The following is a 115343-nucleotide window of genomic DNA, read 5'->3' as shown; positions in this document are numbered from 1 at the left end:
AACTCATAACTATCTAGATATATTTTAAGTAACTCAACTTTCAATAGGTTTCGGTTAAGAATAATAGCTTTTAGATTGCCTCGTTCCCAGTCGGAGACTGGGAATGCTCGTCGTTGGGGCTGCCGCCTCAAGGAATTTCAATTCCCGGTGGACAAGCGGTTTCGCGTTAAGTTGACACGTATGCCTCAAGACTCGCGGCAGAGCCACTTTTGAGTTGCATTTCCAGCCGGAGGCTGGAAACGAGGTTTTAAAGGAGTTTCAGCTTAAGTTGACACAAATGAGCAATGCTGTGCCCCTATCACGTGGTCTATTTACCTGAAAATAGCTTTAGGTCTATGTTATTTTTTTTCGTAAATACTTTGGATGTCAACATCATTTATCTTCAAAGTTACCTGATAAATAAAGACATTTAGAATTTAAAAATGAAACGTCTATTATCAGAAAATGCCAGTTTAAAAAAATACACATTAACAAAAAATCTAGAGCAATCTAGAAATAAAGACTATCTTTGATCGAGTTTAATTAATTCCTGGTATCCCTCATGAATTTATTTCAATCTAATGAATCAGAGTTTGCCTGGTGGGTAGAAATTAACACCGCCGTTCCGCGCTGTACTTATTACTTTGGCCCTTTTGATAGTGAAAAAGAGGCACAACTTTCTAGAAGTGGCTACGTCGAAGACTTATATCAAGAAGAAGCCAGAGACATTATTGCTGTAATCAAGCAGTGTCAGCCTCATGTCCTGACAATTTCTCACGATAAAGCAAAAGTCGAAATATTTAGTTTTTGAAGCCCGTCTCGTAGATATTTTGCTAAAAGGGGTCTTTCGAGAATATAACTGGTTGCCTGATTTTTAGGTACAATTTCTAATACTTTTTTAACGAAATTGGGGAAGTCTTCTAACTGCCCATGTGATATACTTCGACCAAGCCACATCAAAGCTATGACCTCTGCTTTTTCTTCCTCGGTAAATTCATTTATATATTCGTGTAATATGCTTACTAAATATCTTGCTGGAATGTTGAAATCTTGTAAATAATTAGACAATTTGTCTATAAAGGTTTCTGGTTGCTTTTTTATCTCATCTTCTATCGATCCATAAACTAATTCAGCAATTTTAATCACGTTGTATATTTTGTTGATTGATAATAAGCTCATATTTTTTATTTCACTTGGAGTTAATAAACACAATCTAAGCATAGAGAAAACTTAGCAATTTTTACTGCCAAAATTTTCTAGATAGATATGGTGAGATGATACATATCTATAGTCAAGCAAATAATGACTAAGTAACCCTTTATTTAATGCTCAAGCATTGCAGACAAGTGTTTGAATTTAAGTCTTATGAAAAGATTGAAATGTATAAAATAAGGTATAACGTTTGATTTAGATACAAAAGTTTAAAAAATTGAGAGCAAACTCTGGATTTTTGTATAACTTTAAGTAAGCAGAATGCTATTATCATAAAGAAAGCGATAAGATTGCAGATATTAATAAAACGTTAAAGTTCATGATTTGAGGAGCAAAGTTTTGTCCTATGGTCAAGCGATCGCTCCAAGCATCACTCAACGGTATTCAAGAGGCTAAAAGAGCATTTGCTCGCAAGGGGTGGACACAAGACAATCTAGCAGGAGAAGTCAACCTCAAGACTAGACAACCGATTTGGCGGTTTTTTAGTGGCCGTCCGGTTGAGCGTCATACCTTTATTGAGATTTGCTTGGTTTTAGAACTGAATTGGCGCGAAATTGCTATTGATCCACCAGCAGAATTCTTAGAACTACAAGAATATCCCCAGCCTCCTGTGCTGCATATTGATAAGCTAGTGCAGCAAGTGCGATCGCAACGCTTCGACAAAATTCAAGACCAGTGTGGGATCTTGCAGTTATTGGATGTCAGCCATCCCGTTGCGATCGATGACATATATATAGATGTGAATATTTTGGAGCAAATTGCCAGTCAACAGTGGGTAGAAATCAGTGACCTGCAAAATCTTGATCCCAAAGACTTTGACCGTTTTGGCTTAGGTGAGATTGACCAGAACCAGATACCTGGGATGAATGTAGTTGAAACATACTCCAAGCTCAGGGTGCTAGGCAAACCAGGAGTAGGTAAAACCACCTTTTTGCAATATCTTGCCATTCAGTGTAACCACGGTGCATTTGCGGCGCATCAAATACCCATCTTCATCACACTGAGAAATTTTGCCCAAGAGTCTAAGATTAGCAACGAGTTTAGCCTATTAAAGTACATCCGCCAGGAGTTTTTCACATCTAAAATTTCAGATCCCTCAGTCATCGAAACCTTGCTTAGTGAAGGCAGAGTGTTATTGTTGCTTGATGGCATGGATGAAATTCTTAACCAAGAAAGCAATGCTGTCTTAAGCGAAATTCGCAGATTTTCAGAGAAGTATCACAAAAACAAGTTCGTGGCTACCTGTCGAACAGCATCTCAAAAACTTAGACTCCGAGGCTTTACCGATGTTGAAATTGCCCCATTGACTTCAGAACAAATCCGAGCATTCGCTCAAAAATGGTTTGTGGCATTTACCAAGACCAATATTCAAGATGGTCAGGCGCAGTCCGTTCAGTTTCTTGAGAAGCTGGAGTTACCTGAAAACTGGCAATTTCGCCAACTCATCGTCACACCCCTATTTCTGCATCTTGCCTGTTGGATATTTCACGGTAAAGATAAATTTCCGATTAAGCGGACTGATTTTTATAAGCAAGGTCTAGACCTTCTGTTGGGTAAATGGGATGAAGCCAGAGGCATTGAACGGGATGAGGTTTACCGAGGGTTTTTATTACCACAAAAGCTGAAATTACTGAGTCAGATTGCAGCAGCTACATTTGAGCAAGGTCAATACTTTTTTGAACAACGCATCGTTGAGCAATACATTGGTGACTATATTCAAAATCTGACCAAAATACCAATGGATACAGATGAACTGCAAGTAGAAAGCGAAGCGGCACTGAAAGCAATGGAGGCTCAACATGGGCTACTAGCAGAACGGGCGCGGGGAATTTTTTCCTTCTCCTATCTGGCCTTTCAAGAATACTTCACGGCAAGGAAAATAGTTGCCAGCCATAATCTACAGGCATTTGAGCAAGCGCTGTCCGGTCTGGTTAGTCATATCACTGACCCCCACTGGCGGGAAATCTTCTTATTAACGGCTACCATGCTCAAAAGTGCAGACGGATTGGTACAGTTAATGAAGCAACAGATTGATACACTGGTTGCCGAAGACCCTTATTTACAAGATTTTTTGACCTGGGCCAGCCAAAAATCTCGCACTGTTCCAACCCAAACAAAAGATGCAACAGTTCGAGCATTTTACCTAGCCTTGAGTCGGACTCCTCATATAGCTTCTCACTTTGCCTTAGCCAGCACCCTCGACCAGGGGATGTTTCTGGATGCGGCATTAGATGACCTGCTGCTGGAGTGTGCAATTGATGGAAACCAGGACTTTGCTCACATCCACGCCTGTGGAGAAGCTATGAGCAACATTCTGGGTATTGTTCTGGATGTAGGACTCCATAAATCCCTGCAACAACTCTCTGACCAATTGCCAAATTCTGATCAAAGTCAACAACGGTTTGAGCTATGGTCGCAAACGAGCTATTCAGCTTGGGCTGAACAGGTAAAGAAGACAGTCGTTAATTATCGCAATATTAACCACGAGTGGCAGTTTAGCTCTGAACAAGAGCAAGTGCTGCAACGCTACTATGATGCAAATAAGTTACTACTCGATTGCCTGCACAGTAATTGTGAAGTAACGGCTGCTATCAGGCAAGAAATTGAAGCAACCTTATTATTACCTCAAAAGGAACTTGAGGATAGGGAATGGCAATAGTTTTGTTGGTTAATTCCTCAAATAAATTTGGATTAGGAAAATCATTTTGACTATATTTTGTATCGTAGTCAATCAACTCATTCACAAAATCAAACAACACCAAGTTTTTAGATTGCCTTGTTCCCAGTCTCCGACTGGGAATACTCGTCGTTGAGGCTCCGCCTCTCTTTACTGGCGGCAGAGCCGCCAGGATCAGCATTTCCAGCCGGAGGCTGGAAACAAGGTTTTAAAGGGGTTTCAGCTTAACTTGACACCAATGAGCATTGCTGTGCCCTTACGATAGATGTGGTTCAAATACATGAAAACTGCTGTAAGTTGACACCAATGGGTATTTCTCTGCCCTTATTTGAAAAGTTTTCCTACGTTTTGTGTCGTAGTTAATCAACTCATGTAAGAAATCAAACAACACTCCCTCATATTACAAGAATAGAACCGAGTAATTTTAATGAACTTTGGGGGTTTAAGTCCCCAGCAATACAGGCAGCCCGTTTTGGGTCGGGGTCTAAATCCCCGGACGCTCGCAGACTCGCTAACGCAAAACGTAATTGCGAATTGCGAATTGCGAATTGTTTTAAGTGGTTCTCTGCTACTTTTTCTTTGACCTATCCGGTTGTCTCATCTCCTGAAAACTAAGGGTTTTTCAGATCGCTTTCCCCTTAAAGTCCTAATTGCAGGTCTTATTATGAATTTAATCAATGACTTTTGCTTGGCAGATGGGATACTTCAAGGTATACAAGTACTCGTTGTAGACAACGATCGCGATAGTAGAGATTTGTACGCGTTTTTACTCAAAGACTTGAGCGCCAACGTAATTACCGCTGGTTCGGTAAAAGAAGCTTTAGAAATCCTGAGCTGGTTCACGCCCAACATCCTGGTGTCTGAAATTAGGTTTTTAGGTGAAAGCATTTATACATTGCTAAATAAACTGCATGTTATAAAAGCTGACAATGGAAATCATATCCCAATTATTGTGACTTCAACCTCTACCACAGGTACTCACGATCAAATTCCAGATGTAGAGTTTGAAGAATATTTACTTAAACCCTTCGACCTCGATCAATTAGTTTCCCTCATTCATAATTTAGTACAGAAAGAGGTGAAAGAAAATTTTTGGCACGATGTACTAGTTTTACAGTAGTAGAGGGCAATATGGTTCAGTTAAGGGCGCTACCTCGTCGTCTATTTAGCTGAAAATAGCTGTAATAACTCTAACTCCTCACTTCAATCAAACTATGAAAACTCTCGCTCCTTTTTTGACATCTCTAGTTGTAGCGGTTTGGGTAATTGCGATCGCAATTATTTCAGTCCAAAATGCCACACCCGTATCGTTAAAATTCTTAACGTTCCAATCGATTCAGATACCAATGGGTTTAGTGCTAGCTTTTAGTGCCGTTGTCGGGTTAATTGGCATGGCATTGCTGCAACCTCTGTGGGGACTTGCTGGTGTTGGGCAGGGTAATTCTCGATTGGAAGACGATGCCGAATTTTTTGTTGATGATGAAGATTTTTGAGGATTGAATAGCTGTGCAGTATCAAAACATTATTACAATGCGATCGCATCGCTGGCAAAGTCTCCAGTATTTGCTTCAGCAATCCCCTTTTGAATTTCCTCGATTTGCCACTGATATACTCTACATAAGCGGCTACCGCTTCATTAAGTATGTAGTTGCGATCGACATTTGGAATGAATTGCGATCGCATCAAGTGCAGCCTTGCGATCGCTATCTATCCAAAACGTAATATTTTCTTTGCTCATCGTCTTGTGAAAGTTGTATTGCAATACATTATTCTATTGCAATATTTTTCATTGTAAACAAAGACATGATGCAATACAGTTCAGTTAAGCAATTTTTTCCTTCTCTTTCCTCTCTCTGTGTCCTCTGCGCCTCTGTGGTTCGTTAAAAAAAAACGACTGTGACAAAGAGTGCTAGCCTTAGTTTGGCAACCCTGATTCTAAATGAGCTAGTCGAGCAAAACTTGTCAATCATCGACCAAAGTGATGCTTGGACTGAGCAAGATCAGCATGATTTAGCATCCTTCTCCTTGGAGTACGCAACTTCAATTTTCCCTGAAAGTGAGGAGAGAGTTTAGTGACATTCAATCCCGGTATGTAGTCACAGTTCATTTTCCCATGTTACTGGTGGTATATTGATTCCATGAAGTTTGAGTGGGATGAACGTAAAAACCAAAGCAACATCACAAAGCATGGTTTCGACTTTGCTGATGCTTTCCGCGTGTTTAATCTACCCATGCTTGTCTACCTAGATGAACGAGAGGACTATGGAGAGGATCGGTATCTCGGTATTGGACTACTTGATGGTCGAATTGTAGTAGTTATTTACACCGAGCCAGGTGAAGAAATGGTTCGGATCATCTCATTAAGAAAGGCACTGTCTCACGAACGAAAAAGCTATGAACAATACCTCAAGAACCGATTGGGTTAGAGTCGATGCAATGAGTGACGAAGACATCGACACCTCAGATATTCCACCCTTGTCAGAAGAATTTTTTGCTAAAGCACAATTGCGAATGCCCAAGTCAGCTATAACAATAACAGTTAAGGTAGATCCTGAAACTTTTGCTTGGTTCAAAGAGCAGGGAGAGACTGCCGAACAACAGATGGCTGTAGCATTAAAGATTTACGCAGAAGCGCACAAAGCTTATCTTGCGTCTAAGGCTAAGTTAACTTAATACCATACTAAATTGGATGTCTTTAACAATAACAAAATTAATATAGCAATCCTAAATCATTCGTGAAAAGCTAGATCCCCGACTTCTTTGAGAAGTCGGGGATCTGGACGCCGAGAATTTTCACAAATCAGATAGGATTACTATACAACAGAAGCTAAGTTAGGCAGTTTTGGGTTAGTTGTAGCTTCAGGTAATCAATAAAGTCTAGAATTTCTGTATCAGTGAGTTGTAGACGCGACACCGAATAGCCCGTCGTAGACATCGCTTGTCATGATAAAGTTTCTGGATCAACGCCAAGTGTATGCAACCTTTCCGTTAAGATTTTCACCTGTTGTTCTACTTCCACGCGTCGCTGTTCTTCAAAAGCTGTGCGTTCTTCTGCCTCTCTGATGCGTTCTTCTGGTGTCAGCAATTTTTGCCCTTCTTCGTCATACCAGTACAACCACTCCCGCACTATACCTTGATAAATTCCCCGTTCTCGCCCAATTCCTAAACCAATTTCTGGTAGCCAAACGGGATTTCCTGACATTAAAATATATTCCCCATCAACTAAGCGATACAGTTCCAAAGGTGACTTTTTACGCCGAAGAGGACTATATACAACGTAGTACAAAATTCCTAAATCTTTTGCATAAAATTCTTTCTTGGTACTATATTCTTCTCGATATATTTGGGAAACAACTTCTAGCGCTAAAATTGGCAGCTTGTTTTCTTCCCACAGCACATAACTTAGGCGTAAGTCCTCATCAATAAAGCGTTTCACTCCTAAGCTGAGAAACGCATCAGGGACAATAGCTGGTTTTTCTGGGTCATAATAAATACCCATATCAACACCAAAGAACCAATCCCAGCGATCGCACCAAACCAAAGCTAGTATCGTTTTTAGCAAGCCGGGAATTAAATTTTGTAGTTCATTATCCACAGCAGTATCATCTGAGTCGGGTAGTTCTTCGGAAGATGGCAAACAATGTAGCGGATTGTAGTTTAACATTAGCGGTTTTACCACATCTGATTCTACCTTGATTGTAGAAAATTTATCGATAATTAAGTAGGTATACGAGGGACAATTGATTGTGGATTAAAATATTCACATAAATGTGACGAAAATCAGCTTCTTGGATGAATATGACCGATATTAGCGATGTCTACGACGGGCTACGCCTACGCGCTGATTTTGATAGCCCTTGGAAAGAAATTATAGAAGCTTATTTTCCCCAAGCAATGTATTTCTTTTTTCCAGAAACTTATGCATTAATTGACTGGGAACGTCCCTACGAATTTCTAGATAAAGAATTTCAGCAAATAACTCGTGAAGCTGAACAGGGTAAGAGATATGCCGATCAATTAGTCAAAGTTTGGCAAACCCAAGGGGAAGAACTTTGGTTATTAATCCATGTTGAAATTCAGGCACAAAAAGAAGATAATTTTGCCAAGCGGATGTTTACCTACAACTTTCGCATATTTGACCGCTTCGATCGACCAGCAATTAGCCTTGCAATTCTCTGCGATTCAAACCGCGAATGGCGACCAAGCAATTACAGTTACAATTATCTCAATACTCGCTTAAGTTTTGAATTTGGTAGTGTTAAACTTTTGGATTACGAAAATCGCTTTCACGAGTTAGAAAATAGCGATAATCCATTTGCAACTGTCGTTATGGCGCATTTGAAAACACAGCAGACACGCTCATCACCCGAACAGCGCAAAATATGGAAATTTAGCTTAATTCGTCGGCTATATGATTTGGGGTTAGGAGAGCAGGATATTCGCAACCTGTATCGATTTATCGATTGGGTTATGATATTACCAAAGGCATTAGAAAATCAGTTTTGGGAAGAGTTTAAACAATTTGAGCAGTAGCGGACTATAAGATATGTAACCACAGGTGAGCGCATCGGCTACGAGCGCGGTAAAGCAGAAGGTAAAGAAGAAGGTGAACAAGAAGGTGAACAACGACTTATTTTAAAATTACTACAAAGACGAGTGGGAGAATTATCACCAGAATTGCAAGAGCGCATCCAATCTCTTTCTTTAAATCAATTAGAAACCCTTGGCGAAGCTTTGTTAGATTTTACTGCTATGGAAGATTTACTTAACTGGTTGCAAACAAATCAATCAGCTTAAAATCTATTTTTATGAAAATTGAGCAGTAGCGGACTATGAGATACGTAACTACAGGTGAGCGCATCGGCTACGAGCGCGGAAAACAAGAAGGTAAAAAAGAAGGTGAACAAGAGGGTGAACAACGGCTGATTTTAAGGTTACTACAAAGACGAGTGGGAGAATTATCACCAAAATTGCAAGAGCGTATCTAATCTCTTCCTTTAAATCAATTAGAAACCCTTGGCGAAGCTTTGTTAGATTTTACTGCTATGGAAGATTTACTTAACTGGTTGCAAACAAATCAATCAGCTTAAAATCTATTTTTATGAAAATTATAAAAAACACCTCTACTCGCTTACCCCATACAGTATTTTTTAACTTAGTTCCGTGAGTAAGAAAAAGGGCAGGTAGAAAACCCGCCCTCAAAGTAATCAGTATTTAAACTAAACTAGCGATCGCAACTTAATTACCAATTTCCGGCGCACTCAAAGAAACCTTTAGTGTTTCGTCTTTTTGTTGTGCTAATGTCGGCACTGAATCACGCAATCTTGCCGTCAATTGTACAGTTGTGGCGTCGTACATTTGAGTTAGCAATTTTGGATAGAAACCAATACCAATAATTGGAATTAACAAACAGGCAATGATAAACACTTCACGAGGTTCGGCATCTATCAAAGCTTGGTGAGAAACTAATTCCTCGTTCTCTTTACCGTAGAAAATTTCTCGCAACATCGACAGCAGATAAATCGGAGTTAAAATCACTCCCACTGCCATCAAGAATACCACGATCACTTTGAATGTAGAGCTATAAGCATCGCTAGTAGCAAAGCCCACAAATACCATCAATTCTGCTACAAAACCGCTCATCCCTGGCAATGCCAAAGAAGCCATTGAACAGGTAGTGAACATGGCGAAAATCTTCGGCATTTTCTTCGCAACACCGCCCATTTCATCCAACATCAGGGTGTGGGTGCGATCGTAAGTTGCCCCAACAAGGAAGAACAAACTCGCCCCAATTAACCCGTGGGAAACCATTTGCAATACTGCCCCACTCAATCCCAAATCGGTGAAGGAGGCGATACCAATCATCACAAAGCCCATGTGAGAAATTGAGGAGTAGGCAATTTTTCGCTTTAGGTTTCGCTGGGCAAAGGATGTCAAAGCAGCGTAGATGATATTAACTACCCCCAAAACTACCAACACTGGCGCAAAATAAGCGTGGGCATCGGGCAGCATTTGGGCATTCATCCGAACTAAGGCGTAACCGCCCATTTTCAGGAGAATACCTGCTAATAACATGTGTACGGGGGCTGTAGCTTCACCGTGGGCATCAGGTAGCCAGGTGTGCAAGGGAATAATCGGCAACTTGACGGCGTAGGCAATCAGGAAGCCAGCATAGAGGGCAAGTTGGAAATTCAGGGCGAAATCTTTTAAGGCGATCGCTCGCATGTCAAACGTCACCGTATCGCCGTAAAATCCCATTGTCAGGGCAGACAGCAAAATAAACAGCGAACCGCCGGCGGTGTATAAAATAAATTTAGTCGCTGCATACTGCCGCCTTTTGCCTCCCCAAATCGACAGCAGAAAGTATATCGGTACTAGTTCCAGTTCCCACACCAGGAAAAATAACAGCATATCCTGGACAGCGAACACGGCAATCTGACCGCCATACATCGCCAAAATCAAGAAGTAAAATAGCTTGGGCTTGAAGGTAACAGGCCAAGCTGCTAAAACCGCCAGCGTGGTAATGAATCCAGTCAAAATAATTAGGGGCATGGACAAGCCATCAGCCCCTACTGACCAATTCAAACCCAGTTGTGGTACCCAGGGGTAACTCTCCACCAACTGCAAATCTGGATTGGAGAAATCATACCCAGTATAAAAAGCATAAACAATTAGTGCAAAATCTATCAGCCCTACGATGAGGGAGTACCAGCGCACTGTTTTGCCTTCTTTGTCAGGGATGATGGGAAGAAGTAGCGACGCCGCTATCGGAAACAGAATAATCGTCGTCAGCCAGGGGAAATTAGCTATATTCATCACAATCAATCTGCTATCAAAATCATGTTTGGCAAAAAGTCACTAGTTATTAACTAACAGCTTTTTAGCAATTTTTCCTTCATTGTTAGGTTGATTTAATTAAATTTGCAATCCCCCATTTGGTATCCGAGGAGTCTATTTTTACTTGAGGAAATGCAGAATATCAGTTTAAATACTGGTAATTAAGTCAAAAATTTACCCTAACAAAAGCCGCTAAACTAGAATTTAAGGAATGTGCGATGTCTACGACAAGCCACTCCGCGTCTACGCGTAATCCAACCCATCGCTAAAAATACATGATGCTGTTTGGTGGTTGTTGAAAAAAGCGATTTGATGCAAAAAAAGCATAACAGGAGAAGTAACCAGATGATCATCGCACAAATTGAAAGTCAGATTCGTTATGTCACCAACCTAAATGGAGAAACAACAGATGTAGTTGTCCCTCTAGAACTTTGGCAACAGCTTATAAGTTCCATAAATTCTGATAACGTCAGTAGTTTAGCTTGGATTGATGAACAAGAGCCAAAAGCACAAATATTAGCCGATTTGCAAGAGTCTGTGCGAAAAGCAGCAGTAGGACAAACTTTCCCAGTTTCAGAGCTTTGGGACTACAGTAGGCGATTTGATTGAGTTTTTTTAGTAAAATAGACAGGGAAGTTGATAAGGGAAATTCGATTATGTCATCTCCAGCGATCGCTACTGTAATTAAGATGATGGAATCTTTATCTGAAGATGTGCAAGAAAGAGTTGCAGAACATCTCCGAGAGTACCTAGAAGACTTGCAAGATGAATTGAACAAGATGAATTGAAATGGAATAAATCATTTAAGAAAAATCAACAACAACTGATTGCATCTGCCCAATCTGCTAAAAGAGAGATTGCAGAAGGACTTGCAAAACCAATGAACTATGAAAATTTATGAAGTCTCCAATTCTTCTACAATGATAAAAAAATGATAAAGCTCTTTTTATGCTTGTTCAAGAGGATAAAGAGTCAATATTTGCTTTGGCAAAATTAAGAATTTCGATAGTTCTTTGAATAATCTGATCGGCATCAGCTTGCGTAATATTAGGATCAGTATTATAGTCACCGCGTAAACGAGTTCTTTCTGCATCAATTAAATAACGATGAAATTCACGAGGAACTCGCTCTGGACGTGCAAATCTTTCTCCAAAAGCAGCAATTACGGCTGAATGTTTAGAGTAAGCAAGTCCTTCCCCTTCTAAAAAAGCGGTAGCAATATAAAACATCGCGTAATAGCCACGAGATGCTGCAAATTCAGCAAAACCTTTTTGGTTGAGTTCTTCTGCTGCTTGCAAACTTCTCTCCGCTTTTTCTAGAAGTCTTTGTTGTTCAGGGGTCATATTAATAACCCATCTTGTCTGACATTACGAAAGAAACCACTATTATAATTTTCTAGTTGTTCACTAGTAGCAAAAGCACAACTAATTAAAACATTATATTCTAAACATAAATCAGCAATAATTTGACTTATTTTTTCACTTTCTTGAGAATAGTTAAAGACATCTTTTAATACAATTAAAATATCAATATCTGAGTCGGTTTGTGCTGTTCCTCTGGCTTGTGAACCAAATAAAATTAGTTTGTCTAATTGTTCTCCATAGAGTTGTTTTAAATTTTTGTGTATTTGGGGTAAAACTGTTGAAATTGGTTGAGATAGCATAATTTAAAATAAACAATTACTTTGTTTTATGTCTATGTTAACTCAAAATATCTAATAATCTCCAATTCTCCTCTATTATTAACAGCTAACTCTGCTTTTTCTAAAACCTGTTCTGTAACTGCATCACTTAAATAATATTCACCGCAGTTATCACAAATTTCTGCTGGAACTTTTTTTAATACAATAATACATTCATCTCTTTCTAATGTCACAGTTACTAAACCTAGTTTAGTTTCTCCATACTGACAAATTAGGCATTTCATCATCTTTCCTAAAGTTGGGCTTCTATTGCCCGCGATCGCATATCATTTATCTACTGTGTAATCTGTCTCCCATAGCAATAACTTCATGCCTTTAAGCCTATTCAAGAGCTTATCAACCGGATGTCTAGAGGTCAAACTGCTCACCTTATCGTGAATTGAGAATCTTTTGGAAGTGCAAGAACTTCGGCTTCAAGCTGTTCAAGGGTCATAGTGAGTACCTTTTATTCTAAGCATTAGCCTGCTTCATCGTTAAGCATCTTAATAATATGTTTTGCAAGTTGCTCCTTAATTTCCCTATGTCTAGGAACAGCTTGAGATATTTTTGTTATTGGATTCTGATACCAATCATGTTTGCCACCATGACGAACGAAGATACAACCCATTTCTTCAAGTTTACTGATTAAGTCTCTTCGTTTCATGAAACTTCAAGTTCTGCAACTCTACGAATATTTTGGATAGTTCCACTTGTTAATTCATTGTAAATATCGAGTAGATTTTCTCTTAACTCCTCTTCAGTTTCACCTTGAGTCCAATAGTCGGGATATTCTTCGAGATAACCTAACCACATATCATCATCTTGCCAGTAAATGTATTTCTTCTTTATCATTCGCCTATTCGCTACTTTTAAAAAACTTAGGGGTGGACGATCGCCCACCCCGATTAAAATCAGGTAACACCAAAGACAATCACTAAGCCCAAAACAGCCCCAAACACAATCAAGGCATAAAATTGAGCGCGACCGTTTTCTAGGTACTTCAGACCTTCACCGCTAACAAGGGTGAAAAAGCCTGTGAGGTTAACAGCACCATCGACAACGCGGAAGTCAACTTCCATAACTTGTCTAGCTAGGCGACGCAAGCCGAGGACAAAAACCCGATGGTAAATGTCATCAAAGTACCACTTGTTGAGGGATAACTCGTAAAGTGGTTTGATTTTAGCAGCGATCGCAGCCGGGTCAATTTTCCCTTGCAAATACATCAGCGAGGCTAAGGTAATCGCAACTAAGGAAATTCCCACTGAGGCACCCGCCATAATGTAGAATTCCGTCGGATTGAACTCGGCAGCCTTTTCTATAACTTCGGAGAGGGTTTCGCTAGGAGGAAAGATAAACTCTTCAAAATAATTGGCGTAAGGAGTTCCCACCAAACCAATCAAAATCGAAGGCACAGCCAACAGTGCCAACGGCAGGGTCATTGTCCACGGCGATTCGTGGGGGGAGTCGCTGTGATGCCCGTGGGAGTCATGGGAATCATGATGCTCACCGGTGGCAGCCAATTCTCCTTTCTTCATCGCCCCAGGCCCAAAATTCGGGGCTGGTTCTTGTGATTCTAATTCCAGGACAATTGTCGCTGTCGCCTTCTTAAGTTTTTGCTTGATTTTCTCGTCAGTACCCCGGAATTTGCCTTCAAATGTCGAGAAATACATTCTAAACATATAGAAAGCAGTAATCCCGGCAGTTAGCCAGCCGATGAACCAGAGAAGTGGGTTAGCTTCAAAAGCCTTCCCCAGAATTTCATCTTTTGACCAGAAACCAGCAAAGGGCGGGATACCAGAAATTGCCAAGCAACCAATCAAAAAGGTAATTGACGTGACGGGCATATACTTTCGCAATCCGCCCATCAAGCGCATATCTTGAGCTAAGGCGGGGTCGTGTCCAACAACACCTTCCATACCGTGAATTACTGAACCTGAACCCAAGAACAGCATCGCCTTGAAATAGGCGTGGGTCATCAGGTGGAATAATCCGGCACTGTAGGAACCTATGCCCATTGCCATCACCATGTAACCCAGTTGGGAAATGGTGGAGTAAGCCAAGCCCTTTTTGATGTCGTTTTGGGTAATGGCAATGGTTGCCCCCAAAAACGCCGTAAAGGCCCCAGTAAAGGCAATGACATTCATTGCGGCTGGAACGTCTTCAAATACTGGGTACATCCGGGCAATTAGGAACACACCCGCCGCCACCATTGTTGCCGCGTGAATCAAGGCAGAAATGGGGGTGGGGCCTTCCATTGCGTCTGGTAGCCAGACATGGAGAGGGAATTGGGCTGATTTTGCAACTGGCCCTAAGAAAACTAAAATCGCAAACAAGACAGCGAGAAAATTGCTGATAGAACCTGATTCTACGAGTTGGGCGAGGCGATCGCCCATGATATTAAAATCAAAGCTTCCTGTTGCCCAAAATAGCCCCAGAATTCCGAGTAACAAACCAAAGTCGCCCACGCGGTTGGTTACAAAAGCTTTTTGCGCGGCATCGGCTGCTGACTTGCGATCGTACCAAAAGCCGACCAGCAAGTAGGAACACATCCCGACCAGTTCCCAGAAAATATAAATCTGTACTAGGTTGGGGCTGACCACCAGACCTAACATTGAAGAGCCAAACAAACTGAGATAGGCGTAAAACCTTACGTAACCGGGATCGTGAGCCATGTAGCCATCGGTGTAAAGCATGACTAAGCAGGCTACCGTTGTGACAATCACCAGCATTAGGGCTGTCAAGTGGTCGATAGTGTAGCCCATGCTCAGGTGAAAATTACCTGCTGCTGCCCACTCAAAGGTGCGAAGATAAGGCGCGTGTCCTTGAATTTGACTCCATAACAAGGCAAACGACAGCCCCATAGCTGCTGCCATCATGGAGATAATCACCACAGCGTTAAGCTGGCGGAGGCGGTTTGTCACCTGATTCAACGAGATTAACCCTAGACCGACCAGCATTGCCCCAAAAAGCGGGAACACTGGAATCAGCCAGGCATACTGATAGATTACTTCCATCACTGACGCCTACTTTTAGAATTCTTGATTAGTGTGTCGAAACTGTTAATAATTGTGACACACACCCTTTAGCATAAAATAACCCACCCAAGACTGATTGGGTGGGGTATTAAGCATGGTTTTAGATTTGGTCATTGGTCATTGGTCATTTGCCCCATACCCTTCAGGAGTGCTGAGTGCTGAATGAAAGGGAGTGGGGAGTAGGGAGTGGGGAGTAGGGAAACTAAGAAAGCTTTTCCGAAAAGCGGGGTTTCAACCAATATGCAATACAAGGATTTTTTCTCTGACGAGACGCTGTTCGCGTTCGCGCCACTTGCAGGCGTTAGCGTGTAGCGGGACGTACCCCTACGGGGATCTTGCTACGCGGTAGCGTCTCTAAGAGTTGTACGGCTTTAAACCTAAATCGAGGGCTAATATATCCCCTACTCCCTACTCCCTACTCCCGCCCCGAAGAGGTAGTAAAGAAGTGAGATTCCCTACTCAGCACTGGCTCAACCTTAGCTATCCGCTAACGGAACTCGGAACTGTTTTGCCCAATGCCACATACCTTTTAGGAGTGCTGAGTGCTAAATAAAGAACTGAGATTCCCCACTCAGTACTCAGCACTCGCAACTCAGCACTCTCTTCAGGCTGATCGATATTCTAAATCCATTGCTTTGGAACTAGCGTAGATTTTCGGGCAATTGCTGTAGCTGGCTTTAATCTCTTCTAAAGCTAGACGTAAATCTTCTCTGCCGCTAAAGCATTCCAAGCGATGGTAAACAGTGCCATTTTTAATCAATAGTAAAGTAGGTAGTGATTTTAGCCTATAAGTAGTAGACAATTTAAAATTTTGATCGGCGTTAACCCCAACTAATTTAATTTCTTCCCCACATTGGGCTTGAAATTCCAACAATAGTGGGTGGATAATCCGACACAAGCCACACCAAGGTGCTTCAAAATTAACTAAAACAGGAATAGGAGATTCTAAAACTTCTTGAGTAAATGTCCGCTCATTAACCGACAACACCATGACGCCTCTTGGATTATAAGGTTTTTATATCAAACTAGCTATCAGGACTGAAGTGAAAGATTGGCAAGTCATTAAATGCCGATAGATGCTTTCAGGACAAAAATTTCATTCAGGACACAGAAAAAATGAGCGCGTTAATGTATCTCTGACAAAAAAGCCACCGTGGAAATCGCGCTGGCTTTTTTGGATGTTAAACTCCTGATTGCCGTGGCTGCCTGGAGATTTAACTGAATCTGCCACGTTTTCCCAACTAAAGGCAACTGACCAACGACTACCAATATAAAATTTCAAACTGACTCAATGCACCCCCATTTATAGGTGTTTGAATTTATCCTACATTGATTTGGGGCAATTGATAAGCTGAAATTTCCTCTATTTCGGATTTTTGCTGACACTGGGGATCATCTAGAGTTACCATCCTATCCTACTAGTTGCTTCCTGTAACAGAGGGTGCGACCACCAAAGCAAAGCGATAAAAATGGTAACTCCCAAATAGGCAGGGCGGAGAAATTCCTGCCATTTGAGAGATTGACGCCCGTCAATAATTGCTTTAAAGGGAATAATTGAAGTCCGCTGTTTGGCAACTTCAAAAGCTTCGCCATAGCGATCGCTCAAACGGCGATCCCCATGCCAAACCCCAAACAAGTGATGCAACACCAATCCAAGGGAAGTCACAAGGGTAAAGGTAGTTCCCAACCAGAGAGTATGGGCAACACACCAAATTATTTGCCCCACCATCTGGGGATGACGGGTAATCCGAATAATTCCTGTTTCGTAGAGATGAACTTGGGGCTTTTGAATGGCAGCAATTTCTAGTAGATTGAAGGTAGCAGGATATAAAAACAAAAACGAGATTGCTGACAGCAGCCAAACAAATTCTCGCACTCCTGGCACTCCTTGTACCTGCCAAAGTTGCAAACCATCATAACGATGCCCAAAAAAGTAAATAATTAATATCACAGCCAACGGTAGGCTGACTAATGCAAAGAGAATGCGATAAAGCCTTGGGCCAATGTATTTTTCGGCCCTTGGACGCAAAGCAGCGCCTCCACTGTGAGCGATCGCAAAAACTATTTGTAACCCCAGTATGACAAAATGACTGGGTGTCAACCAAGAAATCAACGGCATATAAACGAGTGAAGTAATTTAAAGAAAATTGAATTCAGTACAACCAATACCACAAAGTATTCAAAAGGGGACTTTAGTCAAGATGTTGTGCCACTGTCTTTTTCGAGTCAAGCCTTCAAGTTCAATATGCAGCAAATCATACCCAGCTGATTGCTGCTAAACCTGATTTGTTGTGTGCATCCGCTCCTTTCAAAGTTTGTGGGTTGAGCCTTATGTCTGACCTTCCTTTCACTTTAGATCAGTTACGTATTTTAAAAGCGATCGCCCAAGAAGGAAGCTTCAAGCGTGCCGCTGATAGTCTTTACGTCTCCCAGCCCGCCGTCAGTTTGCAAGTCCAAAATCTCGAACGGCAACTCGATGTCCCCTTATTCGATCGCGGAGGACGACGCGCCCAATTAACCGAAGCCGGACATCTACTCTTAAGCTACGGTGAAAAAATCCTCAGTCTGTGTCAGGAAACCTGCCGCGCCATCGAGGATTTGCAAAATCTCCAAGGTGGGACTTTAATTGTCGGTGCTTCTCAAACCACCGGCACTTATCTCTTGCCCAGAATGATCGGCATGTTCCGACAAAAATATCCAGATGTGGCAGTGCAATTACACGTCCACTCTACCAGGCGGACTGCTTGGAGTGTCGCGAATGGACAAGTTGATCTGGCGATTATCGGCGGTGAAATTCCTGGGGAACTTTCAGAATCTTTAGAAGTTATTCCTTACGCTGAAGACGAACTAGCCCTGATTCTACCTGTCTTTCATCCCTTCGCCAAACTTGAAAAAATCCAAAAAGAAGACCTATATAAATTACAATTCATTGCCCTAGATTCCCAATCGACTATCCGCAAAGTAATTGACCAAGTGCTAGGACGCTGTGAAATTGATACCAGACGTTTTAAAGTTGAAATGGAATTGAATTCCATTGAAGCGATTAAAAATGCTGTGCAATCTGGCTTAGGGGCTGCTTTTGTTTCAACTAGTGCGATCGCTAAAGAGTTACAAATGGGCGTTTTGCACCGTACCCCCATTGAAGGTGTAGTTGTCAAACGGACACTGTGGCTGATTTTTAATCCCAATCGCTATAGATCCAAGGCCGCAGAAGCCTTTAGTCAAGAAATTTTGCCCCAGTTCGCTAACCCAGGATGGAATCAAGATGTGTTAAAATTAGCACAAAAAAACATAGTATTAACTACATTGGAGGTAGCAACACCCAGCTTATCCGGCGAAGACTAAAATCAGGTTATTAGTCACTTGTCCTTTGTTTTTTTGTAAATGACCAAATAATTCGTAATGACGCTCCTCTGTCGCTAAAGCTACGCTAACGTAATTCGTAATTATTAACCCATCGATGTTTGTACAGGATGCCGTAGACAAGCCAAGGGTTTCATATCAGGAAAAAAGTTTCCTGTTCTGCAATTAATAAATTTAGCTGCTCTGTAACCTGAACTAATTACGAATTACGTAGCTTGCTTCTCGCTATTGGCGTAACATCTCGTAGAGAAGATGAATATTATCAATTACGAATTATTTTGACTAATCACGAAAATGGAAGTTTACTGCACTCGTCCACGTTGTCCACGCCCACAAAACTATTTTGCCGATTTAGACGATATTACGACACTGAAAACAACTCAGCAGAAGTATTGCACTACCTGTGGTATGCCACTGATGCTAGATGGTCGATACGTGCCAACAAAGCTATTGGGAAGGGGCGGTTTTGGAGCAGCCTTTTTGGCACGCGATCGCCGAATACCAGGAATGCGTCAATGCGTGGTTAAGCAGTTTCAACCAGCAGGAAATTTAACCTCAACTCAGCTGCAACAAGCACAGTTAATGTTTGAGAGAGAAGCAGAAGTTTTAGCACAGCTTGGTAACGACCACGAGCAAATTCCTGATTTATTTGCCTTCTTTCCAGTAATAGTTAATAGCTTGCAATCAGGACTAGAAGACCAATTTTTTTACTTGGTGCAAGAATACATTGATGGGCAAAACCTAGAGGAAGAATTAGTTCAACAGGGCAAATTCTCTGAACAGCAAGTGTTACAGGTATTGCAAGAAATCCTGAAAGTATTAGAGTTTGTCCATGACAGAGGCATTATCCACAGAGATATCAAACCTTCAAACATCATGCGTCGTCGTGATGGTAAACTTTTCTTACTAGATTTTGGTGCAGTCAAGCAAGTAACAAACGCTGCTTCTGCGGCTTCTTCCACAGGAATTTATTCTATGGGATTTGCACCGCCTGAACAGATGACTGGAGGTCAAGTATTTCCATCTACGGACTTATACGCTTTAGCTGTCACTCTGATTACCTTGTTAACACATCAGGAAGCAATTCAACTATTTGATGCCTATAGCAACCAGTGGAAATGGCGATCGCAAGTAAATATCAACCCCCGTCTTGCTGACATTTTCGATAAAATGCTGCTACCTGCTGCTAATCAGCGCTTCCAGTCAGCCCAGGAAGTTCTACGTGCCCTTAACTCACAGGCTTTAGCACCGACACAACTTAATTCACCCTCTGCAACACTCCCGCCACAAGCATCCAAAGGTTCCAGTATTTTCGCCCGCCGTTCATCAACTCAACCAGCATTTTCTACATTGGAATTGTTGGGTGGGGCGGCATTTAGTGGATTTGAGGGTGCATTAATCGCGATCGCCCTCTTCAGTCTAGTAAAATCAACAATAATTGTTTTTACTATTTCCGCCCTGATTTTAGGTATACTAATTTTTGCCCAAACTAGGCGGTGGATTGAAAAGTTCGATTTATTAATTATTCCCACAATTACTTTTGCGATTATTTTTTTTCTCCCATTTTTACGGGGTGGTCTTGACATTGTGCCGGTGGTTATTTTAGCCGTTGCAGCTGGCTTAGTAGCTATTTCACTGACAGCCATATTTCGACTTATTTATAAATTATTATCTCTCCTACTTTAAAAACTCCTGGTGCTAACAGCTACATAATGTCTCAGAAAAACGAAACACTTAGTCTTTTTTTAGCCATTTTCATCACCATTGGTTTAATCTTTGGTGGTCTATGGTTTCTTATGGAACGGTGGGCGCAATTAAACGGAAATGTTTCTAAAGCTTCAGGGAATAGCAACACAGGTAATCCCATAAACCAGTTTGTCAACAACAATAGATGTAATGTGCCAAATCTCCCAGAGGGAACATTTAACTATGGTGGTAGTACAACCTGGGCACCCATTCGTAAAGATGTAGACTCAGTATTAGAAAGCCTGTGCCCTCAGTTTACTTTACGCTATACTCAACCTCCTTCAGTCCAAGCCGGCTCTGGAACTGGGATTCGGATGTTGATAGATAATCAACTAGCTTTTTCTCAATCTTCTCGCTCAGTGAAAGCTGAAGAAAATACCGAAGCTAAACAAAAAGAATTTAGTTTGAAAGAAATTCCGGTGGCCATTGATGGTATAGCGATCGCAGTTAACCAAAATCTCAATATCCCAGGTTTAACTGTCGCTCAACTCAAAGACATCTACACAGGTAAGATTACTAATTGGCAACAGGTGGGTGGCCCAAATTTACCAATTACAGCCTACTCTCGCAGTCAACAAGCTGGGGGTACAGTAGAGTTTTTTGTGGAAAATGTTTTAAATAAAGAGAATTTTGCTGCCAACATTAGTTACATTGGTACGACCACAGAAGCCGTGCGAAAAGTAGCAATAAATACTGGCGCAATTTACTATGCTTCTGCCTCAGAGATTGTACCCCAGTGTACGATTAAGTCTCTACCATTAGGGCGGATAAGCGGTCAATTTGTGCCTCCCTACCAAGAACCATTTATACCTCAATCTGAATGCCCAAGTAAGCGTAATCAGTTGAATACTAAAGTATTTCGGAGTGGAGACTACGCAATTACCCGCAATTTATTTGTAATTGTTAAACAGAATGGTCAAAGAGATCAGCAAGCTGGGGAAGCTTATGCAAATTGGCTTCTGACACCCCAAGGTCAAGAACTGATCGAAAAAGCTGGATTTGTCAGAATTAAATGATCAAAATGGTTAGATTTAGCCAAATAATTAAATTAGGACTTATGCAAAAACTCTTATTGACTCCGTGTTCTCTATGTCTGGAGTAGTTAGTTTTTTATCTTAATCTATAAGTTCTACAAATAATAAACATTTTTACTTCATTCAAACTTGTTCATGTCACAAAAGAATGAAATCAAAATTTTAGCCTTGAGTTTGCTGCTAACAGTTGGCATAGTTGGCGGTGGTGTTTGGTTGTTTACTAAAAACTCTGGGGTCAAAATTGGTAATACTGCCATTCCAAATCAGGACGCAGGTAACAATACATCCTTACAAGACCGCATTAGTTTTGGGGAAAAATCCTTGACTCCAGGTGACATTTCTCCAGTGAAAAAAGAAGGAGTACAGGCGATCGCTGCTAAAAGTTATGATCAGGCGATCGCTAATTTCACTGCTGCCCTAAAACTCAACCGTAACGATCCAGAAGCATTAATTTTTCTTAACAATGCCCGCATCGGTTCTTCTAAGAGCTATACCATTGTGGCCTCTGTACCATTTGGCACTGATCCCAATACTTCTTTAGAAATTTTACGTGGCATCGCCCAAGCCCAAAATGAAGTTAATACCTCTGGGGGAATCAAGGGAGTACGGTTGAGAATAGGGATAGCTAACGACGACGAAAATCCAGAAATAGCCAAGCAAATCGCTTCTAACCTAGTCAGCAATTCCGAAGTATTAGGTGTAGTTGGGCCGAATACTAGCGATTCTACCTTAGCCGCAGGTACTATCTATAATTCTGGAGAACTTGTAGCAATTTCTCCTACCAGCACATCTGTCAAAATTTCTAACTTTAGCCGCTATGTTTTTCGCACGGTTCCCAGTGATTTTATGGCTGCGAGAAGTTTAGCTAACTATATGGTGAAAACTTTGCAGAAAAAAAATGCAGTGGTTTTCTTTAATTCTCAAAGTAATTATAGCCAGTCTTTAAAGTCAGAGTTTGTCTCATCTGTTTCTCTAGAGGGTGGACAAGTATCCAGCGAATTTGATTTATCCAAGGCTGATTTTAGTGCAGCTAAAAGTGTAGAACAAGCAACTAAACAAGGTGCAGAAGTGTTGATGTTAGCTGCTAATACTGAAACTCTGGATAAAGCGTTGCAAGTAATTCAGATTAATCAGAAAAAATTAACTCTGCTGGCGGGAGATGATGTTTACACTGCTAAAACTTTAGAAATTGGCAGAGAGCAAGCTGCGGGAATGGTAGTGGCAGTTCCCTGGCATATTGATGGCGATCCCAAGTCAGATTTTCCTCAGAAATCGCGGCATCTATGGGGTGCTGATGTGAGTTGGCGAAGCGCCCTTAGTTATGATGCCACTGTCTCTTTAATTAAGTCATTAGAACGTAATCCGACGCGATTAGGAGTCCAAGAAGCATTGGCGTCCTCTGATTTTTCTGCTAACGGCGCTTCTGGTACAATTCGGTTTTTAGCATCAGGCGATCGCAATGCGCCAGTCCAACTTGTAAAAATTGTTCCTGGTTCTCGCTCTGGTATTGGTTATGACTTTGAACCAGTACGTTAATCACCAATAACAATTCAAAATTCAAAACATTTTGCCTACGGCACGCTATGCGAACAGACTGGGATTTAAACCCCAACTGAAACTGATACTACGCATAGAGATAGCTGGCTTAAACCCCAATACGGTTCGGTTAAGGCAAGAGACGCGATAAATCGCCGTCTCTACAAAGGAATAATTATTGTAAAGACGGCGATTTATCGCGTCTTTGCGGTCTAGGGCGTGTCATCAAAAAACCTTATCCGAACCGTATTGCCTTAGAGGATGTTTAAAAAGTTTTGAGCGAATATAATTCGCAGACAAAATCAAGTTCTTCAACCCACGGAGGTGGGTAAAGTCTCGTGTAGCCGCGATTTCTAATCGCCAGGGCTGGTATTAAATTAGACTTTTCAAACAGCCTCTTAAACCCTTCAATTTACGATAAATTTTGCTTTTTCTTAACTTGTCATTAATTTTCAGGTAAGAAAATACAAAAGTGGAGATTTTGAGCAACTGGTGAGGTGGGAGTAACTACCGAAACTAGAAGGCTAATGGATAAGTGGTTTAATAGCTTGTCCCTTGTGGGGAAAATCAAGAATAATTTGATGTGATAAAAATTGTATCAAATTATAGGTGCAGTCATTTCTGGATTTTTCTTTATACCTTCAAGCCTAGCCATAGGAGTCTCTTCACTTTGGCATTATTTTCGGTGTGCAAAAAGCACACTTAACTAAAACTATGGGCAAAAATATTAAGACCCAACTTATGCTGAGTGCAACACCTCTAAGAAGGCTATCGCAAGCAACTGCCACCGCAGCAGTTGGTTTTGCTATACTTGCAGCCATTGGCACAAATCCTGCCCAAGCTGTAGATTTGAAAACATTTAATATTTCAGGAGATTTTGCTCCTGCGCCTCTTGATGGTTCAGTAGGGCTACCTGTGAATTTAGCAAATGCCTCTTTTAATGGAACTTACACAGTAGATGTAGATCAATTACCCGCTTCTAATTCTTTTGTCGATTTGGCAAATTGGACAGTGAACTTAGTCAAAGACAATACTGTTTTACGAACATTATCCAACAGTTTAGCTGGTAATACAGCTTACATTCAAGAGAACATACTTTCTTTTTCAGACGCAGGTTTATTGACAGGCAAAAACAATAACTTGTACAGTTTGGAACTGGATTTTGACGGCAATTTCACAGGTACAGGTAGTACTAATAATGGCAAATTTTTGGACAACAGTGACCTTGGAAGTGTCCAAAGTTCGGGACTTATTGCCGTTACTTTCGCTAAAAGTGAGCCTGTTCCTGAACCTCAAACCCTTGCCGGAACAGTAGTTGTTGCTACTATCGGTTTGTCGCTAAAAAGAAAGCAAAAAGCTTAAATAACAGCATAATTTTGCTAATCTTCAACGGTGTTAATTTTTTCTAAATTTCGTAACCAATAAAGCACGGCGTAACCAAAATACCTATTCTCAATCAATCAAATGTTTGCGGTATATGACTGAAGTCCGCATAGCGATATTAGCTCGATAGAAATTGCTAAGGAGATGTGCTTTGAGACGATTTACGAAGTTCTATTTTGCTCTAACATTCTTGCTGCTTCCGTCCTTAATCGTCCCGGCGAGCGCGGAGGATTCCTCTCCACGGGAAGTTTCGCAACCAAAATCAACCATTACGACCCAGCCAGATGCAACGCCAGACGTGGCGCGATATTTAAACGATCCAGGCAGGGAACCCCAGCTACCACCGAAGTTACTCACAAGGCTGCTTCAGGAGCGGATCAAGTACGTCTTCGTAATTTTTAACGAGAACCACTCCTTCGACAACGAGTATGGCACATTACCTGGTGTGAACGGACTCTACTCAGATGGACAAAAGCCTCGTAACTCAGAGAAAACGCCGGGCTTCACCCAGACCTACACGGATGCTAGCGGCGCAACCGTTACAGTTCAGCCATTCCGAATCGGAGCTGAACAGAACGCCAGCGCCGTTGACAGCGTTGACCACTCACACACTGGACTAGCAACCAAGATCCATGTTGTGGACGGCAAACCACAGATGGATCAGTTCGTCTACGACGAGTACACGCGCTTCGCGTCGAAGGGTGGAGCCGCCAACATTGCTGAAGGCAAGCAGTTCGCGCGTCTTGTCATGTCGCACATCGACTGCGACACCATTCCGTTCTTCTGGAAGTGGGCTAGTCGCTTCACGGTCTTTGACAATATTTTTGCAACTGAAGACACACCCTCAACCCCGAATGCAGTGGCAATGCTCGCAGGGCAGGCGGGTGAAACGCAATGGGTCAAGCACGGTGCGAGTGGCCAATCCTACACTGTAGGTAGTCACACTGGCACGACGCAGGGAGTACCCCTGGTCAATGACCCACAGCCCTTTTATGGCTCCCAGTTCGACACAACGACAGATAACAAGCAACCTGCTGGTACGAAAGAGAGCTACGCTGATAACAACATCTCCTCGAACCTGACCTTCGCCAGTCTGCCACTCACCTTCCAGGGGCGCGATATTCGGTCAGTCTTGGCTGGTAACAGGAATCCTTTATTCGATCTAGCCGACATCCAACAGGATATTCCCTATATCCACCAACTCCAGACTGAGCCTGTGAATTGGCGCTGGTATCAAGAAGGCTACGATCTCGAACCGACCGATACCAACGGTATTGCTTCCCACAATGCCTATGTCACCCATCACAACGGCGCACAGTATTTCGGCTATATTGCCAACACGCCGCAGGTGAGCAAAAATCTTCGGGGGCTGAATGACTTTTTTAGCGACATCGCCAACAATACCCTACCCAAAAGCGGCGTGTTCTACATTCGTGGCGGCTACACGAACCAGCAAGGTCTGAAGCCGCCGATCACCAACCCCAATACCCCTGCGGATGAAATCGCTGCGATTAATGCCGCGAAGTCAGGTGATGACGACCATCCAGGCTATACCGATCGCCAACTCAGTGAGGGGATGGCAGCTAGGGCAATTAATGCGATCGCGTCAAATCCGAAAATCTGGCAGCAGAGTGCCATCATCATTACCTACGACGAGTCTGATGGCTTCTACGACCATGTTCCACCAAGGATTTTGTCCTATGGCCCTGATGGATTGCCACTCTCCCGTGGTGTCCGTGTACCGCTAATCCTCATCTCACCTTATGCCCGGACGCACGCCGTCTCCCACGTCGAGGGCGACCACAACTCGGTGATCGAGACAATCAACACGATCTTTGGTTTGCCTGCCCTTGCCAGCTTGCCTGATGAGGCACAGGCACTCGCTGCTGGCAACTCCCCAGAGTTCAACAAATTCGGCCCGCCAGGATTCCACCAGAAGTACCTCGGCCCACGGGACATCAATTCGCCAATTACCGACAGCTTACTGTCAGGCTTCGATCCCAAACGCTTACTGGGTGTATCGCCACCACTACCAGCCTCCTTTGCGAAGATTCCAGATAGTGTTGTGAACACACTACCGCACTACGGCGGTGAAGGCTGCCGCGCCATCGGAATCACGCCGGAGGACAAGCGCCAGGGAATCGTCAACAACATCCCCAAGGGTTTCAACGCGCTACCAAGCACTTATCCAGCCGCTAACCCTTAAAAACAAAGATGGATAGGGCACACTACCCCATCCATCTTTCAACCCAAGACACCTTTTGATTGCACTAAGTAAAGAAATGAATAAGATTTGGTTGGGGTCTCAATCCCCAATCCCCAATCCCCAATCCCCAATCCCCAGTCCCCCGTTTTTCGACATTCCTTGAGGATAATTCATGCGTTTTCTGTTAATCTTCCTGACTCTGTTTGGTGTCTGCTGCTCGATTTCCGACGCTCAGGCGGGTTCCGTCATCAAACGTGTGAAGGAACGCAATGTGGTTCGCTGTGGCAGTGTTGAGCGGACAGGTCTAGCAACTCAAGCCGAGGCAGGTGGCTGGAGTGGTCTAAATGTCGATATCTGTCGTGCGATCGCTGCCGCCGTGCTGGGATCTCCTGACCGGATCGAATATCACGAGTATGAGACACAGAAGGACTTCGACGCGGTGCGTAACCAACAGGATGACGTATTCTTTCTTACAGGATCGGAGATTGAGGAGCAAAAACTAGCTGGTAAGTTGCTGCCTGGCCCGACTATCTTCGTAGAATCGAATGCGGTGATGGTGGCATCCACCTCGGCTGCACACCACGTCAGCGATCTGGCCGGAGAAAGCATCTGCTTTATGATTGGCAGTCCGGTTGAGCGGAGCCTCACGGCTTACTTCGGTGCGCTCCACAAAAACTGGTTCCGTCGCCCGTTCTCTGAGGATGGGGAAATGATTGATACATACAACGTGCAAAATTGCCATGCCATTGTTGGCGAGATTACGACCCTTGCAAATATCCGCCTCGACCCTGGGGTAAACCAATTATCGAGCCGCATCCTTCCAGAGCCACTGACGACCTTTCCGGTGATTGCCGCGACTGGAACCGAGGATGGCCAGTGGTCAGCGATCGTCGCCTGGACTGTACATACATTAATCAACGCAGAGAGAACGGAAACACGCTGGTATGCGGGCGGTGCTGGGGCAATGCCGATCTCCGCACCAGATTTAGGTCTGGATAAGGATTGGCAGCGCCGCGTTCTTGGATCTGTAGGCAACTATGGCGATATCTTTGATCGCCATCTGGGGAAAGGCTCTCTACTCAAGCTCGATCGCGGATTAAATACGAACCATTTCCAGGGAGGACTTCTTCTGAGTCCGTTCCTTGAGTAATTTCAACCAAGTTAATAGAGGTATAAAACAGGAGTCAGAATTCAGAATTCAGAATTGGTGAATACTCTATCCATAAAGGGATAGAGTTTTAAGGCGAGAATATTTTAATTTTTTTCGCCCACCATTCCACTCGCTTTTAACCAATATTCATTACCGACTCGTACAGAATTCATACGCTCATTCTGACCGGAGCAACGGAAACGTCTCCGGCTCCGCTCCTGAGTTCTGAATTCTTCTTATAAAACACCCATCGTCCAAATACAATCTCAAGTAGCAAGAACCTATCCAGCCAGCCACTTATTATTGAATGGACGCAGGGGGAATTTACTATGTCTCAAAAAAATGAAATACCTATTCTTGTATTATCCATCCTAATCACCGTCGGGCTAGTAGCTGGCGGCTTTTGGTGGTTCAGCAGAAAGTCTGGTTTGGAGCTAAATACAGTTAATTCTGGTAGCACAAACAAGCCCCAAGCCACATCAGGAAAACCTAGCGGCGGGACTTTCTCTTTAGTAAAAGATGTTCCTACAGGATTATTCAATTACGGAGGTAGTACATCTTGGGCACCAATTCGACTAGTAGTTGATCCAGCAATCCAGGCCGCGCGGCCAGAGTTGCGGCTGCGCTATGTCGAACCTAGCAATGCTTCTCCTGGTTCTGGTACTGGCATTCAGTCCCTAATAGACGGTCAACTAGCTTTTGCCCAGTCCTCCCGACCAGTTCTAGATCAGGAATTAAGCCGTGCCCAGCAGCGTGGGTTTAGTTTAAAACAAATTCCTGTGGCAATTGATGGTTTAGCGATCGCGGTTAATCCCAACTTGAATATCCCAGGACTAACGGTAGACCAGTTAAAGTCAATTTACACAGGCAAAATCAATAATTGGAGCCAGGTGGGCGGCCCCAATATCCCGATTAAGCCCTATTCCCGCCGCATTGCTGATGGCGGTACGGTTGAGCTTTTTGTCCAAGACATCTTGGGTGGTCAAGCTTTCAGCCCGAATGTGGAATTTATCTCCACAACCACCCAAGCCTTGCAAAAATTGGCTGGTAGTCCTGCCAGTATCTACTACGCTTCTGCCCCAGAGGTGATTCCTCAATGTTCAATCAAAGCCTTGCCGTTGGGGCGGACGCAAGGACAATACATTGCACCATACCAAGAACCTTCTGTCCTCCCGTCTGAATGTCCTCGGAAACGGAACAAATTGAACATTGATGCTTTCCAATCAGGAAAATACCCGATTACCCGCAATCTGTTTGTGGTGGTCAAACAGAATGGTCAGACTGAGCAGCAAGCAGGTGTCGCTTACGCCAACTTACTGCTGACTGAGCAAGGACAGGAATTAATTAGCCAAGCTGGGTTTGTCAAAATTCGCTGACTCTTGCGATCGCTTCGGTTGGGGCGTAGCCCATCGCACTCAAGACAGAGTGGCGGAAATCGCCGCTCTGAACTGTGCTTTAACCAGCTCTATTAATCGACTCTGCTGGCAAGCAAATGAGGTTATCGCCTTGAGTCAGGATTAAACCACGTTGACGCAGCTTACCCATCAAGCGGGTGACGGTAACACGAGTGGAACCAATCGCGCTACCAATTTGGGCATGGGTGAGGGGGAAGGGCAGAGCATAGCCGCGAATCACATCAGGATCAGTGTCGCTCATTGCTGGCTCTCCATATTCCTCAATTAACAATGTGAGAAATCCTAAAAGTCGGTCAATTGTGCGGCGTTGTCCCAAGGCACTCAACCACAGCAGCTTACGCTGGTGCTGATACCTAAAGGCATCCATAACTTCGCGACGGAAGTGAGGCCAATTGTCTAAATCGTGCCAGTACATCCACAGCACCGCAGTTTGATCAACATGGGCGTAAGCCTGGAGTGTGAATGGTGATTGAGCAACAATTTCAAATGGCTGTCCCGCTCCCACAAAACCCAAGAACGCTTCTTCTGGGGTTCTGTTGATTCGTCGAGACGTTAGCTGACTAGCAGTCGCACTAACTTGTGCGGTTCCTACCATGCGGATCGCACCCCTTTGCACCAAATACAGCAATCCAGGCCGGGCTGGAATGCGCTCATCTTTGCTAAAGGTGCGGCAGCGGTAGTGTTCTTGAGCCCAGTCAAGAATGCGTTGCCAAGTCAGAAAAGGCCGTGATGCCTCAGAAAAGGAGGATTGAGATTGCATAGGTAACAAAGAGCGTTCGGCTGAAGACAAAGACATAAACAAAAGGGTGCAAGGAGTGTCTTTGTGTTGACGAGGCAGGCTTAACGCCTAACAAGCGCCAGCCAATCCAAAGAATAGAAAGCAAATTAACTCTCTACTCTTTTGTTATACTTCCTACTGTACAATGATGGTAGTAAAGATTACTTACTATTCATCGATTATTCATCAAATTTTATCCTCTTCTCATTTTTCTTCATCTTAATTAAATTTATACCGCAAGCTAGATGACAGAAATGTAACAAATATATCTTACATGACTATTTAAATAAAATTACGTGCATTATAGATTACCAATTAGCAAATATAAGTCAATAAAACAGCTATTGTACAGTCATTTAATAAAATCAATAAGTATTGATACTTATAAACCCGAAAATATATGCATAAAAGATGAAAAAATTCCTCTATATAAAGGTAGAGATGATAATAGAGTTTTATACACCTCAAGTGTGTCCTTGCGACTATCAAAATCTCAGAATCGAAAAGCGATGGAGCTTGCCAGTGCGATCGCTTCTGATTTATCAGGGATTTGTGAGGACGTTTTTAGCATCCAAGTAGTTCCGCCTGGTTGGATGCATTTTGAATTAACTCACTCAACCTTAGCGACTTGGTTACAAAATCTCGTAGTTGGGAGTTTGAAAGAAGCAGGGGAGCAGGGGAGCAGGGAGCGGGGAGCGAGGGGAGAAATCAATTCAAAATTCAAAATTCAAAATTCAAAATTAAAGAACTTCTGCCTTCTGCCTCCTGCCTCCTCTTTCCCAATGCCCAATTCCCTATTCCCTATTCAATATGCCCATGCACGCTGCTGTTCGCTAGTGCTTCTGGCTCATCGAGAGGGATTGATTAAATTTAGAGAACCGGTTCCAAATACTAGTCCAGATTTTTGGGATGTTATCTTTCCCAACCCCATACCTTGGCTTAATTGTGACGGGACATTGCGGCTAAATCACCCAGATGAGCGTCGTCTAATTGACGAATTAATACAAGTGGTAGATAACATAGAGTGCCCTGATGTTAGTGGTTCTGTGAAATGGGAAAAAGTAGCCCTGAATTTGAGCCAAGCTTTTGAAAAGTTTTGGTCTAATTGCCGGATTTGGGGTGAGGTGAAAATTACATCACCAGAGCTAGCCCAAGCCAGACTCGGATTGCTCATGGCTACTCAGTCAGTATTAAGATATGTTCTAGAGGAAAACTTGCGGGTTTTTGCGCCCTTGGAGTTATAAATGGGTAATCTGGCTTAGGCAAAAATAAAAACTTTTTATATAGCTATTGACTCAATGCACCACCTCGGCTACATTAGCAGGAGTGTGAGGAGCGAACCAGCTAGGGCACCGAGACGAAACACGGCCAGTCGTCGGTGTCCTTTCTGATTTATATGGATTAGGTTTGAAAAAATACCTTCACTACAGCAAAAACTTTTCAATTGCTACTGCTGCCCCATCTTCTTCTACGCTAGGAGCTACCCACTGTGCGATCGCTTGCACTGCTGCTGGTGCGTTACCCATAGCGACACCAAGTCCAACATATTCCAGCATTTCCACATCATTGAAGTTATCGCCAATGGCCATCACGTTGGCTAGCTGTAATCCCAACAACTCTTCAGCTAGGTAACGTACAGCAGTCCCCTTGTTTACAGAAGCGTTAGTTGCTTCAAAAAAAGTAGCTACAGATGTTGTTAAGTAAAGTTCGGCGGGTGTGTACTGACGGCGTAAATTTCCTAATAGCTTGTCGATTACGTCAGTGTCATCAGATAAAGCAAGAATTTTTGTTGGTTCATTCGTTAAGGCTTGGCGCAAATCACCTACGGGAATTGGGATCACACCAGAACGTTCTGCATAAATTTGGGTTTCTTTCGTTAACTCACGGACGTATAGCTGATCGTTGATATAAAAGTGGACAGACAAAAGCGATCGCAACTCAGGTTGTTCAAAATAGTCGATTAATTGGTAGGCGATTTCCCTGGAAACAACCCAATGGCGATGAATTTTTTGGGTGATTGGGTCTTGAATCCAGGCTCCTTGATAGGCCATTAATGGTAAGGTAGAGCCGATGTCTTGATGAAAGCGTAAAGCTGAACGATACATTCGACCTGTTGCGATCGCCACTTGAATTCCTCGTGCTTGCGCTGCCACAATAGCTTGCTTGACACCTGTACTGATGGTGTTAGAGTGTCCGGCGATCGTGCCATCTATATCCAAAACTAGTAGTTTAATGTCTTTTGCAGCAGCCTGGTAATCGGTAGATGCCAAATGAGTAGCAGATGCTTTCTGCATAATTTCCTAGATTTTAAGTTCCAGTAAGAGGTTAACAGGGTCTAACGACCAGTGGGGAGTAATAACAAAAATTGGGTTCTCTACTCAACTTAAATTTTTATAACATAAGGATGCGGAATCACAAGATTTTAGATTCCTATATAGGACTCATATTTGATTTTTGAACAAAACTCAGTACACCTTTATTCCTTCTTCCCAGTCCCCAGTCCCCAGTCCCCAGTCCCCAGTCCCCAGTCCCCAGTCCCTAGTCCCTTACCTCTACGAGTAATTCAGAAATCAAATCAGATTGCTATAGTATTTTTTAAATATTGTTCAAAATTGCTCAAAATTCTGGATATTAATCATAACAAAAAACCCCAATTATCGAAAAAATTGGGGTTTTTAATTTAAATTAGAGAGCTTGACGGATAGAAAGGATGGAAAAAACCGATTATTCCAGAAAGTCTATGAATTTTACCCTTTTATCCAACTTTTTTTGCGTTGTGACAACAGACAAAGCCCAGCAATTAAACCAACTCCAAGTGTAGCAGAGGGTTCAGGTATTGATTTAACATCATCGTAGTCATAAGTTACTTTGATATTTGCTTTGGCAAGTGTTTGAACATAAGCTGCTATGTTGCCCGAACCTGAAACTACTGAATTGGCTGTAGCTGAAAACAAAAAGTCTATGTTGCTATTACCAATGAAAGACTGCAATAATTGGGTATCAGTGAAAGACTGAGTACCAGATTTTGTGGCAGTTAGTCCGGAAACAGTCTTTCCAGATGTACCACCAAAATCAATGGTGTTGTCAAATTGACCAACTTCGTAACTGAAGCTATTTTGTGGATTGAGTGCAAATAAAGACTGATTATTTAGTTTTAAGGCGAGTTGACTGGCAAGGTTTACTGTCACCGGACTTGAAGTATTACCTGTGTTTTCAAAACCTGCATTTCCAAGTATGTCGCCAGTAAATCCTATCGTTACACCCTTGAGAGTGCCTAAAGACGAGTTAAATTGTTGGATGCTCAAAGGTGCATCAACGATATTTGTCAATTTATAATCAAGGGAACTAGTGTACGAGAGAGAGGCTGCATTAGCTAGTCCAGAAGTTGCAGCTATTCCTGCCAAAGTTGTCGCAGCTGCGAGAGTGTTCAATAATTTTGTTTTCATGATGAAAGATTTTTTCTAAAACGAATCATTACGGGATTACTAATACCAATTTCATGTGAAGCTGCACTAAATGAGTAACTCTCTATTCTTGGCGCTCTTCTCTTCGAGACGCTGCGCGTTGGCGGAGCCTCTCGTAGAGAAGGCGTACTTGGCGGTTCGTTTAATATTCTATGCATCTTCATACAAAATTGGTATAACTTACTTTCTAACTCTGAAACTTTACTTGTAGGCTTGATAAATATACGTAACTTTATGTAAAGCTTTTATATTCAAGTCCCTTCGGAAAGTATAGTTCATGATCGGTACATATAAAGTTTTATTAAAGAAGAGAGGCTTTGATAGTGGTAGTCTTATATCGAAATACGAAGTTAGTGTTTGTGGTTCCTGAGAAGTAAGCTAGGCCTATCTAATTAAACATAAAAGGCTCAGGAGTATAGATCCCCGATTTCTGCAGAGAAGTTGGGGATCTGGTTACTATGTTGATACTCACGTACTTAATTAGGGTAGTATCCCTGGTAAAAGTTGGTTCTACTGGGCTTCCGTACTAAAACTGTATATACTTAGGTTTTTTAATACATAAAATTACACACAGAGTTATTTATAAAGTAATTTGTACTGAATAAAGTACGTTATTATCGCCAAAGCCAAGCTGAACTAGCATCGGAAATTGCTAACTATGTGACAAAGCTTCTGGCTAAAATAGGGCTATGTCTGAAACTTTCACTTCTGTAACTACAACACGCCCCACGTTCATCCTCGTCGATGGACACTCGCTGGCCTATCGTTCATACTTTGCTTTCGCCAAAGGGCGAGATGGAGGACTACGTACCAAAACGGGGATTCCGACAAGTATATGTTTTGGCTTTGTGAAGTGCCTGCTAGAGGTAATGGCAACACAACAGCCTCAAGCAATGGCGATCGCTTTTGATTTGGCTGAGGCAACTTTTCGCCACGAAGCCGATGAGACTTATAAAGCTGATCGCCCGGAAACGCCAGAAGACTTTATTCCCGACTTAGAAAACCTCCATGAGTTGCTGAATGGCTTCAATCTACCCTTTTTCACTGCCCCTGGTTTTGAGGCTGATGATGTTTTGGGAACCTTAGCACAGCGAGTAACTGCGGCTGGCTATAGAGTGAAGATTCTGACTGGCGATCGCGATTTATTTCAACTGATCGATTCTGACAAAGAAATCACTGTTCTGAATTTTAGTCCAGATGCCCTAAAGCGCTCTACAAATAGCATCACAGAATTTGAAGCAGAACAAGTCAAAGAGAAGATGGGCGTTTTACCTTCACAAATTATTGATTTCAAAGCTCTTTGTGGTGATAAATCAGATAATATTCCTGGTGTCAAGGGAATTGGGGAAAAAACAGCAGTACAACTGCTAAATACCTATGGTTCACTTGAAAATGTTTATGCTGCGTTAGATGAAATTAAAGGTGCAACTCAGAAAAGACTAGCAGAGGGTAAAGAAGATGCCGAGAAGTCTCGCTATTTGGCAACTATAGTTTTAGATGTTCCTATAGAATTTAATTTAGAAGATTGTAAATTAAAAGGGTTTGATACAAGTGTTTTATCACCAATTTTAGAAAAATTAGAATTCAAGTCTTTTTTAGGCAGGATAAACGACCTTCAGCAGCGTTTTGGCGGCAAAGTTGAAGAAAAACAAGAAGCAAAAATAGACGCAAGTAATACTAACTCTGCTAACTCAGAATTCAGCGCTGATGAAGATAATGATTTGTGGTTTTTTAGTGCTAGTGATACAGCCGCAGTTCCACAACAATCTACTTCCCCAATTACACCACGCATTATTAACACCGAAACCAAATTAACTGAGTTAGTGAAACTTTTGCAAAAATTCACTAATCTAGAAACACCCGTTGCTTGGGATACTGAAACCACCGCTTTAGAACCAAGAGATGCTGAATTAGTAGGAATTGGTTGCTGTTGGGGAACGCAACCAGATGAAGTCGCCTATATTCCTGTGGGACACAAAACTGGGGAAAATTTGCATAAAGATTTGGTGCTAGAAGCATTACGCCCAATTCTCGAAAGTACTGATTATCCCAAAGCTTTACAAAATGCCAAATTTGACCGCTTAGTTCTCAGGTGTCAAGGAATTAATTTGGCGGGTGTAGTGTTTGATCCGATGCTAGCAAGTTACATTTTAAATCCCGATTCAAGTCATAATTTGATGGATTTGTCGCAGCGATATTTGGGATTGACGGCTAAAAGTTATTTAGATTTAGTTCCTAAAGGCAAAACCATCGCTGATATAGATATTCCCGCCGTAGCAGATTACTGTGGGATGGATGCTTATTCTACCTTTGGTTTAGTGGCGAAATTGCGTGAGGATCTGGAGAAAATTCCGTCTTTGTCTAAGCTGTTAGCAGAAGTGGAACAGCCACTAGAAGCAGTTTTAGCCGAAATGGAATACACAGGTGTTCGCATTAATTCAGCTTATTTACAAGAACTTTCGCAGCATTTAGAAACAGAGTTAGCCAGGTTAAAAGAGGAAGCAACTGAAATAGCTGGGGAAAATTTTAACTTGGGTTCTCCTAAACAATTAAGTCAAATCTTGTTTGAAAAATTGGGGTTAAGTACTAGACATTCTCGTAAAATTCAAACAGGATTCTCTACAGACGCAGCAACTCTCGAAAGACTTCAAGAAGATGATAACACTGGATTTGTTGAGGCGATAATTGAGTATCGCACCCTATCTAAATTAAAGTCTACTTATGTTGATGCCTTACCTGCATTGGTGCGTCCAGATACCCAGCGAGTGCATACCGATTTTAATCAAGCAGCAACATCAACGGGTAGGTTATCTTCTTCTAATCCGAATTTGCAAAATATCCCTATTCGTACAGCTTTTAGTCGCCAAATTCGGAAGGCCTTTTTGCCTGAAGCTGGTTGGTTAATGGTGGCTGCTGATTACTCACAAATTGAATTGCGGATTTTGGCTCATTTAAGTCAAGAGCCGATATTAGTGCAAGCATATCAGCAAAATGAAGATGTTCATACTGTTACCGCGCGTTTAGTTTTTGAAAAAGAAAATATCACCTCAGAAGAACGAGGAATGGCAAAAACTATCAATTTTGGCGTGATTTATGGAATGGGTTCTCTCAGGTTTTCGCGTTCAACTGGGATAGATAAAAACATTGCCAACGAGTTCATTAAGCGGTTTAATGAACGATATCCCAAAGTTTTTGCATATTTAGAGCGAGTGAAAAAAGAAGCGATCGCACTTGGTTATGTAGAAACTATTTTCGGTCGCCGTCGTTATTTTGACTTTACTAATAACAGTTTACGCAAATTAAAAGGTAGTAACCCTGAAGATATCGATTTGAGTAAATTGAAGAATTTGGGTGCTTACGATGCGGGTTTATTACGCTCTGCGGCTAATGCACCAATTCAAGGTTCTAATGCTGATATTATCAAAATCGCAATGGTGAGATTGCATGAGGTTTTAAAGAACTATCAGGCGCGCTTGTTGTTGCAAGTTCATGATGAATTAGTGTTTGAAATTCCTCCTAATGAGTGGGAAGAATTACAACTACAAATTAAATCGGTGATGGAAAATGCAGTGCAGTTGAGTGTGCCTTTGCTTGTGGAGGCGCGTGTTGGTGACAATTGGATGGAGACGAAGTAAGTTTAACAGGGGATTGGGTGTAGCCGCGACTTCTAGTCGCCAGGGCTTTACAAACATTCTGTTATACCATTCTTAGTTATATAAGGAATTTTAATATGTATCGTCGTTGGCTCTTATCTGCTTTAGCCATTTTGTTGAGTATAGTTTTAGTTGCTTGCACCACTGCAAATACTCAGCAACCACAAACCAAAGTGGAAAATAGCACTGAGGCGACTAACACGAACTCTCAACAATTATCAAAAGACTCGGCAAAAAGAGTTGTTGCTCTTTCTTCTCTTTCTGCTGATATTATCTCTCGACTTGATCAAACAAAAATTGTCGGAATTACTGGTAGTAAACTATTTAAGAATGACTCAAGATTTAAGGATATTCCCCGCGTTAGTGAAGGTCAAAGTCCGCCAAATTTAGAGAAAGTGGTAGCACTCAAACCAGATTTAGTTATTGGTGCTGAAGGTTTTTCTAACATTCCAATTCAAAAACTTCAGCAGCTAGGAATTGCGACTTTGCTCACTAAGGTCAATAGCTGGGAATCTCTAGAAGAACTTACTAAAAAACTCGCTGTATTAATTAATGCCGATCCTCAGCCTTTGTTAAATCGTTATAAAACTTTTTTGCCACATAAGCCAACTCAGAGTCCTTCTACTCTAGCGCTGGTTAGTCGTCAACCAATTTTAGCGCCAAATAAAAATAGTTGGGCAGGGGATTTGCTGGCGAAGTTTCAGGCGAAAAACATAGCCGCAGATTTACAAGGAAAAAGCCCAGTTGGCGGCTATGTGACACTTTCGGCTGAGAAAGTTTTAGAAGCAAATCCAGAGGTGATAATTTTAGTTAATCCTCCACAAGGAAATTCGGAAGCGGCGCTTTTAGATTCTTTGAAAAAGGAGGCTTTTTGGCAGCAATTGCAAGCAACTAAAAATAACCGAGTTTATGTGTTTGATTATTTTGGTTTGGTGAATCCAGGTAGTATAGATGCAATTGAAAAGGCTTGTCAGCAGCTTAAGCAAGCGTTGTTTGCATAGGGCACTTACAATACGGTTCAGTTAAGGCTAAAACTCTTTGTCAAATCCAATTTTTTAACGAACCGCAAAGGACGCAAAGGACACAAAGAAAGAAAGAAAGAAAGAAAGAAAGAAAGAAAGAAAGAAAGAAAGAAATAATTTAAAAGGGTTTGGCGCAGCCTCACAAAGAAATGGTATAAAAACTAGTTATTTACAGTGTTGTTGAAGAAGAGATACAGCTAATTCAAAACTATTAGGTTGAGTTTGCACTGCATAGGCTTCTCTTTCTAAATCTTGCCGTTTGACATCAGTATAACGTCTAAAAAATGGTCGGGCGTAATTGATTGGTTGAATGTTTAAACCTAAAGTTTTTATTTTTCCTTTTCCGGCACATACCTGTGCTGCATGAACAGTTTCATGGATTAGTGTTTGAGTCCCAATATGTAACTCAAACACTACGGGATTAATCCAGATTTTTTTGTCAGCTTCTCTTAGTAACCCATAAGCTCCTCGCTTTGGTGGCAGTGCAATGATTACCTGAAACCCTTTCTTTTCTAATTGATTTTTTAAATCTAAAAATTTTGACTCTAGATTGGGTATTTGAGAAAGCAGTAGTAAAGAATTTAATATAAAAATTTTGCTCACTGCCTTTTTTAATTACTTCAAAACATTTCTATTCAATTCTAATGGCATGATGAAAGGAGAAACGCTTTCATAAGCTTTAGCTGCTTGCAGTACCAGTAAATCTTTATATTTCGCAGCAACAATTTGTATCCCTACAGGTAAACCATTTGTAGTGAAGCCACAAGGTACAGACGCAGCAGGTTGTTGTGTGAGATTAAAAGGATAGGTAAAAGGTGCCCAATCGCGTTGCGGATTGTCAATAGATGATTGGGGTCTGTTTTGTCCAACCGGAAAAGCAACTGTAGGTAAGGTGGGAGTAATTAATAAATCATAATTTTCATGAAAGCGTTGCATTTGTCGTCCCAATGCTTCACGAGCATCTTGGGCGCTAAGATATTCTGCTAGGGTGATGCGATCGCCTTCTTTGCCAATTGAGAGCAAGCCTTCTTCAATGAGAGCTTGTTGTTCTGGACTAAAGCCGCGCACTAACTTGGCTGCACCAGCTTGCCAGAAGGTTTGAAAAATACTGCGGGGATTTGCAAAACCAGGATCGACTTCTTCAACAACAGCACCAAGTTTGGCAAAAATATCAACTGCGGCTTTAACTAAGGCAGCGACTTCTGGATCGACATCAGCGTAGCCAAAGTTAGGACTGTAAGCAATCCGCAGTTCCGCAACACCTTTATCTAAATCAACAGTGTAGTCCTGTTTGTCATCTGATAAAGCATACCAATCCCGCACATCAGGATGGGCAATAACATTCATCATGACTGCGGCATCGGTGACGGTGCGAACTAGAACGCCAATATGAAACAAAGTTCCTGTATGGGCTGATGGATAGCCAGCAACACGCCCAAAAGTGGGTTTCAAACCAAACACTCCGGTTAAGGCTGCTGGCGATCTGGACGAGCCGCCGCCATCTGTACCGAGATGGAGTGTTCCCATTCCCAATGCAGCAGCAACAGCTGCCCCACCACTACTGCCTCCAGGAGTCAAATCTGTATTCCAAGGATTGCGAGTAATCCCAGTCAGGGGGCTATCGGTTACACCCTTCCAACCAAACTCTGAGGTTGTGGTTTTTCCTAGTAGTACTGCTCCTTGTTCGCGCAAACGAGCCACCGCCGGGGCATCTTCTGGCCAAGGTTGATTGGAAGTAATCGCTTTACTGCCTCGTCGGGTTGGCAAACCCTTAGTTAAGAGTAAATCTTTGACGGTAAAGGGTATACCATCCACCAAGCCAAGGGGATTTCCATTCAGCCAACGTACCTCGGAAGCCTCTGCTTCAGCAAGAGCGGTTTTTTTATCAACGATCGCAAATGCATTAACTTGGCTATTGTAAGTATTAATCCGCTCTAGGGCAGCTTTGGTTGCTTCTGTTGGTGACAACTGGCGATCGCGATATAGCGACAAAAGCTTAGAAGCGGAGAAATCAGCAATCTCTGACATATTTAGGATTGAAAAATGATGTTGTGATCAATTCTTGGTTAAATAAATCCGGTATAACTATCAACTTACCGTAGTTTGTCTCACAACTCAATCTTCAAACCAGTGCTGGATGATAAGCCAATACGCTTGGGTTTTCGAGACGCGATAAATCGCCGTCTCTACAAGTGTTTTGTTGCTGATTCTGAACTATATTGGATGATTTGCGATCGCAAAAGCGATTCCCAGTCTCAGACTGGGAATGAGGCAAAAATCTTAATCTTTTGTAGAACTAATTGGTTTTTGACCAAAGGGGATATTCTTTTTAACTTCAGGAGAAGCACCCCCAAGGCTGCGGAAATACAGTCCTCCAATGGTGAGTAAAAATGTCACATATCCCACTGCTTGCACAAGATAGAGATTGTCTCTGTAGCCAAATAAAGATTTGAGAATAATGCCAGGAAACTGTTCGTCAGGCAAGATTGTGGAAGTATTGGAAACCATTGGCCCCAAAATACAGGAGTGGACTTTTGTAAAACGTTCGTAATAAAAACAAAGGTTTTCTGTGGCACGACTGCTCAAGGCAAGGTTCGCTACAGCTTCGTCAAAGTGTTTCAAGGCCGAAACTACCAACCCAGCGACAATCAACACTAATAAAACGCCCATTACCTGGAAAAACTGGCGGATGTTAATTTTGACACCCCATTTAAATAGCAGTACTCCAATGGCAGATGCTATTACCAAACCAGCAATAGCGCCCAAGGCTGGCATTAATCCCTGTTGAAAATTAGCTGCAACGAAGAGAACAGTTTCAAAGCCTTCGCGGACAACGGCAATTAAAATTAAGGTAAAAACACCCCAGCCAGCATTTGAGTTTTGTGTCAGCGCTTCTGTTACTGCTCCCTCAACTGTCGCTTTCATGAATCTGGCTTGTTTAGTCATCCAGATTAGCATCCAACTGAGCATTGCGATCGCTAATACACTAAACACACCTTCTAGTGCTGGCTCAACTACAGTGGTGTATTGAGGATTCGCGGCTCCCAGTATTTGAATTAACCAACTGAATAGCACACCTATTAAGGCACTGACGACAATACCAACGCCAACACCAGCATATACCCAAGAGTTGAGTCGGGATTGTTTCGCTTTTTTCAGCAAAGCTAGCACAATGCCAACAACAAGGGCAGCTTCCACCCCTTCTCGGAGCGTTATGACAAAAGTAGGTAGAGCAGTACTAAAATTCATTTTTTGTCCTTTGTTTTTTGTCCTTTGTCATTAGTCTCTAGCCAATAACCAATAGATATCTCCAGAAATTAATGATGTTTTATAAAGAACTGTTGTAGAGACGTAGCAGTGCTACGTCTCTACATTTTTTCACAGATGTCTAATGACTAATGACTATTAACTAAAATCACGTAGCATCTTTTTCAATTCGAGATTATGCATCTCTTCTTGTCCAATCATACCGCGAGCGAATTCTTCAAGGTAAATGCTGGCATTTGTGACAGTTTCGAGCAATTTTTTATACAGTTCCAATGCCTTTTTTTCATGGGATAAGCTTTCTTCCAAGATATCCTTGACTTTATGCTGATAGGTTTCTTCCATTGGGGCGATTTTCAGGGAGGGATGGCCATCTAAACCGGTGAGAATTTCTCCCACTTGTTCGGCATGAAGTAAAGATTCACTTGCCTGTGCTTTGAAAAAAGCCACGATTGGAATGCGGTTAGGGCCAGTCACCATTAAAGAATAATGTGTGTAGCGCACTACCCCTGCTAGTTCAAATTCCATAATGGCGTTGAGCAGGTCAATGGTCTTTTTATGGTCAAGTTCTTGCATCAGTTGTTAGTTCAAGTAACGAATGGAAGGTAATTAGTTAGGAGTTAGGAGTTAGGAGTTGGAAGTTAGGAGTTAGTAGTTTGGTATTAATAACTCATAATTCATAACTCATAATTCATAACTCTTAACTCTTAACTCCTAACTATTTTAAACTCCTTAACCTATACTTACCATTAAATTAAAGTGTTATCGGTGTGCTTGGGTATTGGATTTATCAACCACTTTTTGAGAGTTTTCCTCAATGGTTTTCACTAGCTTGGTAACATCATTAGGAGTTTTAACTGCTTTTGCTGGTGGGATGGCGGCGGGCCAAACTTTTATTAATTCAGCAAAACTAGTGTCGATTACTTTGTGTGCTTCGGGATCTGCTTGAGCTACTTGGCTAGAAATTCCTTTGTATAAATCATTGGCGTAAACCACAAAACCACGGGAGTCTTGATACTCAATTGGTGCGGTTATCTTACCATCTGCGATCGCCGCGCGATATTCTGAGTTGGCTGAATCTAATAGTTCGTTAATTACCTGTAGTGTAAATCTTGGTTTTGAGCGTTGATCTGCTGGCAAAGCTGCGATCGCTCCATCAACTGCTTGCACAGAAGAAGTAAAATTAGTTGTAACTTTGCTATCTTTGGGACTAGATTTTACTAAATCTTGCAAACTCACTAATGTTGTCTTAAATTCTTTGACTTTGCGCTCATTAAGTTGATCTTCTACGTCAACGTAAATTTCTTCAACTGGATGTCCAATATGAGGTTCTGCCTGTTTTGACTGATTCTGATCTAGCAGTTCTCGTGCTACTAAAAGATGCCCTTTCATTAAGCCTAATTTCGACATATAGTCAACATCTTTTGCCTCACCTGTGAGTACCACTTCTTGAACACCAACTTGGTCTTTAATTTGGTCGAACTGCTCTTGAGTAATTACTTTTTTGGTAACTAAATCTTCTGGGCTACCATAAGGACGATTTGCCTGGATTTTGTTTGATAAAGCCGGAACACCTAGTTTGCCTTCAAATTTATCCAATTCTGACAATATAGCAGTGTTGATGTTAATTTTTTCTTTGCCACCGTGACCACTATGACTGTTATCACTTAATGCCTCTGTAGCTTGAGGGCTAGTAACTGGTGCTGAGGAATTTTCTGCGGTTGGTGTACTGTTACAGGAACTTAAGGTAACTATTGCCGCAGCTGCCACTGTTAAACAGATATAGCGAAATTTCATCATTTCTGTTCCTCGCACAATTTAAAAGGTATTGGTTCAAATGCTTCAAACTATTACTCAAAGGTAGTTTGTTTGACAAATTGTCATAGATTTTACTTTCGCATATAATGATATTTTTTATCAACTATTTGATTTAAAATTTTATTAATTACAAATTAAGTACCTTGTACTTAGCCTGAATAGAAATTACTATTTATTTTGTCATGAATTGTTAACAGTCTTTTGAGAGTTGCTCTGGGCAAGTACTTCAAATTGACCCATGCAGCCGTTTTCGGCGATCGCATCTTGATGAGGATGGAACATATACTTACCTGGATAGCGGAAAGCAAATTCTAAGATGTGCCTTTCTGCGACACCCATCGTAATCACATCTGCTTTCTCACTAGGAGTCATAGTCATGCCATAGCGATAGACATCAAAGAAGTTGGCGTGGAGATGAAAGGTAACAGCCGGATCGTATTCAATGATGTTGAGAACATACAGCCGAATCAACTGATCTTTGTAAATGCCAATGGGATGATGCATGTAATAGTGGGGCAGACCATTGAAGGCGTAATAATCGTTATGGCTATCATCATTCACGTCATATCCACCCATCACTAATACGATTTCATCAGCCGGGGGACGGGGAGTCGGTGGATCGATGATAAATATTCCGTACAGTCCCTTGGCAATGTGACGGGTGACTGGTTCAATATGGCAGTGGTATAAATGAACCCCATAAGGTTCAGCATCAAATTCGTAGATTGTGGCACTACCATTGCTAATTGGGCGAACACCATCCATTTCTGCTGGATGAACGCCATGAAAATGCAAAGAGTGGGAATGTCCCGCTTTGTTAAGAAATAGTACTCGGATGCGATCGCCTTGTTTTGCCCGTAGCGTTGGCCCTGGGATGCGACCGTTTAAATCCCAGATGTTATAAGAGACAGCACTATTGAGTTTTATGATGGAAGTACCAGCAGTTAACTGAAATTCTCGGATAGTCCGCCCATTTTCTTGCTTCACCGTCCCATAATCAAAATCCCTCAACATCTTCATCGGATTAGTAGCGTCATCTGGTGCTTCTATATTGAGTGGTGGCACTTTGACGGTTGACTTACCTTGTAGATTTAGCATCTGCCAAAGTCCAGCTGCACCAGTCACTCCAGCACCCGCTAGGCCCAGCTGCAATAATTGACGACGGCTCCAAGGTTTGCCGTTACCCAGAGCGAAGTTGTTGGGCATGAGATTTAGTTACGGTTAGCGCTAAAAAAGAATTGCAAATCTTTTGCAATTGCTTTTAAATATTAGAGGAATTAGTAATTATTGTCAATAATTTTTCAGTGCTGCAAAACTACTAGTTAAATTGTTAAATCTAGAGAAAAAGAGAATTTTTCTTTAAAAACTCTAGCCAATTTTCTTAAAAATTACAGCATCTATACAGAGACTACTGACTATCAATCAGCTTTTGAATTCTTTACAACGGACTTGGGCAATGCTGCGGAAATAGGCAGGTTATGCCAAAAATGAAATAGTCTTAGGACGTTTTAGAAGTAGATTTGGCTGGATTCAACAGCCGGAAATGCTAAGTAAGCGTACAGAATTAATTACAGTCATTGCGAGCGTTCGCGGAGCGTCTCGTTGGCGCAGCCTCTCGTAGAGAAGAGAAGCAATCCCAGCCGCAAGCGAATTGCTTCATTTCGCAACTCTTGGAGACGCTACCGCGAACGCTCGCAATGACATTGTGTAATTAATTTTGTTTATCTACTTATATACGTGAGGGATTACCAAGAAATAATATTAGCACTATGGAGTGGACATCTTGTCTGCTCTTGGTTATTATTGGCGGCGAGACGCTCATCCCACAATAAAAATTGGATGTTTATAATTTTACCTTTCATTTCTTTAATTGCTATTTTTTTGTTAATTAATAAAAATGCTCCTGATTGGCGGGAATCGCTAATAGTAGCCTTTACTTACTGGGGAGTTTTGCTCACTGTCATCACAGAAATTTTGAGTTTCCTTCAATTAATTACTTTTGGTGGGGTATTAGTAGCTTGGGGATTAATATGTGTAATATTAATTTCTTTTTTATATCTGCGGTTAAATCCTCAAAAAACTCAGATTTTAGAGCCAAATAAATCTTTTCAAGTAAATGAAAATATTAAAATCCCATCAGTTATAAAATTCTTGTTATCTGGCGTGGGTTTTGTTGTAGCGACAGTTGGATTAATTGCAATTACCGCACCACCCAATAACTGGGATTCTATGGACTATCACATGAGTCGTGTTGCTCATTGGATAGAAAATCATAGTGTTGCTCATTATCCAACAAGTTATACTCCACAGCTATATCAAAACCCTTGGTCAGAATTTGTAATTTTGCATTTTCAAATTCTCAGTGGTGGTGACTACTTTGCTAACTTAGTTCAATGGTTTAGTATGATTGGCTGTATTATTGGAGTGTCATTAATTGCCAAACAACTCGGAGCAGATTTACGAGGCCAGGTTTTCTCTGCGGTTGTAACTGCAACAATTCCTATGGGAATATTGCAAGCGTCTAGTACTCAAAATGATTATGTAATTGCCTATTGGGTAGTTTGTCTTGCCTACTATTTGCTATCAACCATTGAAGCCAAAAACAGCAATATTTGGACGATTTCATTCAAGATTGGCAGTAGTACCGGATTAGCTATTTTGAGTAAGGGAACTGCTTATTTTTATGTCTTTCCCTTCTTAGTTTGGTTTGGTTTATACCAAATTAAACGCTTACGTTGGCAAGTATGGAAGCCTGCTTTGATGGTAGGAAGTATATCTTTATTACTTAATATTAGCCACTATTTACGCAATTATAATTTATTTGCTTCACCCCTTGGTGAACCAGGTGAGTATAAAAATGAATTACACGGTATTAATATACTTTTTTCTAATGTTATCAGAAATCTGGCTTTGCATATAGGCACACCGATTGGTTTATGGGATGGAATAGCAAATAAACTAATTCAAATCATACATACATTTATTGGTGTGGATATTAACGACCCCCGGATAACTTTTTCCAAAACATTTTTTGTACCAGGAGGTTGGCCAACAATTGGGATATCTGGTAATGAAAATGGTGCTGGTAATTTTATACATTTAGCATTGTTAATTATATGTATTATTATTTTTATATCTCGAAAATCTATTCGTAAAGACAGTTATCTAGTTGCTTATTTTATTGCTACCATATCTACATTTTTGATGTTTTGCTACTTAGTCAAATGGCAAGCTTGGAATAGCCGTCTTCATTTACCTTTTTTCGTATTAATTTCTCCATTCTTAGGCATTATTTTATCTAAGCTGAAAAAGCAAAAAATAGCAATTTTACTAGTAATATTTTTGCTTATATCGTCTTTGCCGTGGCTATTTTTTAATCGATATAGACCTATCATTGATAGCAACAATATATTCCAAACCAGCAGAATTGAGCAGTACTTCAGTAATAGACCATACCTCAAAGGGACTTACACAGGAGCCGTTGAGTTTTTAAATTCAAAGAAATGCTCGAATATTGGTCTATTAATGGGAAATGACCCTTGGGAATACCCTTTGTGGGTACTTTTACAGCAAAATAATCCAGAAGTAGTTAAAATTCAACATGTTAATGTCACTAATATTTCGGCAAGTTTAGAAAAAGAGGATTCCTATAAAGATTTTCAGCCTTGTGGGATTATTGCAATGGAAACTAAAAAAAGTAAACAAAAGAAATCTCTAGAGGTTAATTTCAAAGGTAAAACTTATACTCGCTCTTGGAATTCTCCAGAACTTGGTGTATTTATTAAACAGAATTCAGGAGTCAGGAGTCAGAATTCAGAATGAATTATGTGCGACTGGTGGATAGCGCAGCGTAAAGCCTTCTCTACGAGAGGCTGCGCCAACGCTTAAAGCTAGTATTTTCGAGTCGCGTCTTGATTCTGACTACTGAATTCTGACTACTGAATTCTTCTTCAATAAGTAGAATTTTATTTCCAAGATTATAAAATTAAGATTTACTGAGAAATTAATCAAATAATGCTGACAAAAACTATTGTTGAAAAAATTCTGGAACGTGCCTTGATGGGGTATGACTTATCTCCCGAAGAGGGAGTGGTGTTATTACAACAAACTGACCCAGAGGCGATCGCAGCAATACGTACTACATCCGACACACTCCGCCATACTCAAGCAGGCGATACGGTTACATACATAATTAATCGTAATATCAACTTTACTAATATTTGTGAGCAGCACTGTAGTTTTTGTGCTTTCCGTCGAGACGATGGTGATGTCGGTGCATACTGGTTAGATTCGGCGCAAATTTTGGAAAAAGCGACAGATGCAGTGCGACGAGGTGCAACGGAAATCTGTATGCAGGGTGGGTTAAATCCACAAGCGCAAATCAATGGTAAATCTTTGCCCTACTATCTCAAGGTAGTGGAAACCATCAAACAGGAATTTCCTCAGATACATCTGCACGCTTTCTCTCCTCAAGAAGTACAATTTATCGCCAGACTTGACGGACTCGAATATGCTGATGTGATTATTGTTTTGCGCGATGCCGGAGTTAATTCAATGCCGGGAACAGCAGCAGAAGTATTAGACGATGAGGTTAGGCGGATACTGTGTCCAGAGAAGATTGATACAGCCACTTGGCTAGAAATCGTCAGTACCGCTCACAAATTAGGCTTGTATACCACTAGTACTATGTTATCTGGGCATATTGAAACCCACGAACAGCAAATCGGGCATTTAGAAAAATTGCGATCGCTCCAAAAAACCGCTATCAATCAGGGATATCCAGCAAGAATCACAGAATTTATTTTATTACCCTTTGTTGGTCAAGAAGCCCCCAAATCCTTACGTCGCCGTGTCGGACGCGATCAACCAGTTTTAACCGATGCATTGCTATTAGGAGCTGTAGCACGAATTTACTTAGGTAATTGGATTCCCAACCATCAGCAGAGTTGGGTAAAACTGGGGCTTGCAGGTGCAACAGAAGCCTTAGTTTGGGGTTGCAACGATATCGGTGGCACCTTGATGGAAGAGCATATTACCACAATGGCAGGTGCTTTGGGTGGTACATGCATGGAAGTGGAAACCTTAGAAACTGCGATCGCTTCTTTAGGACGACCTTACCAACAACGAGATACCCTGTATCAAAAAATTAGGAATTAGAAAAAAAATTCTCTTCAATCTCCTTACTCTGTGTTCTCTGCGCCTCTGTGGTTAAATAAATTACTTTTAAACCGCAAAGTCACAGAGAGATCAGAGATAAAAAATAGATTTTACAAGTCAGCTTCAATATTTTTCGGTTAAGACAAGAGACGCGATGAATCGCCGTCTTTACAATAATCAGTCTTTTGTAGAGACGGCGATTTATCGCGTCTTTGCTATTATTTATCGCGTCTTTGTGATCTATAATTTTCATCAAAAAACCTTAACCGATGGCAAATCACTATCCTCATTTTGCCAAAATCATTTATAGTTTGACAGTTATTTTAATTGCTGCTATTGGTATCAGCCGCTTATATTTAGGAGTTCATTGGCCCACAGACATAATTGCAGGTTATGGAGTCGGTTTTTTGTGGCTGATGATATGTATTACGATACTTAAATTGCAAAGATTGAGGTAGGAAAAGTTACTTAATTAAATCCGATCAACCTCTAATTCCATAACTTCGCAGAGAAGACATTGCGATGATAATTGTCCAATTAGATTTTTTAATAACCTGATTTTTTTGCCCAAGATGCTTGTAAATGAGCGCTTTTTATGCAATGAAACAGCCCTCTGCTTACTCCCATATTCCCCACTCCTCACTTAATTGATCCCCAAGTTACCAATCCAAGATAGGATGGACGTTGATTTACGTATTCTTTTACTTAATGCATATGAAACGCTATTGGTCGCGTTTGCTTGCGCTGGTTTTGGTTGTATCTATAGGCTTAATGGGTTGTTCTGGTAGTCCAGATAGTTTGACTGGGGATTATCGTCAAGACACCTTAGCTGTGGTCAATATTATGAGACAAGCTTTGGATCTTTCACAAGATTCACCAGACAAAGCAGCAGTTCAAGCAGAAGCGCGTCAAAAAATTAATGACTTTTCCGCTCGCTACCAACGGGTTAACTCTGTTTCTGGTCTTGGTTCCTTTACAACCATACGAACAGCCCTCAATTCCCTAGCTGGACACTACAGTTCTTACCCAAATCGTCCTGTACCCGAAAAACTCAAAAATCGTCTAGAGAAGGAGTTACAGCAGGTAGAGACGGCGCTGAAGCGTGGTGGTTAGCTATTGGTTCTAGTTCACGTGAGGTACACCCGTAGGGGCAATACCCTGCGGGAAGCCGCTTTGCGTCTACATGAATTGCCCCTACACTTTGCGATATAATTTTCCACTTTAAATTTTTAACTATATTAACGTGAGTCTCCGTTGGAGGCGCACCTTAATATAAGCCGATCCCTTGGGATCAAAGTATATTGCTAGATTTAATTCACTACGAATTAATGAAATACTGTATCTATGTAAAAAATATTACTATTTTTGTCAGATTTTCAATAACTAAGTACAAGCAGAATCTACCCAATAGTAGACTAAACTTGCCTTGTATTCAGGTATTCTATACTGCCATTTATACGTTTATGTGTTTATAAAGGAATACGGCAACAGAAATATGTTCTTGGGAGTCTTAAAAAAATAGGTTTCAGAACCTTGCTAGTTAAGTGTGTAATTATATACACATTTTCAATAGTTTTCTGATTTGGGATTGATTTGAAGTTTGAATTTGTTCATCTACTGCTAGGTATGTCTAACCGTCCCTTGAACTTTATAAGATCGACATTATTTTGGCAGCGCTTATTCGCTGTTGTTTTCACTAGTAGTTCGTTGCTCCCCAACTTTGGGAGTCAACCAGCAAGGGCGCAAGTGAGTCAGTATTGTCAGTTATCATCAGCGGTGGCGCAAGAAAAAGAAAGCTTACGTTTGTCAGCCCTTAAAGGCAATGAAAATGCTCAAACGCGCTACCAAAATATGCTAAAAGAACAGGCACAGGAATTACAGGAGTGCCGGACTCGGACTTGGCCGCAAGTTCAAGCTATTTGGTTGCGCTTGTATCCTTGTGACATTCAGCCAGGAACAATTGATCAGATTATGGATCGGATTGTTAATCGTGGCTATAACCAAGTTTATATAGAAGTATTTTACGATGGGCAGGTTTTATTACCAGCAAGAGCTAATCCGACAGTTTGGCCTGCCGTGATTCGCACTCCAGGGGCAGAAAACACTGATATACTCGCCACAGCAATTAAAAAAGGTCGGCAACGTGGTTTGAAGGTCTACGCCTGGATGTTTACCACAAATTTCGGCTATACTTACGCCCAGCTTCCAGACAGAGAAAGTGCGATCGCTCGTAATGGCAAAGGTCAAACGAGTTTATATGTGGTAGATAACGGCTCTCAAGTATTTATCGACCCCTACAACCTGCAAGCAAAACGCGACTACTACCAATTGGTACAAGAAATTTTGCGTCGTCGTCCAGATGGCTTGTTATTAGACTACGTGCGTTATCCCCGACAAGCTGGAAGTGATTCCATCGCCACCAAAGTTTCAGATTTATGGCTATTTACTCCCGCAACCCAAGAAGCTTTATTTAAACGGGCACAGAATTTCAAAGGGCTGGACTTGATTCGCCGCTTTTTGAGTAAGGGATTTGTCACTGGTGGAGATATAGCCGAAGTCGATAAACTTTATCCTCAGGAAGGGGAACCCCTCTGGCAAGGACGCCCTCTCCCACCAGCTGAAAAATCAATCCTGCCTGCAACCGATAGACAGCCGCTTTTACAATGGGAGTTGTGGCAGCTTGCCGTTGCCCACGCTATGCAAGGAATTCTAGATTTTGTCACCATCGCTACTTACCCAGCAAAGCAGCTAGGTATTTCCACAGGAGTGGTGTTTTTCCCAGATGGCAATCAAACTGTAGGACAAGGGTATGATTCCCGCTTGCAACCTTGGGATCGGTTCCCCACTACATTAGAGTGGCATCCGATGGCTTATGGAAATTGCGGTGATGTTAGTTGTATTGTGTCGCAAGTGCAGCGGGTTTTGAGTATGGCAAAACCAGGTACACAGATCATCCCGGCTTTAGCTGGTAAATGGGGAGAATCCGTCAGTAATCGTCCATCCCTAGAAGTACAAATGCAGGCACTTCGACAATTTGCCCCCCAACTCAAGGGAGTGAGCCATTTTGCCTATTCTTGGCAATATCCTGAGAGTGATAGCGATCGCAAATTCTGCCGAGTTAAGTAGACTTCTTGCAGTAGTAATGAAGAGTGCTGAGTGCTGAGTATGGTGAAAAGGGATTGAATTTCCCTTTCAACTTATCAAATTACACGCAGTCATAATTACGTATGGAGTGCCGCGAGTCGTTGGAATGCCGACGGTGCTGGAGTATCTGCGAGCTGCTGGCGGATCACCTCGGCACACGCACCTGGGCTTAACAACGAGGTATCAACTTCCAGGTCATAGATGCCAGGGATGTGGACTTCATGTTGCCATAACTGAACCGGATGTGGTATCGAGTCGGCTGTACTTCCCACCTTCCACCCCGTTTTTTGCCGTCGTTCCATAATGATCTCGATGGGGCAGCGAACACCTACAAACAAAACTGGCAATCCGTTCAAACGTCGGGCACTATCAGCCAGAATGCCCCGCTTCATTGCGTAGGCATCATGGTGTCCGATATCAACCACGACATTTAGACCCAAACGGCTATGGGCGGCGATGGATTCATACATAGCGCTGTACAGAATGGGAACCACAGGTTCAATGTCCTGGCGTTCTCCCCCTGGACGCAAACCGATCCCAGGCAGGTATCGTGCGGGAGTCATTTGCATAAATCTATCGACACCCAAGTTCATCCATAGACCATCAAATGTCTCCTGGATAACTGCAACAATGCTTGATTTACCCGATCGCGGGACACCATTTAGGATAATAATCTGTCCTAGTGTCTGTGTCTGCCCCATGACCACTCCTCTATATAGTTAGCAGTTCCACATTAGGGCTAAAACGTTCAATAGGCAATTGAAAATGCTTCTATACTAAAAACGGATGATTGCTAGACTTTTGCCCAGGCAAAAATCTTTGTATATCAATACTTCTGGCGATTTTAAAACTAAAGCTGCAACCCGTCTTTAGTATACCTCAACTCAACTTAAAGCCAAGTCCTCTGGTGTATTACAGTTAAACAGCATTTCGGGTTCTGCTAAAGGCAAAACTTCTACCGGATATTGCCGAAGCCACTCCTGAAACGATCGCCCCCCTTGGTTGATAAACTCTAAAAGTTGTGGCAAACAGTGGCGGCGATAAAAACCACACAGGGGTTCCCAACCTTTGGGATTATGAGCTAAAGCTGCGATCGCATTATCCCCTACACCATCAAGTCTAGTTACCCATTCTTGCAAGACCTCAACCCGCAATCTCGGTAAATCGCAAGCTAGCAGCAGTACCCATTCTGTTTGTACTTGCGCTAATCCTTGAGCAAATCCAACTAAAGGCCCCTGGGCTAGAGATTCTCTAAACATAGGCACTTCTCGGATAAACTCACAACCAGGTAAAAGCAAATTTTGATAGCGTTCTGGCCAGGGAGTAACTATATAAATAGTATCTGCACAACCTTTGGCGATCGCACAAACTCGCTGTAACAACGGCACTCCTTCAATGGGAATCAAGGCTTTATCTTGACCCATGCGAGAACTTTTACCGCCTGCTAACACAATGGCGGTTAATTCGCTTCGGTTCGTCATAATTTCGTAAGTTCGTAGCAAATTCTCTTAAAAAACTCTGCGTACCTCTGCGCTTTCCTCAGCGTCCCTTTGCGTTTAAAAACCGCTATGAATTAATCCAAAGCTCTATTCTGACTTTTCTCCACTTGCTGCCATAAATGCTCTACACTTTCTGCTGGTGCAAGGCACTTCAAGCCTTGGCAAACTAACCCAACACTTCCCTCTGGTAAATCAGATGTGATGGCAAACACAGCCGCCGGCAAATACTTGGGGATCAAAGCGTTAATCTGCTCAGTGGTGCTGCGAATCAAGGTAGAATTACGATACCAATCCAAAGCTGTAAATAAGCTGGGGCAAGCTTGGGGAGCGCGATGCATTACGCTCTTAAAAGCTTTTAAACCAAGTTCCGCTAAATCTAAATAATCTAGATTATCGGTGAGTAGGGTGAGACGGACAAGGTTAGCGATCGCAATTCCATTAGCTGAGGGTGTAGCGTTATCAGCATAACTACGTTCTCGGACAATTAAATCTTGACTAGAGTCGCTTGATGTGTTATTGTATCCACCCAACTCTACACTCCAAAGAAATTCGTTGAATTGATCTTGGATAGCGATCGCATTTTCTAACCATTGCTCCTGCTCAGGGTTGGAAGCTTGTAAATCAAGCAGAGCTTTAATAAACAAAGCGTAATCTTCAGACTGAGCTAAAACACTTGGTTCTCCTTGATAGTTGAGTCGCTGAAAACGCCCATCGACAAATTGATTTTCCAAGATAAAATTCGCTGCTCGTGCTGCTAATTCCAGATATAAAGGTTGTTGGAAAACCCCAGCAGCCCTAGCCAGTCCAGAAATCATCAAGCTATTCCAGGCGACAATCATCTTCGTATCTGTCACCGAAGGAATGCGACCCGACCAATTAGTGGTTTTTGCTTCCTGGTTGTTACGAGCCGGGGGAAAAGTTTCTAGCGACTCAGAACTAACGCCATAACGAGCGTTAAACAGCTTATTCAGCGAAGTTTCTAGCGTTGCGCTCAGTTTGCCAGAATTCCTTCTTTGCAAAACATTACGTCCTTCAAAGTTGCCGTTGGGGGTAACAGTAAATTGCTGTTGTAATTCTGTTAATTCTTCAGGTCTTAACAGTTGTTGTAATTCGCTGTAACTCCAAACATAAAAAGCTCCTTCTTCTGGTTCTACTGCCGTGGGTTGAGTGAAGCTATCGGCATCTTGAGAAGCATAGAAGTAACCTTCAGGCGCGGTCATTTCCCGCTTCAGCCATTGTACAGTACCAGCGATCGCCCTTTCAAAGGCTGGCTCTTGTACTCCGGCACTCCACAAAGAAGCCAGATACTCTACAATCTGTCCATTGTCGTAGAGCATCTTTTCAAAATGCGGTACTGTCCAAGTTGGGTCAACAGTATAGCGATGAAAACCACCACCTACATGGTCATAAATGCCTCCCAACGCTAAGTCTAGTCCTCGCTGGGTACAAACTTGCTTACCATCATAGTGAGATTCAAAGTTAAATCGAGTTCCCCGCAGTGCTAATTCTGTGTAGGGAATCATCGGAAAGCTATTGCCAGATTGACTAGGAGTAATTATGCCTGTGCTGGTTTCCCAACCTTGGCGGAGTAATTCATGGTCTTCAAGCTCATTTGTTGTACCGTCTTGCAACACCGCAGACGTGAGCAAAGACTCAATAATCAAGGCTTTGCGTTGCTGTAAATCTGCTTTTTCTATATCGTAATAACGGCGAAGGGATTGCAACACCTGCAAAAATCCTGGACGACCATAGCGCGGGTCTACAGGGAAATAAGTCCCAGCGTAAAACGGCACTAAATCTTCTGGTGAAAGAAAAATATTTAAAGGCCAACCCCCTTGACCGCTCATCATCTGCAAAGCCTGCATATAGATGCTATCAAGGTCAGGTCTTTCTTCCCTGTCTACTTTGATGGGAAGATAATTGGCATTCATGTAGTCAGCGATCGCAATATCAGAAAAAGCCTCGCCTTCCATGACAGTACACCAGTGGCAACTAGAATAGCCAATGGAAAGAAAAATCGGTTTATTTTCTGCCCTTGCAGTTGCAAGTGCTTCGTCACACCAAGGCCACCAATCAATGGGGTTTTCGGCGTGTTTCCGGAGATAGAGGCTCTTAGCTTCAGCAAGGCGATTAGTCATGATCAAACGCAAATAGTTGCCTTCTTTGCTCAGTCTACCCTTTTCCCAAGAGTGTTAGCCTAGACGGCTATGTACATAAGGGACTTCCAAGAAATAAATTATTCAAGGAAACGAACCACAGAGGCGCAGAGAACACAGAGGGAAGAGAAGTAGAGAGGATTTTTGCGTCAGTTTTGGGATATTTTTTTATTTGGAAGTCCCTAAGCAAGAAACCCCTGAGTTAGAAGGTAGCACTGGTTTTGATATCACCTAAGTAAGTTTATGTGAAAAATTACAGGTTTGTAGTCAGCCAGGGCTGACTACAAGGCAATAATCATTTATATATACTAAAGACGGGTTGCAGCTTTAGTTTTAAAATCGCCAAGAGTATTGATATACAAAGATTTTTGCCTGGGCAAAAGTCTAGCAATCATCCGTTTTTAGTATAACTGGGTTTATTTACGCCGACTTACTTATACCTGGGCAACTTATGAAACATTCTTATTGAAAAGATCGCAACAGCAAGCTAACAATATTTGGTGGCGTTTCTTGCATAGGTGATGCTGTCTTTGTCTGAATTAAAGTATTTGGGCTAAGTCCTACTATCAGATGGAGCAAGAAGGTGATGATGGCGGCTTGTATAAGTTTTTCCAGCATGGCTCGTCTCTCTCTGAGTGGATAGCATTTTAATTAGGACTAGTTATTCTAAATACACCTCGTACTATCGACTTACCGAATCTAACAAAAATAACTTGATAATTGCCGAGGAAAATCCTAAAAAAATGTTTAAAATGTTACTGAAAATTAACATAATTCCCTAAGCAAGTCGGCGAGGAATGGCGCTCCGGGACTGGGGACTGGGGACTGGGGACTGGGGACTGGGGACTGGGGACTAGGAAGAGTTTTCTTCTCTACTTAGACGCTACGCGAACAAAACTTGGTTGGGGTCTGAATCCACTTACAAGTTTTCCCAGTCCCTAATCCCCAGTCCCCAATCCCTTTTTCAATTGGGATATTCTCTTAGACAGCTTTTGCTGCTAAAAAGTGCCCTTAAAGGTTGAATCCATTGCAAAATATGCTTTTAGTCTCTTTTTGGATAAGACAGAATGGGAAAGATTTACTTTTATCTACCTGGGAATAGTAGAGATAAACCCCAGTTTTGTGCTGCCACCGATAAAATGTATTTAAAGTAGCCACAAACACGCTTCCATGATTCCTATCGTTATTGAACAATCGGGTCGAGGTGAACGCGCCTTTGACATCTACTCACGGCTGTTACGTGAGCGCATCATCTTTTTGGGACAACAAGTTGATAACAACATTGCCAACTTGATTGTTGCCCAACTGCTGTATTTGGATGCTGAAGACCCGGAGAAAGACATTTATATGTACATCAATTCTCCCGGTGGTTCGGTGACGGCTGGTATGGGCATTTTTGACACTATGAAACATATTCGCCCTGATGTCTGTACAATTTGTACCGGATTGGCGGCGAGTATGGGTGCTTTTCTCCTCAGCGCGGGTGCTAAGGGTAAGCGGATGAGTTTACCCCATTCTCGGATTATGATTCATCAACCTTTAGGCGGCGCTCAAGGACAGGCGACTGATATTGAAATTCAGGCGCGGGAAATTCTGTATCACAAGAAGCGGCTAAACGACTATTTAGCTGACCATACAGGTCAACCAATTGAGCGCATTGCTGAAGATACTGAACGTGACTTTTTCATGTCGCCAGAGGAAGCCAGGGAATACGGTTTGATTGACCAAGTGATTGACCGTCACGCCGCCGGTAGCCGTCCAGCCGTTGCGGTTGTTAATTAATAGTCACGATTGGCAAATGGTGATTTACCACTTTAAATTCTCTTAAACCGCAAAAATAACCCCTCTTTACTTATGAAGAGGGGTTATTTTTGGAATGGATGGTCTGCTAAAGTCCTTAATACCGATTTGGACACATGACTAACTAAAATCCCGCTATTGGGTTTGGCTGAGATTGTAAGTATTTGAGGAATTCGTGTAATTCTTCTTCAGTAAGTAAAGTACGCCCTCGCTTACCGTAGACTTTAATCAGATGTTCTCGTCCCCGTTCTGGTGTCCAGCCTAAGCGCTGGATTTCGACATCTGTTTTGGCAATTACATCCGACAAATCTGCTGGTGTTGGTTGAGATGAAAGGGATGCAAGGTATTTTCGGAAGTCTAGTAATTCTGCTTCTGTCAGCAAAGTACGCGATCGCTTCCCATAAGTTTTAATCAGATGCTCCCGTCCCTGTTCTGTTGTCCAGCCTAAACGCTGCATTTGGACATCGGTCTTAGCCAATATCTGAGATAAATCCTCAGAAGATATTCTAGTAATTACAGTGTCTGATTCTTCTGAGTATGTAGAGAAATCTTGGAACTCTTCATATTCCGCATCAAAATCTGTGGGGGATTCTATTGTAGGTAGAGATACAAGGTATTGGAAGAAGTCTAGTAATTCTACTTCTGTCAGTAAGGTACGCGATCGCTTCCCATAAGTTTTAATCAGATGATCCCGTCCCTGTTCTGTTGTCAACCCTAAACGCTGCATTTCACAATCTGTTTGAGCAATTACTTCAGAAAAATTCACAAGTTCCATAGCTTCGTTACTGTTTCAACAGCCTACATCTCTTGTCATTAGTCCTTACAAATGACCAATGACTAATGACTAATGACTAATGGCCAATGACCAATGACTAATCAAAATCCCGCTATTGGGTCTGGCTGAGATTGGAGGTATTTGAGGAATCCGTGTAATTCTTCTTCAGTGAGCAAAGTACGCCCGCGCTTACCGTAGGTTTCAATCAGATGCTCCCGTCCCTGTTCCGGTGTCCAGCCTAAACGCTGAAGTTCGACATCTGTTTTCGCAATTACATCTGATAAATCCACAGGTTCAGCTTTCTTGTTTCTCTTTCCTTTCCCTGACGGGGCAGCGACATTTTCTTGAGGGCTGTAACTCCGGGGTGTAAATGGTGTGACATTATTGGCAGAAATTGCTGGAAATGTTTGATTTTCTAACTGGTTATCAAAGGTTATTTCCAAGCTTTCAACTGGAGGATCAAATTCTAGCTCCCGGTTGTCAGTCACAGGAAAGTTTTGACCTAAATCCTGGCTATAGGTATCCTCGCTTAGGGGCGCAGCATTGCTGTACCCATACTGTTCGTTACTGCTTGTTACTACTTCTGGTTTGATGTTCAGTACTTTGGAGGGCGGCGTAGATATTTCTTTGTCGCTGACTGCTGACCACTGATTACTAACAAACTCCTCATCCTTTACGGAGGAATAGGCAGCAGGCTCATTTAATCCTACTTTGGTATTCAAGGAAGGGTTTTGCTGCGTCGGAGAAATTGGATTTGAGGTAAATGCCACTGATTCTTGTGGCGCATTTGTAATACCCAAAACTATCAACGCCCTGGTTCTGGCTTGGTCTTCTGCTGCTTCTACTGTTTCGGCTGCTGCCATACCCGTAGCACGGGTTACGCCTTCAATTTGCACGCTTGCCCGAACAATATATTTTCCTTGAAAAATTTGCACTAACTCAGAAATCAGACTACCTTTGGGATACAAGCTCTGGAATTGAGCCAACATAATACTGCTACCAATGTAAAGGGGAATGGGGACTAGGGACTGGGGACTAGGGACTAGGAGTTTTCCAAGGGAGCAATGCTCTAACAGTGAGTGGGGAAGCAGGGGAGGCAGGGGAGGCAGGGGGAGAGAAAGAAATAAGCGTATTTAGGACTATAACGCTCGTAAAAAATACTAAAATTTTCTCTTCACTTCCCCTGCTCCCCCTGCCTAAGAAAGCTCTTTTCACGATCATCTCACTTTTTCGCATTGCTCCCTTTTCCAATGCCCCATGCCCAATGCCCAGTACCTTTTAAAGTAATATTCTTGCTTTGCCTTGTGTCCTAATTGTAGCAGTAGGTGTTTTTTGACGAAACTTTTAGCTAGTGCTAACTTGTCTGGGTAGTCTTGCTTGCAATGCTATACTGATTACCCAACTGGATATCTAGAACTATTTTCTGGAAGTGCGCTCTAAATCTACAATAATGGAGATAAGGTTCACCCTCGCTGCTTATTAAGCTGCTCACCTAATTGTTACCGATTCTACATGTGGGAAAATTGGGTTCACCGGCAGTTCCTCCTAGTTAAACATCAGAGTCTAATGGCGTAAAATTACCTTCACTCTAGACAATCAAACACTTGTAGTTTCCACGCCACTTGACGGCAGTTGCTCCACTTGGGGAGACCCCAAGACCGCACTGCCTCCTCCACTTGGGGAGACCCCAGACGCTCACAGACTCGCTATCGCTTTTAGCGTCTCCCCTTGTCCTAAAGGGAGAGGCTGACGCCAAGGGAGAAGACGGGGGCTGCCTCACCGCAGTGGCTCACCTGCATAGCGCTTTTGGGCAGTATGGAGAGTTCTCTAAACCCAGCTTCTCAAAAACCCGTCGCGTAACCTAGCGGGGCTAAATTCTAATCAGGCGTGCAATCTTAAGTTTGGTTTAGATGAAGGGACTTGAATGCAGGCAAATTCTGAGAGCATCTTGCAGTGAGAAGTTCGTAGACACCCAGAGTTGTCCGTGGGTCGGCTTCCTTTGCTCGGAACTGTGGGAGTATTTTCCCGCTTTTGCTGGGTCGGGCTTCCTTTCCTTAGAACTTAGGAAGTCTTGCTTCAGGGCAATTAGTTTCCAACTTGTTTCTGTAAGCCGTGAGAGTATACAGGAAAGAACCAGATTAAAGAAGAATTCAGAATTCAGAATTCAGAATTCAGAATCAAGATAGTAGGGAATTCAGACCCACCACTACAAAAGTTGACCACAAAACAAGAAAATTTTTGTGGGGGACTTAAACCCCTTGATTCAGACGCTTGCGGACTCGCTACCGCCCTTCGGTTTCACCAGTCACCTACAGAAGTAAACCTTCTTGCAGTGCTGGTTCACCAGTCACACAGAATTAAATTCTGTTAGCGGTAGTGGGGCGTTTAGCCCATTCTGGCTCCTGAATTCTGTTTTGTTAAACAACAAATGATGTTTTGACCAAAGGTCGGTTCACTGCATGGAATTTTCAATCGCTACACTCCTTGCCAATTTCACCGATGATAAATTGGTAGCTCGGAAGGTTTTAGAAAAGAAGCTTGGCTGTGAAGATGAAAAAAGTTTACAAAAACTTCACATTGCCTTAGATGTTCTGGAAAAAATCGGTATTTTAGTGAAGGAACGGGGCAAGTACCGCCGTGTCTCAGAAGACGGCGTAATCGAGGCAAAACTCCGTTGTTCTAGTAAGGGCTTTTGCTTTGCTATTCAAGATGTGGAAGGCGCTGAGGATATTTACATCCGCGAAAGTCATCTGAGTAATGCTTGGAATGGCGATCGCGTTTTGGTGAGAGTTCTCAAAGAAGGCAGTCGCCGTCGCTCTCCTGAAGGGGAAGTAAAGCTGATTCTCGAACGTTCCAACCACACGTTACTGGCACGAATTAAGCAGGTGGAAACTGGTTTCCGGGCTGTGCCTTTAGACGATCGATTGCTATTTGAACTCAAGATTCAACCTAACGGGGCAAAGTTAGAAGAAGCGATCGATCATCTGGTTCATGTGGAAGTTTTGCGTTATCCGTTAGCACAATATCCTCCCCTCGGTCGAGTCGTGCAAATCCTCGGTAGCGATGCCGAAGCTGCTGCTGATATAGATTTAGTTACGTGCAAACACGACCTTTCCCGGACTTTTCCAGATAATGTTGTTGAAGCAGCCGCCAGGTTGCCCAAAAAACTCCTGAAAGCAGACCTGAAAAATCGGCTAGATTTACGTAATTTGTTTACTCTCACCATTGAAGGGGTAAATGGCGGCGACACCAAATTTATCGAAAACGCTTTTAGTTTAGAAAAAAACTTAGCCGGAAATTGGCTTTTAGGCGTTCATATAACTGATGTTTCTCACTATGTCCAACCTGATGAACCTCTAGATAGAGAAGCACTCAAACGCGGTAAATCAGTGTATTTGGGAGAATTAGTTTTGCCAATCTTGCCTCCAGCAGTGGCAGAACGCTGTTCTTTAGTACCTGGGAGCGATCGCTTAACCATCTCTTTTTTAATTACCATTGATCCCAAATCGGGAGAAGTGTTGGAGTGGGAAATTCAACCCAGTGTAATCAATGTAGAGACTACACTAAGTACTGAACAAGCTCAAGCAATTCTTACAGGTGAATCTCAAGATAAATCTCCCCAGGTTTCCCAAATCTTGCAAGACCTCCAAGCCTTGCAAACAGCCGTGAAACAAGTGCGGTTAACTCGTGGTAGCCTCCAGTTAAATCTACCGCCTAGCCAAAACGCCTATTATGATGAGGGAATTTTAGGCGCTGTGGTGGTGAATGATTTACCAGTGCGATCGCTACTCACGGAGTTGGTACTGTTAGTTAACCAACTATTCGCAACTCACTTAAATGCCCTTGGGGTTCCCGCTATCTGGCGAGTCCAAGGCACACCCGATGTTGAAGATGTCCAAGAAATGCTGAAATTGGCAGTCAATTTAGGCGTTGACCTCACACTAGATCCAGAAGTCGATATCCAACCCTTAGATTATCAACATTTGACCACAGCTTTTGCCGAATCTCCCTCTGAGCAAGTTCTTACTTACTTATTACAAGATACACTTAAACCGTCTGCGTACAGCACCACTAAAGGATCTCACTTTGGTCTGGCACTACCGCAATATGTCCACTTTAGCGCTCCCTTGCGGCGTTACCCAGATTTGCTGATGCAGAGAGTGTATTACACCCTACTCGAAAACGGGCGCGATCGCCGCAATACCCGTGTGAGAGAACGCGTTAACCTGCGCCACTCCTCCAGCCACGAGGAAATTAACTGGAACGTTTTACCCCCAGAGTTGCAACAAGAACTGCAAAGCGATTTAACTAGGGTAATTGTTCAAATCAACGACCGAGAAAAGGAAGTCCAAGAAGCTGAAGCTGATTTAGCTGGACTGCAAAAAGCCCAACTGATGAAGCAACGCATCGGTCAGGTATTTCAAGGCGTGATTACCGGGGTGCAATCCTACGGTTTCTTTGTGGAAATTGAAGTACCAGCCGCCGAGGTAGAATCCAGCAGTAATCCGGGTGTGCCTCTGCGGGTGGAAGGGTTGGTACACGTCAGTTCCCTCAAAGATGATTGGTATGAATATCGCGCCAGACAACAAGCACTGTTTGGTCGCAAAAATCGCGCTTCTTATCGATTAGGCGATCGCGTCGCTGTGCAAGTGAAGAGTGTCGATTACTACCGTCAGCAAATCGATTTGGTAACAGTCGGCAGCGATGGACTAGCTAAAAATTTAACTGCTAATGATTCCAATGAGGAGCTTTCAGACCTCTACTTACCAAATGACATTGAGCCTGATGACCTAGATCCCTACTCTGATGATGAGTAAAATTTACTACGTTTTACGTGTCAAATAACACCAAACCTTTAATTCTAGGCGTATCGGGCGCATCTGGTCTGATTTACGCTGTTCGCGCGATCAAATTTTTGCTAGAAGCGGAGTATAGTATTGAATTGGTCGCCTCTAAATCAACTTACATGGTTTGGCAGTCAGAACAGGAAATTCGGATGCCACCAGAACCAACCGGGCAAGAACAATTCTGGCGAGAGCAAGCTGGTGTTGCACTTGCGGGTAAACTACGCTGTCATCCTTGGAGCGATGTTGGAGCCGGGATTGCCAGTGGTTCCTTTGCCACTCTGGGGATGATGATTATTCCATGCAGCATGAGTACAGTGGCAAAGCTAGCAGTTGGCTTGAGTTCCGATTTACTAGAACGGGCAGCGGATGTCCAACTCAAAGAAGGGCGAAAGCTAGTCATTGTCCCGCGTGAAACCCCTTTTAGCCTCATCCACCTACGTAACTTAACTTCTTTAGCAGAAGTTGGAGTTAGAGTTGTCCCCGCTATTCCCGCCTGGTATCACAATCCCCAAACCATCGAGGATTTAGTTGATTTTGTAGTTGCCCGTGCTTTAGATCAACTAGATATTGACTGCATCCCAATTCAGCGGTGGCAAGGTCATCGTTAATGCCCTCAGTGGATCTATCATAAGTTTCACAATAGTCCTAAAAGGGTAATGATAGAGATGGCTGATAGTGTCAGTAGTCAGTAAAGAGTAATTAGTGAAGAGTAATCAGACTAATTACTGATACCAATTTGAAAAATGATTGCGACAGATGGACAGAGAAAACCCAGATACACCAAGCGGTTTCCAATCCAAAATCCAAAATCTAAAATCCAAAATGGTATGACTACTGACCACTGACAACTAACAACCGACCACTGACAACTGACAAAATTGCTATGGCTGTAATTCGCTTAATTCTATTGGTGGCAGTACTGGGAGGACTAACGCTGTTGTTAGTCCAAAATTTCTCACCTGCCATATCGCTAGTATTTTTGGGCGCGCGAACTCAACCATTACCACTAGCGATATGGATTTTGTTCAGTACTACCACTGGTGCTTTCACATCGATATTGATTGCTACCTTGTTTAAATTATCCAATTATTTTCCGGCAGGACAACGCCAAACTCCTAACAGAGCAACCGCCGCTTCAACTCGTGCCAAGGCAACCCGGAGAGAAGAACCGACATCTCGTCCTGCCAGTCCCCCACCACCAGCTAGTAAAAAAGAAGAGCCTAGCAGTGAGGTATTTGATGATTGGGAGACAAATAGCAGTGGAGATGATTGGAACTTTGATGAAAATTCACAAGAAGCACCTACTCCTAATCCTCAAGCTCAACAGCCTAGAGATTCAACAACTTACGAACGTCAATCAGAAGCCAAAAGTAGTTCTCAGTCTGGTTCAGTTTACTCCTACAGCTACCGCGAGCCAAAAAATACGGCTGCGGGAAAAACTGAATCAATTTATGATGCTGATTACCGAGTAATCATCCCCCCTTATCAGCCGCCGGCTACCAATCAAGCGGATGATGATGATTGGGAATTTTTTGAAGATGATGATGATTTTAAAGATGATGGTAAACGCCCCGGTCGGTGAGATGTCGCAGGCTACATCTCTACTTGATGCCACACCGCTCTCTAGACTCCTGCTTGACCTTACCAGTCATCGCAGCTTCCTGCAAAGTCATGAAAGCATTAAAATCTTCCAGGTCATATCGGGTAGTCAACAGTTGTCGTAGTTGATCTTCAGCTTCCACCGTCAAATAGCCAGTTGCTAAAGCTCTTTCTACAACGTCACGAATTCGAGTCATGGTTGACACCTCATTCATACTATATTTATTCATTCAGGCTTATTGGGGTGAAATATGCAGTAGTCTTTGTGTCGAAACTTCAATTTTGTCAGGTTTTTTTGAGCGATCGCAGCAAATAAGTCATTATTTACACCTTTACCAAAAACATTTAATTGAGCGGAGCTTGTTATAACTGAACTTTTAGAGAAACGATACTGAACTTTTAGAAACACAGTATTGTGTATACTTAAAATTACCCACCAGAGTAAAAACCCTGATTATTTAGATAGACAGATATTGTTTGGATAAAGTTTCAAACAAGCTACGTTAATTTTTTTGTTAAGTACCGCGATCGCTATCCAGCAATTACCAAGTTCCATCAGGAAATTTACTACATTCTTTACACAATCATTATTTATTGCTTATGGGAATTTCACAGAATAATGGTTAATTTATTGCCTAAGTTACTTTAAACACATTAGTGGCAGTAATAATAGCAGTGAATTCAACTCAAATATAAAGATGAATTTGTATTATTTAAAAATAATTGAAAGTTAGAAAAGTTATACGTAAGTTCGATATCCGCAAAGAGAAAAGCCTTGACATCCGTTGAAAATAAATTTCTCAGAGGTTTACTTTGTGGTTATATTACTGCGGAAATTGCTAATGTCGCCGTTCAAAATCGTAGTAGCAATACTGTGTAGAGTTTATATTTTGAATGGATTATATACAGCAGATTACAACTTGGTGAGGTACAGATTATCGTAAGGGCACAACAATGTTCATTGGTGTCAACTTAACGCGAAACCGCTTGTCCGCCGGGAATTTAAATTCCCGTATAATAGATAAAGTCATCTTAACATGACTAAATATCGCCAAAAATCTCCAGTCTACTTCAGTAGACTTTAGCTATTAGCCAAAGAAATTTATTTTTGAAGTAATAAGTAACAAGTAATAAATAATGAGTAAAAATATGAAATTATTTTGGAAGCGTTAATTTCTATAATTTATACATACAAATTAAAAAATGCCTGGGAGTGTTGCCGTGTTTCCACCCCAGACATTTTTTATTCTTAACTTGCTCCTCACACACAAATAGATATTATCACTACTTCTATTAAATGGCAAGTATATTGAGTGACATTTTCAAAACTACACAGGCAATCCAATTTTTGACAAATTAAAAAGCGCCTGGGAGTGTTACCGTGTTTCCACCCCAAACGCTTTTTATTTTTAACTTGCTCCTCACACACGATTAAAATATATCACCGCTTCTATCAAAGGGCAAGTAAATCACGTGACACTTTTCAAAGTGTACACCTTATGGTCAATAATTTAGTGTAAAAAGTGACGTACACCAGTTAAGACCATCAGCAAACCCAGTTCGTTAGCAGCTTTGATTGAATCTTTATCGCGTAAACTTCCCCCTGGTTGGACAATGACTGTAATTCCTGCGGCTGCGGCTGTTTTGACTGAATCATCAAAGGGGAAGAATCCATCGCTGGCGAGAGTTGCACCTTTGGCTTTTTCTCCAGCTTGTTCTAGGGCTATTTTAACTGAGCCAACGCGGTTCATTTGACCAGCACCTACTCCTAGTGTAGTGCGATCGCTGGTCACAACAATGGCATTAGATTTCACGTGTTTGCAAACTTTCCAAGCAAACAGCAGTTCGGCTAATTCGTCGGGTGTGGGTTGACGTTCGGTGACTACTTGCCATTGACTGGTATCAGCAATGATGTCATCGCTAGTTTGGACAAGGAAACCACCCGCGATCGCTTTCACGGTATCTTTAGGGCCACTGCTCAAATCAGTTAGAGTCAAAACCCGCACGTTAGATTTCTTGGCAAGGATTTCTTGAGCTTCGGCATCACAACTTGGTGCAACCACACATTCTAAAAATGTTTTAGTTAACTCGCTAGCTGTCGCCGCATCAATCGGACGGTTGAGTGCGACAATTCCACCAAAGGCAGAAGTAGAATCAGCATTAAAAGCTTTTTGATACGCTTCGGAAATTGTACTTCCCAATGCCGTACCACAGGGGTTTGTATGTTTGATAATCGTTGCGGCTGGGGTATCAGTGAATTCTGCAATAATTCGGCGTGCGGCTTCTAAATCAACTAAGTTATTGTAACTAAGTTCTTTGCCTTGCAGTTTGGTCGCGGCTGTCCATCCAGTTGGAGTAGTACCAGTTTGATACCAGGTGGCGGGTTGATGGGGATTCTCGCCGTAACGCAGAGATTGTAATTGTGTACCGTTAAGGGTGTACTGCTGTGCTTCTGCGAGGTAAGATGCGATCGCTTGATCGTAACTAGCAGTGTGCGAAAATCCTTTTAATGCCGCCTTTTGGCGAAACTCTAGGGATGCTTCGCCGTTATTTTGGCGCAATTCCTCTAAATACTCGTCATACTGCCCTGGATCGCATAATACAGCGAGATGGGCGAAGTTTTTCGATGATGCCCGTAGCATAGCCGGGCCACCGATATCAATTTGTTCAACAGCCTCTAATAATGTTACCCCTGGTTTAGCGATCATTTCCTCGAAAGGATATAGATTCACCACCACTAAATCAATTGGGCGAATTTGGTTATTTTCTAAATCTGTAATATCTTCGGGAACATCTCGCCGCGCCAAAATCCCGCCGTGAATCCGGGGATGCAGCGTTTTGACTCGACCACCTAGTATTTCTGGTGAACCTGTATAATCTGCAACCTTGGTAACAGGGAGTCCCGCATCTTTGAGGGCTTGGGCTGTTCCCCCACTGCTGATTAAATCAAAGTCAAATTCTTCAACCAAGCTACGGGCTAGGTCAATTATACTAGTTTTGTTAGCTACACTCAGCAGGGCTAGACGCACCATTGATCAATTCCTTAAAATTAGGCTAGAAGCGAAGGATCTCAAGTTTTGCATAAGCCTTGGTTTACTTCAAGACCATTTTGAATTTTAGATTTTAGATTTTGGATTGGGAATCGCTTTCTGTGTCTGGGTTTTGTGAAACCATCTGTCGCAATCATTAGACATCTGGTGAAATTAAATATGCGTTATCCAGAACCCTTGTAGAGACGTAGCAGTGCTACGTCTCTACATTCATTTTCACCAGATGTCTATTTTTTAAATTGGTATTAGTCTCTAATATTGGCGACGCCGTCTGTAGAAGAATGTTCATCTATCTTTCAGACAGCGATCGCTCTTTAACCCAATTTAACCTCATCTATGTTGAAACCTAGAGTTTTTTAAAAGATATATTTATGTAGGTTGGGTGGAGTGAAACACAACCCAACATTACCACCAAATTTTATCGTAAATAAAAGGGTTTAAGAACCTGCAATCTACACGTAGCACCAGTTTCAGTCGGGGTTTGTCTTGAGAAATCGCTCCACTTGGGATGCATCCCAAGACCGCGTTTCTCGCTAAATCCCCGTCTGAAATGTCTTTAATTTTGAATTTTGAATTTTGAATTTTGAATTGTTAAGTTGGGTTACGCTATCGCTGCACCCAACCTACAAAACTACGGTTCTCAAGGTAGACGAGGTTTAACCCAATTTATTGCCTGATATTTCCTCTACGCTAATGCCGCTACCTTCTCTAGCAAGCCTTGAAACAACCTCAAGCCATCAGTACCCCCCAGCATTGCATCTGATGCCCTTTCTGGGTGCGGCATCATCCCCAACACATTGCCCCGACGATCGCAAATTCCGGCGATGTTGTTCAATGAACCGTTGGGATTTTCGCCTTCATAGCGAAACAAGACTTGCCCGTGATCTTCAATTTCTGCGATAGTGGCTGCATCGGCGTAGAATCGCCCCTCTCCGTGGGCTATGGGCAAAGTGATCACTTCACCAGTGCTATAAGCTTGTGTCCATGAGAGATTAGTACGCTCAACTTTCAAAGGGACGCGATCGCAAATAAAATGCAAATCCCGATTTCTGGTTAACACTCCCGGCAAAAGTCCGACTTCAGTTAATACCTGAAAACCATTACAAATACCGAGGACAAACTTACCTTTTTGGGCGTGTTCCACAACCTGCTGCATTACGGGTGAAAAACGCGCGATCGCACCGCAGCGTAAATAATCACCGTAACTAAAGCCACCAGGGATAATCACGACATCCAAATCAGCAATATCTGTTTCTTGATGCCAAACCATGCGAGTCGGTTGTGAGAGCAAATCTCTAGTTACATAAGCAACATCGCGATCGCAATTAGAACCGGGAAAAACAACAACACCGAATTTCATGATTAGTTAGGGGAGTAGGGAGTGGGGACTGGGGACTGGGGACTGGGGATTGGGGAGCAGGGAGAAGAGTTTGAGTTTTCCCCTCCGCCCCCCGCACCCCGCCCCTCTGCCTCTTTTCAATGCCCAATGCCCAATCCCTAAAATACCCCAGTTTGAGTTTCGACCTCAATTAATTCAAAGCGGTAATTTTCAATTACGGGATTTGATAGCATTTGGTCACAAATGGTATCAAGGTCTTTACGCGCTTTCTTCTCGTCAGTAGAGGTGATGGTGAGTTCAATGTACTTGCCAATCCGCACCTGGTCAACGTTCTCGTATCCCAGTTGCTTAAGACCAGATTGTACAGCGACACCAGCGGGGTCTAAAACTGAAGGACGAAGGGTCACGAAAATTTTGGCTAGATACTTGGTTTGCACGGGCTTTTTTTGAATGCTGCGATCGCTATACTATAACTTTATGCTCTAACTGAGTGAAAATAAGATTACGAAGCGGTTAAAGTTAATTGAGCGATTAGCCCATCTAACAGCTTCAACTACAGTGGCATATTTAAATAATTGTCTATGAGAGCCATACGCACCCGCAGTCAAGAGCGTATTTTCAACCTACTGAAAAACATCAAAAAAGGCATTTCTGCCCAGGATATTTACGTGGAACTACGTAATACAAATCAGAGTATGGGTTTAGCAACAGTTTATCGTTCCCTAGATGCCTTAAAACTCGAAGGCATGGTACAAGTGCGGAATTTGGCTAATGGTGAAGCCCTTTACAGCCTAGCGCAGCAAGATAAACACCACCTTACCTGCTTGCAATGCGGTGTCTCAATTCCGATTCATCAATGCCCCGTTCATGACTTAGAAGACCAGTTAGAAACCAGCCATAAGTTTAAAGTTTTTTACCACACCCTAGAGTTTTTTGGGTTGTGTAATCAATGCCAAGTAAACCAAGCTACTGAGATTGCTCAGTAGTCACCCAATCTTATGTTTTCTGCACGCGGACTGGTTAAGCCTAACTACAGGAGTAATGAAGTGTTGAGAATTAGCGTTGAAGAAGCAGCTATAAATTTAAAATCTCTCTTAGAACGAGTAGCTAGGGGAGAATAAGTAATTTTGCTAGAGCAAGATAAGGCTGTAACTCGTTTAGTTCCTCCGCTACAAAAGAAAGAACGATTAGCAAGTATAAAACAATTTCGTGATTCTCTTACGATTAAGGGTGAATCATTGAGCGCAACTGTCATCAATGCGCGTACAGAGGAACGTCATTGATTTATTTAGATACAAGCGTTATCGCTCCTTTGTATTGGAGAGAAGCTTTAAGCGATGCAGTGCCATATATCATTGGGCATTGAGCATGGGGCATTGGGCATGGGGAAGAAATTAATCTCTACAACTCCTAACTCCTAACTCCCTACTCCCCACTCCCTACTCCCCACTCCCCATTTCTAGCTAGGACGATTATTTTCTAATCCTGGTATTTGTTTAGAAAACAACTCGTTAGAGTCAAGTTGACCATTTGAGATAACTGAACGCATACCCTCGAAAGCAGCAGGGATAGTGCGCGGATCTATAAATAAGACCTTGCTGCTATCGCTTTTACCAATTGTCGCGCCCATATCTAGATAGCCCAAGGCAAACAGAACTTCTACTGCTTTATTGGCATTGGGATTTGTCTGGAGCTTTTGGGCTATAATTTCTGCTGATTCTGCGATCGCTTGCGCTTTCAAAACCTGTTGCTGACGTTCTGCTTGAGCTTTCATCACCAGCGACTTTTGTTCAGCTTCCGCTTGCAAAATTGTCGATTTTTGACGAGCTTCCGCATCCAATATTTGCGCCTCAGCTTTACCTTTAGCACTATTGACAGCAGATTCGCGTTCGCCCTCAGAAGTTAAAATTGCTGCCCGTTTGCGTCGTTCTGCCGACATTTGCAATTCCATCGATTCTCGCACTGCCTGAGACGGAATGATATCTCGCAGTTCTACCCGTGTCACTTTCACACCCCAAGGATCGGTAGCAACGTCCAAATCTCGTAACAAAAGTTCACTGATATGGGAACGAGCAGTAAAGGTTTGATCCAACTCCAGTTGTCCCATTTCGGCACGAATTTGAGTCAGCACCATATTTATCATTGCCGACTGGAGATTTTCTACCTTATACCAGGCTTTTTCCATATCCACGATGCGCCAGTAAAACACTGCATCTACCTCAATGCCAACGTTGTCACGGGTGATGCACTGTTGGGGAGGAATATCTAAGACTTTTTCGCGGATAGTTCCTTGGTAGACAACTCTATCCACGAAAGGAATGACAAAGTTTAATCCTGGTTCGAGTTTTTTGTTATAACTACCCAATCTTTCCACCAAAGCTTCATTGCCCTGATTGACGACTTTCACCGTTCCGGCTACGGCACCACCACCAAGGGCTAAAAATACTAGTAAAAAAAACTGTTCCATTGTGTAATCTCCTGGTTTTTAATAAAGAGAATGGGGAGTAGGGAGTTAGGAGTTAGGAGTTAGGAGTTAGGAGTTAGGAGTTAGGAGTTAGGAGTTAGGAGTGGGAGAGATTAGGAAGTAGAGATTAATTTCTTCCCCATGCCCAATGCCCAATGCCCAATCCCCAGTCCCCAGTCCCCAGTCCCCAATGCCCAGTCCCCAATCCCCATTAACTAAGAATTCAACAGATTTTCTGGTACGACAATTAAAGTAGTACCTTCCCTCCTAACTACATAAACTTTTTGATTGGGTGGTACGGTAAATTTCTCATCGTCACATCTTGCTTGCCAAGAATTTCCCTCATACCGTACCCGCCCTGTTTTCCCAGGCAGAATTTCTGTTAAGGTTTCAGCTATGACTGCATCCTGAATTTTCGATTTGCGTCGTCGCGGTTGCAAAAACCGACGAGAAAGCACAATTAGGGCTGTGGAAAGCAACAGCCAAACTACAACTTGCAACCATACACTTCCCATACCCACTCCAGACAGCAGCGCCACCACAAAAGCGCTAATTCCCATCATGAAGGCGACAAACGCCGATGGTAAAAACAGTTCCATTAAACATAGAACTGCTCCTGCCAGAAGCCAGATTAAGGTAAAACTTGGCATAGCGCCATCCTAGTCTCTACATTGACGTAAATGCATTTCTACGATTAGATACAGCCAGACGTAAGTTATTTACAGAAAGCAAAACTTGATATTTCTACCAATAATCTTGATTAATTTCAGTAACAACGTGTAGCTAGCAGTACACAATTCCAGTTTATTCTAGCCTTCAATTCATTGCCAGCTAAAGTTAATCGAAGTTCATGAGTTGATTGTTTTTTAAATTTATACCTTTATGATTTCTACCCAACTGATAATTTTTTGTATAAATCCACGCTGCAATAGCCCTATTAATCCAATGGGGGATAGTGTTTGCGCCAATTGCCAAACTCCTTTAGTTCACCGCTATCTTTGGGCAACTGGCTCATTGTCTGCTCAAATCCCAGCAGGCACAAAGGTTGCAGACAGGTATGAAGTAATTAAACAGCAGATTTGGTTGGATACTCAACCGGGACTACCGCCAGATATACCTGAAGAATTGCCAACAGAAGTAATTCCTTATCTACGGTTATATCAAGAGCGGTTGCATTTACCCCAGGCTTATGGGTTTGCTAATAACCTTGAGGGAGATACAACTGATATCCTTTTGTTGGAAAATGTACCGATAGATAAGACAGGAAATATCTATCCAACTATTGTTGACGTATGGGAGCAAGCAACAGCAGTACGACAAGTTTATTGGCTGTGGCAAATTCTCCAACTTTGGACACCTTTATCAGAACTGGGACTTAGCCACAGTTTACTAGTAATAGATAACTTGAGGGTCGAAGGTTGGTGTGTGCGACTGTTGGAACTCTACCAAACACCAGCAGATAAAAAGCTGAGTTTACAAAGTCTAGGTGAGTGTTGGCAGTTTTGGGTAGTGTCTGCCAAAGCATCAGTAGCCAAAGGGTTACAGAACATAGTTCAAGACATGTGTGAAACTGAGATTGAGTTAGAAGCGATTAATTTTCAACTCAATCATTTACTACTAGCGGCTGCTGCAGAATTGCCATTAGTCTTAAAGGTGGCAGGCTCTACAGATATTGGCCCAATCATGGCACAAAATGAAGACGCTTGCTATCCCAATGCTTTGAGTGATTTAGATGAACCTTTATTACGCCACTTGTCGATTGTTTGCGATGGCATTGGCGGACATGAAGGCGGTGAGGTTGCCAGTAAGTTAACAGTGCAGTCTGTAAAGTTGCAAATTCGCGCTTTACTGGCGGAAGTAACACAACAAACTGGACTTTTACCGCCAGAGTTATTACAAGAACAATTAGAAGCAAGCTTACGGGTAATAAATAATCTGATTTGTGCCCGCAATGATGAACAAAAACGCCAAGGCAGAGAACGCATGGCTACAACAATTGTCATGGCGGTGCAAATTCCCCAACGAGTCCAGACAAGTACTGGATGGCAATCAAATAATACCCATGAACTTTACTTAGCTAATGTTGGCGATAGCCGCGCCTATTGGATTACTCGCAATTATTGCCAGCTACTCACTGTCGATGATGATGTAGCAACGCGGGAAGTCCGCCTTGCAAAAAGCTTGTATCGAAAGGCACTTCTAAGACCAGATGCTAGTGCCTTAACTCAAGCATTGGGGACAAGAGATTCAGAATCTTTGCGTCTTAAGGTTCAGCGATTTATTGTGGAAGAAGATGGCATCTTACTACTGTGTTCTGATGGCTTAAGTGATAATAACTGGGTAGAACAATCTTGGCAGGATTATGCAATACCTGTGTTAGCGGGGCAAATGACAGTTGAAGATGCTGTCCACAACTGGATTAACTTGGCAAACGAAAAAAATGGGCGTGATAATACATCGGTTGTTCTGACTTATTGCCGTGTTTCCCCAGAATATTTAGTACCTGTGACTCCGGCGTTGCCACAAGAAATTATAGAAGCAGAAATACAAGAGGAAGAGGAAGAACAAGCAGAACGAGAAGAAGAGGAAGAACAAGCAAAACGAGAAGAAGAAAAAGAAGAAGAAGAGGAATTAATTTCCTTTACAGAAAATTCGGAAACTCAGCTAGATTTGGATCTTTCAGAGGAACCACCTCTCAGCCCAGAAATTCGACCAATTTTCATTACAAAACCTAAACGGGATAAGCGTTTGTTAAGACTGGGGGAAGTATTGGCATTGCTTGTAGGGGGTACAAGTCTGGGATTATTTGCTTGGTGGCAAATTAATCCTCAAGGATTCCAGCAGATGTGTCGGCAACTTCCCCAAGGAGTGGAGCAATTTTGTTCCCCTAGAAAATAGACATCTCCAGAAATTAAAGATGCGTTACCCAGAACCCTTGTAGAGACGTAGCAGTGCTACGTCTCTACATTCTTTTTCGGAGATGTCTAATAGGTTATACCGAAATATTGTAATGTTGATGAGGAACATTGCAACGTTTCTCCCAAACATTGCAATGTTGGCAAGAACAACTTCTACATTTAGGGTGACGGACAATCAAGTAGCGATCGCTAGTAAGTCGAGATAGGTTAGCGATCGCACCACACATAACTCTACATCACTGCACCACGCAGGAACTAGCAATGTGACTCAGTAAATATGCGATAAGGTAAGTATCAGCAGGAAGCATTGCTAGTACAATTAATGTTGATGAATATGATGTTGAAGAAGTTCTGGAAAATTGGCGTGAGTTTTTAACACTCCAGGAAATCGATGGAGAAATCTACTACAGTTTTTATCATTCCAGCTTTCGAGATTTCTTAAGCAAGCAAGTAAATTTTGGTTAGCGATAGTTAGCCTGGTGAAAGCCAGTTGTTACCCTGGATATACTTCTTGTACACACTTTTTATGGGTAGAGTATTCTGAATTCTGAATTCTGAATTCTGACTCCTGTTTTATCAAGTCCGGCTAATTAGTTTTAATTCTCAAATCTATGCAGCAAGCCCACAAGCCCCTCTCCTCTGCTCCTCTGCACCCCTGCTGCCTTAATGATAAGTCTTTAACCGGACATGATATTCCCCGATCGCTCCATCCATCCCTACCCCTTACCGCTCTTGCGCCCATGCAGGATGTGACAAACCTCTGGTTTATGAAGGTTATTGCCCACTACGGCAGCCCTGACTACTTTTTCACTGAGTATTTCCGTGTCAATGATACCTCACGGCTCAATCGTCATATTTTGGCATCAATCACTGAAAACGACACAGGTCGCCCTGTTTTTGCTCAAATGATTGGCGAAAGCATTCCAGACTTAGTAAGAACAGCAAAGGAACTCTGTAGCTATAATATCGCTGGAGTTGACTTGAATTTGGGCTGTCCCGCACCGAGAATCTATCGCAAAAATGTTGGGGGTGGATTGCTGCTTTTACCAGAAAAAGTGGATCGGATTTTAGGAGAACTGCGGCAAGCAGTGAACGATCGCCCTTTAACCGTTAAGATGCGCGTCGGCTTTGAAAATACAGATAACTTTTATGAAATTCTAGATACAATTAATCGCCACAGCATCGATTTGCTGAGTTTGCATGGTCGCACGGTGAAAGATATGTACCACGGAGCAGTGAAATATGATTTGATTGGCGAAGCGGTAAGACGAGTCCATTGCCCAGTGCTGGCCAATGGCAATATCCACTCTGCGAAAACTGCTCTTGAAGTGCTTTCTCAAACAGGCGCGGCGGGTGTGATGGTGGGACGCTGGGCAATCGGGAATCCCTGGCTTTTTAATCAGATTCGGCAGGCTTTGCGAGGAGAGGCGATCGCACCCGTTCCTTTAGTGGAGGTACGCAACTATATTGAGCGGCTATGGCAAACCCCCACAGCAGCAACTAGGCCAGAGCGTGCCCGCGTCGGCTATCTCAAAATGTTCCTCAACTACATTGCCCTGAGTGTTGACGCTGAAGGTCATTTCCTGCGGCTGATGCGACAGACACAGACCGAGGCAGAACTGTTTAACCTCTGCGATCGCATTCTCCTTACCGATCTGAAAAAAACTTTAGCCCTAGCACCCTCCTTGAGCGTGTAACTGCCATGCACGAAAATTCGTGAGAGAGTGCTTGTACTAGGCTAGTTTTCACGTTAAGTTGACACTAATGAGCAATTCTGTGCCCTATTGTGTATTGCATCCAAACGAGAACCGCTCGCGAGAAATAATACGTCATTCCCTTGGCGGCGGAAGATGCTTGGCATCAACTCACACGATTTTTTGATCGACACCTGCGAGGAGAACACTAAAAATTATCTGATAACCTAAAAAACATCTAAATTGCATAATCGAATTAAACATAACTCTTGTGGGGTGGGCATCTTGCCCGCCCAGCTTATGTAATTTAAATATGGAACAGCTTATTAGTTAATTTTTATTTTAACGTAGACGCGGAGCGGCTTGCCGCAGGCTACCACTTAAGACGCAGAGGGCACTGAGAGAAGAGACAAATGCTTAACTGAACTGTATTGCTCTAAAATCGGGTTTCATACTCAACTTGGAATTGATTTTCATCCCCCAAATTAGTTGAGCCTCGCATGAGAATTTCGTCATTGACTCGATAAAGCACATTGTAAAGGAAAGAGTCATCGCTAGTAAGGGCGCGCGATAAAGAGGCAGAGAAATTTCTATTGATGTTAAACACACCTTCTGCTGATAAATTTAGAACTGAAGCTGTTGTTGTTTGATTATTAGTAATAGGGGTGGGAAATATGCGAAACTCACTGAAACCAACAGCCTGTCCGATCGCAGTAATAGTTCCTTGTAAACTACCTAAAATGGCAGAACTAGCGAAATTAGTCAGCCCTTGGCCTGCATTTGTTTGACCGAAAGAACCGAGAATTGAGCCACCTAGCAAAGCAACTATTTCTCCTTTACTACGACTAGGTTCACTGGTCAGTTCTAGATTGTCGCCCAATTTACTCGCTGGCCCGTTTACAGTGGCTTGAACGGTAACGGTACGTAAAGTTCCAAAGTTGTTTACAGAAGTATCGCTAATTTCAGCAGACAATGGTGATTCCAAAACTTGACTGTTCTTTACCGATGCTTCCGGTACAATTGCAGTCAGCCGGACATCTAAAGTAGGGTCAAGCCCTTGACTTGGACTAAACCGCGCAGTTTGTTCGTAACCCCGCGCTAAGGTGAACTCAGTGGAGAATAAGCTGAGTCGTCCTCCTGTCAAACGAATGACTCCTTCAGGAAGCGGCTTGGCTAATGTACCATTAATGGTCAAATCGCCTTTAGCGTCAAAGCTCAATAGGGGCTGACTCAATGCGGCTCCTCCTGGTACAAAGCTTAGTAAAGACTGAGTGGTAACACGAACACCCTTATCTAAAATCAACTTTAAATCTGCAAATTTTACAGGTAGATTGGGTGGAGTTGCTGCGCTAGTGCTTCTGCCTGCTGTTGTCACTGGGTTAGCGCTTCCGTCTGCTGTAACTACTGGGTTAGTGCTATTCTCTGCTGTCGGTGTAGCGTTAGGGTTAACCTCTTGTCTATTTAGATTTATGACTTTAGTATTAGCGTCTGCTGTAGCTGCTGATTTTTTATTATTAGCAGTCGTTGAATTGCCAATAATTACCTGACCATCACTCAGTTTAATCTCTCCACCAATTACAGGTTTTAACGCTGTTCCCCGAATGACAATATCACCGCCGACACCGCCTTCATACAGTCCTGCAATTTTAAAATTTAGTTTGTCTGCGATTGATACTGTCAGAGGATTCGCTGCGGTTTGCTGAGAATTAAAAATTGGCAGGATGCCTGATGCAGTCACTTGCCCTTGATTATAATTACCTTGGATATTTTCAACGCTGACCGTACTACCATTAAATTGCGCTGTTCCAGTAACATTCGTTAGGGGATCGGATAAGGCTTGAGCGCGAAAGGTAGCATTATTAAGTGTGGCATTTCCGTTAATAATTGGTTCGTTTAAAGTACCTTGAACGTTTAAATCTACTTTTCCTTGACCGTCTACCCAAGCGACTTGATTGTTGGTAAGCAGGTTTAACAGTGCCAATCCTTCATTTTGCACATTGGCGTTGATGTTGATTTGATTGCTATCCGGTTTCACTTTGGCAAAAGGTAACGGAGCAGGTACGCTACCTGTAATGGCAACTGGCTGCGTTCCGGTTACTAGTAAGGTGCTATCAAAATTCAAACGAGCTTTGTTGTAATCAAAGTTCACTTCTCCTGTTTGCACAGGTTGTTTGTTAAGAGTCGCATTAGCTAAAGTCACTTTGCCTTTTGCGCTAGGATCTTGTAAACTACCTGCTAAGGTGGCATCAGCATTGACATTACCAGTGATATCTATGGGGTATTTTTCGATAAAAGGCTCTAAAAGTGATAAGGGTAAACTTGCTACATTCAACTTTCCAGATAGTTGCTCAGTTCCTAACTGTCCCGAAAAGGCCACTAGTCCTTGATTTATCCCAATACTCAAGGGCGAAAGTGTGACGATACCATCGGCGAATTTGCCTTGAGCAACCACTTGATTGATGGAATATTCACCCCATTGCCAGTTTGCACCTTGAAAATTAAAGCCGACATTCAACCCAGATTTTAAGGAGCCATTGGCTGTAATTGCTCCGCTTAAAGCACCTGTTAATTCTGCAAGGCTGGGTAAAGATGGGGTTTGTTTTGTTTCTAATTGCTGTTGTTTGGCATTGGCTGCTGTAAGATTCGAGAAGTATGTTAGCTGTGTTTTCAAATCTGCATTGGGCAAACTGATAGACTCGGTATTAAGTGCCTCTGCTCCCGCTAAGGTGGGAGGCTGCAACCCGGTACCAAAGTCTTGAAAGTCGTAGATATTGAACGCTTGTAGAAGTCTCTGGATTTTGGCTTGGGTAAAATTAGCTTGGAATTGAAATTTCGGGTCATTTCCTGTTTGCACATTGCCACTGAGAGCGATGTTACTATCGCCAATCTGCAATAGACCATTAGCCAAGCTAGCAGTACCATCGGCATAATTGATGCTACCACGAAATTCATCTGCTGCAACTCTGGCAACACGAGGCCCTGCGATCGCCACATCCCCCGCAATGGCATAATTATTCAGATTGACAACTAAATTACCCGATAGTTGCCCCGCCAATGGTTTCAATTGATTGTTAGGTAAAAAGCCGCCAACTAGAGCGATGGGAAACTGTTGGGCGTTAATGAGCAAGTTATCTCCCTCAGTTCTACCTGTAGTAACTGCCTCATCACGTTTAACTAAAAATGAAGTGGGACGATAATTTGCACCTAAGTTAAGCGCAATCCGGTCTTGCTTCCCAGCTAATCGCAGACTTGCCCCTTGTCCCCCTTGAAAATTCACCTTTCCGGTTAAAAGTGGGTCAAATGCCAAGTCACTAACCTTAAAATTCCGCAGTCGAATATTGCCATTAGCTTGCGGTACATCTGGAGTACCTGTAACTTTTCCATTAAAATCTAGTAGCCCTGCTATTGCAACGTCACCAGGAACTTTAAAGCCAGTATTTTTGAGGTTGAAACTCTGCGCCAGTACATTTAAATTAAATCCCGCAATTTGGGGTGCGCCAGTTGGGGGAGACTGAATAGCGATCGCACCATTAGCACTCAATCCTGGGGTACTTGCGTTTTCAACGATAATCTGCTGTCCATTCCACTGAAATTGAGCGGTGAGCGGTTTTGCCAGCAACGCTACCCCTTGGGATAGGCGGACTTGTCCGGCGGCGCGAATATCGGCAAGTTGGAAAGATTTTGTTGTACCTGCTAACTGAATATTACTATTGAGCTGTCCTCGTAGTTGTGGTGAGAATCGGTTGAGTTGAATTTGAGAAGTTTTGATACCCCCTTGCCAACGTTCTTGGGCAACTTCACCTCTGGCCCGAATTGTCCCGCCTGCGACGTTCAAAACGGCATCGGGGAAAAGGATATTCTCTCCTTGTTTGGTAACAACAACCCGTCCGGTTGTGGGATAGGTGGCGTTGGGGGCTTGCACTCGTGCTACTGTTTGCAAGTTGCTGAGAGTGCCGGAAATATTCGCATTTGCCGAGACATTCCCAATGGTGATGGAGGGTGAGGAATTGTACGCTCGTGCGATCGCATCCCCTGGTAAATTTTCTGCTTGCACATTCAACGATACCCTACCTTGGGGTGCAAGCTGAACTTGACCGCTAGCTGTAACTTGCCCCCCCACATCTGGATTTGCTTGAACGCGAGAAATATTGACGTTTAAAGGTCTACCGAGAGAACCAGAAATTTTAGCGTTCGCAGATATACCACCAATATTAATTGGCGTTGAAATATTATAACCTTGAGCGATCGCATTTCCTGGGATACCTTGGGCTTGAATATTTACACCTACTTGACCCTGGGGAGCCAGTTGAATTTGACCATTAGCTGTGATTTGCCCTCCGGCTGCTGGTGTTACCCGAATATTGGAAACATTAAGGTTCAAGGGCTGTTTGTGGAGTGAGCCAGAAATTTGAGCTTTTGCAGAAACATTGCCAACTGCGATCGGTAGAGTCACGCCATAGCTGCGTGCTAGTATATCTCCCGATATTCCATCAGCTTGAGCATTAAATATTACTCCATCTTTGATTCCAAGATTAGCTTGACCACTGCCTGTAATTTGACCACCAGCTACGGGGACTATTTTCAGATTGGAAACAGCAAGTTGAGATGCAGTTTGAGAGACATTCAACCGGAAATCAGTGTTGATGCTTTTAAATTGAAGGCGGTCAACTTGAATCGGTTTGGTATTACTTACTGTACCACTGAGGACAGGTTGCTGAAGTAGACCTAATACCTGAATCTTGGCTTGAATTTCGCCACTAGCTGGGACTGACGAATTGACTTTCAGGGTATCTAAGATATTTTTCGCACTAACTGGTTTAATCTGAGCAGAAACATTAAAACCTGTTTGAGAATTAATAGTTCCATTCGCCAGGATGGGAACTTTGCCAAAGTTCGTACTCAGATTATCTAAAGCAACTGTCTGCCCCTGAAATAGAAATTTCCCATTAAAATTAGAAATCTGCTGAGGAATATTGGGGATTTTGGCAGTGATTTGATTAGCTGTCGCGGTTCCGGTAATCTTGATGTCTGAAAGTTTTGGAGGAATCTGAACGCCTAAATCAGCATTTAAATATCCTCCTTGTAAAGCGATGGGTAACTGAATTAATCGAGTAATATCAGATGCTTGGAAATTTTGTACTTGCAGCTGAAGGTTAGTTTGTTGAGCTTTTATTTGGGTTTCGCCAACAATTTTAACAGCGCCTCCCCTGGTGAGCTGAGTATTGATGTCATAACCGATCCTTTGATTTTGGTCTGAAAATCGGGCAACACCACCAACATGATCTAATATTACAGAGCCTTTCGGTTTCGTCGGTGCGGCGAATGGCATCAACTCGACATTGCCATCTTGAATTTGCAGTGTCTCCAACTCAATTTTAATCAAGCCTTGTCCTCCCCCAGCCTTAATTTGGGTTGTTACCCAACGACTATCTTTATCCTGTTGAATGTAGACATTAGGCTGAACTAAGGTGACATTTAATCCCAGTTTTCGGCTGAGGAGAAGTTGCAACGGCGAGAACTGCACCTCTAAGGCTTTTGCTACCACCTGATCTTGATCAGTGGGAATTGCTGGTATGGATAGAGAGCTAAATCTGATACTAGTAAGCGAAAAACCTTCAACTTCCCCAACTTTGACTGGACGCCCCAACAATTGTTGGAGATTTTGCTGTACTAAGGGGGCTAAATCCTTATATACATAACTTCTCGCCCACCAAAAACCAACTATAATGCCAATTAGCAAAACCCCACCCACAGCTAAACTGGTACGTCGTAAAAGCAGGAGCCACAGACGAGGATTAGATGGTTCCTGATTGTTTCCTGAATTTGGGGATTGCGTCATGATTATTACCAGTACCAGTACTTTTTTCTAGGTGAGGCTAGAAATAGGCTAGTTGCAGTTGTATTAGCAAGTCACAAGCTATGGTTTCACAATATTAGGACTTACGCAACAGCCTTAAGTTACACTGCTTTTATTCCCCAGCATTTTTAGTAGTTTTCTTGCAGCTAAAACGCCCATAACTCCTACGCCAACTACTTCCACTGCTTGGACAACTTTTTTGCCCACATCATGGGTGTCAAGGTGATGATGAAAAATCTCTTCATCTAACCATTCACTTGCAGCTTTGAAATCATGAGATGGTGTTGGTAATAGCGTTAAATAAGTGCCTTGACGGATTAAATGCCCGGATTCGCCTGCAACTTCAAAAACATTAAAAAGATTAGCAGCAGCATTATTTAACCCCAATTTTAAGAGAGTTCCACGGATATTTACCTTTGCTGGTTTGAGTTCTTCGCCGAAAGCGATCGCTTTCAAATTTTGGGCAATATTGGCTCCTTGTTGATAAGCAACTTGGGCTGTTGGCGGTAGTGAGTTATCTGGAACTGCTACACAATCCCCGCCGGCAAAGACTTCTGGGAAGTCGAGTAGTTGCATTGTGGGAGTAACTAGAAGGCGATCGCGACGATCTCGATGTTCTGGGGAAATTGGTAAATTTTTAATTAGTGGATGAATAGAAGTACCAGCTGTCCAGATTGTGGTACTTGTTGGCAACGTCTGAATTTGCTCATTGTGCTTATATTCAATGGCGTTAGCATGAATCTTAGTGGCTTCTGCACCTCTGAGAATTTCAATTGGAATCGTGCGTTTTTGTAATTCTTTTTCAGCAATTGGGCGCAGAGGATCGTTAAAATCACCATTGAGGATTTCTTGACCGTGATTGAGCAGTATCACCCGAATTTCATCAGAATTTCCTCCCAAAGCGGTATACCAATGTGGCACTAAATCAGCTAGGGTAGCTGCCATTTCTATACCACTTGCACCACCACCAACTACGACTATTGTGAGCAGTTGACGACGTTGTTCTATATCTTCAGTTTGGATTGCTTTTTGCAAACAGTCGCCTAAATGTTGGTCAAGAGCGATCGCATCGGCTTCTGTCCAAAATGGGAAAGCGTATTCTTCAGCACCTTCTAAATGATGATAAGCAGTAACACTACCCAAAGCTAATACTAAGTTACTGTAGTTGTAAGAGTTTCCCGAAGCTAATTTGACTTGTTGTTGATGCAAATCTATGGATTCCACTGTATCTTGAACAAAGATAACGCCACTGCCTTTAAGCAATTCTGTAAAACGCGGTACTACTTGAAAAGCATCCATCTCGCTACTGAAATATTCGTAGAGTAACGGCTTAAAACAAAAGCGTTCATTTTGATCGATCAAAATTACAGAGCGAGGATAATGTTCGTGAGCTAGGTTTAAGGCGGTAAATAAGCCGGTGAAGCCACCACCGACAATCACCGTTTGGTAAACTGGGCTGTTCATAAAATATCTCCAGAGTCTTGTGAAATCAGGAATTTGTTAGGATGTTACACGTGAAAACTCAAAAAACTTGACCCTAGCTAATGTGGATGCCCTAACTCTCCCAATTAAGCAACTTCCTATCCATAATCGCAATCTTCCACTGGGGATATTTTGCTCTTCTATTTATGAGAAAGTTGGATTTAAAACCCCACAGGGGAATAAGTAGGAAATCTCAGAAGTGATTTTTAGGGCAATACGGTTTAGTTAAGACTAAAACCCTTTGCAAAGTCAATTTTTTAACGAACCACAGAGACGCAGAGGGCACTGAGAGAAGAGACAAATGCTTAACTGAACTGTATTGATTTTTAAGGAGCTTCCGCACTTCAGGTCAGAGAAATGTCACAATAATTCCAGCATTCACCAATCACCCGCATCACTTATGGCAATACTTCAACTGATTGAACCTGAAGTTAAAGATTTGGGTGGGTTTGTTGCCCGCCGTAGCTTGCCATATCCTCATCGTCAAATGGTTGGGCCGTTTATCTTCTTCGATCATGTTGGCCCGTCTGTTTTGCCACCCCACAAAGGTATCGATGTCCGACCACATCCTCATATCAATCTTGCCACCGTAACTTACCTATTTGATGGTGCTTTGATACACCGCGATAGTTTAGGCACTGTGCAGGAAATTCAACAGGGTGCTGTGAACTGGATGACATCGGGAAAGGGGATTGTACATTCAGAGCGATCGCCCGACATTGATCGTCAAAAAGAAACTACCATTCATGGCATTCAAACCTGGGTTGCCTTGCCTGTAGAATACGAAGAAACCGATCCCAGCTTTACTCACTATCCTGCCCAAACTCTTCCTACCTGGGAAGAGAATGGCGCTCTCATCAAACTCATTGCAGGAGTTGCACACTCCTACACCTCACCTGTCAAAGTTTTCTCACCTATTCTCTATTTAGATGTGGTGCTGTCTGCCAATGCTCACTTTACTATCCCCACAGGTTATTCAGAGAGGGCAGTATACAGCGTCACAGAAGGTTTGAGCATTAATGAGCAACCGCTAGAGCCATATCGCCTCGCTATCCTAGAGCCAGACAATGAAATAAGAGTTTCTGCTGCGGCTGCGGCTCGATGTATTGTTATTGGTGGTGAACCATTGGGTACACGCTACAAATGGTGGAATTTTGTTTCTAGCCGACCAGAGCGAATAGAGCAAGCAAAAGCCGATTGGCGCAACAACCACTTTGCTACTGTGTCAGATGAAACAGAGTTTATTCCACTGCCAGAAGTGACGATCGAGGCTAATCCCTTTTAGTCAGCGCGATCGCACCTGAAGAAATTCCAGCCACCAATCTAAGTACAGATTCGGTGGTGGGAGGAATGGAAGTTTAGATGAATAAAAATAACGAAATTAAAAAGACGCTGAGGATAACAGCAAACCCAATAGCATATTCGACTCTGCGACTAAAAAATCCGACAGCAGCAATTAGAGCGATCGCTAGCCCAATAATGCCAATGTATTGCTCTTTTTGTAAACCTTGTGCAATGAGTGGATCTTTACCTGGTGCGGGAGTTTCTTGAACTGCTTTTGGGGCGAGTTCTGAGGTTGGTAGTTCTTGGATGAATAAATTCATAAAATTACTCCTGAAAATACTTGGTGAACTGAACTTTTTATGCTCGCCAAAGGTAGAGAAGCGAGAATAGGAAGACCCAAACTACATCAACAAAGTGCCAAAATAGAGTAGTCGCACTTGCACCGAAGTGAGTCTTATCATAATTGCCGGGAATGAATGAGCGAATCAGCATAATTAGCTGAAGCACAACACCAGCCAGAACGTGTAAACCGTGGAAACCTGTCAGCAAGTAGAATGTGGAACCAACTAATCCTGTGGTGAGTTTGAAATCGAGATTTTTCCACTCAATTAATAGACCAATTAGGAAGTAGATTCCCATTGCGCTCGTGATCAGCCATAGCCCGCGAAATTTACTCAGTTGATTTCGTTTGAGAGCATTTTCTGCTGCTTGAATTACAAAGCTACTAGAAAGTAAAACTACTGTATTAATAATCACGAGCTTAGACAATTCTGGCCCAGAAATACCGGGTGGTAGCCAGTTATTAGTATTCAGTCTCAGAGCAACATAAGTAAAGATGAAACTCAAAAAAATGATACTTTCTGACAAGAGGAACACAGTAAACCCAAACATTCCTTTGCCGTGATGATCTTCATGACTCCCGCCACCACTCGGCAGAAAGCGCTGTAACCAATTCGGTAAGCGTCGCCGCCACCCCTCAAAACGGATCGGACTTTCATCTAAATGGATGCTGCGATGTTGCATAATTTTGGGAATTGGGGATTGGGTATTGGGATTAGAGATTAGGACTAGCCCTTTCTAGGTGAGTAAAAATTTTGCTCAAAACATTCCTCTTTAATCTCTTAACTCTGTGTTCTCTGCGTCTGGAGTGGTTAAATAAATTACTTTTAAACCGCAGAGGCACAGAGAACACAGAGAGAAAAACAGAGATTTTACCAGTCACCTTGAAAGGGCTAGTCCTAGAGATTTAAAAATCTATAACTATATCTCCTTCCTAGTCCCCAGTCTCCAGTCCCCAGTCCCCAATCCCTAGTCAGACTCACCATCATTAGAATTCTCCACGAATGAATATTTTGGATCGCCATAATCGTAAGGAGGTCTGTTGACAACAGGAATCTCTTCAAAGTTATCTCGCGGAGGTGGTGAAGAAGTTGTCCATTCCAATCCTGTAGCGTGCCAAGGATTATCAACTGCCTTCGCTCCATATAGCCAGGAACCGACGATGTTAGCAATAAATGGCAGCGTAGATGCTCCCAGCAAGAACGATCCCAGGCTAGCGATGACGTTCCATCCCTGATACTGGGGATCGTAGGACGAAATTCGCCGTAGCATCCCTTGCAAACCTAATGGGTGCATGGAAAAGAAGGTGATATTGGCAGGAATAAAGGTCAACCAGAAATGCAGCTTACCCCAACCCTCGGCGTACATCCTGCCAGTTATTTTGGGAAACCAAAAGTAAATTCCGGCAAAGATTGCCATCGTAATAGTATTAAAAACGATGTAGTGGAAGTGACCAACGACAAAATAAGTATTATTGACATGGATATCAAATGGCGTGGCGGCAAGCATTACACCAGTGACACCGCCAAAAATAAACATCGCTGCACCTCCCATCGCAAATAACATTGGTGTTTCTAGGTGCAATTTGCTCCTCCAGATGGTGGCAGTCCAAGCGAATGCCTTCACACCTGTGGGTATAGCAACTAACATTGAGGTGGCCATGAAAGTCATCCGCATCCAGCCGGGGGTTGCACTGGTGAACATGTGATGCACCCAAACGAAGATGCTAATCCCAGCAATACCTAAAGTTGCGATCGCTACTGACCGATAGCCAAATAGAGGATTGCGAGCAAAGGCTGGCAGAACTTCCGCAATAATACCGAAGGCTGGTAGCGCCATGATATACACTGCTGGATGAGAGTAGAACCAGAATAAATGTTGGTAAATGATCGGATCGCCACTTCCTTCCGGTTTAAAAAATTGTGTACCGAAGGAGAGGTCAAGCAATAGCAGTATTAATGCACCCGTCAAAGAAGGTAAGTTAATTAGCTGCAACAACTGGGCGCTAAAGACTGACCAGACAAAGACCGGCATTCTAAAAAATGTCATCCCTGGCGATCGCATCCAAAAGATAGTAGTAACAAAGTTGACAGCCCCCATAATTGAGGAGATGCCAATTAAGACTAGGCTAACTATCCAAATAAATTGACCGTTAATCAACTGACCGGCTGGAACTTGCAGACTAACTGGCGGATAAGACCACCAACCAGCTTGTGCAGTCCCATTAGGTAGTAAAAAACTAGACAGTAGTAGAAGACCGGCTGGTGGTAGAATCCAAAAAGAGATGGCGTTGAGCAGGGGAAAAGCCATATCCCGCGCTCCAATCATTAGCGGTACTAGGTAGTTAGAAAGACCTGCATTGAAGGGAATAATCCACAGGAAAATCATGATTGTCCCGTGCATGGTGAATAAACCATTGTAGAGGGGGCGGTCAACTAAATTTGCTTCCGGGGTAAGCAACTCAGCCCGGATAATCATCGCCAACAGCCCGCCGAGAAGAAAGAAAATGAAGGTCATCACCATGTACTGAACACCGATTACCTTATGGTCGGTGCTGAAACTGAAATATTCCCGCCAGTTATTCTCAGGTTCTCTATTGTTGGCTATAGCTTCACTCATATCATGTGTCATTATTTATCTTCCTTTGATTCGCTACAGCAGGTTGAGCAGGTGCGACGGTGTACCAGCCGCTTTTAAATAATGTCTTTGGTGGTTGGATATTTTCGGCAACTGCCTGATTTTTAGTGTTTGTAGTTTCGCTAGAGACTGTTTGCGCGAGCCACTGATTATACTTATCAAGAGATTCAACGTATACATCTGCCTCCATTAAGGCAAAATAAGCACCACTGAATTGAGAATCTTTCAGTCTATATTTACCTGGGCGAATGGGTGTAATCACAATGTCAATCTTCCGCCCTGGAACAATATCTTGCTTTAAACGAAACTCAGGAATGTAGAAGCCGTGGATTACTTTCTCTGCCTGCATCTTTAAGCGAGTGCTGCGATTGATCGGCAAGTGTAATTCCTTAGTGGTAAGGTTATTTGGATAACGGAAAGACCAATCCCACTGCCTAACGAAAACCTCAATTGTTTCAGATGCAGGTTTGGGGACATCGCTAACGATTGCGGCGTAGGCGGGGGTAGATTCTAGGGGTGTGTGCAAATGCACAATTTGGTTTAAACCCAGAATATTTAATTGCTGATAAATATTGAAGCTTTGCAAGGCAATCCATATTACTAACAGAGTTGGGGTAGCTGTCCATAATATTTCTAGCTTCCCATTGCCTCTAGAAGGGTGTCCCTCGGTGTAGTCTTCCGGGGGGGCGCGATGGAAAGCGATCGCATACACCATCACACCAAGCAGCCCCAGCAAAATAAATGCTCCAATTGAGACTAAAAAGCTAAATAAATCATCTACCCGTTGTGCTTCTGCTGTCGCCTGGGGAGGCATCCAAGAAAACGCCTGTTGTCCAATCCACCGACTAACAATTAGCAGCACTGCGACATAAAACGCTATTAGTACATATTCCCAAAAACTAAACATAATAATTTCATCTAAGAGTACTTCCCGCTTGATTATTTGAGTAGTAAATTTGGGTTTCTACCTTCTTGGAGTAACTTCGCAGCAGTAACGTGAATTCCAAACTCTTCTCCCAATTGCGCCCCCAAAGTTCCGTGAACGAATAATATTGCCAGTATTCCCATACCTGCTAACAAGTAACTCCACTGCACTTGCCTAGAAGCATCCTTGCGCCAGCGATAGCGTTGCAAACCTCTCCATATTGTCATGGCTGCGATCGCTCCCAACAGCAAAACGCCACCCAAACCATGCAAAAGCATCGTCCAACCAGCAGTTAACCCCCAAACGCTCTTTTGATCGACTGGTGGATTTGCTAGCAGTAGCTCAAAAAAACCTGCTGCAACTGTGAAAAAGGTGATAAAAGCTGCTCCTATGAGGTTATACCAGCCGACATCAAAGAAACCAGAACGCAGGGCAGGCAGGCCTAAAAATTTGAAGATTGGTTTTTCTAAAGCAAAAAGCGCTCCGGCAATATCAAAAATGATGGCAAGAATAAACAAACCCAAGGTTAAATGCACCAGTTGCGGATGTATGGGAATCTCATAAGGTAATCCGTTAGCATTCAGTCTCAACCTCAACTGATCAATAAGCTGCCAGTTCATGGCGCAACTCCCTGCTTCATCGCTTGCACAACTGGCTCAATGTGTAACCCGTACACCCAAACTAGCTTGCTGCCTAGATAGACTTGCAAGCATACTAAGCAGACTAAAAACGTTGCAGCACCCAAATAAGCAGGCGGTACTTTCCGTGGACTGCTGTTGCGAATCACAAAACGCCAAGCCGTAATGCCAACCACAATAGCCGCCAACGACCAACCCATCACTGTATGAAAATTCAGTGTTGGTTGGACTGCTGGGTAAATGTTCGCCAGACCTGCTTCAAACTGACCAACAATCACCGCTAAAAAGATAGCTGCTGAGGCCACAAACATATTCCAGAAACTCACCTCAAATAAACGCACGTTACGCGTGAAATAGCCCAGCACATCGCACACAAAGGAAAAAAGCACCATCGCGATTACGAAGTGAACAATGATAGGGTGTAGAGGGTCAGGGTATGGTAGATTTTGGTTATTTAGAGTCAGAGCAGGCATCGCTAATTATTTTCCCAAAATGTCAAATATTCACTAAAATAACCTTAATCTCAGTTGATATATATCTAAATTGATATTTACAAAAACTAAAAAATGGCTATTTAAATTATCACTTATCATGGTTCTATTATTTAAGTCATCATAAATTGATTAACTCAAAACTTTAATTTAATCAATAACCTAACTTGCTCTGAATATACCATAAATCTTACTTAAGATTGATATAAACTTGAAAATTTCAATTTTACAAATCTTCAAAACAAAGACATACTTTTGTCACAGTAATGACAAACAGTTGAAAGATTTTTCAGTCAAACAATATACTCATTCAATATGATTCGGTTAAGGTTTTTTGATGAAAATTATAGATCGCAAAGATCCGATAAATCGCGGTCAAGACGAAAGACAGATTATTGTCAAGACGGCGATTCATCGCTTCTCTTGCCTTAACCGAACAGTATTTGTATACTCATTTATGTTTCTCTGGATAGATTAAAAAAATACTAGAGTTTTATTAAAATACTAAGAGTTTTTGCTTTTTTAATCTATAAGTCTATGATATTTTGTGAACTATAACTAGCAAAATGGATATAAAATACTGAGATGAAATCCATACCAGACAAACGGGTATTAATCACAGGTGGGAACCGAGGGATTGGGTTTGCGATCGCTCAAGGTTTAGTGGCAAAAGACTATGAAATAATTATCACTTCGCGATCGCTCGATAACGCCAAACTTGCGGCCCAGAAACTTCCAGGCAAGGTAATTCCCGTCGAATTGGATGTCACCGACGATCGCTCCATCAATCAAGCAGTCAAAACCCTGCACCAAAATATCGATCGGTTAGATGTTTTGATCAATAATGCTGGCGTGTATCCAGATAAGGATATAAATATTCTGACTATTTCTCGTGAGTTGCTTGATTCTACAATCAATGCCAACACTTTCGGCCCAATTCGGATGGTACAGGCATTTTTACCCCTGTTGGAAAAATCCTCCGATGCCAGAGTTGTTAACGTTTCAAGTGGATATGGAGCATTATCAGACTTATCTGCTGGTGTTCCAAGTTACTGCCTATCGAAGCTGGCATTAAATGGCGCAACAATTATGTTGGCACAAGCTTTGGACTCCAAAGGGATCGTCGTCAATTCCATTTGTCCGGGGTGGGTGAGAACAGATATGGGTGGTTCATCAGCACCCCGTTCGCCAGAAGAAGGTGCTGACACTGCAATCTGGTTGGCTACTGATGCTCCGCGCAATATAAGCGGTAAGTTTTTGCGCGATCGCAAAGTAATTTCTTTTTAGATAGTTTTTAGGTAATTGCAATAGAAAAGATTTAATTACTAATACTTCTAAGGTTAAGACAAAAGACGCGATGAATCGCCGTCTCTACAATAATCAATATTTTGTAGAGACGGCGATTTATCGCGTCTTTATAATGATTTCTCTGATCTTTGCACTCTACAATTTCCATCAAAAAACCTTAACCTAACCCTATTGATAGGGATTTTAGTTAATTGCAATGGAGTAATTTGGAGATTAACAGAAACAGAGGGAGGTTTCAATCCCTAATAGGGATTTTAGTAATTCCAATTTTCTTCAACTTCTTGGATGTAATCGTCCATGTTTTCAATGTTTCAATCCCTAATAGGGATTTTAGTAATTCCAATAAGCCATACAAAGGTAAATACTCGCCGCGCCTGGTGTTTCAATCCCTAATAGGGATTTTAGTAATTCCAATAAATTCACCTGTCAGCAGAACACCCTTAATCATGAGTTTCAATCCCTAATAGGGATTTTAGTAATTCCAATGTTGGAAGGATTATTAGATGGAGTTAGAATCACTGTTTCAATCCCTAATAGGGATTTTAGTAATTCCAATTACAGAAGAAAGTGCTTGCCCTAACTGGGGTATGCGTTTCAATCCCTAATAGGGATTTTAGTAATTCCAATTACGAGCGCTTCTAAAAGCCTTGTCTTATTTGGTTTTCAAGGTTAGCTTGCGCGAATGGAGAAATCATAACACCAGGAGTTGTGATTTGGCTAGAGGCAAATGGCTGAAAACTAGTCTACATAAGGTGCGCGGATGGTTTATAAATGCTAATGCACTGAAATTATTGCATATAGGGCAATTCAGGCATTTTTGTAGTTACCCCATTTCCAACACCTACCTATCCGCGCATTCAGCCAAAAAAACTAATCTGATAGGAAAGCTGTTTACTATAGATATCCTACTAGATTAGGTTAGCTCAGTTATGGGCAATGCTTGGGATGAGCTACGCCTAAGCAATACCTCCACCCCCATCAACCTTATTTGGCAACGTCTTCAAAGTCTGTTATCGCACAAGCAAATTCTCTAAAAGCTGTTTTAATCAGAACCTCTTTTGTTCCCCTTTCCAGCGCAGAATTGCGTATGAGGTCTGTTAATTCTATGAATAGCAGAGAAAACATAAAACGATCTTGGCGGTCAACTTGTTTCAAGCAAGAGGATATAAACTGATAAAGCTCTGTTTTTCTAGGTTTGGTTTGTTCATCCCATATTTGCAACCCAAGCCGAAAAGTTCTCAAGCGGATTTCATTACTGTTGAAGGACGCGTCTTTGTAGCGGACTGATACGCGCTGGGGTATATCCATGAGTTTTAGCTATACATATTCAATGTAAAGTAATTATTCACTTATATTTTGCCTCAACCGGAAAAATCTGATATTTTGCACCAATTCCAACAACTGCCATTGTTCTAGAGCAATATAGTTCAGAATGAGCAACAAAACACTTGTAGAGACGGCGATTTATCGCGTCTCGAAAACCCAAAATTGTTCCCAGTAGTCTCATCTGAATGAGAACCGCTATATTACTGTTGATGCTTGATGAGCATTTAGAAAAACAGGTTTCCCACCTTGCCCAAGAGATATTGTTAGAGCAGCAAGAATTTCTACTAACTCACTACCTACCCAGCCAGATGAAACTTCTGGGGGAGTATTGTTGAGAATAGAAACAACAAAAGAGGAGCAAACTCGCCGCAATGGTTCCCCTGGCTCTAATTCCAGCACCACCTGCCTTTGATTCACAGGAATAAAATGATTGCCCTGCTGTTCAAACTCTCCATGTAGCAGGGTTAGAGGTGATGATAGTGACATTTCATCAAAAATCAAACTACCAAGGCTTCCCACAATCCCCAGTCGTCGCTGCTTATCGGGATTGAGCCAGCACAAGTGAATATAAGCTTGAAAGCCATCTGGGTATGTCAGTGTCAACCATACCAGATCGGCCAAACCTTGAGGCACAGGAAGATTTGTATCTTTCTTCCCCTCTGCTCCCCTGCTCCCCTGCTCCCCTGCTCCCTGTAGCCACACCGTACCTGTTGCTTGTACTTTGATAGGAATTTGACCAAGCCAAGCGTTAAATATAGCAATATCGTGAATGGCTAAATCCCACAGCGCATCAACATCTTGCCGGACAGGCCCTAAATGGGTGCGGGTAGCGTAACCATAGCGTAAATCACCTAATTTACCCGCCTGTACTACAGTTTTGCCTCGCTCAACTGCTGGGTGAAATAAATAAGTGTGGTCAACCATGAGTATTAAATGATGCTGCTCTCCTAACTGGCAAAGTTCCCGACATTCTGCGGGGTCGAGAGTTAGGGGTTTTTCAACTAAAACATGGTATCCCTGTTGGAGAGCATCTTTAATTAAAGCATAGTGAGTGGTAGCTGGAGTGGCGATCGCCACTCCTATCAACTCTGGCACTTTCTTTAAGTCTTGCCATTGAGTTGTTAATAATACATTTTCATCTAAGTTAAACTGCTGCTTTACCGCCGCTAATCGTTCTGGGTGGGGATCTACTACAGCAACTACATTTACTTGGGGATCTGCTAAGAAATTCCGCAGCAGATGCACTCCCCAACGCCCAACCCCGATGACAGCAATTTTAATTTTATTTGTCATTTGTCATTTGTCATTTGTCATTTGTCATTTGTCATTTGTCATTAGTTAAATAAGGGACTTCCAAATAAAAAAATATTCAATTAACTCTTGTGGGGTGGGCGTCTCGCCCGCCCTATAGACTGGGCGCTCATGTTGCCCACCCCACAATATTGGATAATTTATTTCTTGGAGTTCCCTAATAAATGACTAGCAACTGATTATCAGTTTATTTATAATCTTTTGAGTTCAGGGGTTTTGCGGATTAGGTATGGCTAAAAAAGCTACCTTTGCTGCGGCTTGTTCAGCAGTTTTTATCGAGCGTCCCTTACCTTGTCCAAGCATTTTTCCGTGCAGCCACACTTCAGCCATAAAACGTTCTTGATTGCGGTGCGGTTGACTGACTTCTACAACCCGATATTCTGGTAAAACTTTAAATTGCGCCTGAGTCCATTCTTGGAGAGCAGCTTTGTAATTAAGTCTGGCAGGATCGAGGCGAATTTCTGTTGCTAGTTGGTGGAAGTGGGGATCTAGCCAAGAGCGAATCAGTTCCAGATTTTGAGTACTTAAGTAAAGCGCACCTAAAACTGCTTCAAAAGCATCTGCTAGTCGTGACTCTAGACCAACTTTATCAGCAGTAGCACTACCAGCGACTAGTAAGTATAACTCTAAACCATAAACTCTGGCCAATTGGGCAAGGATGCGATCGCTCACCAACACCGAACGAATTGCCGCAAAATCTCCTACTGGACAATCGGGATAATTTTCCCATAACACAACAGCCGACACCAGGCGTACCACGGCATCGCCAACAAACTCCAGCTGTTCGTAATTTGCCGACTCAGAAACAGTGGGATGAGTTAACGCTAAATCCAGTAGTTCCCACTTTATAGGTGCTTCTAGCGATAAACCTAATTTTTGGACTAAACTTTCGAGTTGCCGTTGACGGCGTGGATAGGCAAGGGGCATTACGTGACAAGGGGAAGGGGGCAGGGGAGGCAGGGGAAGGAAGGTAACTAGCTATCTATCTATATTTATATTCCTAAATCTCTTGGACTATTACTCTAACAACTTTTTGCTACTTCTCTCTATCTAGCTTCTCTTGGATAGCTTGACGGCAAAATTCAGGAGGATCTTCTTTAGCTTTTACTTCTTCCTTCATTTCCTTGGTGACACGCAAATGTAGATATTCACTTAGTGGTCGTTCTCTGTCCGTGGTGAATGGCTTTAAGTTATCTGGATTACCTTTATTTTTAGACATTGTATAGAAATACAAATAAAGTTATTCTCCACGTGTATATCAGTGGAGAATGTTAAAGGGGAGAGAGCAGGACATAAGCCGGGTTCTGTTCTCTTGCGAGGGCAGTTATCTATCTGGGACGTTTGTTACCAAACGCCTCAAGCGGCTCTCATTGAGCGGAACTGGTAAAAGACCAACCATAGTCCCTATCGCCTTGCTCCCAACCGGGGTTTACCGAGCCAGCACCTCTCGATACTGCTGGTGCGCTCTTACCGCACCTTTGCACCCTTACCAAACAATTTTGAATTTTGGATTTTGGATTTTAGATTCAATCCAAAATTTAAAATCTAAAATCCAAAATTGATTGGCGGTATCTTTCTGTGGCACTATCCTCACGATCGCTCGCACTGGACGTTATCCAGCAAGTTTGGTCTTTCGGGAGTCCGGACTTTCCTCAAACCAGTGGCTAAGACTGATCTGCAACCGCCTGCGCCTACTCTCTCCTTAGATCCAGTGTAGTCTTGGTTGGCATAGTGTGTCTGGTTGCTATTGCTTTTTTTTATTCCAAGGTAGAGCGTAAGTCCAAGGTAGCTTTTTGACTGTGAAAGGACAATTGATAATACTAATGGGAGGAAAATCACGACCTGGGGCTAGACCTAAACGCACTTCAGATATCCTCAGCACCAGTTGTAGGGAAAAGTCTAACTCTTTTCTTCTGTTAAGAAAGTCGTTGTACAACTTTTTTTGCCCTTTTTGTAGCCCATTGATATCAATTAGTGGTTTTTTTGCTAAATAGGTTCCAGCTTCTTTATCGCGCTCGAAAACATCTTCTGCTGTCACTGTTTCAGAAAGTGTTTTCTTGGGAGCAATTAGGCTCGGACTTTGGGGTACAGCTAAGTCGCGGGTTAAGTCTGGTGATTTCCGAATCACACGGCGCGATTGCTTGCTATGTTCAACTACTAAAGAACTGTTGTCCCAGTCAACGTATACGGCAACATTATCAGATTTATTTTCAATGCTAATTCCTAAATCTTTCAAATCGTCAATTGGATATGAGGCTTTGAGTTTAAAGGAAATTCCAATTTTATCGTCGAGATTTTGTTCTTTTAGTTGCTCATCAACGGTTCCTTTTTTAAACTCAAATTTAACTTGGTCATCGATGGATTCAATCATGCGGTTGAAAACATAAGAGACACCGATAATATAAATCGTCAAAACTACTAAATTCTGGTCGCTACTCCTCATAACTCAAAAATCTTAACTCCCGGTGCTAATGAATATATATTCAGACTTATTGCTCATCTGCAATTTTTAATTGCGCTTGGCTACTACAGAATTTTGTAGCCAACCTCGTCGCCAAAAAAAGAATAGCAAACCAAGTGCGATCGCTATCATTAGTGCCCAGCAAAGTGGATAACCCCAATACCAATTCAACTCAGGCATATTATATGGCGATTTTTCGGTATTGAAATTCATCCCATATATTCCAGCGACAAAAGTCAGGGGAATAAAAATTGTTGAAACTACCGTTAGTACCTTCATGATTTCATTCATTTTGTTACTTACTGCCGAAAGGTACACATCCATTAATCCAGATGCTAGTTCTCGGTAAGTTTCCACCATATCCATTACTTGCACCGTATGGTCATAACAATCTCGTAGGTAGATTCGCACGTCTTCACTAATCAAATCACTGCCATCTCGAATTAAGGCATTAATTGCATCCCGTTGAGGCCAGATAGCACGACGTAGTTGTAGTAATTCTCGCCTAATTTGATAAATATCTTGTAGTGTTTGTGGAGTAGGTTTTACTATTACCTCCTCTTCTAATTCTTCGATTCGCTCACCATAAAGCTCCAGCACTGGGAAAAAGCCATCAATAATTGCATCTAACACAGCGTAAGCTAAATAATCCGCTCCCTGTTTACGGATGATCCCTTTGTTTTTTTCAATCCGCGATCGCACGCCTTCAAAGCAATCATGTTCTGGTTCTTCTTGTACTGTCAACAAATAATTTTTTCCTAATATCAAACTCACTTGCTCGCTGTAAAAACCACATGTTCTTTCCTTTGCTACTACCATGCGGCTAATGAATAGCAGTTGGTCTTCATAATCCTCTGTTTTCGGACGCTCCGGTACATTGACTACATCTTCTAAAACTAGAGGATGTAACTTAAAAACGTTACCCAATCGTTGTAATATGTCCTGACTACCTAAACCTTGTACATCTACCCAAGAAATCGATTCCATCTCCAGATAGGGAACACACTCCTCTGGGGTTGCTATTTGTTCGCGAGTGAAATTGGCTTGGTTATAGTCAATCAAGAAAATAATCGGTAGCGGAGCGTCTGCATCAATAATGATGGTTCCTGGTAAAGTTCCTGGTTGGTGACGGAACTCATCTTCATATCGCTTGGTGGCTATTTTGGGAAGGCGACGCAGTTTTCGTACCATGCAATATTACCTAATAGTCATTTGTCATTTGTCATTTGTCATTGGTCATTGGTCATTGGTAAAGAACAAAGCACAAAAGACAGCTTACATGTAATTTTATAAAAATTACATGTAAATAAGGTAATTTCTAAACTATGCACTTATTTAGGTTTCTAATTTGGTCATCAGCCAGATTTAATCTGACGAATCTCAATTACGAATTACGAATTACGAATTGGTATAACATATTGCTCCTGAATCAGCAATGATAAATATAAAAAAGCAGTTTGCCTTGGCAAGACAAACTGCTAAAAGAATATTTATCTGGGTGAGCAGAAGTTAGAACATGCCCATACCGCCCATGCCACCCATGCCGCCCATGCCACCCATACCACCCATGCCGCCCATATCAGGGGCAGGAGCGGCGGATTTCTTCTCTGGCTTTTCAACAACGATCGCTTCGGTGGTTAAGACCAAACCAGCAATGGAACCAGCGTTTTGCAAAGCTGAACGCACGACTTTGGCAGGGTCAATAATACCAGCAGCAATCAAGTCTTCAAATTCGCCAGTAGCGGCATTGTAGCCAATGTTGAAATCGCTATCCCGAACTTTTGAGACGATTACAGAACCTTCAGCACCAGCGTTGTCTGCTATTTGGCGCAAGGGAGCTTCTAGCGCTCGTTGTACAATATCAGCCCCAATTCTTTCTTCGTCATTTTGTAAGGTCTTTTTAATCGCTTCTACCGCCTTCGCTAAGTGAATTAAGGTTGTTCCACCACCAGGAACAATACCTTCTTCCACAGCAGCTTTAGTAGCGTTGAGCGCGTCCTCAATCCGCAGCTTACGGTCTTTGAGTTCGGTTTCGGTTGCTGCACCCACTTTAATCACTGCCACGCCGCCAGCGAGCTTGGCGATGCGTTCTTGGAGTTTTTCTTGATCGTACTCAGAATCAGTTTCTTCCAACTGTCTGCGAATTTGACCAATCCGCTTTTGTACTTCTGGCTTGGTGACACTACCAGCGACAATTGTGGTGCTTTCTTTGTCAATGGTGATTTTGCGGGCAGTTCCCAGCGCTTCTAGAGAAGCGGTATCCAAGCTTAAGCCGATTTCTTCCGAAATCAACTGTCCATCGGTGAGAATGGCAATATCTTCTAACAAAGCTTTGCGGCGATCGCCAAATCCAGGTGCTTTAATGGCAGCTACAGCTAGTACACCCCGCGCTTTGTTCACTACCAAAGTTGCCAAAGCATCACCTTCGACATCTTCAGCGATAATTAGCAAGGGTTGACCAGAACGGGCAACTTTTTCCAAAATCGGTACTAAATCTTGGATGCTGCTGATTTTTTTATCTGTCACTAAAATCCGGGCGTTTTCAAATTCGACGATTTGCCGCTCGTTGTTGGTGACGAAGTAGGGAGAAATATAACCCCTGTCAATCTGCATCCCCTCAACTACTTCTAGTTCGGTGGTTAGAGATTTAGATTCTTCAACGGTAATTACACCATCTTTGGTGACTTTTTCCATTGCTTGAGCTAACATTTGGCCAACTTCTTCATCGTTACCAGCAGAGACAGTAGCAACTTGAGCGATCGCACTTCCTTCTACTGGCTTGGCTATCTTGGCAATTTCTAGTACCAATGCCTCAATAGTTTTGTCGATCCCGCGTCTCAAGCTAACAGGGTTACTACCAGCCGCGACGTTCTTCAAACCTTCTCTAATCAAGGCTTGTGCTAAAACTGTGGCGGTGGTTGTACCATCCCCAGCGACATCTTTGGTTTTTGAGGCCACTTCTTGGATGAGTCTTGCACCAGTATTTTCCAAAGGATCTTCTAATTCAATTTCCTTGGCAACAGTGATACCATCGTTGACAATTTGAGGTGCGCCAAATTTTTTCTCTAAAAGAACATTGCGACCTTTAGGCCCCAAAGTGATTTTTACGGCATCGGCAAGGGCGTTAACACCCCTTTCTAGAGCTCGCCGAGATTCCTCATCAAATGCAATAATTTTCGCCATGTTTCATTTCTCCAGCGCTTCCATTAGACAATTTAGCACTCACAGCGTCAGAGTGCTAATCTCTCAAGCGGCTCAAGTTACAAATGGAAATAAAAAAAATTGATTAATATACAGGTGATGCTCATATTAGATACTGGCAGTAATGCTTGAATTGGGAGATGAATTTAGAGAACTCCCTTAAATCCCTTGGTATTGCCGACCCTGGCGGCACCGGCTGGTTGGCAGTAGTATTTACGTTCCTCTTGGCTTGGGTTGTAACTTGGCGTTTAATTCCGACAGTACGCAAATTCGCCTTGCGGGTAGGTTGGGCTGACGAACCCAACGCCCGGCGACTCAACCGAGAACCTTTACCCAATGCTGGGGGGCTGGCTATCTACGCGGGTGTGATTGCCGCGCTGGTATTAGCTAGCCTTTTACGACCGATTGAACTCCAAACCGTGTTGGCTCAGGTGCTAACTATTCTGTTAGGGGGTTCGATATTAGTTCTTGTGGGCTTTATTGACGATCAGTTCGGCTTGCCACCCTCTGTGCGATTGTGGGCGCAAATTGTCACGGCACTATTATTGGTAGCTAATGGCATCAGTGTTAAAGTCCTATTTGGCACTCCCATCGACTCGTTCCTGTCCATATTGCTCACAGTAATATGGGTAGTAGGGATTACCAATGCCATCAACTTGATGGATGGTATGGATGGTTTGGCAGGAGGAATCAGCTTTATTACTGCCATGAGTTTGTTGGCAGTTGCAGCCCAATTTAACAACCGTGCAGCAGCAATTTTGGTACTTGCAGCCTTGGCAGGTGCTGCATTGGGCTTTTTACGTCATAATTTCCATCCGTCACGAATTATTATGGGTGATGCCGGAGCATACTTTTTTGGCTATGTGCTGGCAGCAACTAGTATTTTAGGTAAACTGCAACAAAACACAGTTTATGCCTTAATTCCTACGGTTTTATTTTTGTTGTTACCGGTGCTAGATACAACTCAAGTATTTGTGCGGCGGCTACTAGCAGGAAATAACCCTCTGAGTACTCCTGGCAAAGACCACTTACATCACCGCTTACTTGCTTGGGGACTATCCCAGCGCCATGCTGCATTTACCCTTTGGTCAATTACCTTAGTTTTCAACTTGCTGGCGATGAAAATCCAAGGTATGAGTTTGGCTGTAATGGTGGCTACCGCCAGTAGCATTATCCTGCTTTTGGGTTTTACTGTTTGGCAAAGGATACGCCAACAGCCTTAGTTGGTCATTAGTCATCTAGCCCTATTAAACGCAGCCGCACACCTGCTAATGTCTAGATGAACTAAAGAGTCAATTTTACTGTTGCCGCGCTGTTGCCCCAACAGATATTCTCAGATGTGGCGAATTTCAGCCAATATCTCGCGGTCAGTTTCGAGTTTTGGCTGGATGCTACGAAAGAGTGCGATCGCAATTAAATAAGTCTAAATCAGCGATCGCCACATAAAATCGGTGCGTTAGCCTACGGCATAACACACCCTACAAAAACTCAGCACTATTTAACTATTACGCCGTAAGTCCCCCATCTGAATTCTGTACCCAGAATCAGTGGTGGGATATAAGGCGGTTGATGAGGATTGCATCTAATATTGATTTTTTGCACAGCAAAGACAAATATTAGATGTATGACGAATCAACAATTATTTTCTTTTAGTAGTTTACCGCAATATATATTTATGATAAAACACAGGTGTTAAGGAGGTGATGTTGAGTGCTACACAAAGTTGTACAAGTCCGTTTATATCCGTCAGTTGAGCAGCAAATCCAATTAGCTCAAGCTTTTGGTTGCGCTCGTTGGTGGTGGAATTATGCCCTAAATAAGTCGATTGAGACTTACAAAGAAACGGGGAAAGGACTTAGCCGTGCAGCACTCAATGCACTTCTTCCTGAACTCAAAAAGGCAGAAGAAACCGTATGGTTATCTGAGTGTTATAGCCAAGTTTTACAGGCTACAACGCTCAATCTAACTACGGCATACAAAAACTTTTTTGAAAAACGTGCTGGATTTCCTAAGTTCAAATCCAAGCATGGTAAACAGTCGATTCAGTATCCTCAAAACGTCAAAGTTGTAGATGGTAATGTCAAACTTCCAGGCAATATTGGGGTAGTCAAAGCCAAAATACACAGAGCGATTGAGGGGAAAATCAAAACTGTTACCATTAGTAAAACGCCTTCAGGTAAATACCTTGCATCGATTCTGACTGAGTTAGAGGGCGAAAATCCTCTTATCTCAGAGGGGAAGATTTATGGCATTGACTTAGGGCTGAAACATTTTGCGGTTGTTACTAACGGCGAGAAAATCACTAAATATGACAATCCTAAGCACCTTGCCAAACATGAGAAAAATCTTAAGCGCAAACAGAAAAAATTAGCACGTAAACAAAAAGGGAGTAATTCAAGAAATAGATATAGAAAAGTTGTTGCCAAAGTCTACGAGCAAGTTAGTAACTCAAGGCAAGATTTTCTACACAAACTTAGTTACAAGTTGGTCAGCGATAGCCAAGCTGTCATAGTAGAGAATCTTAATGTATTAGGCATGGTGACGCTCGAAGACTCGCTAACGCTACGCTATCGTAATCATAAATTGGCAAAGTCAATATCTGATGTTGGATGGGAAACATTCACTAACTTCTTAGCATACAAACTCGAACGAAAAGGCGGGAAGTTGATTGAGATTGATAGGTGGTTTCCTAGTTCAAAACTCTGTTCTAATTGTTTCTATCAAGTGAGTGAGATGTCATTAGATGTCCGTGAATGGACTTGTCCTCATTGCAATACTCATCATGATAGGGATGGAAACGCAGCGATAAATATTAGAGCAGAGGGTATCAGAATGCTAAAGGCGGAAGGTTCAGCCGTCTCTGCTGTAGGAGGGGAAGTAAGTCCTCAGCTTGGGCGAAAGTCTAAGTTTCGGCATTCCCCTGTGATTACAGAAGCCCACACTGTATTTGGTACTCCAAATCAGTGTGGGTAGTTCACGCCATTACCATACCGCCATCGACGTTAAAAACTTGTCCGGTAATGTAGGCGGCGGCGGGATCGGCGGCGAGGAAGCGCACCATGCCAGCGATTTCTTCCGGCTGACCGAAGCGACCGAGTGGGATGTATTTGAGAATATCTTCGGGGTTGTTGAGATCGCTGGTCATGTCGGTGGTGATGAATCCAGGGGCGACGGCGTTAACGGTGATCCCGCGAGTCGCTAGTTCTTTGGCAACGCTTTTGGTGAAGCCGATTACACCTGCTTTGGCGGCGCTGTAGTTTGATTGTCCTGGATTGCCCATTAGCCCTGCAACGGAAGTAATGTTGATAATCCGCCCCGATCGCTGCTTCAGCATAATTTTACTGATGGCACGTGTACATAAGAAAACACCAGTTAGATTAAGGTCTATCACAGCTTGCCAATCCTCTGTCTTCAAACGCAAAAGCAGATTGTCGCGGGTAATACCTGCATTGTTGACTAAGATATCCACACGACTAAACTTTTCGGTGACGGTCTTAACTAGTGCGTCTACTTGATCACTTTTAGAAACGTCAGCTTGGATCGCGATCGCTTGACCTCCTGCGGCTGTAATTTCTGCAACTACTGCCTCAGCCGCAGCACTAGAACTAGCATAATTGACAACTGCGATCGCTCCTTGTGCAGCTAATTCGATTGCGATCGCGCGGCCGATTCCTCGTGATGCACCTGTAATAATTGCGACTTTATCTTGTAATAGTGTCATTTAATTTTCCTCAATCTTAGAAATACTGCGCTAATTATCTTATGGTGATTTCGGGAACATCTGAATATTGTCTAGATAATATCTAACTCTTGCGGGATGACAATCTTGCTAGCATGATACAAATTAGATAGCTATATGTCGTTTTTAGCTAGATATAGTCCTACTGAATCAAAAGCGCAGAAAACAATATCCCCGACTTCTTAAAGAAGTCGGGGATCTGTAGGTTGCCACAACGCAAGGAACCCGCGCAAGGCACTTCTCTTCTCTACGAGACGCTACGCGAACGTCTGAAATTTCTTTAATTTTGAATTTTGTTAGCGCAGCGTTAGCGAGTCTGCGTTCGCTTTTAGCGTCTCGTAGAGAGCGTCATTTTGAATTTTGAATTGTTAGTTGGTTGTTCAGAATAGGTTTAAATACATATCTTAATGCAGATGCACAAACCAAAATAAGATACGTTTTTTATTATAATTATTTAAGCTTTTGGCTAGCAAATCAGTCTATATTAACTAATCTAATCTTTTACCAACAAAAACCATAAACTTATACCGATTTTATTTTCTAAGAATTACCATTGAAACAAACAGTTGAAAATCGGTATGTGTCATAATGGCAACTCAAAAAGAATTTAACAGCTTTGATGATATGCTGTCTGCTTCTGATGTACCTGTATTAGTAGATTTTTACGCTGAATGGTGTGGCCCTTGTCAGATGATGACGCCAATTTTAGAGCAAGTCAATAATCAACTTAAGGATCGTTTGCGGATTGTCAAAATCGACACAGAAAAATACACGGAATTGGCTACTCAGTATAAAATTGAGTCTCTCCCAACCTTAGTATTGTTTAAGGAGGGTAAGCCTGTGGATCGAATAGAGGGAGTGAGGCAAGCAGCGCAGTTGGTGCAATATCTACAAACAAAGATTTAAGCTAACACTTAGAATTTTGATTTTGGTTCTTAGAGACGCGAAATATCGCGTCTCTCTTAGTAAATAGCAATTGTGCGCTTCTGCGAATTAAATCACTGATAAAATCTTAAGTAAATATTAAGCATATTTACTTATACGTCTAGAGAAAGTAGTTTAGAAATTAAGATAGCTATATTGTATAGATATAACAAAATATCTTGACAAGTAAAGCATTATATGAATAACAAGCAACAAAGACCAGACAAAGCCTATATTTGGGTGAATATTGATTTTGATAAGGTTAAACATAGAATAGATGCGGTGACTTGCCAGATTGAGCGGGTTATACAAAAACACCAACTTTCTAATAAAACTGGTAAATCAGGTAAAAGAAATAATTAGGTTATGTGTGAGGCGATATCTATGATGCGCTACGCACTTTATTTTTGGCGTAGCGCAACCTAAGCATCGCAGCAGTTTTGCATAAAATATTTTGGGCAAAAAGACAATATTATTATTCGATAATTGTCCACCGAATTTATACTTATTTATTAGTCATTATTTTATCCTCGACACTCCTGAAAAGGAGTGTTATTTTTGTGAGGATATTTGCTTGCTAGTTATGGTGTAAAAGGGTGTAAAGAAATGATGGGATGGCTATTTGGAGGTCTTGTGAAACAATTTGAGAGTGCGGCTAAGGAGGTTGTCAGAGATAGTAGCAAAGAAATAGCTAACTTGTTTGATGACAAACTTTACCCTTTAGCTGACAAGCTTGATTATATAGCTCAAGAAAGCATTAATCATGCAATAGAAAGAACCGAGGAATTAGAAAGTAAGGTTAAAGCTGACATTGAATATCTGTTAAATACAGCAGATGAAAAAGTTAAGCATCACCTTGAGAAAATAGATAAAATTCGTGAACAAGCTCTCACGGAGACTATTAGTAAAACTAATTTTTATTTAGAAAATAGAATTAATCAAATATCACTAGCTGTAATGCAGGCGATTAGCTTGTCTCAAAACAGCATTGAGCAGAGTTTGGAAAGAATCGAATATTTAGAAAATAAGTTATTTCAAGATGCTAATCAAATAGTTGATAAAATATCTGAACTGATAGATGGCAAACTTGAACTAATTCGGAATGAATTAAAAAAATATTTAGTTCACGGTTTACCCAGTCCTCTTGATAAATGTAGACAAAGGCTCAAAATAGCATGGAAGCCTGGTGGACTATTTTCTGATGTTGAGCTTTATGAGTTAAGCGAGTGCTATGAATTGAGTAAGTTAGATGAAAAAACATCTATTGACGAGGTATTGAAGATTTATGGACAATTACAACAAAATGCCGCTATGATGGCTGCTTTAGTAAGAAATTCTCCAGAATTGAAAAATCGAGCTATTAAAGACTGGATAAAATATGGTTTACTTTGTAAGTTTTGGCGTAGCATCATGAATAATTATGATTTCAAAAACAATGTTATATCAGAGGATAAGTCTTCAGAAATTTTATTAATAGACAAGCAATAAAATAAGCAAAGTTATTTTATGTTCAAAGCAAGTAATGATAACTGGAAAACGCCATTAGGATATTACGAAAAAGCAATTGAAGAACTCAGGCGTACCCGTGAAGAGTTGCAGGATATGAAAGCAAATAATAATTTGCATAATATTGAATCAACTATTGCAAGCTTCCAAACGGAAATAAAGGAATTAAAATCTGAGCTTCAGACTATGCAGGAGCGATTGGCAAATACTGAAGAAACGGCAATAGAAACTCAGATGACTTTAGCTGAGGCTCAAAAAGCCTCACTAGCTGCTAAAACTGAACTACAAGCTTTGAAAGAAATTATGACCGATGAACAAAAGTCAAATTATAAAATTCTCGAAGAATTAGTTCAAATAAAAGAGCAAATATCTCAATTGCCATCTCAAGCTGTAGAGACAGATTCGCAAACAATAATTATTAAATCTTTATCAGATGTGCAGTTGCATCTGTCTCAATTGGCAGCAGAATTAACTCTTGTATCTCATACTTCTGGTATTGATTACAGAAAATTGCAGGAACTACTAGCAGAACAAAAATGGCAGGAAGCTGATAAAGAAACCTATTCTACTATGCTCAAAATATGTGAGCGTGAAGAAGAAGGCTGGTTAGATGATGGAGAAATTAAAAGGTTTCCTCGTCATGACCTTTATATTATTAATAAACTCTGGGTTCAATATAGTGAAGGCAAATTTGGTTTTAGCGTCCAACAACGTATTTGGCAAGCCAAAAAAGATTATAAGCGCTTTGCTTATAAAGTTGGATGGCTAGCAAGTCTTGCTAATAATGAATGGGTTAAATACGAAGAATATACTTTCAGCTTAGACGCACCTAAAGGACACTTTCCATCTATATCTCGGTTAGTCGGTTTAGATTCTACAAACCTTGGTGGGGTTCAGCATCGAGTAAAGATTTTTTTGTCACGATATTAGTGATATAGGACAATATTGTTATTAAGCACCAAAGTTATCCTGTAGCCTTGCGTCGCAGTTTGCTTTAGGGGCAAAACCCTAACATCATCTGTCAGGCAGCTTAGGATATTTTAATCCCACCAATAGGCAACAACGATCGCATCACAATCCTGGCGAACATCTTCACCCAATAGCGCTCCTTCCAATCTAGTTCTCAGTCGGCGCTTCAGCCGCAAACCGTAATCTTCATTCGTGTCATCAGTGACTTCTACTGAATCAGCTCGCCATTTTTTGCCCAAATCTAAAAGCTGTGACACTTTTGTATTTTGGTTCTCTGTCAGGATGTATAGTGTATCGGCAGGATAAGCAATGAAATGGATAATGCTGGTTTCAGGCATGGGACGATAGTTTGCCATTGCAAGGAGGGTATCGACCATACCACCAAAGCTTAAACCGTTTTCATCTGGTGCAAAGATTGGTTTTGTGAACAGAAAGCTTGCCCATAAATTTTTGTGGTTGGAAAGGTCAGTAATCACCTCTTCGCCATCAAATTCATTGAACCGACGCTGCCAAACCAAGGCAGCAAACAATTCTTGGGGAGAATAGGATTTTGCAATCGATTGGATTTTGCCTAAATCAAGCATCACATTGACGGTAAGTAATATTTTTAACAAAACATTTGTAACTACCCTTGCAGTTTATTTACTCAGTCCCTGCTATTCTTATAGTTACTTCGGTCTGTCATAGCAGATAGATTATCCTCGATAATGTTTTATTTGTGAGCGCCCATATACCATCGTGGTAATGTGGGTGCTTTTACTTTATCGCTGATGGCAAAAATCCGGTTTAATTTTGAGGCGATATTTGGTGTTTGGTAGACTAAGCTGAGAGTGAAGCTTTAACTTGACCAAAACGGCGATCGCGATTTTGGTAGCTCAACAAAGCCTGATGAAATGCTTCTCGATTAAAATCTGGCCAAAGAATATCGGTGAAATACATCTCTGTATAAGCCATTTGCCACAAGAGAAAATTACTCAACCGCATCTCACCGCTAGTACGAATCAGCAAATCGGGTTCTGGAGTATCTGCGGTGTAGAGGTGTTGTTCTACAAGACTTTCATTCACTTCTTTCGCATTGAGTTCACCCTGTTCCACGAGTTGAGCTACTTGACGGCAAACTCTGGTAATTTCGTTGCGGCTACCATAGTTGACTGCAACGGTAAAGTGGATTGCTTGATTGTTCAACGTCTCTGTCATTGAACGTTCCATTTCTGTCTGTAGAGACTTGGGTAAAGCCGATAAATCTCCAATAAAGGAGATTTGCACACCTTCTCGATGCATCTGAGCCAACTCGCGATGTAGTAATCGCTCAAACAAATGCATCAGAAAATCCACTTCTTCAACGGGACGCTGCCAATTTTCTGTTGAGAAAGCATAAGCTGTCAACGCTTTAACTCCCCAATCTTTGCAGCAACGCAATAGTTCTTTGAGTGTTTTTGCTCCTTGGCGATGTCCAGCGATGCGCGGTAATCCTCGACTGGTTGCCCATCGGCCGTTACCATCCATGATGACGGCGATATGGTGGGGGATTTTTTGAGGGTTTAAATCTGTGGGTAATTTTGATTTGTCATTTGTCATTTGTTATTTGTCCTTTGTTTTGACTAATTAGTTTCAAATAAATTTTGTAAGTACTCTGGTGTGAGGGTGTTGTTCCAACTCCACAGGCGATGCATTGTGTAAGTGAAGGTGAAGAGGAGAGTTGTTTTGTTGGTTAATGACCAAGCATTCCAGTTGAGGGTAGCCATCATGCGGCGGAGGGTACGTATGAGGTTATTACGCTGATAGTTTGGCGATCGCGTTTTAATCAGCGTGCGTCCAATTCGCATCAACCCAGTATCAGGAAAACTCCAGACCCCAAACCCCCAGAATTTGGTCATGTGATTGATTTCATCCTGTGCTAGTTCTTCTAGAACATCCTGGAGTGCGCCAGTGGTGTGAGCCATGAGCCAAATATAAAGACAGGTAGCACCGTATTCTGTGGCAATGCGGTGTAAGCCGTGGCGATATAAGTCTTCGTGAGCATCATCTGTGGGAAGATAGCTTCTAACAGTCCGAAGTTTTGGGGTAATTTTCTCGCCTGTTAATTGGGTGTAGATTTTGATTAATGCAGGTGTGTGCTGACGTTCTTCCTTTTCCCACAAACCAAGTTCCAGCAATTCGCCATTTTCACCGACTGTTCCACCAACAAACCGAGCCATCTGAGGATGCAATTTTTCCAAATACTTCCTACTGGTTTGGGTATAGCCGCGAATGGGTGCTTCTGTATCCATTGCACCTATCAATATAGATAAAAATACCTCTGCATCTAAGCCGATAATTTGATTGCGGTTAATCGTCTGCCAATCGATGGGTTTCCAGGGACGCGGTTGGGGATTGGCAAACTGTATCGGTAAATCTTGCAGACGTTCATGTAGTTTTTCGACTGCAATATATCTGTCTATGAGTGAACGAATGCGGCGCTGTGTTTGCAAGTAGTGAGGGCTGGGATAGCTTTTACCTGCTAAGTCTTCTGTGATTGGGCTGAGGGTATTAAGCATATTTTTATACTTAAATTTTTATCTCTATGCCCAATAGCGTAAGCGATCGCACTTCGTTTTGTCAGTCGGCTGAAGTTGGCAGTTTTATTTGATGCAGTTGGGAGAAGTCGGGGAAAAAGTAGTACTATGTACCAATCTTATTCAAGTTGATGAATTACTTCTTTTAACTTGGAAAATTACCTTCTGAATGTTGTCGAGCAATTTCTTTTAAATATGTTATCAACGGTGCCCAAGCACCTCCATCTGGAACAAGAGTATCGAATAACTCAGAACCCTGCTTCAGTTCTACAATATATGACCACTTTAATAACTGCCTGGGTTTGCCTTTCTTTTTTCTTGTGATCATTTGTTCATAGGCTAGGCTTGCCCAGTACCTAATCCCACTCTCACCAATGAGTATTTGGTACTTTTTATTCCCCAGGCAAAAAATTTCTTCATACACGGCATTTTCAATCAACCTTAAAATAACAAATGTGACTGGCAAAATAACAATTTAGGTTATCGGAATACAGCAGATTACGGGTTTATTTTTATTCTTTGAAAGAATAAAAAATTACGAATTCCCTCACTGCTCAACTCTCTGGCAGTTCACCAAATTGCTGACGATAACGCTCAAGTTGTTTTTGCGCTAATTCAAGCTGTTCTTCTGGAGTTTGATAACGATTTCCTTGTCGATCATACCAATATAAAACCTGACGCTGGATATTACCAGATATGTATTGCCCTCTACCAATTCCCAAACCAATTTCTGGCATCCAAAAGGGTTCACCAATTTGCAATTGATAGCTATTATCTACTAAGCGATAAACTTCAAAAGGTTGGTGGCGATCGCGTTGCCAATACTCTGGATTATAAATAATGTAGTAAAGTACCCCTAACTTGGCATAGGTGTCTAATTTTTTATCATATTCTCCACCCGGAGTTAAGGAGACAATTTCTAAAGCCAGGATAGGCACAATGTTCTTTTCTTCCCAAACAACATAGCTTTTACGAGATTTACCTTCCTTGCGGCGTTCTACACCTAAGCTCAAAAATCCGTCTGGTACAATCGGCACAAGCGGACTAACCCCTGTGGTATGGTAAACGCCCATATCCACACTGAAAAACCAGTCATTACGGTTTGCCTAAATATATTGCAGCAAGAAGAGAAGCAAGTTGGGAATAAAGTTTTGGTCTTCGTTATCCACAGGGGTATCGTCTGAACAAGGAAGTTCAGCACTGCTAGGCAATTGACGTGGGTCTGATTTCATCATAAGTAATGATGGTGTTGATTTTACCTAATGAGTTTTATTTTAGACGATTCAACGCGGACGATATACTTTAGGTAAACGTTCTAAGTTAGTGGTAATGAAGAATTTTGATATTCAGCTAGATGAAGAATATGCTCAAAAGCTTGCCTATATTCAACAAGAGGCTGACCAAGATACAGTAGAGGCAATTAAGTCTTCAATTGAACTGCGCTATCAACAACTTCAGCAACAAAAAACAGATCCCTTAGCGAAACTCAGGCAAAGTAAATTTATTGGGTGTTTCAAAGGAGAAACTGATTTAGCTGCTAATTCCGAAGCCATTGTGCGTAAGCGTTCGCGTAGCGTCTCGTAGAGAAGCTCTTCGTAGACATCGCTAATGCAAGAAAAGTATGATCATCGCTGATACTGGCTTTTTCGTGGCACTTGGGAACCAAAACGAGACTTTAATACTTACCGTTGGAATAACAGCAATCCTTTCAAGAACTTGTTGCTGAATTTTGAATAAAGTTTGCAAAAGTCGGGAAAAAAGTCGGATTTACAAAATCTTATCCGAAAACTCCAGCAATATAACTGTAGAGTAATTTATAGTTGTCCCTAAAATCTGAACTCCCCTTGTCGTTACACAATGGACGCTGAAGCAGCATTAGCATGGTTAGATGCCACAATTCCCCCGCAGACTGGGGAACGGTTGAGCGATTTGCAAAAAGTGATTCTTGTGCAAGTTTGGTTGGGTAGAAAATACTTGGATATCGCTCATTCTTACGGTTGTACAGAAGGACACGCCAAGGATGCAGGTTCTCAGTTATGGAAGTTGCTTTCTAAAGTACTGCGAGAAAAGATTACCAAAAGTAATTGTCGCGCTACTTTGGAGCGAGTTTTGAGAAAAACTACTGCTATATCATCAAGTCTGATTGATTACTCGCGATCGCCACATCCCACCCCAAAATTAGAGGATACCAATTTTATTGGCCGAACAGCTGCGATCGCTCACCTGAATAATTTGGTAAATCAAGGCTCGAAAGTGATTGTTATCCAAGGTGAAGGCGGTTTAGGCAAAACCACTCTAGCGCAGCAATATCTCCAAACTCAGGGGTTTGACTTGGTTTTAGAACTGCTGATGGCGAAGGAAACGCAGAATATCACCCCCGCAGAACGAGTAGTAGAGGAATGGCTCAAACAAGATTTTGATCAAGAACCTGGGGTAGAATTTGGCGTAACTTTGGGACGACTCAAGCGCCAACTCCACAATCGGCGAATTGGCGTGTTAATTGACAATCTCGAACCTGCATTAGATCAACAAGGTGGGTTGATTGCTTCTCACCGCAACTATGTAGAACTATTACGGGTTTTAGCTGACGCTAGGGTGCAATCTGTTACCTTGATTACTAGTCGCGATCGCCTTTGTGAACCTGGGCTAAATGTGAATCACTATCGGCTTCCTGGTTTGGATGAAAGTGCATGGCAACAGTTTTTTAGCAAGCGGGGATTAACTATCAACTCGTCAACCTTGCAAATCATGCATCGCACTTATGGTGGTAATGCAAAAGCAATGGGAATTCTCTGCGGTTCGATTCAGGAGGATTTTGATGGTGACATGGTTCTTTATTGGCAAGAAAATCATGCCGATCCGCTAGCAGCAACCGACTTAAAAAATTTAGCCGTTAGTCAAATCAATCGTCTGCAAGCCCTCGATCCCCAAGCATATCGCTTACTTTGCCGTTTAGGATGTTATCGTTACCAAGATATACCCAGCATCTCATCACAAGGGTTGTTTTGTTTACTGTGGGATGTTCCACCCGATCAACATCGCCAAATCATCGCCTCCTTGAGAAATCGGTCTTTGGTGGAGTGTGATAAAGGTGAATACTGGCTGCATCCGGTGATTCGGAAAGAAGCGATCGCACGTTTACGCCCCAGCGATGAATGGGAAATTGTCAACCACAAAGCCGCAGAATTTTGGACAACTAGTATTAAACAAATTGAAACTTTTAAAGATGCTTTGCAAGCTCTGGAAGCATATTATCATTATATAGAAATTCAAGAATTTGAGTTGGCGGGTAAGGTAATTTTAAAAAGCCGAAATAATCAGTGGCAGCAGTTTTTGCCTCTTGGTAGTACGTTGTATCGGATGGGTTTAATTCAGCCGATACTTGCGGCAATTAATCAAGTTGTTCACAATCTAGAAAATGACCAAAATCTCAGTGAACTTTACAATATATTGGGTGATTTGTATTGGATAACAGGTAAAATTAGCCAAGCGATCGCCTGTCAAGAAAAGACTATTACTCTAGCAACCCAAACACTCAAATCACTTGTACCTCAGCCAGAAAATAAACATACAGTTTACTATCTGAGGATGCTAGAAGTAGATTCTTTATTAAGTATTGGTCTTTACAAAATAGATTTGTGGGAATTAGAGGCAGCCGCAAAGTTATTTCAGCAAGTAATTTATCTGGCTCAAAATACCGAGCATCATCGCTGGGCAGAAAAAGCCTCAGTCTGTTTAGCTTTGGTGTATTCTTATTTAGGTTTGCGTGATGCCTCATCTGCATTAGCAAATGTAGCTTATCAAAATATTACGAGCGAAAAATTGGTAGAACAAACGGGGAGATTTGTCTATTTCATGCAGATTTTAGGTCAAACCTACGTCAATTTAGGCGAATTTTCCCAGGCAAACCAGATATTTCAGCAAGCTTTGACTTTTGCTGAAGAAAGTCACTATATGCAGGTAAAAGCAAAAACTCTCAATGGTTTAGCAGAAATCCATCGGCAACAAACAGATTTTGCATTAGCTCTTGCTAATCATACAGAAGCAATCGAACTTTTGGATAAAATAGGTGCAAAGTGCGATCTAGCTGAAGCTTATTTTCAATTGGGTTTAACTAATCAAAAGATGGCAAAGCCCGATGAAAATCAAATGAATTTCAATCGGGCGATTCAGCTATTTACTGAAATTAAAGCACCGAAACAAGTTGAAAAAATCTCTAACCTGCGCTAATCAAATTTGTGTCACTTGATTAAGAAGTAAAGAGCTTTATAAAAACAGAAAAAACTCAGAGCTTTAGAAATAAAAGTAAGAGATTTATCAGCATCACGAGAGTATTGGAAAATCCGTGCGATCGATCGCTGCTGAACAAGGAATAACTAAAGAGAATAGGGAGGTGTTCGCAGAGAAAAAAAAGATGAATTAGACTGGATTAAGTCTAATTTAGAAACAAATAGCAAAATCGAAGATTTGAATGCTCAAAATCATCACTATACAGTTGATATAGTAATGATAAGCATAGAACTTAATTAACTCATCGCCGTAACTGTAACCCGCTACCAGCCCAAGAATATTTAATTTCCCAAACCAAATTTTATATTTCTACTCAACTTCGCTATTGTTGGTTTCAGATCCTTGTAGGGCAATTTCAAAATTCATTCTCTGTTCAGCGTTACGCAAGAAATAACCACTAATCATCGCAGAAGCCAGAAGCCGGCCCAGGTTTTCCCGATTTGTGGTTACAGTAACACCAAAGTGTTCTGAAGGTAGATTACCCAATAGTCCTGTAATATTCCGTTCCATCACCTGAAACACTTCAGCAGATGTGGGTTTAGAGAGCTGTGTAACTGTCTCTGGACTCAAGGATTTAACGTACTGCCATAGTAAATCATTAGTTTCTGATTCGCTATTAAAAAACTCTGAGACACGATTGGATGGGTTATTCATTTTTTAGCTCCTTAACTACCACTATTGGCTGCGGTGCTTGTGATTTGAATATTAAATGCCTGTTTTGGATTTGACTTAGTTATTTTGTCTTCCTGTCAACTAATGTAACAGCCTAGCGTAAGAGTGGAAGTAGGTGTAACCGTACAAAAGCCAGCGTATTTTCTCACCCAATAAATAAAGTGAGGAGTGAAGAGTTAATTAAAAACTCATCACTCCTAAATCTTAACTCCTAACTTTCCCCTAACTTGCTAAATATTCATCCATATTGGCTTTAGATTTACGAAGTTTAGTTAAAGCTTCCCGCTCAATTTGCCGCACTCGTTCTCGACTGATGTTCAAGATTTCACCAATTCTCGCCAGAGTCAGCGCTTGCCCATCAGTTAACCCAAAGCGCAGTGTGATTACTTCCTTCTGTTGTGGTGTCAGATCGCCCATTAGACGATCTAAGTCATAAGATAAGGAAGATTGCATGACGAACTCTTCGGGAGATGCTCCTGGATCTTCCAGCATTTCTCCGAGTTCAGTGTCGTAATTATCACCCAACCGCAAATCTAAAGAAAGAGGCAAACGCGCCTTTTCTAAATACTCTCGTACTTGTTTGGGGGTCAATTCTAATTCTTCGGCTAGCTCTCCGGCTGTGGGAGCGCGCCCCAATTTTTGAGACAATTGGCGCTGTGCCTTTTTAATCTTATTTAATTTTTCGGTGATATGGATCGGCAACCGAATGGTACGAGCTTTTTCGGCAATAGCACGAGTAATTGCTTGCCGAATCCACCAATAGGCATAAGTAGAAAATCTGTACCCTTTAGTGGGGTCAAACTTTTCTACGCCCCGTTGCATACCAATACTACCTTCTTGGATCAAGTCCAGTAAATCGACGTTGCGCTTGATGTACTTTTTAGCAACGGAGACTACCAGCCGCAAATTGGCTTCTACCATCTTACGCTTGGCAATTTCACCATCGGCGATCGCTTCGTTCAACTCTGCTGGTTCTAGGTTTGTCGCTTTGGCCCACTCTTCTAGAGTCGGTTGACGATCTAGCTGGGTGGCAAGATTTTCCCTTGATTCGTGCAAAGCGCAGGAACGTTGCACCTGTTTACCATAGAAAATCTCTTCCTCGTGTGTTAAGAGTGGCACACGGCCAATCTCACGCAGGTAAGTCCGCACGAGGTCTGTGGCTGTCTGAGCGGTCTTCATGGCGCTACTCTTTGGTAATGATGGGTTTGGCGGTAGGGTCATTAAGGGATAGATGCTTTATTAGGATGTTAGCCAGTTAGACTGGGAACCTATACTATGGTTTGCAACTTACGCGCCCGATAAACTCGGCTGCTCATAATAATCAAATTTAGGCTTCTTAACTGCTAAAACTACAGTTATTTCCTACTTTTCACAAGTATCTACAGTTAGATAAAAGGTTGCTTATTAAACATTTTTTATTGGATTCTTATTAATAATTGTAACATTTATGATAATGTTTTGGCTAGATGGCGACATTAAATTTCCTGGTTGTTCCAGTTCATGCAACGTCGCCCTCTATCTTAAGGATGACTAAAAGTCAATTTAAGAAATTATCTGGTTAACATAAGCTTCCTCATATTTGTTAAAGTATCTCAATGAGAACTATAGTCATTCTTTTATAACAATGACTTAATTTTCTTGGGGATTGGGGATTGGGGATTGGGGATTGGGGATTGGGGATTGGGGATTGGGGATTGGGGATTGGGGATTGGGGATTGGGGATTGGGGATTGG

The 115343-nt window shown here is 42.2% G+C and carries 98 protein-coding genes, 1 other RNA gene, 5 pseudogenes and 1 CRISPR repeat array; of the genes and pseudogenes, 47 read left to right on the top strand and 57 right to left on the bottom strand.

Annotated elements, in window-relative coordinates; all coding sequences use genetic code 11:
- The first annotated feature begins 541 nt into the window (after positions 1-541).
- Positions 542-790 (top strand): DUF1816 domain-containing protein, encoded by a 249-nt coding sequence (locus V7K76_RS14260; protein WP_334778756.1) that lies wholly within the window; start codon positions 542-544, stop codon positions 788-790.
- On the opposite strand, the gene V7K76_RS14255 is transcribed toward V7K76_RS14260, so the two are convergent.
- Positions 754-1158: a DUF3775 domain-containing protein gene (locus V7K76_RS14255; RefSeq protein WP_334778757.1), complete on the bottom strand. Its 405-nt coding sequence runs from the start codon at positions 1156-1158 to the stop codon at positions 754-756. The two genes, V7K76_RS14260 and V7K76_RS14255, sit on opposite strands and share 37 nt — an antisense overlap.
- A gap of 379 nt (positions 1159-1537) precedes the next feature.
- Between V7K76_RS14255 and V7K76_RS14250 the strand changes: the two genes are divergently transcribed.
- The 7 genes from V7K76_RS14250 to V7K76_RS14220 all read left to right on the top strand — a co-directional run bounded on the left by V7K76_RS14250 (position 1538) and on the right by V7K76_RS14220 (position 6541).
- Entirely contained in the window at positions 1538-3850 is a 2313-nt protein-coding gene (locus V7K76_RS14250) for an NACHT domain-containing protein (RefSeq protein WP_334953680.1), read from the top strand.
- 682 nt (positions 3851-4532) lie between these two features.
- Positions 4533-4988, top strand: coding sequence for a response regulator (locus V7K76_RS14245; protein WP_334779104.1), 456 nt, complete (start codon positions 4533-4535; stop codon positions 4986-4988).
- Positions 4989-5082: 94 nt separating this feature from the next.
- Positions 5083-5361, top strand: a complete 279-nt coding sequence (locus V7K76_RS14240) for a LapA family protein (RefSeq protein WP_334779103.1) — start codon at positions 5083-5085, stop codon at positions 5359-5361.
- Between the two features lie 13 nt (positions 5362-5374).
- Positions 5375-5590 (top strand): hypothetical protein, encoded by a 216-nt coding sequence (locus tag V7K76_RS14235; RefSeq protein ID WP_334779101.1) that lies wholly within the window; start codon positions 5375-5377, stop codon positions 5588-5590.
- A gap of 174 nt (positions 5591-5764) precedes the next feature.
- Positions 5765-5941, top strand: coding sequence for a hypothetical protein (locus V7K76_RS14230; protein ID WP_334779100.1), 177 nt, complete (start codon positions 5765-5767; stop codon positions 5939-5941).
- 65 nt (positions 5942-6006) lie between these two features.
- Positions 6007-6294, top strand: coding sequence for a BrnT family toxin (locus V7K76_RS14225; RefSeq protein WP_334779099.1), 288 nt, complete (start codon positions 6007-6009; stop codon positions 6292-6294).
- Complete coding sequence (locus V7K76_RS14220; protein WP_334953676.1) at positions 6263-6541, top strand: hypothetical protein; 279 nt, start codon at positions 6263-6265, stop codon at positions 6539-6541. Before V7K76_RS14225 ends, V7K76_RS14220 begins: the two co-directional genes overlap by 32 nt.
- A gap of 268 nt (positions 6542-6809) precedes the next feature.
- On the opposite strand, the gene V7K76_RS14215 is transcribed toward V7K76_RS14220, so the two are convergent.
- On the bottom strand, positions 6810-7532 hold the full coding sequence (locus V7K76_RS14215; RefSeq protein WP_334779108.1) for a Uma2 family endonuclease: 723 nt from the start codon (positions 7530-7532) through the stop codon (positions 6810-6812).
- Between the two features lie 134 nt (positions 7533-7666).
- Between V7K76_RS14215 and V7K76_RS14210 the strand changes: the two are divergent.
- Positions 7667-8665, top strand: a pseudogene (locus V7K76_RS14210) (DUF4351 domain-containing protein).
- 35 nt (positions 8666-8700) lie between these two features.
- A pseudogene (locus tag V7K76_RS14205) lies at positions 8701-8958 on the top strand (DUF4351 domain-containing protein).
- 148 nt (positions 8959-9106) lie between these two features.
- Here V7K76_RS14205 and V7K76_RS14200 read toward each other — a convergent pair.
- Positions 9107-10684, bottom strand: coding sequence for an NAD(P)H-quinone oxidoreductase subunit 4 (locus V7K76_RS14200; protein ID WP_334779097.1), 1578 nt, complete (start codon positions 10682-10684; stop codon positions 9107-9109).
- Between the two features lie 366 nt (positions 10685-11050).
- Between V7K76_RS14200 and V7K76_RS14195 the strand changes: the two genes are divergently transcribed.
- Together V7K76_RS14195 and V7K76_RS14190 are read left to right on the top strand one after the other, a co-directional pair.
- The gene (locus tag V7K76_RS14195; protein ID WP_334779096.1) at positions 11051-11314 is read left to right on the top strand and encodes a hypothetical protein; all 264 of its coding nucleotides are present in this window, start codon (positions 11051-11053) and stop codon (positions 11312-11314) included.
- Between the two features lie 47 nt (positions 11315-11361).
- A pseudogene (locus tag V7K76_RS14190) lies at positions 11362-11606 on the top strand (hypothetical protein).
- Between the two features lie 55 nt (positions 11607-11661).
- Here V7K76_RS14190 and V7K76_RS14185 read toward each other — a convergent pair.
- From V7K76_RS14185 to V7K76_RS14145, 9 genes are all read right to left on the bottom strand, one after another.
- The gene (locus V7K76_RS14185) at positions 11662-12048 is read right to left on the bottom strand and encodes a HEPN domain-containing protein (protein ID WP_334779095.1); all 387 of its coding nucleotides are present in this window, start codon (positions 12046-12048) and stop codon (positions 11662-11664) included.
- Positions 12045-12368: a nucleotidyltransferase domain-containing protein gene (locus V7K76_RS14180; protein WP_334779094.1), complete on the bottom strand. Its 324-nt coding sequence runs from the start codon at positions 12366-12368 to the stop codon at positions 12045-12047. The genes V7K76_RS14185 and V7K76_RS14180 overlap by 4 nt, the downstream gene beginning before the upstream one ends.
- 32 nt (positions 12369-12400) lie before the next feature.
- Positions 12401-12631 carry a type II toxin-antitoxin system MqsA family antitoxin gene (locus V7K76_RS14175; protein ID WP_334779107.1) on the bottom strand — a complete coding sequence of 77 codons (231 nt, stop codon included), beginning with the start codon at positions 12629-12631 and terminating at the stop codon, positions 12401-12403.
- Positions 12632-12864: 233 nt separating this feature from the next.
- A complete protein-coding gene (locus V7K76_RS14170; RefSeq protein WP_094329073.1) occupies positions 12865-13050 on the bottom strand; it encodes a type II toxin-antitoxin system HicA family toxin in 186 nt (61 codons plus the stop codon).
- Entirely contained in the window at positions 13047-13238 is a 192-nt protein-coding gene (locus V7K76_RS14165) for a type II toxin-antitoxin system HicB family antitoxin (RefSeq protein ID WP_094339619.1), read from the bottom strand. The genes V7K76_RS14170 and V7K76_RS14165 overlap by 4 nt, the downstream gene beginning before the upstream one ends.
- A 59-nt stretch (positions 13239-13297) precedes the next feature.
- Positions 13298-15400, bottom strand: coding sequence for an NAD(P)H-quinone oxidoreductase subunit 5 (locus V7K76_RS14160; RefSeq protein WP_334779093.1), 2103 nt, complete (start codon positions 15398-15400; stop codon positions 13298-13300).
- A 625-nt stretch (positions 15401-16025) separates the two neighbouring features.
- Positions 16026-16412, bottom strand: a complete 387-nt coding sequence (locus V7K76_RS14155; protein WP_334779092.1) for a thioredoxin family protein — start codon at positions 16410-16412, stop codon at positions 16026-16028.
- Positions 16413-16517: 105 nt separating this feature from the next.
- Positions 16518-16703: a hypothetical protein gene (locus V7K76_RS14150; RefSeq protein WP_334779090.1), complete on the bottom strand. Its 186-nt coding sequence runs from the start codon at positions 16701-16703 to the stop codon at positions 16518-16520.
- 120 nt (positions 16704-16823) lie between these two features.
- A complete protein-coding gene (locus tag V7K76_RS14145) occupies positions 16824-17540 on the bottom strand; it encodes an NnrU family protein (RefSeq protein WP_334779088.1) in 717 nt (238 codons plus the stop codon).
- A gap of 212 nt (positions 17541-17752) precedes the next feature.
- Between V7K76_RS14145 and V7K76_RS14140 the strand changes: the two genes are divergently transcribed.
- The 8 genes from V7K76_RS14140 to V7K76_RS14105 all read left to right on the top strand — a co-directional run bounded on the left by V7K76_RS14140 (position 17753) and on the right by V7K76_RS14105 (position 29215).
- The gene (locus tag V7K76_RS14140; protein WP_334779086.1) at positions 17753-18766 is read left to right on the top strand and encodes a LysR family transcriptional regulator; all 1014 of its coding nucleotides are present in this window, start codon (positions 17753-17755) and stop codon (positions 18764-18766) included.
- 312 nt (positions 18767-19078) lie between these two features.
- A complete protein-coding gene (locus tag V7K76_RS14135) occupies positions 19079-20470 on the top strand; it encodes a serine/threonine-protein kinase (RefSeq protein WP_334779085.1) in 1392 nt (463 codons plus the stop codon).
- Between the two features lie 26 nt (positions 20471-20496).
- Positions 20497-21546, top strand: a complete 1050-nt coding sequence (locus tag V7K76_RS14130; RefSeq protein WP_334779084.1) for a substrate-binding domain-containing protein — start codon at positions 20497-20499, stop codon at positions 21544-21546.
- 153 nt (positions 21547-21699) lie between these two features.
- Positions 21700-23100, top strand: coding sequence for an ABC transporter substrate-binding protein (locus V7K76_RS14125; protein WP_334779083.1), 1401 nt, complete (start codon positions 21700-21702; stop codon positions 23098-23100).
- A 714-nt stretch (positions 23101-23814) separates the two neighbouring features.
- Complete coding sequence (locus V7K76_RS14120; RefSeq protein ID WP_334779082.1) at positions 23815-24462, top strand: PEP-CTERM sorting domain-containing protein; 648 nt, start codon at positions 23815-23817, stop codon at positions 24460-24462.
- Between the two features lie 172 nt (positions 24463-24634).
- Positions 24635-26689, top strand: a complete 2055-nt coding sequence (locus V7K76_RS14115) for a phospholipase C (protein ID WP_334779080.1) — start codon at positions 24635-24637, stop codon at positions 26687-26689.
- Positions 26690-26861: 172 nt separating this feature from the next.
- Positions 26862-27839, top strand: coding sequence for a hypothetical protein (locus V7K76_RS14110; protein ID WP_334779079.1), 978 nt, complete (start codon positions 26862-26864; stop codon positions 27837-27839).
- Positions 27840-28168: 329 nt separating this feature from the next.
- Positions 28169-29215, top strand: coding sequence for a PstS family phosphate ABC transporter substrate-binding protein (locus tag V7K76_RS14105; protein WP_334779078.1), 1047 nt, complete (start codon positions 28169-28171; stop codon positions 29213-29215).
- Positions 29216-29294: 79 nt separating this feature from the next.
- Here the strand turns inward: V7K76_RS14105 and V7K76_RS14100 are convergent, their stop codons facing one another.
- The gene (locus tag V7K76_RS14100) at positions 29295-30014 is read right to left on the bottom strand and encodes a Crp/Fnr family transcriptional regulator (RefSeq protein ID WP_334779106.1); all 720 of its coding nucleotides are present in this window, start codon (positions 30012-30014) and stop codon (positions 29295-29297) included.
- A gap of 527 nt (positions 30015-30541) precedes the next feature.
- Here V7K76_RS14100 and V7K76_RS14095 point away from each other — a divergent pair.
- Positions 30542-31276, top strand: coding sequence for a DALR anticodon-binding domain-containing protein (locus V7K76_RS14095; protein WP_334779077.1), 735 nt, complete (start codon positions 30542-30544; stop codon positions 31274-31276).
- Positions 31277-31456: 180 nt separating this feature from the next.
- On the opposite strand, the gene V7K76_RS14090 is transcribed toward V7K76_RS14095, so the two are convergent.
- Positions 31457-32326: a Cof-type HAD-IIB family hydrolase gene (locus V7K76_RS14090; RefSeq protein WP_334779076.1), complete on the bottom strand. Its 870-nt coding sequence runs from the start codon at positions 32324-32326 to the stop codon at positions 31457-31459.
- 453 nt (positions 32327-32779) lie between these two features.
- On the bottom strand, positions 32780-33478 hold the full coding sequence (locus V7K76_RS14085; RefSeq protein WP_334779075.1) for a PEP-CTERM sorting domain-containing protein: 699 nt from the start codon (positions 33476-33478) through the stop codon (positions 32780-32782).
- A 707-nt stretch (positions 33479-34185) separates the two neighbouring features.
- Between V7K76_RS14085 and polA the strand changes: the two genes are divergently transcribed.
- Together polA and V7K76_RS14075 are read left to right on the top strand one after the other, a co-directional pair.
- Positions 34186-37131 (top strand): DNA polymerase I, encoded by a 2946-nt coding sequence (polA, locus tag V7K76_RS14080; protein ID WP_334779074.1) that lies wholly within the window; start codon positions 34186-34188, stop codon positions 37129-37131.
- 95 nt (positions 37132-37226) lie between these two features.
- A complete protein-coding gene (locus V7K76_RS14075) occupies positions 37227-38150 on the top strand; it encodes an ABC transporter substrate-binding protein (protein ID WP_334779073.1) in 924 nt (307 codons plus the stop codon).
- A 186-nt stretch (positions 38151-38336) separates the two neighbouring features.
- Here V7K76_RS14075 and V7K76_RS14070 read toward each other — a convergent pair whose 3' ends face one another.
- From V7K76_RS14070 to V7K76_RS14045, 6 genes are all read right to left on the bottom strand, one after another.
- Positions 38337-38774, bottom strand: a complete 438-nt coding sequence (locus tag V7K76_RS14070) for a hypothetical protein (RefSeq protein ID WP_334779072.1) — start codon at positions 38772-38774, stop codon at positions 38337-38339.
- Between the two features lie 12 nt (positions 38775-38786).
- Positions 38787-40199: an amidase gene (locus V7K76_RS14065; protein WP_334779071.1), complete on the bottom strand. Its 1413-nt coding sequence runs from the start codon at positions 40197-40199 to the stop codon at positions 38787-38789.
- Positions 40200-40451: 252 nt separating this feature from the next.
- Positions 40452-41420: an FTR1 family iron permease gene (locus tag V7K76_RS14060; protein ID WP_334779070.1), complete on the bottom strand. Its 969-nt coding sequence runs from the start codon at positions 41418-41420 to the stop codon at positions 40452-40454.
- A 156-nt stretch (positions 41421-41576) separates the two neighbouring features.
- The gene (locus V7K76_RS14055) at positions 41577-42011 is read right to left on the bottom strand and encodes a ferritin-like domain-containing protein (protein WP_181929404.1); all 435 of its coding nucleotides are present in this window, start codon (positions 42009-42011) and stop codon (positions 41577-41579) included.
- A gap of 186 nt (positions 42012-42197) precedes the next feature.
- Positions 42198-43235 (bottom strand): helix-hairpin-helix domain-containing protein, encoded by a 1038-nt coding sequence (locus V7K76_RS14050; protein WP_334779069.1) that lies wholly within the window; start codon positions 43233-43235, stop codon positions 42198-42200.
- Positions 43236-43433: 198 nt separating this feature from the next.
- Entirely contained in the window at positions 43434-44459 is a 1026-nt protein-coding gene (locus V7K76_RS14045; RefSeq protein WP_334779068.1) for a multicopper oxidase domain-containing protein, read from the bottom strand.
- 633 nt (positions 44460-45092) lie between these two features.
- Between V7K76_RS14045 and V7K76_RS14040 the strand changes: the two genes are divergently transcribed.
- The 6 genes and pseudogenes from V7K76_RS14040 (at position 45093) to V7K76_RS14015 (ending at position 51536) form a co-directional block, all read left to right on the top strand.
- Complete coding sequence (locus V7K76_RS14040; RefSeq protein ID WP_334779067.1) at positions 45093-47075, top strand: hypothetical protein; 1983 nt, start codon at positions 45093-45095, stop codon at positions 47073-47075.
- A 192-nt stretch (positions 47076-47267) separates the two neighbouring features.
- Positions 47268-48410 carry a 7,8-didemethyl-8-hydroxy-5-deazariboflavin synthase subunit CofH gene (gene cofH, locus V7K76_RS14035; protein ID WP_334779065.1) on the top strand — a complete coding sequence of 381 codons (1143 nt, stop codon included), beginning with the start codon at positions 47268-47270 and terminating at the stop codon, positions 48408-48410.
- A 154-nt stretch (positions 48411-48564) separates the two neighbouring features.
- Positions 48565-48720: a hypothetical protein gene (locus tag V7K76_RS14030; RefSeq protein ID WP_334779109.1), complete on the top strand. Its 156-nt coding sequence runs from the start codon at positions 48565-48567 to the stop codon at positions 48718-48720.
- Positions 48680-48868, top strand: a pseudogene (locus tag V7K76_RS14025) (phosphatase PAP2 family protein); the annotation flags it as partial. The gene V7K76_RS14030 and the pseudogene V7K76_RS14025, both read left to right, overlap by 41 nt.
- A 250-nt stretch (positions 48869-49118) precedes the next feature.
- A complete protein-coding gene (gene psb27, locus V7K76_RS14020) occupies positions 49119-49523 on the top strand; it encodes a photosystem II protein Psb27 (protein ID WP_179065027.1) in 405 nt (134 codons plus the stop codon).
- A gap of 513 nt (positions 49524-50036) precedes the next feature.
- The gene (locus tag V7K76_RS14015) at positions 50037-51536 is read left to right on the top strand and encodes a family 10 glycosylhydrolase (RefSeq protein WP_334779064.1); all 1500 of its coding nucleotides are present in this window, start codon (positions 50037-50039) and stop codon (positions 51534-51536) included.
- A gap of 95 nt (positions 51537-51631) precedes the next feature.
- Here the strand turns inward: V7K76_RS14015 and V7K76_RS14010 are convergent, their stop codons facing one another.
- The 4 genes from V7K76_RS14010 to V7K76_RS13995 form a co-directional block, all read right to left on the bottom strand.
- A complete protein-coding gene (locus V7K76_RS14010) occupies positions 51632-52255 on the bottom strand; it encodes a chloramphenicol phosphotransferase CPT family protein (RefSeq protein ID WP_334779063.1) in 624 nt (207 codons plus the stop codon).
- A 183-nt stretch (positions 52256-52438) separates the two neighbouring features.
- Positions 52439-53035, bottom strand: coding sequence for a molybdenum cofactor guanylyltransferase (locus V7K76_RS14005; protein WP_334779062.1), 597 nt, complete (start codon positions 53033-53035; stop codon positions 52439-52441).
- A 92-nt stretch (positions 53036-53127) separates the two neighbouring features.
- The gene (locus V7K76_RS14000; RefSeq protein WP_334779061.1) at positions 53128-55191 is read right to left on the bottom strand and encodes a thioredoxin domain-containing protein; all 2064 of its coding nucleotides are present in this window, start codon (positions 55189-55191) and stop codon (positions 53128-53130) included.
- Positions 55192-55671: 480 nt separating this feature from the next.
- Positions 55672-55827 carry a hypothetical protein gene (locus V7K76_RS13995; protein ID WP_334779059.1) on the bottom strand — a complete coding sequence of 52 codons (156 nt, stop codon included), beginning with the start codon at positions 55825-55827 and terminating at the stop codon, positions 55672-55674.
- Positions 55828-56379: 552 nt separating this feature from the next.
- On the opposite strand from V7K76_RS13995, the gene clpP reads away from it, so the two are divergent.
- Entirely contained in the window at positions 56380-56991 is a 612-nt protein-coding gene (gene clpP / locus V7K76_RS13990; RefSeq protein ID WP_179065021.1) for an ATP-dependent Clp endopeptidase proteolytic subunit ClpP, read from the top strand.
- Positions 56992-57133: 142 nt separating this feature from the next.
- Here the strand turns inward: clpP and V7K76_RS13985 are convergent, their stop codons facing one another.
- The gene (locus V7K76_RS13985; protein WP_334779057.1) at positions 57134-57784 is read right to left on the bottom strand and encodes a hypothetical protein; all 651 of its coding nucleotides are present in this window, start codon (positions 57782-57784) and stop codon (positions 57134-57136) included.
- 101 nt (positions 57785-57885) lie between these two features.
- Complete coding sequence (locus tag V7K76_RS13980) at positions 57886-58773, bottom strand: hypothetical protein (RefSeq protein ID WP_334779055.1); 888 nt, start codon at positions 58771-58773, stop codon at positions 57886-57888.
- Between the two features lie 1470 nt (positions 58774-60243).
- Between V7K76_RS13980 and V7K76_RS13975 the strand changes: the two genes are divergently transcribed.
- The 3 genes from V7K76_RS13975 to V7K76_RS13965 all read left to right on the top strand — a co-directional run bounded on the left by V7K76_RS13975 (position 60244) and on the right by V7K76_RS13965 (position 64213).
- A complete protein-coding gene (locus tag V7K76_RS13975; RefSeq protein ID WP_334779054.1) occupies positions 60244-62601 on the top strand; it encodes a ribonuclease R family protein in 2358 nt (785 codons plus the stop codon).
- A gap of 17 nt (positions 62602-62618) precedes the next feature.
- On the top strand, positions 62619-63239 hold the full coding sequence (locus V7K76_RS13970) for a flavin prenyltransferase UbiX (protein ID WP_334779053.1): 621 nt from the start codon (positions 62619-62621) through the stop codon (positions 63237-63239).
- Between the two features lie 275 nt (positions 63240-63514).
- Positions 63515-64213 carry a LapA family protein gene (locus V7K76_RS13965; protein WP_334779051.1) on the top strand — a complete coding sequence of 233 codons (699 nt, stop codon included), beginning with the start codon at positions 63515-63517 and terminating at the stop codon, positions 64211-64213.
- 19 nt (positions 64214-64232) lie between these two features.
- On the opposite strand, the gene V7K76_RS13960 is transcribed toward V7K76_RS13965, so the two are convergent.
- From V7K76_RS13960 to purS, 4 genes are all read right to left on the bottom strand, one after another.
- The gene (locus tag V7K76_RS13960) at positions 64233-64427 is read right to left on the bottom strand and encodes a hypothetical protein (protein ID WP_289797223.1); all 195 of its coding nucleotides are present in this window, start codon (positions 64425-64427) and stop codon (positions 64233-64235) included.
- Between the two features lie 1314 nt (positions 64428-65741).
- Positions 65742-67262, bottom strand: a complete 1521-nt coding sequence (purH, locus tag V7K76_RS13955; RefSeq protein WP_334779050.1) for a bifunctional phosphoribosylaminoimidazolecarboxamide formyltransferase/IMP cyclohydrolase — start codon at positions 67260-67262, stop codon at positions 65742-65744.
- Between the two features lie 703 nt (positions 67263-67965).
- Positions 67966-68640 carry a phosphoribosylformylglycinamidine synthase subunit PurQ gene (gene purQ, locus V7K76_RS13950; RefSeq protein ID WP_334779049.1) on the bottom strand — a complete coding sequence of 225 codons (675 nt, stop codon included), beginning with the start codon at positions 68638-68640 and terminating at the stop codon, positions 67966-67968.
- Between the two features lie 137 nt (positions 68641-68777).
- Positions 68778-69056, bottom strand: coding sequence for a phosphoribosylformylglycinamidine synthase subunit PurS (gene purS / locus V7K76_RS13945; protein ID WP_334699626.1), 279 nt, complete (start codon positions 69054-69056; stop codon positions 68778-68780).
- 144 nt (positions 69057-69200) lie between these two features.
- Between purS and V7K76_RS13940 the strand changes: the two genes are divergently transcribed.
- On the top strand, positions 69201-69605 hold the full coding sequence (locus V7K76_RS13940; protein WP_334779048.1) for a Fur family transcriptional regulator: 405 nt from the start codon (positions 69201-69203) through the stop codon (positions 69603-69605).
- Between the two features lie 473 nt (positions 69606-70078).
- Here the strand turns inward: V7K76_RS13940 and V7K76_RS13935 are convergent, their stop codons facing one another.
- Both V7K76_RS13935 and V7K76_RS13930 read right to left on the bottom strand, forming a co-directional pair.
- Positions 70079-71086: an SPFH domain-containing protein gene (locus tag V7K76_RS13935; protein WP_334779046.1), complete on the bottom strand. Its 1008-nt coding sequence runs from the start codon at positions 71084-71086 to the stop codon at positions 70079-70081.
- A 212-nt stretch (positions 71087-71298) separates the two neighbouring features.
- Positions 71299-71733: an NfeD family protein gene (locus V7K76_RS13930; protein ID WP_334779045.1), complete on the bottom strand. Its 435-nt coding sequence runs from the start codon at positions 71731-71733 to the stop codon at positions 71299-71301.
- Between the two features lie 232 nt (positions 71734-71965).
- Here V7K76_RS13930 and V7K76_RS13925 point away from each other — a divergent pair, with 232 nt between their 5' ends.
- Both V7K76_RS13925 and V7K76_RS13920 read left to right on the top strand, forming a co-directional pair.
- Positions 71966-73981, top strand: coding sequence for a protein phosphatase 2C domain-containing protein (locus V7K76_RS13925; protein WP_334779044.1), 2016 nt, complete (start codon positions 71966-71968; stop codon positions 73979-73981).
- A 631-nt stretch (positions 73982-74612) separates the two neighbouring features.
- Positions 74613-75698: a tRNA dihydrouridine synthase gene (locus V7K76_RS13920; RefSeq protein WP_334779043.1), complete on the top strand. Its 1086-nt coding sequence runs from the start codon at positions 74613-74615 to the stop codon at positions 75696-75698.
- A 433-nt stretch (positions 75699-76131) separates the two neighbouring features.
- Here the strand turns inward: V7K76_RS13920 and V7K76_RS13915 are convergent, their stop codons facing one another.
- Together V7K76_RS13915 and V7K76_RS13910 are read right to left on the bottom strand one after the other, a co-directional pair.
- Positions 76132-81534 (bottom strand): translocation/assembly module TamB domain-containing protein, encoded by a 5403-nt coding sequence (locus tag V7K76_RS13915; protein WP_334953654.1) that lies wholly within the window; start codon positions 81532-81534, stop codon positions 76132-76134.
- A 114-nt stretch (positions 81535-81648) separates the two neighbouring features.
- Positions 81649-83016 (bottom strand): NAD(P)/FAD-dependent oxidoreductase, encoded by a 1368-nt coding sequence (locus V7K76_RS13910; RefSeq protein ID WP_334953652.1) that lies wholly within the window; start codon positions 83014-83016, stop codon positions 81649-81651.
- Between the two features lie 418 nt (positions 83017-83434).
- Between V7K76_RS13910 and V7K76_RS13905 the strand changes: the two genes are divergently transcribed.
- Entirely contained in the window at positions 83435-84319 is an 885-nt protein-coding gene (locus V7K76_RS13905; protein WP_335029814.1) for a pirin family protein, read from the top strand.
- A gap of 73 nt (positions 84320-84392) precedes the next feature.
- On the opposite strand, the gene V7K76_RS13900 is transcribed toward V7K76_RS13905, so the two are convergent.
- From V7K76_RS13900 to V7K76_RS13875, 6 genes are all read right to left on the bottom strand, one after another.
- Complete coding sequence (locus V7K76_RS13900; protein ID WP_334779039.1) at positions 84393-84638, bottom strand: hypothetical protein; 246 nt, start codon at positions 84636-84638, stop codon at positions 84393-84395.
- A 37-nt stretch (positions 84639-84675) separates the two neighbouring features.
- Positions 84676-85341 carry a cytochrome c oxidase subunit 3 gene (locus V7K76_RS13895; protein WP_335029813.1) on the bottom strand — a complete coding sequence of 222 codons (666 nt, stop codon included), beginning with the start codon at positions 85339-85341 and terminating at the stop codon, positions 84676-84678.
- Between the two features lie 285 nt (positions 85342-85626).
- Positions 85627-87288 (bottom strand): cytochrome c oxidase subunit I, encoded by a 1662-nt coding sequence (locus V7K76_RS13890; RefSeq protein WP_334779037.1) that lies wholly within the window; start codon positions 87286-87288, stop codon positions 85627-85629.
- The gene (locus tag V7K76_RS13885) at positions 87278-88201 is read right to left on the bottom strand and encodes a cytochrome c oxidase subunit II (RefSeq protein WP_334953641.1); all 924 of its coding nucleotides are present in this window, start codon (positions 88199-88201) and stop codon (positions 87278-87280) included. The genes V7K76_RS13890 and V7K76_RS13885 overlap by 11 nt, the downstream gene beginning before the upstream one ends.
- Before the next feature lie 32 nt (positions 88202-88233).
- Positions 88234-88839: a DUF2231 domain-containing protein gene (locus V7K76_RS13880; RefSeq protein ID WP_334779035.1), complete on the bottom strand. Its 606-nt coding sequence runs from the start codon at positions 88837-88839 to the stop codon at positions 88234-88236.
- On the bottom strand, positions 88836-89330 hold the full coding sequence (locus tag V7K76_RS13875; protein WP_334779034.1) for a DUF2231 domain-containing protein: 495 nt from the start codon (positions 89328-89330) through the stop codon (positions 88836-88838). The genes V7K76_RS13880 and V7K76_RS13875 overlap by 4 nt, the downstream gene beginning before the upstream one ends.
- A gap of 355 nt (positions 89331-89685) precedes the next feature.
- Between V7K76_RS13875 and V7K76_RS13870 the strand changes: the two genes are divergently transcribed.
- Complete coding sequence (locus tag V7K76_RS13870) at positions 89686-89826, top strand: hypothetical protein (RefSeq protein WP_334779033.1); 141 nt, start codon at positions 89686-89688, stop codon at positions 89824-89826.
- Positions 89827-89933: 107 nt separating this feature from the next.
- Positions 89934-90635, top strand: coding sequence for an SDR family NAD(P)-dependent oxidoreductase (locus V7K76_RS13865; protein ID WP_334779032.1), 702 nt, complete (start codon positions 89934-89936; stop codon positions 90633-90635).
- Between the two features lie 253 nt (positions 90636-90888).
- Positions 90889-91283: a CRISPR direct-repeat array (repeat unit 36 nt; unit sequence GTTTCAATCCCTAATAGGGATTTTAGTAATTCCAAT).
- 357 nt (positions 91284-91640) lie between these two features.
- Here V7K76_RS13865 and V7K76_RS13860 read toward each other — a convergent pair.
- From V7K76_RS13860 to groL, 8 genes are all read right to left on the bottom strand, one after another.
- Positions 91641-91964 (bottom strand): hypothetical protein, encoded by a 324-nt coding sequence (locus V7K76_RS13860; protein ID WP_179064500.1) that lies wholly within the window; start codon positions 91962-91964, stop codon positions 91641-91643.
- A 213-nt stretch (positions 91965-92177) separates the two neighbouring features.
- A complete protein-coding gene (locus V7K76_RS13855; protein ID WP_334779031.1) occupies positions 92178-93275 on the bottom strand; it encodes a Gfo/Idh/MocA family protein in 1098 nt (365 codons plus the stop codon).
- A 225-nt stretch (positions 93276-93500) separates the two neighbouring features.
- Positions 93501-94220, bottom strand: a complete 720-nt coding sequence (gene rnc, locus V7K76_RS13850) for a ribonuclease III (protein WP_334779030.1) — start codon at positions 94218-94220, stop codon at positions 93501-93503.
- 109 nt (positions 94221-94329) lie between these two features.
- Entirely contained in the window at positions 94330-94512 is a 183-nt protein-coding gene (locus V7K76_RS13845; protein ID WP_334779105.1) for a hypothetical protein, read from the bottom strand.
- A gap of 59 nt (positions 94513-94571) precedes the next feature.
- An RNA gene (gene rnpB, locus V7K76_RS13840) (RNase P RNA component class A) lies at positions 94572-94991 on the bottom strand.
- Positions 94992-95037: 46 nt separating this feature from the next.
- Positions 95038-95736, bottom strand: coding sequence for a hypothetical protein (locus V7K76_RS13835; RefSeq protein WP_334779029.1), 699 nt, complete (start codon positions 95734-95736; stop codon positions 95038-95040).
- 66 nt (positions 95737-95802) lie between these two features.
- The gene (gene corA, locus V7K76_RS13830; protein WP_334779028.1) at positions 95803-96945 is read right to left on the bottom strand and encodes a magnesium/cobalt transporter CorA; all 1143 of its coding nucleotides are present in this window, start codon (positions 96943-96945) and stop codon (positions 95803-95805) included.
- A gap of 318 nt (positions 96946-97263) precedes the next feature.
- The gene (groL, locus tag V7K76_RS13825; RefSeq protein WP_334776121.1) at positions 97264-98937 is read right to left on the bottom strand and encodes a chaperonin GroEL; all 1674 of its coding nucleotides are present in this window, start codon (positions 98935-98937) and stop codon (positions 97264-97266) included.
- Positions 98938-99095: 158 nt separating this feature from the next.
- Here groL and V7K76_RS13820 point away from each other — a divergent pair, with 158 nt between their 5' ends.
- Both V7K76_RS13820 and V7K76_RS13815 read left to right on the top strand, forming a co-directional pair.
- Positions 99096-100178, top strand: coding sequence for an MraY family glycosyltransferase (locus tag V7K76_RS13820; protein ID WP_334776122.1), 1083 nt, complete (start codon positions 99096-99098; stop codon positions 100176-100178).
- A 487-nt stretch (positions 100179-100665) separates the two neighbouring features.
- Positions 100666-101928 carry an RNA-guided endonuclease InsQ/TnpB family protein gene (locus tag V7K76_RS13815; protein WP_334776123.1) on the top strand — a complete coding sequence of 421 codons (1263 nt, stop codon included), beginning with the start codon at positions 100666-100668 and terminating at the stop codon, positions 101926-101928.
- Between the two features lies 1 nt (position 101929).
- On the opposite strand, the gene fabG is transcribed toward V7K76_RS13815, so the two are convergent.
- The gene (gene fabG / locus V7K76_RS13810) at positions 101930-102676 is read right to left on the bottom strand and encodes a 3-oxoacyl-[acyl-carrier-protein] reductase (RefSeq protein ID WP_334776124.1); all 747 of its coding nucleotides are present in this window, start codon (positions 102674-102676) and stop codon (positions 101930-101932) included.
- 606 nt (positions 102677-103282) lie between these two features.
- Here fabG and trxA point away from each other — a divergent pair.
- From trxA to V7K76_RS13790, 4 genes are all read left to right on the top strand, one after another.
- Positions 103283-103600, top strand: a complete 318-nt coding sequence (gene trxA / locus V7K76_RS13805) for a thioredoxin (RefSeq protein WP_179067113.1) — start codon at positions 103283-103285, stop codon at positions 103598-103600.
- Positions 103601-103816: 216 nt separating this feature from the next.
- Complete coding sequence (locus V7K76_RS13800; RefSeq protein WP_292844713.1) at positions 103817-103981, top strand: hypothetical protein; 165 nt, start codon at positions 103817-103819, stop codon at positions 103979-103981.
- A gap of 207 nt (positions 103982-104188) precedes the next feature.
- Positions 104189-105106 carry a hypothetical protein gene (locus V7K76_RS13795; protein ID WP_334953631.1) on the top strand — a complete coding sequence of 306 codons (918 nt, stop codon included), beginning with the start codon at positions 104189-104191 and terminating at the stop codon, positions 105104-105106.
- Positions 105107-105124: 18 nt separating this feature from the next.
- Entirely contained in the window at positions 105125-106054 is a 930-nt protein-coding gene (locus V7K76_RS13790; RefSeq protein ID WP_334776126.1) for a GUN4 domain-containing protein, read from the top strand.
- A 110-nt stretch (positions 106055-106164) separates the two neighbouring features.
- Here the strand turns inward: V7K76_RS13790 and V7K76_RS13785 are convergent, their stop codons facing one another.
- From V7K76_RS13785 to V7K76_RS13765, 5 genes and pseudogenes are all read right to left on the bottom strand, one after another.
- Positions 106165-106677: a hypothetical protein gene (locus V7K76_RS13785; protein WP_334776217.1), complete on the bottom strand. Its 513-nt coding sequence runs from the start codon at positions 106675-106677 to the stop codon at positions 106165-106167.
- Between the two features lie 235 nt (positions 106678-106912).
- Positions 106913-107671 (bottom strand): isoprenyl transferase, encoded by a 759-nt coding sequence (locus V7K76_RS13780; protein ID WP_334776127.1) that lies wholly within the window; start codon positions 107669-107671, stop codon positions 106913-106915.
- Positions 107672-107694: 23 nt separating this feature from the next.
- Positions 107695-108630, bottom strand: a complete 936-nt coding sequence (locus tag V7K76_RS13775; RefSeq protein WP_334776128.1) for a ferritin-like domain-containing protein — start codon at positions 108628-108630, stop codon at positions 107695-107697.
- A 163-nt stretch (positions 108631-108793) separates the two neighbouring features.
- Positions 108794-109072 carry a hypothetical protein gene (locus V7K76_RS13770; protein WP_335029812.1) on the bottom strand — a complete coding sequence of 93 codons (279 nt, stop codon included), beginning with the start codon at positions 109070-109072 and terminating at the stop codon, positions 108794-108796.
- Between the two features lie 130 nt (positions 109073-109202).
- Positions 109203-109883: pseudogene (locus tag V7K76_RS13765) on the bottom strand (Uma2 family endonuclease).
- 94 nt (positions 109884-109977) lie between these two features.
- On the opposite strand from V7K76_RS13765, the gene V7K76_RS13760 reads away from it, so the two are divergent.
- Together V7K76_RS13760 and V7K76_RS13755 are read left to right on the top strand one after the other, a co-directional pair.
- Positions 109978-110232, top strand: coding sequence for a CopG family transcriptional regulator (locus V7K76_RS13760; protein WP_334776130.1), 255 nt, complete (start codon positions 109978-109980; stop codon positions 110230-110232).
- Positions 110233-110505: 273 nt separating this feature from the next.
- Entirely contained in the window at positions 110506-112878 is a 2373-nt protein-coding gene (locus V7K76_RS13755; RefSeq protein WP_334776131.1) for a tetratricopeptide repeat protein, read from the top strand.
- A 369-nt stretch (positions 112879-113247) separates the two neighbouring features.
- On the opposite strand, the gene V7K76_RS13750 is transcribed toward V7K76_RS13755, so the two are convergent.
- Positions 113248-113592, bottom strand: a complete 345-nt coding sequence (locus tag V7K76_RS13750) for a DUF760 domain-containing protein (protein ID WP_334776132.1) — start codon at positions 113590-113592, stop codon at positions 113248-113250.
- A 240-nt stretch (positions 113593-113832) separates the two neighbouring features.
- Complete coding sequence (locus V7K76_RS13745; protein WP_334776133.1) at positions 113833-114789, bottom strand: RNA polymerase sigma factor, RpoD/SigA family; 957 nt, start codon at positions 114787-114789, stop codon at positions 113833-113835.
- Positions 114790-115343 lie beyond the last annotated feature (554 nt).

This window comes from Nostoc sp. (assembly GCF_036917975.1).
GTDB lineage: Bacteria > Cyanobacteriota > Cyanobacteriia > Cyanobacteriales > Nostocaceae > Nostoc.
This window is presented reverse-complemented; position numbering and strand designations above follow the sequence as displayed.

Excerpts from the sequence above, each read along its gene's own strand:
- V7K76_RS13935 (WP_334779046.1), bottom strand. The coding sequence starts at position 71,086 with ATGGAACAGTTTTTTTTACTAGTATTTTTAGCCCTTGGTGGTGGTGCC.
- V7K76_RS14005 (WP_334779062.1), bottom strand. The coding sequence starts at position 53,035 with ATGACGAACCGAAGCGAATTAACCGCCATTGTGTTAGCAGGCGGTAAA.
- V7K76_RS13820 (WP_334776122.1), top strand. The coding sequence starts at position 99,096 with ATGAATTTAGAGAACTCCCTTAAATCCCTTGGTATTGCCGACCCTGGC.
- V7K76_RS13790 (WP_334776126.1), top strand. The coding sequence starts at position 105,125 with ATGTTCAAAGCAAGTAATGATAACTGGAAAACGCCATTAGGATATTAC.
- V7K76_RS13965 (WP_334779051.1), top strand. The coding sequence starts at position 63,515 with ATGGCTGTAATTCGCTTAATTCTATTGGTGGCAGTACTGGGAGGACTA.
- V7K76_RS14225 (WP_334779099.1), top strand. The coding sequence starts at position 6,007 with ATGAAGTTTGAGTGGGATGAACGTAAAAACCAAAGCAACATCACAAAG.
- V7K76_RS14130 (WP_334779084.1), top strand. The coding sequence starts at position 20,497 with ATGTCTCAGAAAAACGAAACACTTAGTCTTTTTTTAGCCATTTTCATC.
- V7K76_RS13880 (WP_334779035.1), bottom strand. The coding sequence starts at position 88,839 with ATGAACTGGCAGCTTATTGATCAGTTGAGGTTGAGACTGAATGCTAAC.
- psb27 (WP_179065027.1), top strand. The coding sequence starts at position 49,119 with ATGCATATGAAACGCTATTGGTCGCGTTTGCTTGCGCTGGTTTTGGTT.
- V7K76_RS14000 (WP_334779061.1), bottom strand. The coding sequence starts at position 55,191 with ATGACTAATCGCCTTGCTGAAGCTAAGAGCCTCTATCTCCGGAAACAC.
- V7K76_RS13875 (WP_334779034.1), bottom strand. The coding sequence starts at position 89,330 with ATGCCTGCTCTGACTCTAAATAACCAAAATCTACCATACCCTGACCCT.
- V7K76_RS14040 (WP_334779067.1), top strand. The coding sequence starts at position 45,093 with ATGTTTATAATTTTACCTTTCATTTCTTTAATTGCTATTTTTTTGTTA.
- V7K76_RS14090 (WP_334779076.1), bottom strand. The coding sequence starts at position 32,326 with ATGCAGAAAGCATCTGCTACTCATTTGGCATCTACCGATTACCAGGCT.
- trxA (WP_179067113.1), top strand. The coding sequence starts at position 103,283 with ATGGCAACTCAAAAAGAATTTAACAGCTTTGATGATATGCTGTCTGCT.
- V7K76_RS13895 (WP_335029813.1), bottom strand. The coding sequence starts at position 85,341 with ATGCAACATCGCAGCATCCATTTAGATGAAAGTCCGATCCGTTTTGAG.
- V7K76_RS13910 (WP_334953652.1), bottom strand. The coding sequence starts at position 83,016 with ATGAACAGCCCAGTTTACCAAACGGTGATTGTCGGTGGTGGCTTCACC.
- V7K76_RS14075 (WP_334779073.1), top strand. The coding sequence starts at position 37,227 with ATGTATCGTCGTTGGCTCTTATCTGCTTTAGCCATTTTGTTGAGTATA.
- V7K76_RS14185 (WP_334779095.1), bottom strand. The coding sequence starts at position 12,048 with ATGACCCCTGAACAACAAAGACTTCTAGAAAAAGCGGAGAGAAGTTTG.
- V7K76_RS13905 (WP_335029814.1), top strand. The coding sequence starts at position 83,435 with ATGGCAATACTTCAACTGATTGAACCTGAAGTTAAAGATTTGGGTGGG.
- V7K76_RS14165 (WP_094339619.1), bottom strand. The coding sequence starts at position 13,238 with ATGATAAAGAAGAAATACATTTACTGGCAAGATGATGATATGTGGTTA.
- V7K76_RS14220 (WP_334953676.1), top strand. The coding sequence starts at position 6,263 with ATGAACAATACCTCAAGAACCGATTGGGTTAGAGTCGATGCAATGAGT.
- V7K76_RS13985 (WP_334779057.1), bottom strand. The coding sequence starts at position 57,784 with ATGGAACTTGTGAATTTTTCTGAAGTAATTGCTCAAACAGATTGTGAA.
- V7K76_RS13855 (WP_334779031.1), bottom strand. The coding sequence starts at position 93,275 with ATGACAAATAAAATTAAAATTGCTGTCATCGGGGTTGGGCGTTGGGGA.
- V7K76_RS13940 (WP_334779048.1), top strand. The coding sequence starts at position 69,201 with ATGAGAGCCATACGCACCCGCAGTCAAGAGCGTATTTTCAACCTACTG.
- V7K76_RS14015 (WP_334779064.1), top strand. The coding sequence starts at position 50,037 with ATGTCTAACCGTCCCTTGAACTTTATAAGATCGACATTATTTTGGCAG.
- V7K76_RS13745 (WP_334776133.1), bottom strand. The coding sequence starts at position 114,789 with ATGAAGACCGCTCAGACAGCCACAGACCTCGTGCGGACTTACCTGCGT.
- purH (WP_334779050.1), bottom strand. The coding sequence starts at position 67,262 with ATGGTGCGTCTAGCCCTGCTGAGTGTAGCTAACAAAACTAGTATAATT.
- V7K76_RS13800 (WP_292844713.1), top strand. The coding sequence starts at position 103,817 with ATGAATAACAAGCAACAAAGACCAGACAAAGCCTATATTTGGGTGAAT.
- V7K76_RS14100 (WP_334779106.1), bottom strand. The coding sequence starts at position 30,014 with ATGCAATCTCAATCCTCCTTTTCTGAGGCATCACGGCCTTTTCTGACT.
- V7K76_RS13785 (WP_334776217.1), bottom strand. The coding sequence starts at position 106,677 with ATGCTTGATTTAGGCAAAATCCAATCGATTGCAAAATCCTATTCTCCC.
- corA (WP_334779028.1), bottom strand. The coding sequence starts at position 96,945 with ATGGTACGAAAACTGCGTCGCCTTCCCAAAATAGCCACCAAGCGATAT.
- purQ (WP_334779049.1), bottom strand. The coding sequence starts at position 68,640 with ATGAAATTCGGTGTTGTTGTTTTTCCCGGTTCTAATTGCGATCGCGAT.
- V7K76_RS13775 (WP_334776128.1), bottom strand. The coding sequence starts at position 108,630 with ATGCTTAATACCCTCAGCCCAATCACAGAAGACTTAGCAGGTAAAAGC.
- V7K76_RS13980 (WP_334779055.1), bottom strand. The coding sequence starts at position 58,773 with ATGTTGGCTCAATTCCAGAGCTTGTATCCCAAAGGTAGTCTGATTTCT.
- V7K76_RS13890 (WP_334779037.1), bottom strand. The coding sequence starts at position 87,288 with ATGACACATGATATGAGTGAAGCTATAGCCAACAATAGAGAACCTGAG.
- V7K76_RS14145 (WP_334779088.1), bottom strand. The coding sequence starts at position 17,540 with ATGCCGTTGATTTCTTGGTTGACACCCAGTCATTTTGTCATACTGGGG.
- V7K76_RS14260 (WP_334778756.1), top strand. The coding sequence starts at position 542 with ATGAATTTATTTCAATCTAATGAATCAGAGTTTGCCTGGTGGGTAGAA.
- V7K76_RS14045 (WP_334779068.1), bottom strand. The coding sequence starts at position 44,459 with ATGCCCAACAACTTCGCTCTGGGTAACGGCAAACCTTGGAGCCGTCGT.
- V7K76_RS14060 (WP_334779070.1), bottom strand. The coding sequence starts at position 41,420 with ATGAATTTTAGTACTGCTCTACCTACTTTTGTCATAACGCTCCGAGAA.
- V7K76_RS13755 (WP_334776131.1), top strand. The coding sequence starts at position 110,506 with ATGGACGCTGAAGCAGCATTAGCATGGTTAGATGCCACAATTCCCCCG.
- V7K76_RS13835 (WP_334779029.1), bottom strand. The coding sequence starts at position 95,736 with ATGAGGAGTAGCGACCAGAATTTAGTAGTTTTGACGATTTATATTATC.
- V7K76_RS14175 (WP_334779107.1), bottom strand. The coding sequence starts at position 12,631 with ATGAAATGCCTAATTTGTCAGTATGGAGAAACTAAACTAGGTTTAGTA.
- V7K76_RS14135 (WP_334779085.1), top strand. The coding sequence starts at position 19,079 with ATGGAAGTTTACTGCACTCGTCCACGTTGTCCACGCCCACAAAACTAT.
- V7K76_RS14215 (WP_334779108.1), bottom strand. The coding sequence starts at position 7,532 with ATGTTAAACTACAATCCGCTACATTGTTTGCCATCTTCCGAAGAACTA.
- V7K76_RS13860 (WP_179064500.1), bottom strand. The coding sequence starts at position 91,964 with ATGGATATACCCCAGCGCGTATCAGTCCGCTACAAAGACGCGTCCTTC.
- V7K76_RS14240 (WP_334779103.1), top strand. The coding sequence starts at position 5,083 with ATGAAAACTCTCGCTCCTTTTTTGACATCTCTAGTTGTAGCGGTTTGG.
- V7K76_RS13750 (WP_334776132.1), bottom strand. The coding sequence starts at position 113,592 with ATGAATAACCCATCCAATCGTGTCTCAGAGTTTTTTAATAGCGAATCA.
- V7K76_RS14055 (WP_181929404.1), bottom strand. The coding sequence starts at position 42,011 with ATGCAAGAACTTGACCATAAAAAGACCATTGACCTGCTCAACGCCATT.
- V7K76_RS14160 (WP_334779093.1), bottom strand. The coding sequence starts at position 15,400 with ATGGAAGTAATCTATCAGTATGCCTGGCTGATTCCAGTGTTCCCGCTT.
- rnc (WP_334779030.1), bottom strand. The coding sequence starts at position 94,220 with ATGCCCCTTGCCTATCCACGCCGTCAACGGCAACTCGAAAGTTTAGTC.
- V7K76_RS13760 (WP_334776130.1), top strand. The coding sequence starts at position 109,978 with ATGAAGAATTTTGATATTCAGCTAGATGAAGAATATGCTCAAAAGCTT.
- V7K76_RS14010 (WP_334779063.1), bottom strand. The coding sequence starts at position 52,255 with ATGGGGCAGACACAGACACTAGGACAGATTATTATCCTAAATGGTGTC.
- V7K76_RS13995 (WP_334779059.1), bottom strand. The coding sequence starts at position 55,827 with ATGCTGGAAAAACTTATACAAGCCGCCATCATCACCTTCTTGCTCCAT.
- V7K76_RS14050 (WP_334779069.1), bottom strand. The coding sequence starts at position 43,235 with ATGATGAAATTTCGCTATATCTGTTTAACAGTGGCAGCTGCGGCAATA.
- V7K76_RS13845 (WP_334779105.1), bottom strand. The coding sequence starts at position 94,512 with ATGTCTAAAAATAAAGGTAATCCAGATAACTTAAAGCCATTCACCACG.
- V7K76_RS13865 (WP_334779032.1), top strand. The coding sequence starts at position 89,934 with ATGAAATCCATACCAGACAAACGGGTATTAATCACAGGTGGGAACCGA.
- V7K76_RS14125 (WP_334779083.1), top strand. The coding sequence starts at position 21,700 with ATGTCACAAAAGAATGAAATCAAAATTTTAGCCTTGAGTTTGCTGCTA.
- V7K76_RS14170 (WP_094329073.1), bottom strand. The coding sequence starts at position 13,050 with ATGAAACGAAGAGACTTAATCAGTAAACTTGAAGAAATGGGTTGTATC.
- V7K76_RS14250 (WP_334953680.1), top strand. The coding sequence starts at position 1,538 with ATGGTCAAGCGATCGCTCCAAGCATCACTCAACGGTATTCAAGAGGCT.
- clpP (WP_179065021.1), top strand. The coding sequence starts at position 56,380 with ATGATTCCTATCGTTATTGAACAATCGGGTCGAGGTGAACGCGCCTTT.
- V7K76_RS13960 (WP_289797223.1), bottom strand. The coding sequence starts at position 64,427 with ATGACTCGAATTCGTGACGTTGTAGAAAGAGCTTTAGCAACTGGCTAT.
- V7K76_RS14255 (WP_334778757.1), bottom strand. The coding sequence starts at position 1,158 with ATGAGCTTATTATCAATCAACAAAATATACAACGTGATTAAAATTGCT.
- V7K76_RS14180 (WP_334779094.1), bottom strand. The coding sequence starts at position 12,368 with ATGCTATCTCAACCAATTTCAACAGTTTTACCCCAAATACACAAAAAT.
- V7K76_RS13885 (WP_334953641.1), bottom strand. The coding sequence starts at position 88,201 with ATGTTTAGTTTTTGGGAATATGTACTAATAGCGTTTTATGTCGCAGTG.
- V7K76_RS14110 (WP_334779079.1), top strand. The coding sequence starts at position 26,862 with ATGCGTTTTCTGTTAATCTTCCTGACTCTGTTTGGTGTCTGCTGCTCG.
- V7K76_RS14105 (WP_334779078.1), top strand. The coding sequence starts at position 28,169 with ATGTCTCAAAAAAATGAAATACCTATTCTTGTATTATCCATCCTAATC.
- V7K76_RS14095 (WP_334779077.1), top strand. The coding sequence starts at position 30,542 with ATGGAGCTTGCCAGTGCGATCGCTTCTGATTTATCAGGGATTTGTGAG.
- V7K76_RS14065 (WP_334779071.1), bottom strand. The coding sequence starts at position 40,199 with ATGTCAGAGATTGCTGATTTCTCCGCTTCTAAGCTTTTGTCGCTATAT.
- V7K76_RS14030 (WP_334779109.1), top strand. The coding sequence starts at position 48,565 with ATGAATCGCCGTCTTTACAATAATCAGTCTTTTGTAGAGACGGCGATT.
- V7K76_RS14245 (WP_334779104.1), top strand. The coding sequence starts at position 4,533 with ATGAATTTAATCAATGACTTTTGCTTGGCAGATGGGATACTTCAAGGT.
- groL (WP_334776121.1), bottom strand. The coding sequence starts at position 98,937 with ATGGCGAAAATTATTGCATTTGATGAGGAATCTCGGCGAGCTCTAGAA.
- V7K76_RS13780 (WP_334776127.1), bottom strand. The coding sequence starts at position 107,671 with ATGACAAATGACAAATCAAAATTACCCACAGATTTAAACCCTCAAAAA.
- polA (WP_334779074.1), top strand. The coding sequence starts at position 34,186 with ATGTCTGAAACTTTCACTTCTGTAACTACAACACGCCCCACGTTCATC.
- V7K76_RS13920 (WP_334779043.1), top strand. The coding sequence starts at position 74,613 with ATGCAGCAAGCCCACAAGCCCCTCTCCTCTGCTCCTCTGCACCCCTGC.
- V7K76_RS14155 (WP_334779092.1), bottom strand. The coding sequence starts at position 16,412 with ATGGTGTTGTCGGTTAATGAGCGGACATTTACTCAAGAAGTTTTAGAA.
- V7K76_RS13930 (WP_334779045.1), bottom strand. The coding sequence starts at position 71,733 with ATGCCAAGTTTTACCTTAATCTGGCTTCTGGCAGGAGCAGTTCTATGT.
- V7K76_RS13870 (WP_334779033.1), top strand. The coding sequence starts at position 89,686 with ATGAAAATTATAGATCGCAAAGATCCGATAAATCGCGGTCAAGACGAA.
- V7K76_RS13975 (WP_334779054.1), top strand. The coding sequence starts at position 60,244 with ATGGAATTTTCAATCGCTACACTCCTTGCCAATTTCACCGATGATAAA.
- V7K76_RS14140 (WP_334779086.1), top strand. The coding sequence starts at position 17,753 with ATGTCTGACCTTCCTTTCACTTTAGATCAGTTACGTATTTTAAAAGCG.
- V7K76_RS14195 (WP_334779096.1), top strand. The coding sequence starts at position 11,051 with ATGATCATCGCACAAATTGAAAGTCAGATTCGTTATGTCACCAACCTA.
- V7K76_RS14085 (WP_334779075.1), bottom strand. The coding sequence starts at position 33,478 with ATGAAAACAAAATTATTGAACACTCTCGCAGCTGCGACAACTTTGGCA.
- V7K76_RS14200 (WP_334779097.1), bottom strand. The coding sequence starts at position 10,684 with ATGAATATAGCTAATTTCCCCTGGCTGACGACGATTATTCTGTTTCCG.
- cofH (WP_334779065.1), top strand. The coding sequence starts at position 47,268 with ATGCTGACAAAAACTATTGTTGAAAAAATTCTGGAACGTGCCTTGATG.
- V7K76_RS13915 (WP_334953654.1), bottom strand. The coding sequence starts at position 81,534 with ATGACGCAATCCCCAAATTCAGGAAACAATCAGGAACCATCTAATCCT.
- V7K76_RS13925 (WP_334779044.1), top strand. The coding sequence starts at position 71,966 with ATGATTTCTACCCAACTGATAATTTTTTGTATAAATCCACGCTGCAAT.
- V7K76_RS14120 (WP_334779082.1), top strand. The coding sequence starts at position 23,815 with ATGGGCAAAAATATTAAGACCCAACTTATGCTGAGTGCAACACCTCTA.
- V7K76_RS13900 (WP_334779039.1), bottom strand. The coding sequence starts at position 84,638 with ATGAATTTATTCATCCAAGAACTACCAACCTCAGAACTCGCCCCAAAA.
- fabG (WP_334776124.1), bottom strand. The coding sequence starts at position 102,676 with ATGACACTATTACAAGATAAAGTCGCAATTATTACAGGTGCATCACGA.